103 protein-coding genes and 1 tRNA gene (2 of these 104 running past the window's edge) are annotated in these 115,343 nt (G+C 48.1%); 47 read left to right on the top strand and 57 right to left on the bottom strand.

Translation table 11 applies throughout. The features are described from left to right. The 4 genes from IEV19_RS12495 to ruvX form a co-directional block, all read right to left on the bottom strand. On the bottom strand, positions 1–3,276 hold the 5' portion of the coding sequence (locus tag IEV19_RS12495) for an amidohydrolase family protein (RefSeq protein ID WP_188371070.1). It extends 132 nt beyond the left edge of the window; only the first 3,276 of its 3,408 coding nucleotides appear in the window; the start codon lies at positions 3,274–3,276; its stop codon lies beyond the left edge, outside the window. Positions 3,277–3,355: 79 nt separating this feature from the next. Continuing rightward, positions 3,356–3,778 (bottom strand): DUF5606 family protein, encoded by a 423-nt coding sequence (locus IEV19_RS12490; protein WP_188371069.1) that lies wholly within the window; start codon positions 3,776–3,778, stop codon positions 3,356–3,358. A gap of 53 nt (positions 3,779–3,831) precedes the next feature. Continuing rightward, on the bottom strand, positions 3,832–4,422 hold the full coding sequence (gene def / locus IEV19_RS12485) for a peptide deformylase (RefSeq protein WP_188371068.1): 591 nt from the start codon (positions 4,420–4,422) through the stop codon (positions 3,832–3,834). A 26-nt stretch (positions 4,423–4,448) separates the two neighbouring features. Further along, on the bottom strand, positions 4,449–4,865 hold the full coding sequence (gene ruvX / locus IEV19_RS12480) for a Holliday junction resolvase RuvX (RefSeq protein ID WP_188371326.1): 417 nt from the start codon (positions 4,863–4,865) through the stop codon (positions 4,449–4,451). A 104-nt stretch (positions 4,866–4,969) separates the two neighbouring features. Here ruvX and IEV19_RS12475 point away from each other — a divergent pair, with 104 nt between their 5' ends. Next, positions 4,970–5,785 (top strand): 2,3,4,5-tetrahydropyridine-2,6-dicarboxylate N-succinyltransferase, encoded by an 816-nt coding sequence (locus tag IEV19_RS12475; protein WP_188371067.1) that lies wholly within the window; start codon positions 4,970–4,972, stop codon positions 5,783–5,785. 91 nt (positions 5,786–5,876) lie between these two features. Beyond that, a complete protein-coding gene (locus IEV19_RS12470; RefSeq protein WP_188371066.1) occupies positions 5,877–6,671 on the top strand; it encodes a glycosyltransferase family 2 protein in 795 nt (264 codons plus the stop codon). Here IEV19_RS12470 and IEV19_RS12465 read toward each other — a convergent pair. Continuing rightward, on the bottom strand, positions 6,653–7,477 hold the full coding sequence (locus IEV19_RS12465; protein WP_188371065.1) for a glycosyltransferase family 2 protein: 825 nt from the start codon (positions 7,475–7,477) through the stop codon (positions 6,653–6,655). The genes IEV19_RS12470 and IEV19_RS12465 overlap by 19 nt on opposite strands. A gap of 182 nt (positions 7,478–7,659) precedes the next feature. Between IEV19_RS12465 and IEV19_RS12460 the strand changes: the two genes are divergently transcribed. The 6 genes from IEV19_RS12460 (at position 7,660) to IEV19_RS12435 (ending at position 13,258) form a co-directional block, all read left to right on the top strand. Then, positions 7,660–8,493 (top strand): glycosyltransferase family 2 protein, encoded by an 834-nt coding sequence (locus IEV19_RS12460; RefSeq protein ID WP_188371064.1) that lies wholly within the window; start codon positions 7,660–7,662, stop codon positions 8,491–8,493. Continuing rightward, positions 8,486–9,055, top strand: coding sequence for an L-threonylcarbamoyladenylate synthase (locus IEV19_RS12455; RefSeq protein ID WP_188371063.1), 570 nt, complete (start codon positions 8,486–8,488; stop codon positions 9,053–9,055). Before IEV19_RS12460 ends, IEV19_RS12455 begins: the two co-directional genes overlap by 8 nt. A gap of 2 nt (positions 9,056–9,057) precedes the next feature. Beyond that, a complete protein-coding gene (locus tag IEV19_RS12450; RefSeq protein WP_188371062.1) occupies positions 9,058–10,479 on the top strand; it encodes a CCA tRNA nucleotidyltransferase in 1,422 nt (473 codons plus the stop codon). Positions 10,480–10,582: 103 nt separating this feature from the next. Further along, positions 10,583–11,623: a COX15/CtaA family protein gene (locus IEV19_RS12445; RefSeq protein WP_188371061.1), complete on the top strand. Its 1,041-nt coding sequence runs from the start codon at positions 10,583–10,585 to the stop codon at positions 11,621–11,623. A 21-nt stretch (positions 11,624–11,644) separates the two neighbouring features. Next, complete coding sequence (locus IEV19_RS12440) at positions 11,645–12,139, top strand: IS1096 element passenger TnpR family protein (RefSeq protein WP_188371060.1); 495 nt, start codon at positions 11,645–11,647, stop codon at positions 12,137–12,139. A gap of 60 nt (positions 12,140–12,199) precedes the next feature. Beyond that, a complete protein-coding gene (locus IEV19_RS12435) occupies positions 12,200–13,258 on the top strand; it encodes a nucleoid-associated protein (RefSeq protein ID WP_188371059.1) in 1,059 nt (352 codons plus the stop codon). A gap of 28 nt (positions 13,259–13,286) precedes the next feature. Here the strand turns inward: IEV19_RS12435 and IEV19_RS12430 are convergent, their stop codons facing one another. Further along, positions 13,287–14,372: a hypothetical protein gene (locus tag IEV19_RS12430; RefSeq protein ID WP_188371058.1), complete on the bottom strand. Its 1,086-nt coding sequence runs from the start codon at positions 14,370–14,372 to the stop codon at positions 13,287–13,289. A gap of 85 nt (positions 14,373–14,457) precedes the next feature. Here IEV19_RS12430 and IEV19_RS12425 point away from each other — a divergent pair, with 85 nt between their 5' ends. From IEV19_RS12425 to IEV19_RS12405, 5 genes are all read left to right on the top strand, one after another. Continuing rightward, positions 14,458–15,360 carry an ABC transporter ATP-binding protein gene (locus IEV19_RS12425; RefSeq protein WP_188371057.1) on the top strand — a complete coding sequence of 301 codons (903 nt, stop codon included), beginning with the start codon at positions 14,458–14,460 and terminating at the stop codon, positions 15,358–15,360. Between the two features lie 15 nt (positions 15,361–15,375). Then, complete coding sequence (locus IEV19_RS12420; RefSeq protein WP_188371056.1) at positions 15,376–16,209, top strand: ABC transporter permease; 834 nt, start codon at positions 15,376–15,378, stop codon at positions 16,207–16,209. Positions 16,210–16,343: 134 nt separating this feature from the next. Next, entirely contained in the window at positions 16,344–18,128 is a 1,785-nt protein-coding gene (locus tag IEV19_RS12415; protein WP_188371055.1) for a T9SS type B sorting domain-containing protein, read from the top strand. 59 nt (positions 18,129–18,187) lie between these two features. After that, the gene (uvrB, locus tag IEV19_RS12410; protein WP_188371054.1) at positions 18,188–20,176 is read left to right on the top strand and encodes an excinuclease ABC subunit UvrB; all 1,989 of its coding nucleotides are present in this window, start codon (positions 18,188–18,190) and stop codon (positions 20,174–20,176) included. Between the two features lie 14 nt (positions 20,177–20,190). After that, complete coding sequence (locus IEV19_RS12405; protein ID WP_188371053.1) at positions 20,191–21,711, top strand: M20/M25/M40 family metallo-hydrolase; 1,521 nt, start codon at positions 20,191–20,193, stop codon at positions 21,709–21,711. Positions 21,712–21,805: 94 nt separating this feature from the next. Here the strand turns inward: IEV19_RS12405 and IEV19_RS12400 are convergent, their stop codons facing one another. Further along, positions 21,806–22,234, bottom strand: coding sequence for an Hsp20/alpha crystallin family protein (locus tag IEV19_RS12400; protein ID WP_188371052.1), 429 nt, complete (start codon positions 22,232–22,234; stop codon positions 21,806–21,808). A gap of 227 nt (positions 22,235–22,461) precedes the next feature. Here IEV19_RS12400 and IEV19_RS12395 point away from each other — a divergent pair, with 227 nt between their 5' ends. Further along, positions 22,462–22,809 (top strand): DUF1456 family protein, encoded by a 348-nt coding sequence (locus IEV19_RS12395; protein WP_229732616.1) that lies wholly within the window; start codon positions 22,462–22,464, stop codon positions 22,807–22,809. 26 nt (positions 22,810–22,835) lie between these two features. Here the strand turns inward: IEV19_RS12395 and IEV19_RS12390 are convergent, their stop codons facing one another. The 3 genes from IEV19_RS12390 to IEV19_RS12380 all read right to left on the bottom strand — a co-directional run bounded on the left by IEV19_RS12390 (position 22,836) and on the right by IEV19_RS12380 (position 25,340). After that, the gene (locus tag IEV19_RS12390; protein ID WP_188371051.1) at positions 22,836–23,171 is read right to left on the bottom strand and encodes a hypothetical protein; all 336 of its coding nucleotides are present in this window, start codon (positions 23,169–23,171) and stop codon (positions 22,836–22,838) included. Between the two features lie 263 nt (positions 23,172–23,434). Beyond that, a complete protein-coding gene (sucC, locus tag IEV19_RS12385; protein WP_188371050.1) occupies positions 23,435–24,628 on the bottom strand; it encodes an ADP-forming succinate--CoA ligase subunit beta in 1,194 nt (397 codons plus the stop codon). A gap of 73 nt (positions 24,629–24,701) precedes the next feature. Continuing rightward, positions 24,702–25,340: an LON peptidase substrate-binding domain-containing protein gene (locus IEV19_RS12380; protein ID WP_188371049.1), complete on the bottom strand. Its 639-nt coding sequence runs from the start codon at positions 25,338–25,340 to the stop codon at positions 24,702–24,704. A gap of 161 nt (positions 25,341–25,501) precedes the next feature. Between IEV19_RS12380 and lysA the strand changes: the two genes are divergently transcribed. Together lysA and IEV19_RS12370 are read left to right on the top strand one after the other, a co-directional pair. After that, positions 25,502–26,743 (top strand): diaminopimelate decarboxylase, encoded by a 1,242-nt coding sequence (gene lysA / locus IEV19_RS12375; RefSeq protein WP_188371048.1) that lies wholly within the window; start codon positions 25,502–25,504, stop codon positions 26,741–26,743. A 100-nt stretch (positions 26,744–26,843) separates the two neighbouring features. Continuing rightward, complete coding sequence (locus IEV19_RS12370) at positions 26,844–27,374, top strand: thioredoxin family protein (RefSeq protein ID WP_188371047.1); 531 nt, start codon at positions 26,844–26,846, stop codon at positions 27,372–27,374. A gap of 8 nt (positions 27,375–27,382) precedes the next feature. Here IEV19_RS12370 and guaB read toward each other — a convergent pair whose 3' ends face one another. After that, complete coding sequence (gene guaB / locus IEV19_RS12365) at positions 27,383–28,855, bottom strand: IMP dehydrogenase (protein ID WP_188371046.1); 1,473 nt, start codon at positions 28,853–28,855, stop codon at positions 27,383–27,385. Positions 28,856–29,082: 227 nt separating this feature from the next. Here guaB and IEV19_RS12360 point away from each other — a divergent pair, with 227 nt between their 5' ends. Continuing rightward, the gene (locus tag IEV19_RS12360; RefSeq protein ID WP_188371045.1) at positions 29,083–31,314 is read left to right on the top strand and encodes a TonB-dependent receptor family protein; all 2,232 of its coding nucleotides are present in this window, start codon (positions 29,083–29,085) and stop codon (positions 31,312–31,314) included. A gap of 11 nt (positions 31,315–31,325) precedes the next feature. Here IEV19_RS12360 and IEV19_RS12355 read toward each other — a convergent pair whose 3' ends face one another. After that, positions 31,326–32,150: a hydroxymethylglutaryl-CoA lyase gene (locus tag IEV19_RS12355; protein ID WP_188371325.1), complete on the bottom strand. Its 825-nt coding sequence runs from the start codon at positions 32,148–32,150 to the stop codon at positions 31,326–31,328. A gap of 79 nt (positions 32,151–32,229) precedes the next feature. Next, entirely contained in the window at positions 32,230–32,856 is a 627-nt protein-coding gene (locus IEV19_RS12350) for a LysE family translocator (RefSeq protein WP_188371044.1), read from the bottom strand. A 67-nt stretch (positions 32,857–32,923) separates the two neighbouring features. Between IEV19_RS12350 and IEV19_RS12345 the strand changes: the two genes are divergently transcribed. After that, the gene (locus IEV19_RS12345; RefSeq protein ID WP_188371043.1) at positions 32,924–33,340 is read left to right on the top strand and encodes a Dabb family protein; all 417 of its coding nucleotides are present in this window, start codon (positions 32,924–32,926) and stop codon (positions 33,338–33,340) included. Here the strand turns inward: IEV19_RS12345 and IEV19_RS12340 are convergent. The 3 genes from IEV19_RS12340 to IEV19_RS12330 form a co-directional block, all read right to left on the bottom strand. Further along, positions 33,325–34,377, bottom strand: coding sequence for a quinone-dependent dihydroorotate dehydrogenase (locus IEV19_RS12340; protein WP_188371042.1), 1,053 nt, complete (start codon positions 34,375–34,377; stop codon positions 33,325–33,327). The genes IEV19_RS12345 and IEV19_RS12340 overlap by 16 nt on opposite strands. A 78-nt stretch (positions 34,378–34,455) precedes the next feature. After that, positions 34,456–34,896 carry a hypothetical protein gene (locus IEV19_RS12335; RefSeq protein WP_188371041.1) on the bottom strand — a complete coding sequence of 147 codons (441 nt, stop codon included), beginning with the start codon at positions 34,894–34,896 and terminating at the stop codon, positions 34,456–34,458. A 112-nt stretch (positions 34,897–35,008) separates the two neighbouring features. Next, positions 35,009–37,867, bottom strand: a complete 2,859-nt coding sequence (locus IEV19_RS12330; RefSeq protein WP_188371040.1) for a TonB-dependent receptor — start codon at positions 37,865–37,867, stop codon at positions 35,009–35,011. 160 nt (positions 37,868–38,027) lie between these two features. Between IEV19_RS12330 and pepT the strand changes: the two genes are divergently transcribed. Further along, positions 38,028–39,254: a peptidase T gene (gene pepT, locus IEV19_RS12325; protein ID WP_188371039.1), complete on the top strand. Its 1,227-nt coding sequence runs from the start codon at positions 38,028–38,030 to the stop codon at positions 39,252–39,254. 9 nt (positions 39,255–39,263) lie between these two features. Next, on the top strand, positions 39,264–39,857 hold the full coding sequence (locus tag IEV19_RS12320; RefSeq protein ID WP_188371038.1) for a YdeI/OmpD-associated family protein: 594 nt from the start codon (positions 39,264–39,266) through the stop codon (positions 39,855–39,857). Between the two features lie 70 nt (positions 39,858–39,927). On the opposite strand, the gene yajC is transcribed toward IEV19_RS12320, so the two are convergent. The 3 genes from yajC to nusB are packed head-to-tail and all read right to left on the bottom strand — an operon-like array spanning position 39,928 to position 41,703. After that, on the bottom strand, positions 39,928–40,212 hold the full coding sequence (yajC, locus tag IEV19_RS12315) for a preprotein translocase subunit YajC (RefSeq protein ID WP_188371037.1): 285 nt from the start codon (positions 40,210–40,212) through the stop codon (positions 39,928–39,930). 21 nt (positions 40,213–40,233) lie between these two features. Next, complete coding sequence (locus tag IEV19_RS12310) at positions 40,234–40,710, bottom strand: DUF1573 domain-containing protein (RefSeq protein ID WP_188371036.1); 477 nt, start codon at positions 40,708–40,710, stop codon at positions 40,234–40,236. Between the two features lie 45 nt (positions 40,711–40,755). Then, positions 40,756–41,703, bottom strand: a complete 948-nt coding sequence (gene nusB / locus IEV19_RS12305; RefSeq protein ID WP_188371035.1) for a transcription antitermination factor NusB — start codon at positions 41,701–41,703, stop codon at positions 40,756–40,758. A gap of 161 nt (positions 41,704–41,864) precedes the next feature. Here nusB and IEV19_RS12300 point away from each other — a divergent pair, with 161 nt between their 5' ends. From IEV19_RS12300 to IEV19_RS12290, 3 genes are all read left to right on the top strand, one after another. After that, on the top strand, positions 41,865–43,619 hold the full coding sequence (locus IEV19_RS12300; RefSeq protein ID WP_188371034.1) for an ABC transporter ATP-binding protein: 1,755 nt from the start codon (positions 41,865–41,867) through the stop codon (positions 43,617–43,619). Between the two features lie 76 nt (positions 43,620–43,695). Continuing rightward, positions 43,696–44,067, top strand: a complete 372-nt coding sequence (locus IEV19_RS12295) for a PUR family DNA/RNA-binding protein (protein WP_188371033.1) — start codon at positions 43,696–43,698, stop codon at positions 44,065–44,067. A 146-nt stretch (positions 44,068–44,213) separates the two neighbouring features. After that, positions 44,214–46,739, top strand: a complete 2,526-nt coding sequence (locus IEV19_RS12290) for a M14 family metallopeptidase (RefSeq protein ID WP_188371032.1) — start codon at positions 44,214–44,216, stop codon at positions 46,737–46,739. Positions 46,740–46,763: 24 nt separating this feature from the next. On the opposite strand, the gene IEV19_RS12285 is transcribed toward IEV19_RS12290, so the two are convergent. Both IEV19_RS12285 and IEV19_RS12280 read right to left on the bottom strand, forming a co-directional pair. Continuing rightward, positions 46,764–47,750: a 1-acyl-sn-glycerol-3-phosphate acyltransferase gene (locus IEV19_RS12285; protein WP_262890091.1), complete on the bottom strand. Its 987-nt coding sequence runs from the start codon at positions 47,748–47,750 to the stop codon at positions 46,764–46,766. Between the two features lie 65 nt (positions 47,751–47,815). Continuing rightward, complete coding sequence (locus IEV19_RS12280) at positions 47,816–48,736, bottom strand: bile acid:sodium symporter family protein (RefSeq protein ID WP_308418541.1); 921 nt, start codon at positions 48,734–48,736, stop codon at positions 47,816–47,818. Positions 48,737–48,883: 147 nt separating this feature from the next. Between IEV19_RS12280 and IEV19_RS12275 the strand changes: the two genes are divergently transcribed. Together IEV19_RS12275 and IEV19_RS12270 are read left to right on the top strand one after the other, a co-directional pair. Continuing rightward, positions 48,884–49,444, top strand: a complete 561-nt coding sequence (locus IEV19_RS12275) for a thioredoxin family protein (RefSeq protein ID WP_188371030.1) — start codon at positions 48,884–48,886, stop codon at positions 49,442–49,444. Then, complete coding sequence (locus IEV19_RS12270; RefSeq protein WP_188371029.1) at positions 49,429–49,983, top strand: GNAT family N-acetyltransferase; 555 nt, start codon at positions 49,429–49,431, stop codon at positions 49,981–49,983. Before IEV19_RS12275 ends, IEV19_RS12270 begins: the two co-directional genes overlap by 16 nt. Before the next feature lie 8 nt (positions 49,984–49,991). Here IEV19_RS12270 and IEV19_RS12265 read toward each other — a convergent pair whose 3' ends face one another. After that, entirely contained in the window at positions 49,992–50,534 is a 543-nt protein-coding gene (locus IEV19_RS12265) for a YfiT family bacillithiol transferase (RefSeq protein WP_188371028.1), read from the bottom strand. Between the two features lie 244 nt (positions 50,535–50,778). Between IEV19_RS12265 and IEV19_RS12260 the strand changes: the two genes are divergently transcribed. Continuing rightward, the gene (locus IEV19_RS12260; RefSeq protein ID WP_188371027.1) at positions 50,779–50,973 is read left to right on the top strand and encodes a cold-shock protein; all 195 of its coding nucleotides are present in this window, start codon (positions 50,779–50,781) and stop codon (positions 50,971–50,973) included. A gap of 418 nt (positions 50,974–51,391) precedes the next feature. On the opposite strand, the gene IEV19_RS12255 is transcribed toward IEV19_RS12260, so the two are convergent. The 3 genes from IEV19_RS12255 to IEV19_RS12245 all read right to left on the bottom strand — a co-directional run bounded on the left by IEV19_RS12255 (position 51,392) and on the right by IEV19_RS12245 (position 54,678). Continuing rightward, a complete protein-coding gene (locus IEV19_RS12255) occupies positions 51,392–52,324 on the bottom strand; it encodes a peptidylprolyl isomerase (RefSeq protein ID WP_188371026.1) in 933 nt (310 codons plus the stop codon). An 87-nt stretch (positions 52,325–52,411) separates the two neighbouring features. Next, on the bottom strand, positions 52,412–53,803 hold the full coding sequence (locus IEV19_RS12250) for a M20/M25/M40 family metallo-hydrolase (RefSeq protein ID WP_188371025.1): 1,392 nt from the start codon (positions 53,801–53,803) through the stop codon (positions 52,412–52,414). Next, positions 53,800–54,678: a PPK2 family polyphosphate kinase gene (locus IEV19_RS12245; RefSeq protein ID WP_188371024.1), complete on the bottom strand. Its 879-nt coding sequence runs from the start codon at positions 54,676–54,678 to the stop codon at positions 53,800–53,802. Before IEV19_RS12245 ends, IEV19_RS12250 begins: the two co-directional genes overlap by 4 nt. 176 nt (positions 54,679–54,854) lie before the next feature. On the opposite strand from IEV19_RS12245, the gene IEV19_RS12240 reads away from it, so the two are divergent. Continuing rightward, complete coding sequence (locus tag IEV19_RS12240; protein WP_188371023.1) at positions 54,855–55,559, top strand: hypothetical protein; 705 nt, start codon at positions 54,855–54,857, stop codon at positions 55,557–55,559. A 14-nt stretch (positions 55,560–55,573) separates the two neighbouring features. Here IEV19_RS12240 and IEV19_RS12235 read toward each other — a convergent pair whose 3' ends face one another. The 9 genes from IEV19_RS12235 to IEV19_RS12195 form a co-directional block, all read right to left on the bottom strand. Beyond that, positions 55,574–56,737, bottom strand: coding sequence for a sigma-54-dependent transcriptional regulator (locus IEV19_RS12235; RefSeq protein ID WP_188371022.1), 1,164 nt, complete (start codon positions 56,735–56,737; stop codon positions 55,574–55,576). A 147-nt stretch (positions 56,738–56,884) separates the two neighbouring features. Then, positions 56,885–57,754 carry a mechanosensitive ion channel family protein gene (locus IEV19_RS12230; protein ID WP_188371021.1) on the bottom strand — a complete coding sequence of 290 codons (870 nt, stop codon included), beginning with the start codon at positions 57,752–57,754 and terminating at the stop codon, positions 56,885–56,887. Position 57,755: 1 nt separating this feature from the next. Next, positions 57,756–59,096, bottom strand: a complete 1,341-nt coding sequence (locus tag IEV19_RS12225) for an ABC transporter permease (RefSeq protein WP_188371020.1) — start codon at positions 59,094–59,096, stop codon at positions 57,756–57,758. Continuing rightward, on the bottom strand, positions 59,089–60,024 hold the full coding sequence (locus IEV19_RS12220) for an ABC transporter ATP-binding protein (protein ID WP_188371019.1): 936 nt from the start codon (positions 60,022–60,024) through the stop codon (positions 59,089–59,091). The genes IEV19_RS12225 and IEV19_RS12220 overlap by 8 nt, the downstream gene beginning before the upstream one ends. A gap of 337 nt (positions 60,025–60,361) precedes the next feature. After that, on the bottom strand, positions 60,362–61,474 hold the full coding sequence (gene dnaJ, locus IEV19_RS12215) for a molecular chaperone DnaJ (protein WP_188371018.1): 1,113 nt from the start codon (positions 61,472–61,474) through the stop codon (positions 60,362–60,364). Between the two features lie 9 nt (positions 61,475–61,483). After that, positions 61,484–62,059, bottom strand: coding sequence for a nucleotide exchange factor GrpE (locus IEV19_RS12210; RefSeq protein ID WP_188371017.1), 576 nt, complete (start codon positions 62,057–62,059; stop codon positions 61,484–61,486). A gap of 129 nt (positions 62,060–62,188) precedes the next feature. Further along, complete coding sequence (locus IEV19_RS12205; protein WP_188371016.1) at positions 62,189–63,139, bottom strand: TIGR01777 family oxidoreductase; 951 nt, start codon at positions 63,137–63,139, stop codon at positions 62,189–62,191. A gap of 109 nt (positions 63,140–63,248) precedes the next feature. Further along, a complete protein-coding gene (gene mnmC2 / locus IEV19_RS12200; RefSeq protein WP_188371015.1) occupies positions 63,249–63,911 on the bottom strand; it encodes a tRNA (5-methylaminomethyl-2-thiouridine)(34)-methyltransferase MnmC2 in 663 nt (220 codons plus the stop codon). Position 63,912: 1 nt separating this feature from the next. After that, complete coding sequence (locus IEV19_RS12195) at positions 63,913–64,416, bottom strand: DUF4920 domain-containing protein (RefSeq protein WP_188371014.1); 504 nt, start codon at positions 64,414–64,416, stop codon at positions 63,913–63,915. Between the two features lie 105 nt (positions 64,417–64,521). Between IEV19_RS12195 and IEV19_RS12190 the strand changes: the two genes are divergently transcribed. Next, on the top strand, positions 64,522–65,589 hold the full coding sequence (locus IEV19_RS12190) for a branched-chain amino acid aminotransferase (RefSeq protein ID WP_188371013.1): 1,068 nt from the start codon (positions 64,522–64,524) through the stop codon (positions 65,587–65,589). 46 nt (positions 65,590–65,635) lie between these two features. Here IEV19_RS12190 and IEV19_RS12185 read toward each other — a convergent pair whose 3' ends face one another. Beyond that, positions 65,636–66,022, bottom strand: a complete 387-nt coding sequence (locus tag IEV19_RS12185) for a pyrophosphohydrolase domain-containing protein (RefSeq protein ID WP_188371012.1) — start codon at positions 66,020–66,022, stop codon at positions 65,636–65,638. 346 nt (positions 66,023–66,368) lie between these two features. Here IEV19_RS12185 and IEV19_RS12180 point away from each other — a divergent pair, with 346 nt between their 5' ends. The 5 genes from IEV19_RS12180 (at position 66,369) to IEV19_RS12160 (ending at position 69,945) form a co-directional block, all read left to right on the top strand. Then, positions 66,369–66,548: a hypothetical protein gene (locus IEV19_RS12180; protein WP_188371011.1), complete on the top strand. Its 180-nt coding sequence runs from the start codon at positions 66,369–66,371 to the stop codon at positions 66,546–66,548. Positions 66,549–66,565: 17 nt separating this feature from the next. Then, positions 66,566–66,940, top strand: a complete 375-nt coding sequence (gene crcB / locus IEV19_RS12175; protein ID WP_188371010.1) for a fluoride efflux transporter CrcB — start codon at positions 66,566–66,568, stop codon at positions 66,938–66,940. 232 nt (positions 66,941–67,172) lie between these two features. After that, positions 67,173–67,511 (top strand): P-II family nitrogen regulator, encoded by a 339-nt coding sequence (locus IEV19_RS12170; RefSeq protein WP_188371009.1) that lies wholly within the window; start codon positions 67,173–67,175, stop codon positions 67,509–67,511. 30 nt (positions 67,512–67,541) lie between these two features. Then, positions 67,542–68,795 (top strand): ammonium transporter, encoded by a 1,254-nt coding sequence (locus IEV19_RS12165; RefSeq protein ID WP_188371008.1) that lies wholly within the window; start codon positions 67,542–67,544, stop codon positions 68,793–68,795. 109 nt (positions 68,796–68,904) lie between these two features. Next, complete coding sequence (locus IEV19_RS12160) at positions 68,905–69,945, top strand: outer membrane beta-barrel protein (protein WP_188371007.1); 1,041 nt, start codon at positions 68,905–68,907, stop codon at positions 69,943–69,945. Between the two features lie 75 nt (positions 69,946–70,020). On the opposite strand, the gene IEV19_RS12155 is transcribed toward IEV19_RS12160, so the two are convergent. After that, on the bottom strand, positions 70,021–70,662 hold the full coding sequence (locus IEV19_RS12155) for a DUF1684 domain-containing protein (protein WP_188371006.1): 642 nt from the start codon (positions 70,660–70,662) through the stop codon (positions 70,021–70,023). 115 nt (positions 70,663–70,777) lie between these two features. On the opposite strand from IEV19_RS12155, the gene IEV19_RS12150 reads away from it, so the two are divergent. After that, positions 70,778–71,986, top strand: coding sequence for an MFS transporter (locus IEV19_RS12150; RefSeq protein WP_188371005.1), 1,209 nt, complete (start codon positions 70,778–70,780; stop codon positions 71,984–71,986). Between the two features lie 58 nt (positions 71,987–72,044). On the opposite strand, the gene IEV19_RS12145 is transcribed toward IEV19_RS12150, so the two are convergent. Both IEV19_RS12145 and IEV19_RS12140 read right to left on the bottom strand, forming a co-directional pair. Further along, complete coding sequence (locus IEV19_RS12145; RefSeq protein ID WP_188371004.1) at positions 72,045–73,487, bottom strand: alpha/beta hydrolase; 1,443 nt, start codon at positions 73,485–73,487, stop codon at positions 72,045–72,047. A 132-nt stretch (positions 73,488–73,619) separates the two neighbouring features. After that, complete coding sequence (locus IEV19_RS12140; RefSeq protein ID WP_188371003.1) at positions 73,620–74,072, bottom strand: Lrp/AsnC family transcriptional regulator; 453 nt, start codon at positions 74,070–74,072, stop codon at positions 73,620–73,622. A gap of 119 nt (positions 74,073–74,191) precedes the next feature. Between IEV19_RS12140 and IEV19_RS12135 the strand changes: the two genes are divergently transcribed. Further along, on the top strand, positions 74,192–74,629 hold the full coding sequence (locus IEV19_RS12135) for a hypothetical protein (RefSeq protein WP_188371002.1): 438 nt from the start codon (positions 74,192–74,194) through the stop codon (positions 74,627–74,629). An 8-nt stretch (positions 74,630–74,637) separates the two neighbouring features. On the opposite strand, the gene IEV19_RS12130 is transcribed toward IEV19_RS12135, so the two are convergent. After that, complete coding sequence (locus IEV19_RS12130) at positions 74,638–78,102, bottom strand: methylmalonyl-CoA mutase family protein (protein WP_188371001.1); 3,465 nt, start codon at positions 78,100–78,102, stop codon at positions 74,638–74,640. 141 nt (positions 78,103–78,243) lie between these two features. Here IEV19_RS12130 and purU point away from each other — a divergent pair, with 141 nt between their 5' ends. Both purU and IEV19_RS12120 read left to right on the top strand, forming a co-directional pair. Then, positions 78,244–79,095, top strand: coding sequence for a formyltetrahydrofolate deformylase (gene purU, locus IEV19_RS12125; RefSeq protein ID WP_188371000.1), 852 nt, complete (start codon positions 78,244–78,246; stop codon positions 79,093–79,095). A gap of 152 nt (positions 79,096–79,247) precedes the next feature. Then, a complete protein-coding gene (locus tag IEV19_RS12120; protein WP_188370999.1) occupies positions 79,248–80,219 on the top strand; it encodes a carbohydrate kinase family protein in 972 nt (323 codons plus the stop codon). Between the two features lie 278 nt (positions 80,220–80,497). Here the strand turns inward: IEV19_RS12120 and IEV19_RS12115 are convergent, their stop codons facing one another. After that, positions 80,498–81,004, bottom strand: coding sequence for a hypothetical protein (locus IEV19_RS12115; protein ID WP_188370998.1), 507 nt, complete (start codon positions 81,002–81,004; stop codon positions 80,498–80,500). A gap of 193 nt (positions 81,005–81,197) precedes the next feature. Here IEV19_RS12115 and IEV19_RS12110 point away from each other — a divergent pair, with 193 nt between their 5' ends. Next, the gene (locus IEV19_RS12110) at positions 81,198–81,392 is read left to right on the top strand and encodes a hypothetical protein (RefSeq protein ID WP_188370997.1); all 195 of its coding nucleotides are present in this window, start codon (positions 81,198–81,200) and stop codon (positions 81,390–81,392) included. A gap of 1 nt (position 81,393) precedes the next feature. On the opposite strand, the gene pyrF is transcribed toward IEV19_RS12110, so the two are convergent. The 5 genes from pyrF to IEV19_RS12085 form a co-directional block, all read right to left on the bottom strand. After that, the gene (gene pyrF / locus IEV19_RS12105; protein ID WP_188370996.1) at positions 81,394–82,215 is read right to left on the bottom strand and encodes an orotidine-5'-phosphate decarboxylase; all 822 of its coding nucleotides are present in this window, start codon (positions 82,213–82,215) and stop codon (positions 81,394–81,396) included. A 6-nt stretch (positions 82,216–82,221) separates the two neighbouring features. After that, entirely contained in the window at positions 82,222–83,298 is a 1,077-nt protein-coding gene (prfA, locus tag IEV19_RS12100) for a peptide chain release factor 1 (protein WP_188370995.1), read from the bottom strand. A 123-nt stretch (positions 83,299–83,421) separates the two neighbouring features. Continuing rightward, positions 83,422–83,847, bottom strand: a complete 426-nt coding sequence (locus tag IEV19_RS12095) for a QcrA and Rieske domain-containing protein (RefSeq protein ID WP_188370994.1) — start codon at positions 83,845–83,847, stop codon at positions 83,422–83,424. Positions 83,848–83,900: 53 nt separating this feature from the next. Further along, the gene (locus IEV19_RS12090) at positions 83,901–85,079 is read right to left on the bottom strand and encodes an AIR synthase related protein (protein ID WP_188371323.1); all 1,179 of its coding nucleotides are present in this window, start codon (positions 85,077–85,079) and stop codon (positions 83,901–83,903) included. A gap of 76 nt (positions 85,080–85,155) precedes the next feature. Beyond that, positions 85,156–87,342 (bottom strand): glutamine synthetase III family protein, encoded by a 2,187-nt coding sequence (locus tag IEV19_RS12085; protein WP_188370993.1) that lies wholly within the window; start codon positions 87,340–87,342, stop codon positions 85,156–85,158. 213 nt (positions 87,343–87,555) lie between these two features. Here IEV19_RS12085 and IEV19_RS12080 point away from each other — a divergent pair, with 213 nt between their 5' ends. Continuing rightward, the gene (locus IEV19_RS12080; protein ID WP_188370992.1) at positions 87,556–88,578 is read left to right on the top strand and encodes a glutamine synthetase beta-grasp domain-containing protein; all 1,023 of its coding nucleotides are present in this window, start codon (positions 87,556–87,558) and stop codon (positions 88,576–88,578) included. Between the two features lie 64 nt (positions 88,579–88,642). Here IEV19_RS12080 and IEV19_RS12075 read toward each other — a convergent pair whose 3' ends face one another. Then, the gene (locus IEV19_RS12075) at positions 88,643–89,581 is read right to left on the bottom strand and encodes a calcium/sodium antiporter (RefSeq protein ID WP_188370991.1); all 939 of its coding nucleotides are present in this window, start codon (positions 89,579–89,581) and stop codon (positions 88,643–88,645) included. 170 nt (positions 89,582–89,751) lie between these two features. Here IEV19_RS12075 and IEV19_RS12070 point away from each other — a divergent pair, with 170 nt between their 5' ends. From IEV19_RS12070 to IEV19_RS12060, 3 genes are all read left to right on the top strand, one after another. Further along, positions 89,752–90,111, top strand: a complete 360-nt coding sequence (locus IEV19_RS12070) for a BlaI/MecI/CopY family transcriptional regulator (protein ID WP_188370990.1) — start codon at positions 89,752–89,754, stop codon at positions 90,109–90,111. Positions 90,112–90,113: 2 nt separating this feature from the next. Further along, positions 90,114–91,868: a M56 family metallopeptidase gene (locus tag IEV19_RS12065; RefSeq protein WP_188370989.1), complete on the top strand. Its 1,755-nt coding sequence runs from the start codon at positions 90,114–90,116 to the stop codon at positions 91,866–91,868. A gap of 506 nt (positions 91,869–92,374) precedes the next feature. After that, positions 92,375–92,530: an SsrA-binding protein gene (locus IEV19_RS12060; RefSeq protein WP_188370988.1), complete on the top strand. Its 156-nt coding sequence runs from the start codon at positions 92,375–92,377 to the stop codon at positions 92,528–92,530. Here IEV19_RS12060 and IEV19_RS12055 read toward each other — a convergent pair. Then, the gene (locus IEV19_RS12055; RefSeq protein ID WP_188370987.1) at positions 92,524–93,036 is read right to left on the bottom strand and encodes an adenine phosphoribosyltransferase; all 513 of its coding nucleotides are present in this window, start codon (positions 93,034–93,036) and stop codon (positions 92,524–92,526) included. The two genes, IEV19_RS12060 and IEV19_RS12055, sit on opposite strands and share 7 nt — an antisense overlap. Positions 93,037–93,119: 83 nt before the next feature. Here IEV19_RS12055 and IEV19_RS12050 point away from each other — a divergent pair, with 83 nt between their 5' ends. Together IEV19_RS12050 and IEV19_RS12045 are read left to right on the top strand one after the other, a co-directional pair. Then, entirely contained in the window at positions 93,120–93,437 is a 318-nt protein-coding gene (locus tag IEV19_RS12050; RefSeq protein ID WP_308418540.1) for a GIY-YIG nuclease family protein, read from the top strand. Beyond that, positions 93,419–93,492: transfer RNA gene (locus IEV19_RS12045), tRNA-Arg, on the top strand. The genes IEV19_RS12050 and IEV19_RS12045 overlap by 19 nt, the downstream gene beginning before the upstream one ends. 479 nt (positions 93,493–93,971) lie before the next feature. Here IEV19_RS12045 and IEV19_RS12040 read toward each other — a convergent pair. After that, positions 93,972–96,266, bottom strand: coding sequence for a glycoside hydrolase family 3 protein (locus tag IEV19_RS12040; RefSeq protein ID WP_188370986.1), 2,295 nt, complete (start codon positions 96,264–96,266; stop codon positions 93,972–93,974). 49 nt (positions 96,267–96,315) lie between these two features. Next, positions 96,316–97,182 (bottom strand): sugar phosphate isomerase/epimerase family protein, encoded by an 867-nt coding sequence (locus IEV19_RS12035; RefSeq protein ID WP_188370985.1) that lies wholly within the window; start codon positions 97,180–97,182, stop codon positions 96,316–96,318. A 191-nt stretch (positions 97,183–97,373) separates the two neighbouring features. On the opposite strand from IEV19_RS12035, the gene IEV19_RS12030 reads away from it, so the two are divergent. The 3 genes from IEV19_RS12030 to IEV19_RS12020 all read left to right on the top strand — a co-directional run bounded on the left by IEV19_RS12030 (position 97,374) and on the right by IEV19_RS12020 (position 98,934). Next, a complete protein-coding gene (locus IEV19_RS12030) occupies positions 97,374–97,850 on the top strand; it encodes a hypothetical protein (RefSeq protein WP_188370984.1) in 477 nt (158 codons plus the stop codon). A gap of 110 nt (positions 97,851–97,960) precedes the next feature. After that, complete coding sequence (locus tag IEV19_RS12025) at positions 97,961–98,524, top strand: YeeE/YedE family protein (RefSeq protein WP_188370983.1); 564 nt, start codon at positions 97,961–97,963, stop codon at positions 98,522–98,524. Further along, positions 98,521–98,934, top strand: coding sequence for a DUF6691 family protein (locus IEV19_RS12020; protein ID WP_188370982.1), 414 nt, complete (start codon positions 98,521–98,523; stop codon positions 98,932–98,934). Before IEV19_RS12025 ends, IEV19_RS12020 begins: the two co-directional genes overlap by 4 nt. Positions 98,935–98,976: 42 nt before the next feature. Here IEV19_RS12020 and IEV19_RS12015 read toward each other — a convergent pair whose 3' ends face one another. The 8 genes from IEV19_RS12015 to IEV19_RS13910 all read right to left on the bottom strand — a co-directional run. Further along, on the bottom strand, positions 98,977–102,450 hold the full coding sequence (locus IEV19_RS12015) for a 1,3-beta-D-glucan phosphorylase, GH149 family (RefSeq protein WP_188370981.1): 3,474 nt from the start codon (positions 102,448–102,450) through the stop codon (positions 98,977–98,979). A 101-nt stretch (positions 102,451–102,551) separates the two neighbouring features. Then, positions 102,552–104,093, bottom strand: a complete 1,542-nt coding sequence (locus tag IEV19_RS12010) for a sugar porter family MFS transporter (protein WP_188370980.1) — start codon at positions 104,091–104,093, stop codon at positions 102,552–102,554. A 143-nt stretch (positions 104,094–104,236) separates the two neighbouring features. Continuing rightward, a complete protein-coding gene (locus IEV19_RS12005; protein ID WP_188371321.1) occupies positions 104,237–105,124 on the bottom strand; it encodes a glycoside hydrolase family 17 protein in 888 nt (295 codons plus the stop codon). 17 nt (positions 105,125–105,141) lie between these two features. Further along, the gene (locus IEV19_RS12000) at positions 105,142–107,493 is read right to left on the bottom strand and encodes an MFS transporter (protein WP_188370979.1); all 2,352 of its coding nucleotides are present in this window, start codon (positions 107,491–107,493) and stop codon (positions 105,142–105,144) included. A gap of 13 nt (positions 107,494–107,506) precedes the next feature. Next, the gene (locus IEV19_RS11995; RefSeq protein ID WP_188370978.1) at positions 107,507–109,003 is read right to left on the bottom strand and encodes a glycoside hydrolase family 30 protein; all 1,497 of its coding nucleotides are present in this window, start codon (positions 109,001–109,003) and stop codon (positions 107,507–107,509) included. Positions 109,004–109,061: 58 nt separating this feature from the next. After that, complete coding sequence (locus IEV19_RS11990) at positions 109,062–110,339, bottom strand: glycosyl hydrolase family 17 protein (protein ID WP_188370977.1); 1,278 nt, start codon at positions 110,337–110,339, stop codon at positions 109,062–109,064. Next, positions 110,336–112,129, bottom strand: a complete 1,794-nt coding sequence (locus IEV19_RS11985) for a glycoside hydrolase family 3 protein (RefSeq protein ID WP_188370976.1) — start codon at positions 112,127–112,129, stop codon at positions 110,336–110,338. The genes IEV19_RS11990 and IEV19_RS11985 overlap by 4 nt, the downstream gene beginning before the upstream one ends. 124 nt (positions 112,130–112,253) lie before the next feature. Further along, positions 112,254–115,343: the 3' portion of a PKD domain-containing protein gene (locus IEV19_RS13910; RefSeq protein WP_188370975.1), read on the bottom strand. Its footprint extends 324 nt past the window's final position; only the last 3,090 of its 3,414 coding nucleotides appear in the window; its start codon lies off the right edge, out of view — the gene reads right to left on this strand; its stop codon occupies positions 112,254–112,256.

The raw sequence follows: 115,343 nt of genomic DNA, 5'->3' as shown, positions 1-115,343 counted from the left end.
GAGCGTATTGGTATTCCTCAGATCCTCCAGGGGATCTTCCGCCAGGATAAGGATATCAGCCAGCTTACCAGCTTCAAGGGATCCGAGGTCCTTTTCGAGTCCGATTGCCGTAGCCCCCTGAATGGTTGCTACCTTCAGGGCGTCGTGGTTCTTCATGCCCCCGCTGGCCACCGACCACAGTTCCCAGTGAAATCCGAGACCCTGCAACTGACCATGACTGCCTATCCCGGCAAGTCCGCCTTCCCGGACCAGATCATTCATAAACTCGGCATGTTTCATAAAGACGTGTTCCTCATCCATGAACCAACCCGGCCTTCGCCTGGATTTATTTGCCAGTTCTTCATATGGTGTAAAGTGCTGCAATTTTGCATCACCCCACACATCTTCCTTAGCATAGAAATAATTTTCTGCCCAGGGGCCGCCATAAGAGACCAGCAGGGTCGGAGTTACGGCCATTTTTGACTCTGCTATGGTTTTGACCACATCCCTGTAGATGGGATAGATCGGAAGGGAATGTTCATGGCCCGGATACCCGTCAAGCAACTGGTTCATGTTCAACTTAAAATCGAGACCCCCTTCTGTCGTCGGCATCAACTCAAGTTCCTTAGCGGCCATAATAACCCATTGCCTCTGCTGTCTGTTCCCGACCAGGTACATCTTGATGGTCTTTGTATGATAGTATTCACTGTACTGTTTCAAAACCCGTTTGGCATGATCCAGGCTCTCGATCTTGTACCTCCAGAATCCCACTCCGGGTCCCGTGCTGTATACCCGCGGACCGTGCAGCATTCCTGCCTCCACCATGTCAGAATACGTAAGCACGTCGGTAGTGGCGGTCTGTGGATCCCGGGTCGTGGTGACCCCATAAGCGAGGTTGGCAGAGTACATCCATACCTGATTTTTATGGATTCCCCAAATAGGCCACATGTGGGCGTGGGTGTCCACAAATCCGGGTGTGAGTGTTTTTCCGCTTACATCGATGACCCTAGTATTTTTGGGCATGGTGATGGAACCGTTTGGCCCAAGAGCCTTGATCCGGTTGTTCTCGATCAGGATATCACCGTTCTCAATGACCTCATCCCCTTTCATGGTGATGATCCTTCCTCCTTTCAACAATAAAGTACCTTCAGGAATGTGCCGTTTGTATTTCACCTTGATCTTGAATTCCTCTGCTTCAAAGACCTCACTTTCCTTTTCTTTTTCATTTCCGTTGGCCGTAGAATCTTTTTGTTTTTCAGCACCGGCTAGTTCTTTCTCCGCTTTCTTCGCTGCAGCCACACTATCCCTGTACTGCTTTCCGGCCGCAAGGTCATAGCGGAAATGACTGGCTCCGAGTGACCAGTGAACCTTCTTGCTGTCATCAGACCAGGCCGGGAACTCACCTCCCAGGGTGGTTAGTTTCACCGCGGGGAAAGCAGCCTTTTCAGGTTTGGCTACGGAGATAGTGGGTGTCTTCCCATACCTCGGGATCGTAACGGTATAGATATCGTTGTTGATCAGAGCCAGGGCTGTGGTCCCGTCCGGGGAGATACGGATCTCCGAAGGGCGAGAAGCCTTGTCATTATCTTCCCTGTTGTCTTCAACCATGGGCAAATAATGAGGAATGGCTCCTTCCATATGGTCCCTGCCAAAAATATCGCTAGAGCCGTATGTCTCTATCCCCTTCAGCTTCAATAACTCCTTTTCATCTGTCCCGTCCCAGCGTATTGATATCAGGCCCTTGGTAGAGTGGCTCAGGTAGATCCTGTCATCAACCCGGGTAAAATGCGGTTGTTCTCTCCCTTTCGATTTATCTATGAATTGAACAGGACCCCCGTCTGAAGAGATCCAGACCAGGTCTTCCTGGGCTCCCCTCGCCCGGGGTCCCACGGCATCCTCATAGGCCTGTGCGGTTCCCCTTTGAAAGGCAATCCTATTCACGGAATACGACCACTGCGGGTTACTGTAAATCCCCGCCTGGCGGGTTAATTGCACCTGTCTGGGCCTTCCATCTACATTGACCTTGAAGAGATGTCCTCCTCCTTCCTTCCAGGTCGTATATACCAGCCACTTGCCATCCGGTGACCAACTGGGCTGGGCCTCTGTAAAATTGTGGTCCGAAAGCCTTCTGGGAGTACCATCAGGAAGGTCCATGACATAAAGCCTGTTCAGGGCTGTAAAGGCGAGTTTTTTTCCGTCCGGGGAAGGCCTTGCATCCCGGATCTGGGTCACCAGGGCTTCAGGGGTATCCTCAATGGGATAAGAGAATTTCAACCTCGGACCCATGTCGAGGTCTACTTCGGCTGTAAATGGGATTTCCGAGGCTGTGTTGTTCGAAATATCAATGGAATAGAGTTTACCTCCATAGGAGGTGAGCAGTTTTTTACTGTCAGGAGTAAAGGACATGGCCGGGAGGACGCCCAAAGGCGCTATGGATTCCTGTTCGTCCCTTTGTACGGGATACGCCAGCCATCGCTCCTTCCCGGAATTGAGATCCCGCAGGACGAGTCCGGTTTTCTCCTCGTATCTGCTTCCGTATACCAGCCAGTTTCCGTCCGGAGACAAGGTGGGCGTAAAGGCAGAGCCATAGCGGGAGGTAATCACCGCCATATCGCCATCTTCCATATCATAGGTCCCTATCTGGTATTGAGGTAAGCGGGCATTGTAATTCCAGGCGTTCTGCCGCTGGGAGAAATAGAGCAGTTTTCCATCCGGGCTTATGGCAGGGTCGATGGTCTTGAGGTTTTTGGGTTCAGAGATCAGTGCACTTCCCGATCCGCCTTCCCTGTGATAAATATGCATTTTGATATTCCGCCTTCCCTGGGCTGCTAAAATATACTCCCCGTCCGGGGTCCATTCTGCAGCGAAGAAATTCTGGTTGTTTGCCTTGCTGATCTGCTTTTCTTCATTGTCCTCAAGTCTCAGCGTCCAGACATTGTCAGAGCCACTCTTGTCGGATATGAAAACAATCGACTTTCCATCCGGGCTGAACCGCGGATGGACATCATAGGCCATGCCCTGGGTGACAGGTACAGCTTTGCCTCCCTGTATGGGCAAAGTGTAGATATCTCCCATCAGGTCGAAGACGATGGTTGAACCATCCGGACTGACGTCCAGGGATATCCAGGTACCTTCTGAGGTTGTGAAGCTGATTTTCCTCTCTGGCTCTAAAGGCAGTTCCTTAGTAGCCTTTTTGGTGGAATCCACAGCCTGGATGGAATCCTGAGCTTTTAATTGGAATGTTGAAAAAATGAGAAGTAGTGCGACAGGGAGGGATCGAAAGCACGAATGTATCATCTGGAGTCTCAGTTTTGTTCAGACTCCGAATATAGAGATAATTATGAGAAATTATATGGGTTGAACCGGGATCAAAAACCTATTTTTCTTCCCCTTCTTCCGGTGATTCCTCTGGTTCAAAATCGGTGATCCCGTGCTGGTGCAGGAGGTTGTACCACTGTATGACCTTCTTTATATCGCTGGGATAGACACGGTCTTCATCGTAATTGGGTACTACTTCGAAGAAATACTCCTCGAGCTTGATCTTGTCCTCTTTGTGGCCTATGGAGGTCTTTCCTCCATTCTCCTTCTCCTTGATCTTATTAAAAACGGCCTTCAGAGGCAGTTCCTCTTCCAGGGTAAAAATGGCTATCTCAGAGAGTACGCTTACATTATTGGTCATCCCTACCGTAACCTTTTTACCATCCAGCAGTGATTCAGCCACAAAGCCCGAGCGGGTTTGGGTAAGCAACTTAAACAGTCCCGGTTTTCCTCCGATGGATAAGATCTTGTCCAGACTCATTCAATTCCTGATTTTAGGCGGCAAATATGTAAAATAATAAGGAATATCGCATCCTATCTGCCTTTTTTTAACAGGGGGAATCGCATCCTGTAATCCACCTGTATTTTTCCCTTGGATATGTTGGAGAGTTTCCCTTTGAGAAGTCGTTTCTTAAGGCTCGATACCTTGTCTGTGAAGAGTATACCCTCAATGTGATCGTATTCGTGCTGGATAACACGTGCCAGCAGTCCGTCGAAGGTCTCTGTATGTTCCACGAAATTCTCGTCCTGATACCTCAGGGTGATGGTATCCAGGCGGGTGATGTCTTCCCGTATATCCGGTATACTCAAACACCCTTCATTAAAGGCCCATGAATTTCCGGTTTCCTCCAGGATCTTCGCATTTATAAAAACTCTTTTGAAACCTTCGAGCTGTTTTCTCTCCTCCGCCGAGAGTTCTTCATCATCGGCAAAAGGACTGGTGTCTACGAGGAACAATCTGATGGCAAGACCGATCTGTGGGGCCGCCAGGCCTACCCCACTGGCATTGTACATCGTTTCCCACATGTTGGAAATAAGGGTGTCCAGACCTTCGTAATCCTCATCGATTTCTGTACTTATCTTCCGCAAAACCGGATCACCATAGGCAACAATTGGTAAAATCATATTCTGATCTGATCTCTAGTAGGTTCTCAATTTTTTATCCTGTCGAGATATCCCTGCAGAATGAGGGTTGCACTCACCTCATCCACCAGGGCCTTTTCTCTTCTCTTGCTTTTCTTAACGCCGGAGGCGATCATGCTTTTCAAAGCCTCACGGGAAGTAAACCGTTCATCCTGCCGGTATACCGGGATCTCCGGATACAATTTCTCCCATTTGTCGATGAAGCTGCTGATCATTGCTTCCGACTCCGACGGGGAGTTGTCCATTTGCCGGGGTTCTCCTACGACCAAAGCAGCGATGCTCTCTTCGGCCAGATAGGTTTCCAGAAAAGGGATCAAGGCCTTTGTATCTACGGTGGTCAGCCCGGAAGCTATGAGTTGCAAGGGGTCTGTGACCGCTATTCCCGTCCTGACTTTTCCGTAATCCAAGGCAATGATCCTCCCCAATTCCATTAATTTTTGCAAAAGTACAGGATAAATTGTTATTCCTGTCAAAATGCTCTCCATAATCCACCCCATCCCACTATCTTTGCGGCAAATTTGTTTAGCCTATGGAAGAGTTGAAGAAAATCGTGGAAAAAGCCTGGGAGAATCGAGACTTGCTGGCGGATTCCGGGACTCAGACGGCCATAAGGGAAGTCGTTAACCTGATCGATCAGGGAAAACTCAGATGTGCCGAACCTACAGGGGACGACTGGCAGATCAACGAATGGGTAAAAAAGGCAGTGGTACTTTACTTTCCTATTCAGAAGATGGATACTTACGAGGTTGGCATCTTCGAATACCACGATAAGATACCGCTCAAAAAAGGATATAAAGAAAAAGGCGTGAGAGTTGTACCCCACGCAGTGGCCAGGCACGGTGCATTCATCGCCTCCGGTACCATCCTCATGCCGAGTTATGTGAATATCGGAGCGTATGTAGACAGCGGGACCATGGTAGATACCTGGGCTACCGTAGGTAGTTGTGCACAGATAGGGAAGAACGTACACCTAAGCGGGGGTGTTGGGATTGGAGGGGTGCTGGAACCCCTGCAGGCAGCCCCTGTGATCATTGAGGACAATGCCTTTGTGGGAAGCCGATGCATAGTTGTGGAAGGAGTGAGAGTAGAACGTGAAGCCGTGCTGGGTGCCAACGTGGTGTTGACCGCTTCAACCAAGATCATCGATGTGACCGGGTCAGAGCCTATAGAGATGAAAGGTAGGGTTCCGGCGCGCTCAGTTGTTATACCAGGGAGCTACACTAAGAAATTTGCCGCAGGAGAATATCAGGTGCCCTGTGCTCTGATCATCGGGAAACGGAAACCGAGCACAGATCTGAAAACCTCCCTGAACGATGCCCTGAGGGAATATAATGTAGCGGTTTAAATTGTAAGAATTTACTTTCAAAAGGCAATTTAATCGATAATTTCAAGTTATTATTTTGGCTTAAAGCCAGGATATAACCTCAATTACAAGTATGAAAAAGGAACATCATAAAATATCAGCGCTGATCATCACCTATAATGAGATGGGATATATTCAGGACTGTATTGATTCTGTTTCCTTTGCCGATGAAATTGTGGTTGTGGATTCATACAGCACGGATGGGACCTATGAATATCTCAAGGAACATCCGAAAGTCAAAGCCATTCAACACCCCTTCTCGAATTTTACCCAGCAAAAGACCTTTGCATTGAGCCAGGCCTCCCATCCCTGGATACTTTTCGTGGATGCCGATGAGATCATTCCGGAAGCCCTCAGGAATGAGATACTGGAAACGGTTCAGCTCGAATCGCCTCACGCAGCCTATTGGTTTTACAGGAAATTTATGTTCCAGAAGACTCCTCTGCGGTATAGCGGATGGCAAACCGATAAGAACTACCGCCTCTTCCAAAAGGACAAAGCTAAATTTACGGATAAGAAGATCGTCCATGAGACCCTTGAAGTAGACGGTACATCAGGAATTCTCAAAGAGAAACTGATCCATTACTGCTATAAGGATTACTCCGATTACAAGTCGAAGATGCTTAATTATGGCCGACTAAAAGCCAAGGAGGATTTCTACAGGGAGAAAAGCTTCAACTATTTCTACTACATAGTAAAACCGGCCTGGAAATTCTTCAACCACTATATTCTGAGGTTAGGGATCCTGGATGGTAAAAAAGGGTTGACGATCTGTTATCTCAACGCTCTGGGAGTACTAGAGCGATTCAGGGAACTGAAACGCCTGGAGAGAAAGAACGCCCTTGCCTATTACTTGCTTATGCCGTAGTGCGTCCAGACCCGTTTTTGACTCCGGGTCTCTTTTCTGATCGCTTTATTCTTCTCTATGGACTCCGGGGTTTTATAGCCACGTTTGTGATCTAAATGCACACAGACCGCACTGTATCTCAATTGTTTGGATCTGATCCCAAAATTAAAAAGGCGTTCCCCCAGCTCACGATCCTGCCCTCCGTATTGCATACGCTCGTCAAAACCATTGACATTGAGGATATCCTTTTTCCACCCGGAGGAATTATGACCGTTCCAACTCGCATTGGTGGGTGTGATGGTGTTGAAGAATTTAGAGATAAATCCCCGCGCAGTGAGTTTGTTGTTCTTAAAGGTCTTTGGGATCCCCATGTTCTTTAACCAATGGATATTAAAGCAATTCTGTTTCTCTATATCTTCCCTGGTAATGGCCTTGGAAATGTTCATGGGCAGCATGTAGTATCCCCCGGAAATAAAATAGCCTGGTTCCTTGTTGATGTAATGCACTTCCACGAAATCCTCCCTTGGGATACAATCGCCGTCGGTCATGATGATATAAGGAGCATTGCAGGCAACAACCGCCTTGTTGAGAATACGTGATTTCTGGAACCCGTCGTCTTCCTGCCAGATGTGAATGATGGGATAGAATACCTTCTTCTGCATTTCCTCCAGCAACTTCCGGGTAGCCGGACCGGAGCCGTCATCAGCGATCACCACTTCGAAATCCTTAAAAGTCTGGTATTGGAATCCCCAGAGGACCTTTTCAAGCCAGGCCTCCGAATTATAGGTGCTGACGACGATCGAGATCTTAGGTGCTGTCTGCTGCATCGCACAAAAATAGGAGACTTTATCCAATTACCATGTTTCATGAAGAAATTATAGCATGGATTTGGAGTGTCTGGCTCTGGGAAGTTATCCTTCATGCCAAATCTCGATTTCGTTTCAGCATTTGGTGCTTCTCACATGGATAACGTAATTTGCACAACACAGACAGCCGATTCCCATTCTCTATGAAAGTCAAAGAAATCCCCGAATCCCTTTATCAAACCCTCAAGCTCAGGTATGGGACGCGATACGGACCGGGATCGAGCTCAAAACCACAGGTCCCCGTCGTGGTCTCCCTGACCACCATAGAGCCCAGACTCCGATTGGTAGACCTGGTCATCAGGAGCCTGCTGACACAGAGTGTAGCCCCAAAAAAGATACTGCTCTGGATCCACGAATCCCTGCTGACAAAACTCCCACCCAGACTCACCTCCCTGCAAAACGAGATCTTCGAGATCAGGCCCACTCCCCTGCACTGCTCCCATAAAAAGCTGATCCATTCCCTCGAGGCCTACCCGTCTGAAAGGATCATCACCTGTGACGACGACCTGATGTACAGACCCCAATGGCTGCAGCGATTGTATGAAGAATCCGAACGCTATCCGCGAGCTGTAATCGGCAATCAAACCCGAACTATCCGCACAGATGCGCAGGGCAATTTCCTGCCATACGAGCAGTGGCCGGTGGATCTCCCGGAACAGGATGCCTCCCCTTGGGTGCTTCCCATCGGAGCAGAAGGAGTGCTCTATCCGCCCGGATCCCTGAATCCCCTTTATTCCCGAGATGATCTTTTCCTGAAATTGGCACCCAAGGCAGACGACCTATGGTTCAAGTCTATGTCCCTCCTGAATGGTACGGTATGCAGGCCGGCTTCCAACTCGGGTAAAAAAGGGATCCCCATCATGGGTTCCCAGAAATTCTCCCTCAAACACGAGAACATCAAAAAAGACCTTAACAGCGTACAATGGAGGCAGTTGGTGGATCATTTCGACCTGAGAAAGTTCCTGAGTCATGAATGATTTCCAGGCAGAGATACGGAAGTGTCTGGAGGTGCTCTCTGCGGGCGGACTCATCCTCTACCCCACGGATACAATATTGGGGATAGGTTGTGATGCTACGGACGAAAAAGCAGTGAAGAAGGTCCGTGCTTTAAAAGCACTGCCTGAAAATAAACCCATGGTTTGCCTGGTGGGCAATGACGCCATGCTGGAACGATATGTGGAGCAGGTTCCCGATCTGGCCTGGGAGATCATGGACCTGGCAACCAAACCCACCACCTTAGTCTTCGACAAACCCCGGGGGGTTGCTTCAGGTTTGATCGCCGAGGATGGCTCCTTAGCCATAAGAGTTGCCTCTGACAAGTTCTGCCGCTACCTGATCAACGCATTTAAAAAACCAATAGTCTCAACCTCCGCAAATATTGCAGTAATGCCGGAGCCCCAACACTTCGGAGAAATCCCCGCGGCGATTTTAAAAGGAGTGGACTATGTGGTAAATTTGCATCGCGAAAAAGGGATAACCCTTCCCTCCTCCATCATTGCACTGGGTAACGATGGCACCGTAAAAGTGATACGGGAATAATTATGAGGAAGACAAACTACAAAGAAGCTCTTGAAGGACCTGTGTTTCAAATAGTCGCCAGGGCTTCCAGGGAACTGTCGCTCGAGAGTTACGTGATCGGTGGGTTTGTCCGAGACCTGCTTCTGGGTCGACGCATCCCTAAAGATATAGACATCGTTTCGGTAGGTAGCGGGATTTCACTGGCGAAGAAAGTGGCTGACCTCTCCCCGGGAAAACCTGAGGTGACTGTGTTCAGGAACTTCGGCACCGCCATGCTGAAGGTAGGAGAAACTGAAGTTGAATTCGTCGGGGCCAGGAAAGAGAGCTACAACCGTGACAGCAGGAATCCGGTGGTGGAAGACGGTACCCTCGAGGACGACCAGAACAGACGGGATTTTACGATCAATGCTCTTGCTCTATCCCTGAACGAGCATAATTTTGGGGACCTCCTCGATCCCTTCGGGGGCCTGGACGACCTGGACAAAAAGATACTCAGGACACCCCTTGAACCCGGGGTAACCTACTCTGACGATCCTCTCAGGATGCTCCGAGCTATTCGCTTTGCCACCCAACTGGGATTCAGGATAGAAAGCAACTCCCTTTCGGCGATCACCGAGAACAAATCGAGGATAAAAATTGTATCCACTGAGCGTATCGTGGACGAACTCAATAAGATACTGATGAGCGACACCCCATCCACGGGGTTTGCCCTGCTACATAAAACCGGTCTTTTGCCTTTGATCCTCCCCGAACTGGTAGCCTTACAGGGAATTGAAGAGGTAGAAGGGCAAAGGCATAAGGATAATTTCTGGCATACCCTGGAAGTGGTCGACAATATCGCTGCAAAGACAGACGATCTTTGGCTCCGATGGGCCGCTCTCTTGCACGATATCGGCAAGGCGCCAACTAAGCGCTACGACAAGAAGTTGGGTTGGACCTTTCACGCTCACGAATTCGTAGGTGCCAAAATGGTTTACAAGCTTTTCAAGAGAATGCGCCTGCCCCTGAATGAAAAGATGAAATTCGTGCAGAAGATGGTCCTGATGAGTTCCAGGCCCATCGTTTTATCCGAGGATTTTGTCACGGATTCCGCAGTTCGCCGGTTGATCTTCGATGCAGGCGACTATGTAGAAGACCTTATGACCCTGTGCGAGGCCGATATCACTACTAAAAATCCCAGAAAAAAGAAACGCTACCTCAACAATTTCAAAAAAGTAAGAGAGAAGATCGAGGAAGTAGAAGAAAGGGACCACATACGGAATTTTCAACCCCCTGTCAGCGGGGAGGAGATCATGGAGACTTTTGGGCTTTCTCCATCAAGGGAAGTCGGCCTGATAAAAGATGCGATCAAGGAAGCCATCCTCGACGGGGAGATCCCGAATGAATACGGAGCTGCCAGGGACTTTATGATGAAAAAGGCCAGGGAGCTGGGAATTGAGCCATAAGTCGGGTCGATGCGGCATCTTTACAATCTATTTTCTGACATGATTCCTGTCTTTTTAAGACCCAAAAGAGTGGTATTTTTGTGTTGTTTTTGAAGTAAGAACTATGCGTAGATTCTATCGCCCCCTGGCAAGGACTTCCCTCATCTTGGTTTACCTTGTCATCATTGCAGGGGCTGTGGTCAGGATGACCGGCAGCGGTATGGGCTGCCCTGACTGGCCCAAGTGTTTTGGTTATTATATCCCCCCTACCCAGGAAGCCGAGTTGCTCTGGCAACCTGACCGGACCTTCGAAAAAGGCCAGGTGATCATCAGGGAGGAATCCCTCTGGGTCGCCAAGTCGGACTTTACAACGGGGGAGGAATACGATTCCGCCAACTGGGAGCCCTATACAAAACACGATTACGCCGTCTTTAACGCCACCCATACATGGATAGAGTATATCAACCGACTCCTGGGAGCTTTAGCAGGATTGGCCACCTTATTTCTGGCACTGTCCTCTTTTGGATTTTGGAAAACAGACAAACGTATAACCTTGGTGAGTTGGCTTGTCGTATTCGGAATGCTTTTCCAGGCTTGGTTAGGGGCGACTGTGGTGTACTCCGTGCTGCTGCCTGTGCGCATCACTATTCATATGGTCATGGCCCTTGTCATTGTGGCCCTGCTAATTTACCTCCTGCAACAGACCCGCAGGAACGAAGACTCGAGGCTCTTCGACAAATCCATCCATAACCTGCTGTGGGTCGCCCTTGGACTTACCCTGGTGCAGATCGTGCTCGGAACCCAGGTAAGGCAATTTATCGATACGCAGATCGACCTGCTGGGAGCAAATGCCAAAGGCCTGTGGTTGTCTGAACCGGAAGTGCAATTCTATATTCACCGTTCCCTCTCCATAGCCGTGGTTCTGCTCAACGGATGGATCGCCTTTCAGATCTTTACAAAAAAACTGGGATATGGTATGATATACTGGGTTATGGGGCTCATAGGAATAGAGGTCCTGACCGGGATCGCCATGTATTATTTCGATTTTCCCTTCGGATCCCAGCCTCTCCACCTGGTGTTGGCGGCTCTTATGTTCGGCCTTCAATTTTATCTGGTACTGGAGACCCGAAAAAAGAAAATCAGCCCGGAAACTTCGTACCTTTGAACTTTGGAAATGAAATGAAGTATGGTTTATAAGATCAGGATCATCCTGGATGCGAAGGAAGATATCTTCAGGGATATCGAGATTGAGGCGGAAAGCACTATGGAAGATTTCCACAATGCCATCACCCAGGCTTTTGGTTTTATGGGAGATGAGATGGCTTCCTTCTATACCTGTGACGACAACTGGAATCAGCAGGAGGAGATTGCACTCTTCGATATGAGTGAAGGGAATGAGTCTGTCCGCCTGATGAACGAGACCTTCCTGGAAGATGTGCTCACAAGAGAACATCCCAAAATGATCTATGTATACGATTTTCTGAGTATGTGGACCTTCTTTGTAGAACTCGCCGACATTGTCGAGGAAACCGAAGGGCACCAATACCCCAATGTCCTTTTCAGTTTCGGGGAACTTCCTGACACCCCTCCGGAAAAGACCTTTGAGGCGGATCCGAATTTCGACTTCGACGAGACCTTCGACCGTTATGACGATCTGGATTTTGAAGAAAACTGGAACTGAGGTCTCTTTCAATTAACTCCTGAATTTTTACCGCAAACCCTTTAATTAAGCTACGCTTTTATGATCAACCTATTCAATGCCCAGATAGACGAGGTATCTCTCCACCGCATCGGCAATAAACACAGGAATGAAGGCCTCTTTCTCTCGGAATCGGCCCAGGAACTCAACGACGAATCCAGGGGGCTCCTCAAAGAATTCTTCCTGAAACCCTTCAGGGAGAAAGAGGAGAATTACTACACCCTGGACCATGAGGCCGATGTTGAATTCAATGAAGTCTATAAGGCAGCCAAGACGATTTTTATGAACCCTGCCGCACTTCAGGAACAGTCGAAACTGATTGCCCGTCACCTGTACGATCAATCAGGACATCCCCACATCAAGAATGGTGAGGTCTTTGTGGTCAGGCTCAGCAACATCGTCCTGGACAAGGAAAAGGTGGAAGCCCTTGGGATCTTTAAAAGCGAAATCAAGCAGGAATTCCTGCAGTTCGAAGAAAAGCCGGGCCTGTTGAAGATGAAACTAGAAGAGGGGATCAACCTCAACAAACTGGATAAAGGATGCCTGATCTTCAATGTCCTCCCGGAGGAGGGATACAAAGTCCTGTCGGTAGACAGCAACCGGTATGACGCCAAATACTGGCTCGAGAACTTCCTGGGGGTTGAAGTATTGCCGGATGAAAATTTCTATACCAAGAACTACCTCAAATTCTGCCAGAATTTTGCCAAGGATGTGGTCCTGCCGGCAGAGGACAAACAACAGGAAGTACTCTTTATGAACAGGGCGGTCAATCACTTTGCCAAGAATGACGACTTTGAGGAGACGCGTTTCCTCAACGAGGTCATGGACAATCCCGACCTCATCCCCGAATTCAAACACTACAAGGTGGAAAGGGGACCCAAATACAGCATTGAGGATGTATCTTCCTTCCCCATTGCCAACAAAGCGGTATCAGATACGCGTAAGAAGATCAAGAACGTCATCAACCTGGATACCAACGTGCAGATCCGGCTCGACTTCATCAATCCTGAATCTGCGGAACGCTTTGTTGAAAAGGGCTGGGACGAGGAAAAACAGATGTACTACTACCTGGTGTACTTTAACAAGGAAACCAAACACTGATACTTGCTTGGGCTGAAGTGGTCCTGATCTAACGGACCTTGATCTTTTTATCGAGGATCTGCCTCATGCTGACATTTTCGTAGTTCCTGCGGACGAAATCCAGGGTAAGGTTCAGGATCTGTCCCATATTGCGGCACTTTTTGAATTTGACATCCTTGGTAAAGGCAAAGATCTCCATCTTCAGCTGTTCCACGTTCTCCGGGCTGGATATCTTGTCAACCTTTGCCGAATTGATCAGCCTTTTGATCCGTTTGTTTGCGCTGATGATCCTTTTGGCGATGATAGACCTTTCCTCGACCTTGTATTGCTCCACTGAGTCATTGAGCAATCGCGACTGTACCAGAGACACCATCTTCTGGTTCTCCTTGAAGAACTGTGGCCGGTAGACCTTGAGCTTGCCTTCGTAGCACTGCTGGTCAAAGTCGATAGCCCGAATGCGAAAGACCACATGGTCAAAATCGTGGATGGGAATGATCACATAATTATAGGACCGCATGTCGCCCAGCAGCTGGATCATGCACCGTTCGTTGAATTTGACAAACTCCTTGGCCAGTTGTGATTTCTGTGTATCTGTACAGTTGGGCAGCATTTTTTTGATAAAGATGTCCCCTGGAATCCCTGAGATATGTTCTTCGATCAGCGTATCCTTGTAAACCAGGTAATTGAGGTTGTAGGGCGAAAGCATATGCTCGAGCTCCAGGCCGTAGATCCTTGAGGCATCTGCTTTTTTGACGTAGAAATAAATGAAGTTGTCATTGAGGATATTCCTGATCCTTATACGAAAGGGCTTGGAATTCCCAAAAGTGCAATAGTCGACGGCATCCACATTCAAATACTGAAATATCCTGTCGGTCCCGTCGGAATGTAATATGGAATAAACCTTTTTGAGGTTCAGGTCGATCTCATTGCGTTCGGCATCTGTGTAATAGGCCCGCACCCACAGGGTGTCATTTCCCTCGTCGTCGTAGACCACCACAGAACCCGCAAAGCGAAGGAGATCGTCATAAAGGATAGGGATCTCTGTTTTGCGATTGTACTGGTCCAGAAAGGTCTCGAGTTTCTTGCTTACAGGAAACGAGGGCTTCTTTTTGGACATGAGTCTTTGCTGGGTCATTTCAACTTATGTATTTACCACCAATTTGTAACAAAACGGGTATTATCTCGTCAAGTTACTATAAACTGCCTAAATAGCGTACTTTTTGGAAACGATTCTTACGGTCTCTAACCTGACCAAAAAATTCGGATACCTAACCGCCGTCAAAGACCTTTCCTTTTCCATCGAAAAGGGGAATGTATATGGCATTTTAGGGCCCAACGGCAGTGGCAAGTCCACTACCCTGGGGATCGTCCTGAATGTTGTTAACCGCACAAGCGGAAACTTCACCTGGTTTGATGGCCATACCAGTACGCATGAGGCGCTGAAAAAAGTGGGTGCGATAATTGAGAGGCCAAATTTCTACCCCTATATGTCTGCCCTGCAGAATCTGAAACTGGTCTCTAAGATCAAGGAAGTCCCTGAAGACAGAATTGAAGAAACCCTTCAACTCGTCGGGTTATGGGAAAGAAAGGACAGCAAATTTCGCACCTATTCTCTGGGGATGAAACAACGCCTCGCAATCGCTTCTGCCTTGTTGAATGACCCTGAGATCCTGATCCTGGATGAGCCCACCAACGGACTCGACCCGCAGGGGATCCACCAAATCCGACAGATCATCAAAAAGATCGCCTCCCAGGGTACGACCATCCTGCTGGCCTCCCACCTGCTGGATGAGGTGGAAAAAGTGTGCTCTCATGTGGTGATCCTGAGGAAAGGGGAAAAACTGTATTCGGGTCCCGTAGAGGACATGATGGCCAGTCATGGGTTCCTTGAATTGAAGTGCCGGGACACAAGCGCCCTGGTTGACATTCTCAGCGGTGATGAGCGTTTTGGGAAGATTGAAGAAAGCCTGGGGTTAGTTACCGTGGTCCTGCGCGAGAAAATGGACCCGGGTGAGCTCAACGAGCACCTATTCAAAAAAGGTATCGTCCTAACCCATCTGGTGATGCGAAGGGAAAGCCTGGAAGAGCAATTCCTTAACCTGACCAAAAGTCAGAGCAATTAATTCCGGATCACATTTATGAAACGACTCCTGCAAATAGAATTTATCAAGCTCTGGAACAACCGTTCGAGCCGGATCCTGATCATCTCCTATTTCGTCCTGCTGACCTCCATAGCCCTGGTCGCTGCCATCAAGTTTGATATAGGTCCGATACAGTTTCACCTGGCAGACCAGGGAATATTCAATTTTCCGTACATCTGGCATTTCAACACCTTTGTCACGGCCTTCTTCAAGCTGTTCCTGGCTATTGTGATCGTCTCCATGATGTCTAACGAATACAGCAACAAGACCATCAAACAAAACCTGATCGACGGTCTCTCCAAAAAGGAATTTGTGCTTTCGAAATTCCTGACCGTGATCTCCTTTGCTTTGATATCCACAGTCTTCGTTTTTGCGGTATCGATGATCCTGGGTTTGATCTATTCGGATTATGACGAACTTTCTATAATCTTCTCAGACCTGGAATTCCTCCTGGCCTATTTTGTGAAACTGGTGGGTTTCTTTTCCTTCTGTCTCTTTCTCGGGGTCCTGGTTAAAAGATCGGCCTTTGCCCTGGGTTTCCTTATCCTGTGGCAGGTTTTTGAAGGCTTTGTAAGGGGGATGATCCGCTGGAAATTGTTTGATTCAGAGACCACAGACACCGTGATGGGGTTCTTTCCTCTAAACTCCATGTTTAACCTCGTCAAAGAACCTTTCACCCGTCTAAATGCCGTACAATCCGTCGCCAACCAGATCGGGGAAAAGGTTTCCCTGAACTATCACGTTCATACCTACGAGATCCTCATCGTCCTCACCTGGACCTTTATTTTTATCTCTTCGTCCTACTGGATCCTGAAAAAGAGAGATTTGTAGTATATTGTAGCGTTTAGGGAAACGTGAAAAAAATTGCTACTCCGACCTGATCTGGTCTTATCATAATCCTCCTTGAGCAGGGAAAGCGAGATTTTAGACACCTCCCTTCTGTACCTTACGATAACACTGATATAATGTCACGGATCTGTGGCCGGAAAATGCAATATTCATGGAAAGGGTTTGTTATCACAAGCTTCTCAGTCCTGCTATTTGGTCTGAATGCATTTGGTCAGACCTGCCCTTCTCCTGTCCTTACGAGTCCGCTTAACGGAGCCGTAAACGTTCCTGTAGATGCCGATATTTCCTGGAATCAGGTGCCCAATGTCCCCGGCTATATAATTTCCCTGGGAACCACTCCCGGAGGTACAGATATACTCGACCAGAATTTTGTGGGCAGTGCCACTACTTACAATCCTCCGGTAGGCCTTCCGGAGAATACCACCATCTATGTGACCATCACCTTATTCGACTTCCAGAACGGGAACATCGAGATCCCCTGCGAAAGTGAATCATTTACCACAGCCTCCATTACTGAGGCACCGGCCTGTGCGCAGCTGAACATCCCCACCAACGGACAGACGGACGTCAACCCGGCCACCAACCTTAGATGGGGATATGTTCTCGGCGCTATAGGATATCGACTGACCATAGGCACGAGTCCGGGAGGAGGAGAGATCCTGCCCTCAACGGTTCTGGGGAATGTGCTGAGTTACGACCCACCCGCGGAATTCCCTCCTAACACGGTCATCTATGTGCGCCTTACCGCTTACAACCTAATTGGGGATGCAACCTCTTGCACGGATTTTAGTTTTACAACCAGTGAACTGGCAGCCTTGCCGGGATGTACCTCCCTGATCTCACCATTGGACGGGGCGACCAACGTGCCGGTCACCCCCATCCTGGAATGGACACCCGTCCCCGGTGCCACGGGCTACAGGATCACAGTGGGCAATTCCCCTTTTACAGCGGAGGTGCTCGACAATGTAGCATTCCCTCCTGTGACACAGACAGGCATCCTGGAACTGGAGGCCAACAGGACCTTTTTTATCACAATCGTGCCTTTCAACGATGCTGGGGAAGCCATAGGATGTCAACAGGAATCCTTTACCACCCTGCAGGGTTGTGGGCCCTTTTTTGATCCCATGACAGGGGACCTGATCACCCTTAATCCCGTGATCGATATACCCGATACCATTTCGACCTGTGCCAGTGAATTTCCCCTGGTGTACATCTCACCGGATGTAGCTGACGGCTTTCGATGGTTCCGCATTGATGTAAATGGGAACGAAGCCCTGATATCGGATACACAAACTGTTTCTTTTCCCGGACCGGGTTCCTACCGGTACGAAGCCTATACCCTCATCCCTCAAAGCGGAAACCTGGAATGCCCGACCTCCAGGATCATTACAGTAGTGAGTTCGGAGATTCCGGAGATCACCTCAGTCAATATAACAGAACAGGCCAACGGGATACGCATTGTCGTGAACGCTGCAGGTAGCGGCGACTATGAATACGCCATTGATAACAGCAACGGACCCTACCAGGACAGCAATGTCTTTACCAATATTGCCTATGGTACACATACCTTGTATGTTAGAGATAAAAATGGCTGCGGGATTGCAGAGGAACAGATTGTACAGGACCTCACCCTGGAGGGCTTTCCCAAATTCTTTTCCCCAAACGGAGATGGCATCAATGATTACTGGCAGTACATCCCGCCTGAATTTGCAGGCGATATCACTCTTGTCAGTATAGAGATCTTTAACCGCTATGGACAATTCTTGGTCCGCATCGATCCCTCCTCCCGCGGCTGGGACGGGACCATCAATGGGATGGACCTTCCTGCATCGGATTACTGGTACAGGGCCAGGTCGAGCACCGACCGGGAAATGACAGGGCATTTCGCCCTCAAACGCTGACCCCTGATTTTCTGACAGGACGGAAGTTGTAAACCCGTCGACTTTCGTAATTTTAAACCATGAAATTTAAGGTAGTATCAGAATTCAAACCTACCGGGGATCAGCCCGAAGCGATCGCGCAGCTGGTTACCGGAATAGAGGAAGGAGAACAATATCAGACCCTCCTTGGAGTAACAGGATCGGGTAAGACCTTCACGGTGGCCAACGTGATCGAAAAAGTACAACGTCCGACCCTGGTACTGGCCCATAACAAGACCCTGGCGGCACAGCTCTATTCCGAGTTCAAGATGTTCTTTCCGAATAACGCGGTGGAGTATTTTGTTTCCTACTACGATTATTACCAACCTGAAGCGTATATCCCCTCAAGTGGACTCTATATCGAAAAGGACCTGTCCATCAATGAAGACATTGAGAAACTGAGGCTGAGCACCACCTCCTCCCTGCTGTCGGGAAGGCGGGATATACTGGTAGTGGCTTCGGTGTCTTGTTTGTACGGAATCGGAAATCCCATTGAATTCCAGAAGAACGTCATTACCATCAGGAAAGAGCAGGTGATCTCGAGGACCAAATTCCTCCATCAATTGGTTCAAAGCCTCTATTCCCGTACCACAGCCGATTTCAAGAACGGGAATTTCAGGGTGAAAGGGGACGTGGTGGACGTCTTTCCCAGTTACGCGGACCATGCCTTCAGGATCCATTTCTTCGGGGATGAGATTGAAGAGATCGAAGCCTTCGACCCATACAACAACACCCTGATCGAGATTTACGAAACACTGAATATTTACCCGGCGAACATGTTTGTCACCTCCCCGGACATTCTCCAGAATGCTATTCACCAGATCCAGGACGACCTGGTTAAGCAGGTGGATTATTTTAAGGAGATCGGTAAGCCTCTGGAGGCCAAGCGACTGGAGGAACGGACCAATTTCGACCTGGAAATGATCAGGGAACTCGGATATTGCTCTGGGATCGAGAATTACTCGAGGTACCTGGACGGACGGGAACCCGGGACAAGGCCCTTCTGCCTGTTGGATTATTTCCCTGAAGATTACCTTATGATCGTGGACGAAAGTCACGTGACCATCCCACAGGTGCACGCCATGTACGGGGGAGACCGCTCCCGGAAGGAGAACCTGGTGGATTACGGTTTCCGGCTGCCCGCCGCCATGGACAACCGTCCCCTGAAATTTGAGGAATTTGAAGCCCTGCAGGGTCAGACCATCTTTGTCAGCGCCACCCCAGCCGACTATGAATTGCAGCACAGCCAGGGGGTCTATGTGGAACAGGTCATCAGGCCAACAGGACTACTCGATCCCGAGATCGAAGTACGTCCTACCAAGAACCAGATAGACGACCTGGTGGAAGAGATACAGGTCCGGGTTGAAAGGGACGAGCGAACCCTGGTGACCACCCTTACCAAACGCATGGCTGAGGAACTGGCAAAATACCTCACCCGGATCAATGTGCGCTGCCGATACATCCACAGCGATGTGGACACCCTGGAACGGGTGGAGATCATGCAGGACCTCAGGAAAGGGCTCTTCGATGTCCTCATAGGGGTGAACCTGTTGAGGGAAGGCCTCGATTTACCCGAGGTATCCCTTGTGGCCATTGTGGATGCCGATAAGGAGGGCTTTCTGCGCAGTAACCGGTCCCTGACCCAAACGGTGGGTCGGGCCGCGCGACATTTGAATGGAAAGGCGATCATGTATGCGGACAAGATCACGGAAAGCATGCAAAAGACCATTGACGAGACCCGCTACAGGCGTGAAAAACAGACCCAGTACAACCTGGAGAACAATATCACCCCCACCTCCCTGAACAAAAGCCTGGACAATGCCCTGGCAAAGAATTCGGTCTCGACCTACCACTACATCAAAGAAGAGCGCAAAGCAGCAGAACCGGATCCGGAATACCTGACCGCAGATCAGAGGGAAAAGATGATCCGTTCCAAACGCAAGGCCATGGAAAAGGCAGCCAAGGAGCTCGACTTCATGCTGGCAGCCAAATTGAGGGATGAGATCAAAGTGCTGCAAAGCCAGGAGTAGTTAAATTAGCCGGTATGAAGCAATTTGTCTATCTCTTCCTGTTTTTCTCCCTTGCCGTTCAAACTATTACAGGTCAGCGGCTTAGCGAGCGCATGATCAAATCTGCGGCTACCGAGGCATATCCAGGTGGATTGAAGGATTTGATGAATTTCTTGAAGATCCCTAACATCGGGAGTGAGCCAGACCAGGTTGGCCGAAACCTGAACTGGTGCGAGAATAAATTCACCTCCCTGGGATTCAGGACAGAGGTCATCGAGACCTCTTCGGCCCCCTTACTATTTGCCGAGAAAAGGGTATCCCCGAAAAAGAAGACCGTATTGTTCTACCTGCAGATCGACGGCCAGCCCGTGGATGCGTCGGAATGGGAACAGGACGATCCTTTCATACCGGTGATCAAGGAGAAAGGTAGTGACGGGCATTGGAAGACCGTGGATTGGGATGGTAAAGGAATTCCCAACCCTGAATGGCGCTTGTTCGGTCGGTCTGCTTCCGATTCCAAAGGTCCGGCCATGGCTTTTATCACGGCTGTACAGTACTTTCATGAGCACCGCCACCAACCCGAATTCAACATTAAGGTCGTGATGGACTTCCAGGAAGAGCTGGGCTCTCCTTCCCTCCCGCAGGCCGTAACCGATAACAGGGACCTTTTTGATGCCGATATGGTCCTGATCATGGATGGCACACGCCATATATCCAACTGGCCCACCCTCTGCTACGGGGCTAGGGGGATCGCCACAGCCAGGATCCGGGTTTTCGGACCTTCTACTTCCCTGCACAGCGGGCAATACGGGAATTACGCCCCCAATCCTGTATTCGAGGCTGCCCGACTTATCTCCAGTATGAAGGATGAAGAAGGAAGGGTGTTGATCCGGGGATTTTACGATGGGATCTCCCTGTCTGAAAAAGACAAAAAGGCTCTGGGATTCCTGCCCGAAAATGAGGACAGCCTGAGACTCCGGCTCGGAATTCACAAAAGGGACGCCATAGGTGATAATTACCAGGAATCTATGCAGTACCCCTCCCTGAATGTCCGTGGCTTGCAGTCCGGATGGGTAGGAAAAGAAGTGCGGACGATCATCCCCGATGTGGTGGATGTAGAGATAGACATGCGACTGGTTCCCGAAACACCGGGAGAACGCATGATACAGCTCCTGAGAGATCATATGGAAAGGGAAGGGTACTACATGGTAGATGACACACCCTCCCCAGAGGAAAGAGCACAGTATTCGAAACTGGCCAGCCTGGACTATCGCCTGGGTTCCCTGCCCTTCAGGACAGAAATGGATTCAGAGACAGGACATTACCTTAACAAAGCCCTATCACGGGTGTTCGGGGAGAAGGTGGTCAATATGAGAACCACCGGAGGCTCACAGCCCATAGCCCCGTTTATTAAGACCCTGGATATTCCGGCCGTTTCGGTGCGCATCCCTAATCCGGACAACAATATCCACGCTCCGAATGAAAATCTCCGGCTGGGGAATTTTCTGGAGGGGATTATCACCTGTCTGGCCATCCTCAACGAACCTTTAAAATAAAAGGTACCCCGAAAACGGGGTACCTCTCAACTAACCAAACAAACCAACCATTATGAAAACCCGCAGAACGGGTCAAGCATAATTTCTTAAATACTTACTTGCCGATCTCGATCATCCTCTTTGGCTTAGGTAAAGCCTCTTCTTTTTTGGGAAGATCCAGATGCAGGATGCCTTCTTTATAAGATGCTTTGATCTTATCGCTGTTCACTGTTTCTGGCAGCGTAAAGGACCTTCTGAAGGAAGAGTAAGAAAATTCTCTTCTGGTATAATTATCCTCTTTCTTTTCATCTTCAGTCTTGCTTTCCATGGAGATGGTAAGCACATCGTTATCTACTTCTACGTTGAAATCATTTTTGTTCCTTCCAGGGATGGCAAGTTCCAGATGGAAGCCCAAGTCATCTTCCTTGATATTTACGGCAGGCAGTGTGGATACATAGTTCTCGCTTCCGCCGAACCAATCAGGCTTGAAGAATTCATTCATCAAGGTTGGGAACATACCGGTGTTTCGTGTTATGATACTCATGACTTATAGTTTTTAGATTAAACTTCTTTTTTTACCCTAATAGAACAAAGGATATACCAAGTGTAATTACATGTCTTTTTGTCGGGTATTCTTTAGTTATACATGCCGTTTTGTCAGTTTTAGTCTGATCAATAAAGCACCCATTCCCATGTAGAAAAGAACGCACATGGATGATTAAGCAGGCAAAACTTAACAGGAATTCCTATCTTTCCCACAAAGCTGATCGAATGACGAACAACGATATTTTGAAGAAATTAAGGGTGGCTCTGCAGTTGAGGGATGATGAGATCGTGGACATCCTGGCCCTGGTGGATTTCAGGATCTCAAAAAGTGAGATCGGTGCCTTTTGCCGTAAGGAGGGGCATCCGAAATACAGGGAATGCGGGGACCAGGTTCTGAGGAATTTTTTGAACGGTCTGGTGTTGCATCTCAGGGGGCCAAAGGAAGCACCAAAGGCAAGGGACAAAAGCAATGAGAATACAGATCGACCGAAGCCGAAAAAAATCGGCGGACAGAAACGCGTCCACACCGGTAAGGCATCGGCTAAAAATAAAAAAGGCCCTAAGCGAACTTAGGACCTGTTGATGAATAACCCCAGGTATTATCCTTGAATTCTTACCGGTACGGTATACATCTTACCTTCCTTCCCGGCTACTACGTTCACCTGCTTGTAATTCAGGCGGCTTTTTACAAATTTCTCCAGGATTTCATCCTCTGTTTCTACAGAAATGACAACGATCTCCTTCTCGTCATTGAGAGTAAAAAGGACCTTAGCGGTCAAGTCTTCCTCGTCCAGAACGAAATTGTTGTCCTTTAACAGGTCCCCTATTTGAACAGCGAGTTCATTGTTGGGATCGATGGTCCCGGAATCATTTGCAAAGAGATTCCCACCTGCCAGAAGCAGGGCCGCGGCAAATACTAAAGATAATTTTCTCATGACTAGTTTGTTTTTTGATTAATAATTAGATTGATGATTTGCTATAAAAGACGACTGTAATTTGATGATGTTACAATTTTTTGAAGTATTAACAATTATTTAAGCAACTTTAGAAAGGAAAATGTGCGAAGATGGCAATTTATACAGCTGATACACGAATTATAGAGAGATCAGATGAAGGAGGGAAACGAGTATTGATTCAAAGACAAAAAAAAGGGAGATGTGTATCCAACATCTCCCTTTTGTATTCTATTACAGGTGGATTATGACAGCACCTCCTTCACCTTGTCTGCAGCCTCCTGGAACTGAACGGCCGAATGCACCGCGAGGCCTGAATTATCGATGATCTCTTTTGCGAGTTCAGCATTGGTACCCTGCAGCCTGACGATGATGGGTACTTTGATCGCATCACCCATATTTTTATACGCATCGACAACACCCTGGGCAACCCGGTCGCACCGTACGATTCCCCCGAAGATATTGATAAGGATGGCTTTTACTGCGGGATCTTTCAGGATGATCCTGAAAGCTTCCTCTACCCTTTTGGCATCGGCTGTACCTCCTACGTCGAGGAAGTTGGCGGGCTCACCCCCAGCCATCTTGATCAGGTCCATGGTCGCCATGGCGAGTCCGGCTCCGTTGACCATACACCCAACGTTACCATCGAGATCGACGTAGTTCAGGCCTACGGCCCTTGCTTCTACCTCTATAGGGTTCTCTTCCCTGAGATCGCGCATCTCGGCATACTGTTTCCTCCTGAACAAGGCATTATCGTCTATAGTGACCTTTGCATCCACGGCCAGGATCTTATCGTCTGAAGTCTTCAGAACGGGGTTGATCTCGAACAGGCTCGCATCGCTTTGCTCATAGGCTTTGTAAAGGGAGGAGATGAACTTGGTCATCTCTTTAAAGGCGGTCCCTGACAGCCCGAGGTTAAAGGCGATCTTCCGTGCCTGGAACGGAAGCAGGCCGGTAGCAGGGTCAATTTCTTCTGTGAAGATGAGATGAGGGGTTTTATCGGCCACCTCTTCTATATCCATCCCGCCCTCGGTGGAATACATGATCATATTGCGACCCCTGGCACGGTTTAAGAGAACGGATACATAAAACTCGCTCGTTTCACTTGGACCCGGGTAATACACATCTTCAGCGACCAGTACCTGGTGGACTTTCTTTCCCTGGGCGGAGGTTTGAGGGGTAACCAGATTCATCCCTATAATCTTTCCTGCGATCTCCTCCACTTCATTGAGGTTTTTGGCCAGCTTTACGCCACCTCCTTTACCCCGGCCTCCCGCGTGGACCTGAGCCTTGATGACATACCAGGAGGTCCCGGTTTCCTGATTGAGCTGTTTGGCTGCATCTACAGCCTCTTTCGCATTATGAGCCACAATGCCTCTCTGGATACGAACGCCAAAACTGGCTAATATTTCCTTTCCTTGATATTCGTGAAGATTCATAAGGTGATATTTCGTTAGTTGTGTGCAAAAATAGGAAAGAAAGCGGAGTTACCCTATTTATAAAATAAGCTTCTCAAACTTTAAAATCCTTGAAATCCAGCGGGTCAAAATTCCTGAAGTGTCCATTCATCTCGATCAGGGCCTTGGTCCGGTCTACCTGTTTGAGGACCTTGATGGTATGATCAAGGTGTTTTTTGATATAGGCCAATCGTTCGCTTTCCCTCATGAGTTGCAACAGTTCGTGCTCCTGTTCAAAGGACAGACCCATTTTATGAGCGAGCATGAAGGGATTGAATTTCTCGGGCGGGATACGGTCAAATGGGACCCCCATCAGATCGTAGAGTTCCTGGATACCATCCAGTACCACTTTCTTGGTCTCGAGGTCCCCGTCATTGATATTCTCCAGGAATTTCACCACTCCCCCCGCGTAAAGCTTCCCTTCCATTTCATTTTCAAAGGTCATGACCTGGAAGACCTGACGGGCCACACAGACCACATCCATAGACCCGTTTTCATAAGTTGTCACCACCTCCACGAGTTGTACTTCTGTGCCGTAAGTGATCCTGTCGTGGATATAGACGGGAATGCCAAAGGTAACGGCCTCTTTACGACAATCGTGTATGAGTTCCTTGTAGCGTTCTTCAAAGATGTGCAGGGGAACGGTCTCCCCGGGAAAAAAAACGGTTTGTAAGGGAAAGAATGGTAGTTTCACGTCTGAATTTTAGTAAAAATACGAAGTCGGCCCTTCAGGGACAAATGCTATCGCCTTTGAATATTGTTGTATTTATAACTATTTGTTGTATTTTTCTATTTATATGTTTTTATTTTGGGTGGACCCGGCAACTGCCTTAGTTTTGCCCTAAAGTATTCATCATGAAGCATGCAGATCTCTTAAATATAGTGGACGAATTTGGAGCTCCGGTCTATGTATACGACACGGAAAAGATCACAGCACAGTTCAAAAGTCTGACACAGGCCTTCAGCGGGGTTCCGCGCCTAAAACTGAATTATGCGGCCAAAGCCCTGTCCAATTTAAGTATTTTAAGGTTGATGAATAGCCTGGGCAGCGGCCTCGACACCGTTTCCATTCAAGAGGTAAGGCTGGGTCTCCTGGCGGGATTCTCCCCTGAGGATATCATCTATACCCCGAACGGCGTTTCTTTGGAAGAGATCGAAGAAGCGACCCGACTAGGTGTCAGGATCAATATAGACAACCTCTCTATCCTGGAACAATTTGGGACCAGGCATCCCCATGTACCTGTCTGCATCAGGATCAACCCCCATGTCATGGCCGGGGGAAATACCAAGATCTCCGTGGGCCATATAGATTCCAAATTCGGGATCAGCATCCACCAGATCCCCCACCTGCTGAGGATCGTGGATCTTACCAAAATGAACATCAACGGCATCCACATGCATACGGGAAGTGACATTCTCGACATAGAGGTTTTCCTGTACGCTTCGGAGATCCTTTTCGAAACGGCCAAACACTTTGAGAACCTGGAGTTCATAGATTTTGGAAGTGGCTTCAAGGTGCCTTACAAAGCCGGGGATATCCAGACCAATATTGAGGAACTGGGTCAGAAACTGGGGAACCGCTTTAACGAATTCTGCAAGGAATACGGGCGCGACCTTACCCTGGCCTTTGAACCCGGTAAATTCCTGGTAAGCGAAGCCGGCTTTTTCCTGGCCCGTGTAAATGTGGTAAAACAGACCACATCGACCGTCTTTGCCAGTGTGGACTCCGGATTTAACCATCTGATCCGCCCTATGCTCTACGGTGCCTCCCACGAGATCATCAATATCTCCAATCCAGATGGTAGAGAACGATACTACTCCGTTGTCGGCTATATCTGTGAGACCGATACCTTTGGCAGCAACCGAAGGATCAGCGAGATCAGGGAGGGCGATATCCTGTGTTTCCGCAATGCGGGAGCCTACTGCTATACCATGGCCAGCAACTACAACTCCCGCTACAGACCGGCGGAGGTCATGTGGCACAAAGGGAAGGCTCACCTGATCAGCAAGCGCGAGACCTTTGACGACATCATTCGCAACCAGGTAGACCATCCCGAACTTTTTGAGCCCGCAAAGAAGAGGGTAGCAGCCAAATAAATACCCTCTCGAGTATTCCTGAGTCGATCCTTAAAATAAAGGAGATAGAAATTCGTTATTTTAGTGGTAAGATTACGACCAAAGGTCGAAACAAATGGCTATGAAACAATTCTCTATACTCACTCTCTTATTCCTAACCTTTGTTCTGAGCGGGGCGACCCAAGAAGTCAGGGGCCAACAGGTGAACTGGCTTACCTGGCAGGAAGCCACAGAGCTGGCCAGGACAGAAGGCAACGCCAAAAAGATATTTATAGACGTGTATACCGACTGGTGTGGCTGGTGCAAGCGTATGGATAAGGATACCTTCCAGAATCCCCAGGTAGCGGCCTATATGAATGAGAATTTCTATATGGTCAAGATGGATGGAGAAGGAAAGGAACCTATTGAATTCAAAGGAAAGACCTACACCTATGTCCCCTCAGGAAGAAGGGGATACCATCAATTTGCTGCAGCCCTGTTACAGGGCCGACTCAGCTACCCTACTGTGGTTTTTCTCGACGAGCAATTCAACATGCTCTCGCCTGTACCGGGCTACCAGAAGCCCGGGCCATTTTTGAATATCGCCCGTTACTTTGGGGAGGATATTTACAAAGAACTCGATTGGAAAACTTATAGCGGACAGGGCAAATAAGCCTCTGTCTATCGGCTGTAATTGGGGGATTCCTTCGTGATGGTCACGTGGTGAGGATGACTTTCCGTGATCCCGCTACTGGTGATCTTGACAAACCGGCCTTTTTCCTGTAGGGAAGGAATATCCTTTGCGCCGCAATATCCCATCCCGGCTCTCAGACCACCTACAAACTGATGGATACTTTCGAAAAGATCTCCCTTATAAGGTACACGACCCACAATTCCTTCCGGGACCAGTTTCTTTATATCATCCTCTACATCTTGAAAATAGCGGTCTTTACTCCCCTTTTTCATGGCTTCCACCGAACCCATTCCCCTGTAGGATTTGAATTTTCGCCCTTCGTAAATGATGGTCTCCCCGGGTGATTCCTTGGTCCCGGCCAACAGGGATCCGAGCATTACAGTATCTGCTCCGGCGGCCAGCGCCTTGGGAATATCTCCCGTATACCGTATTCCTCCGTCTGCGATCACGGGTACCCCGCTACCTTTAATAGCCGCTGCGACTTCAAGTACAGCTGAAAATTGGGGGAAACCTACCCCTGCGATCACTCTTGTGGTACAGATAGAGCCCGGTCCGATCCCCACCTTCACGGCGTCTGCCCCTGCTTCCACCAGATATTTTGCAGCTTCTGCGGTGGCTATGTTTCCAACGATCACTTCGAGGGTGGGAAACTGCTTTTTAACTTCTTTAAGAACGGATACTACCCCTTTGGAATGACCGTGTGCCGTATCGATCACCACGGCATCCACCCCTGCCCTTACGAGGGCGGTGGTGCGTTCCAGGGCATCGGCTGTCACTCCGATCGCCGCCGCCACCCGGAGTCGGCCATACTGATCCTTATTCGCTATGGGTTTCTGTGTGAGTTTGGTGATATCCCGGAAGGTAATGAGGCCGACGAGTTTGTAGTCTGCGTTCACTACGGGTAATTTTTCGATCTTGTTGGCTTGCAGTATGTCCTCGGCCTCAGCCATGGATGTACCCTCACCTACCGTAACCAGGTTTTCAGAGGTCATCACCTCTGAGATAGGCCTGTCATTATTCTTTTCGAAGCGCAGGTCCCTGTTGGTCACAATACCTATGAGTTTGCTATCCTTGTCGACAATAGGGATCCCCCCTATGCTGTGTTCCTTCATATTGGCCTTTGCATCCCTGACCAGTGCATCTTTAGGAAGAGTGACGGGATCAAGTATCATCCCGCTTTCCGCCCTTTTGACCTTTCTGACCTTGTTGGCTTGTTCCTCGATGGTCATATTCTTGTGAAGTACTCCTATGCCCCCTTCCCTGGCCATGGCGATCGCCATTTTCGACTCGGTGACAGTATCCATAGCCGCGGACACTATTGGGATATTGATCTTGATATTTCTCGTGAATCGGGCCTGAATGTTCACATCGCGAGGCAGAACTTCAGAGAATGCGGGTACCAGGAGGACATCGTCGTAAGTAAGACCTTCTCCGAGGATTTTATTGAGGTGAGCTTCCATGCAATTAAGGCTTAATTGCGTGCAAATATACGCATTTTTTTGGCCGACAAGGATTCTGCCTTCCCGTTTTTCCATCCTTGAAAAAAGGCTCATTTTAGACCCTGCCAGGCCAACGCTTTTTCTATGAAAATTTTATTTAGAAAAAGTCTAAATTAATTTTGAAATGCGGCAATTGCGGTCTACTTTTGTCCTCTGAGAACATCTTATATTTAATTAGTCTAAATAATATGTACAAACACTTACTCACCCTCGTCACCGTATTATTTTCCTGTTCGATGCTGGCCCAAAACGCCCGGCTTATAACACAATCCAAGGACTCCAACCTCATCCGCCTCGATGAAGTAGTGCTCTCCGCCAATGTGATCCTGGGCAGCAAGTATCAGGCTGAGAATCGCACCGGTTCGGCTTTTTACATTTCTCCTCAGGAACTCGCCACTTTTAACTACTCAGATATCAACAGGGTGCTGAGATCGGTACCCGGGGTGAATTACTACGAAGAAGACGGATTTGGACTCCGGCCCAATATCAGTCTCAGAGGAACCTCCCCCGAAAGGAGCGCAAAAATCACCCTGATGGAAGACGGAGTGCTGATCGCCCCGGCACCTTACAGCGCCCCGGCCGCCTACTATTTTCCCTCTGTTGCAAGAATGCAGGCAGTAGAGATCCTCAAAGGGAGCAGCCAGGTTCAATACGGCCCCTTTACCACCGGAGGAGCGATCAACATGCTCTCGACACAGATCCCCGATGATTTTAACGCATTTCTCTCAGCCTCCTATGGAAATTACAACAGCGGCAGATTGCACGCAAAACTTGGAGATTCCAAAGAGCGGTTTGGTTATATGATAGAGTACCTGAATTTCAATTCCGATGGTTTTAAAAACCTGGATTCCAGAGGAAATACGGGATTCGATAAAAATGACCTCGTGGCTAAATTCAGGGTGAATACCGGCCCCGCAGCCAGCCTTCAGCAATCCCTCGAATTCAAGTTCCAGTACTCGGACGAGGAATCCAATGAGACCTATGTGGGTCTGAGCGATGCGGATTTCAGTGCTACTCCTTTCCGGAGATATGCGGGAACCGCCGAAGACGAAATGGTCAATGACCACAAACAGTTCATGCTTACTCACCTGTTGGCCTTTAGTGACAATTTCCATATCACAACGAATGCCTATTACAACGGCTTTACCAGGAACTGGTACAAACTGGATGGGGTAACTCTGAACGGGGAACGCCGCGGTGTTTCCGGCATCCTCTCCGACCCTTCGAATAATTCTGAATACCTGGATGTGATCACGGGAGCAGCTGATAGTCCTGATAATGCTCTGCTCGTTAAGGCGAATGCACGGGGTTATATTTCAAAAGGGCTGCAGACCAAGTTCGACTATCACTGGACTGGGGAAAATACCTTTCACGACATTGAGATAGGAGTGAGATACCACTACGATGAAGAGGACCGTTTCCAGTTCATCGACGGATACCGAATAACAGACGGCAGTATGATCCGTACCTCCTCAGGTGTACCGGGCACGGATGCCAACAGGATAAGCGATGCCACAGCCCTTGCGACATTCGCCCTTTACAAGTTTAAATACAAAGAACTCACACTGACTCCCGGCCTCAGATACGAGAACATTCGCCTGGGCCGGACAGACTTCGGCACCAGCGACATAGAACGCCTGGGAACTTCATTGTCTGTGCGCGAGAACCGGACAGACGTCTGGATCCCAGGGGTTGGATTCAACTACAACTTCGATGGATTCTCCATTTTTGGTGGAGTTCACAAGGGATTTGCGCCTCCTACCAGCAGGGAGGATGAAAAAGCCGAGGAGAGTATCAATTTGGAACTGGGTTCCCGATTCAGATTTAAAGGGATCTCCGGGGAGCTTATCGGCTTCTACAATGATTACAGCAACTTGCTGGGGAGCGACCTTGCAGCCACGGGAGGAACCGGCAGCCTGGAACAGTTCAATGCCGGGGAGGTCAAAGTACAGGGGATCGAACTCCTCCTCAACTACGATTTCCTTCAATCCCATGACAAATTGAGTTTGCCCCTCACTTTTGCCTACACCTACACGGACACGGAATTCCAGAGTAGTTTTGGCAGTGCAGAAGATATATGGGGCGACGTGACCACAGGAGATGAACTTCCCTACATCTCCAAACATCAATTCAACACTACCCTGTCTCTGGAACACAAAACCTTCGACATCAATCTCAGTGGCCGGTACAACGGTGAATTCCGAACACTGGCAGGACAGGGGTCCATCCCATCGGACGAACGGGTTCCTTCCAGTTTTGTGCTGGATCTCGCCGGGGCTTATCACATTAACCCCAATGCAAGTCTGACCCTCAATTTCATCAACATGCTGGATGAGAAATACGCAGTGTCCAGGGTGCCTGCAGGTTTGCGACCCGGACATCCCCTGGGGGCTTACCTGGGCGTAAGACTGCAGTATTAAAAGGAAGAATATTAGAAATACTTTGAAAATAGCTGGGTAGCACGATTATGGGCCGCCTCAAAGGCGGTCCAGCTCACCCCGGTTTGGGCCTTTTTAGCCGTAAAATAGGATAACATCTTTTCAGTTGGCATGTTGCCCGTCAATTCATCCCTTGCCATGGGACATCCTCCAAATCCCTGAATAGCCCCGTCATATCTCCTGCATCCTGCCTTAAAGGCCGCATCGATCTTTTCGTGCCAGGTATTCGGAGTCGTGTGAAGATGGGCGCCAAATTCCACTCCGGGATACATGGGGATCAGCTCAGAGAAGAGATAGGAGATATCTTCAGGCGTAGAGGTACCAACGGTGTCTGAGAGAGACAGGATTCTGACTCCCATGGCTGTGAGCTTCTCCGCCCATTCTCCAACGATCTCCACGTTCCACGGATCACCATAAGGATTACCAAATCCCATTGAAATGTAAACTACCACCTCCTTGCCTGAATTTGCAGCAATATCGAGGATCTCCCTGAGCACTTCTGTTGATTGTGCAATGGTCTTGTGCGTATTTCGCATCTGGAAATTCTCAGAAATGGAAAAGGGATATCCCAGGTAATCGATAGGCCCGAATTCGGATGCGTCCTGAGCCCCCCTTACATTGGCAACGATAGCGAGTAATTTCGACTGTTTTTTTGATAGGTCCAACCCTTCCAATACTGCTGCCGTATCAGCCATTTGGGGGACTGCCCTGGGAGAAACAAAACTTCCGAAATCGATCGTATGAAAGCCACATCCCAGTAATGCCTGGATGTATTTGACCTTCTCCTCTGTGGGAATAAAGTTCTTGATACCCTGCATGGCATCCCTGGGGCACTCTATGATGGCAACCTTTTCTGCAGGCACTTCAACAGTCTTTTTTACTCTCTCAAAAGTACTACTATTTATAGGATAAAAGCAGGTAAAGTCCGATCCCCGCAAAAACCAGGACCTGCAGCCATTTCAGGAAGACAGGTGCTCCCCGGTGGGTTTGCAAATAGCCCGATATAGATCCGGCGAGAAGGGCAATGAGGGCAAAGATGGTAAATGAGATGATCATGAATAAGATCCCAAGGATATAGAATTGCAGGGTCGTACTTATGTAATCACTGAACAGGAAACCCGGAAAAAAAGCGAGAAAAAAGATGGTCACCTTTGGGTTGAGCACATTCATGATGAATCCCTGTCGATATAGTTGCCAGAGTGTCTTTTTTGGACGTCCGTTCACCTCCAGGTTGAGTTGAGCCTCGGATCGCATGACACGGAACGCCAGATAGAACAGATAGAGCGCCCCAAAGATCTTGATCGTATAGAACAACATAGGGTTCAGGCTAATGATGGCAGACACCCCAAAGGCCAGGAGGGTTGTATGAACCAGGCAGCCGGAGATCAATCCTGCAGTGGTGGCCAAGCCGTACTTTTTTCCATGGACAATACTCAATGTAAGCACGAAGATATTGTCCGGACCGGGAAAAATGGCCAGGGCCGCTGTAGCCAGGGAGAACGCCCACAGGATCTCGTAATTCACTTCAGGTACCTATTTGAATCTCAGGACAAACAAACGTACTTTTTTATATCTTACAAAAATTTAGATCATGAAAATTCCCTTGCTGGGCCTGGCGTTGGTCCTGGGTTTCCTCCTTCTCAGAACAGAAATAATTCCCGTGAAAAGACATATCGATACAGCAGATACTACGCAAGAGAAAGATTCTTTGCTGCGCCATGTGGTCTTGTTCAAATTCAAGGCCGGTGCCTCTGCCGACGAGATTGCAGAAGTCCGAAAGGCCTTTGTCGACCTGAAATCCAAAATACCGCAGATCGTAAACCTGGAATGGGGGATCAACAACAGTCCGGAAGGCCTGGATAAGGGATTTACACATTGCTTCTTCCTCACCTTTAAATCAGAAGAAGACAGAGACCTCTACCTGCCTCACCCCGATCACAAAGCATTTGGAAATCTCCTGGGACCTATTCTGGAAGACGTACTTGTGGTAGATTACTGGGCCGATTGAGCCTCCTTTATTAGCAGGGCCCTGTTGATCTGCCTGACCAGGACGGGGCCTTCGTAGACAAAACCGGTCCACAGTTGGACCAGGCTGGCACCTGCTTCCAGTTTTTCAAGGGCATCATCAGGGGAGTGAATCCCTCCAACGCCAATGATGGGGAAATCTCCCTTACCTTTTTCATGCAGGAAACGGATCACTTCCGTGCTGCGTTCCCTCAGGGGTTTACCGCTGAGTCCGCCTGCCTGGCCTGTCAATTCCGGAGAAGAATTGAGATGTTCCCTGCCTATCGTCGTATTGGTCGCGATAACGCCATCAAGTACTGTGCCTCTCACGATATCGATGATATCCAAAAGCTGATCGTTTGACAGGTCGGGTGCGATCTTCAGCAGGATCGGTTTCCTCTTTACCTCATATTTGCCGGCGAGGGTAGAATTTTCTTCCTGAAGCGCTTTCAGAAGGGCTGTAAGAGGTTCTTTCTCCTGCAATTCACGGAGCCCTGGAGTATTGGGCGAGCTGACGTTGACGACAAAATAGTCGACATGAGTAAAAAGTGCCCTGAAACAGAGAAGGTAATCCGAGGTAGCATCCCGGTTGGGGGTGACCTTATTCTTGCCGATATTTCCGCCTATTAGGACACGATGTCTTTTTTTAAGTCGCTCCACAGCCGCATCCACCCCTTTATTGTTAAACCCCATCCGGTTGATGATCGCCTGGTCTGCCTTGAGCCTGAACAACCTCTTTTTAGGGTTTCCGTCCTGGGCCCGGGGGGTCAGGGTCCCGATCTCGACAAATCCAAATCCGAAGTCGGAGAGTTCATTGTACAATTCTGCATTCTTATCGAACCCTGCGGCGAGGCCCACCGGATTTTTAAACTTCAATCCAAAAACCTCCCTTTCTAACCTGGGGTCTTCCACGAAATAGCATCTTCTGATAAGACCGGAGAGACCGAGTTTACCCATCCATCTGATGGTCAGGAATGAGAAGTGGTGGACACTTTCAGGATCGAATAGAAATAGGAGAGGTCTGATGATTAACCTGTACATACGGCCTTTTGAAAGGCAAAAATACAAACTTCAATCTTCTCACTTTCGGGTTTTCGCCCTTATTTGATATGGGAATAACTATTCGGGTCCCTTGTTTGTGAATGGGCGGGGTACAACTTTGTAGGGAACTCTTTGTGCGCTCGCACAAAGTTCCAGGTAGCGGTCATACTGTCTGGGATTAAAGATCTTAAGCATACGGATATCGTATTCCCGGGCATTATCCAGTACTTTATCCTTAAGGACCCTGTATTTATTGGCCAGGGCCTGCAATTCTTCATCCGTACTTTGGGGATGCGTATCGAACAGCTGGCGGATCTCGTCCTGGTAGATTTTGTTGGCCAGAGCCAATTCGGCCCGCCATTCCTCCATCTTCCCGATCTGCTCCTCACTGAGCTGAAAAACCTGAATGATGGTCTCTGTGTCATTCCCGCCTATACCAAGCATGCAATCACCGGACTGGGCAGAGATTTCAAAGCTGTACAAGGCAAATAGAGAGAAAAGAATGGCATTTTTTATCATCCGAGCGAAAGGATTGAGTTATACTCATTAAACAGGGATGTTTGCACTTTAGTATAACCGGAAAGAAAAAGGCCCTGAGTTCACAGGGCCTTAGACTTACAATATCGAGTAGTTACTTCAGATTAAGGCTCAGTCGCGCAAACAGGAACCGCCCGGCGATACCGAATTGCTGCGATCTCCTGGACCAGTCGAATCTACCGCCGCTCCTGTTACCAAAAGCAGGGTCGGCCATGTCCGGGTATACATCCAGGAGGTTGTTGGCACCTACAGTCAGTGTCAATTCCTCGGAAGCCTTGAAGCCTACAGAGAGATCGGTCACGATTTTCGTCCCGAAGTCCTGTTGATTGGCCACAATCGTGGTTGCTTCAGTCACCTCTCCAAAGAATACATTCCTGAGGAAGAACACCCATCGGTCTGAGGAAAGGTTGTTGGTCAGGTTGACCTTGGTCCTGGGCACGGCCTGTTCCAAATAGACCCTGCTGTCTTCCGGAAAATAGGTATCTACCAATCCTGCATCACGGAGAACATCCGAAGCATTGATATCCCCTACCTTTTGGGTCTTGGAAAAGGTTCCGGCCAGATCGGACCGAAGTCTCCATCCATCGGCCAACAAGGCATCATGCGTGATCACGAGGTCTACTCCTTTGGATTCAGTATCAATCGCATTGGCAAAGAACGAAGCTGCTGTGGCATTGGCCTGTCTGAGCAGCAGATCGAGTTCTGTCCCGGTTCCCGGACCTGAGAACTGTCCTGTATAAACCACTCGGTCATCGATCTTGACAAAATACCCATCCAGGGTTACCGTGAGATTTGCCGAAGGAATCCTGGAGGTGAGACCCAAACTCACACTCTTTGATGTTTCCTGCTTCAGTTCCGGAATCCCCAGGAGATTGGCGGCCTTACTATCATTGGAAAATGTACCCACTTCCTGCGGATTCCCCAAGTTGTCGAAGATCGTGGAAGTGGAATTAAAGTTAAGCTGATGCAGTGAAGGTGCGCGGAATCCTGAATTTACGGCCCCCCTGATATTGAGATTATCCGAGGCTTTGATCCGGGTAGACAGCTTAAAGTTCATCGTTGAACCAAAATCACTGTAGTTTTCATATCGCGTGGCAAAACTCGCCAGAAATGCTTCTGAGAAATCCGCTTCAAGATCGAGATAACCCGCAACACTGCTCCGCTCCCTTGAAAGGGCATTATTAGGAGAAAATCCCGGAAAAACCTGTGATCCTCCCGGCCTTGCAGATCCAAAAAAGTCTACCGCGGGCTGTTGTGAAGCCAGGGTTATTACCTCCCCGTTTGCAGTATATTGCGCATAGGAGGCTTCTTCACCTGCCAGGATGGTGTAATTCTCAAGTCGGTATTCGGATCCGAAAGCGACGTTCAAACCGCTGAAGATATCATCGTAGAATTTCGAGATATCCAGATTTGCTGTGTTTTGGGCGAATGAAAACCCACCGGCGTCAAAGGTTGTGGGAGATGCATTCTGAAGCGAAGCGTTATAGGTGTTGCCGATAACGTACAGAAAGGAGTTCTTTCCATATGTATTGCTCAGATCCACATTCCAGTCGCCAATCATACCCTTGATCCCCACAGAGATCGATTGATCCTTGATGTTGGAGTTGATCTCGGGTAAAAATCCATTAAAATAGGCAGGGGTATAGGTCCTGCTCTGGTTAGGCAGCCTGTAAAATCCCGCAGAATTACCAGTACGTGCACTCAGGCCGGCAAATGAATAGATCTCGGTTCCCTCGTCATCTAACGGAAGGGAGAAATTGGCGAAAAACCTGCCGCCTCTCAAGGCCGACTGACCTACCCTCATATTGAAATCACTGCGTACTAAGCCCCTGGCTGCTAATTCGGCAGCCGTATTGTCGGCCGACAGGATAGGCTGCAATTCAGCTTTGGTCGTTGCTCCCTGCGTATCTATACCTGCCGCATTGGCGTACTGTAATACATCGGTCACGTCGTCATCCAGCAACAGGGAGAGATCGGCGCCATCTGCCCTGGCAAATCGCTCGACGGTATTGTACAGGTTAAAAATATCTCCTTCCCATTCCTTCATTCTGTTATAATCCTGTCGAACATCAAAATCCCCTGAAAGATTCAGGAAACCACCATTCTGTCCTACCGGGATACCGTAACTTCCAGCGATATTTGTGGTCGCTCCATCAACACCACCGGTCTGACTGTTGGCATTCTTCGAAAAGTTAGCCCCTGAGGTAACATTGATCAAAAGCTCATCCACATTTTTGTTCAGGATTATGTTTATAACCCCTGCGATGGCATCCGAACCGTACTGGGCAGCTGCTCCATCACGCAGTACTTCGATTCGTTGAATTGCTGCTGCCGGAATAGCATTGAGGTCGGTACCTACACTACCTCGGCCAAAGGTTCCGTTGACATTGATCAGAGAAGAAGTATGCCTTCTCTTTCCATTGATAAGTACCAGCACCTGATCAGGCCCTAATCCTCTGAGGGAGGCCGGATCTATGTGGTCCGTTCCGTCTGAGATGGTCTGGGTGTTAGAGGTGAAGGAAGGCGCCACGTAGTTGAGGATCTGATTCAGATTCACTTGTGGGGCCGCATTGGCCAGCTCCTTGACGTCAATAACATCAATAGGAACCGTACTTTCCGTTGCCGTGCGGTTCGGGTTCCTGGATCCGGTGATCACGACTTCGGCCAGTTGAACACCTGAGACCAGGGTAATGGACATGATCGTGCTGTTGATCAGTACTTCCTTCGGCTGAAATCCGATGTAGGAGACCGTAAGCCTGTCACCGATAATGGCATCGATAGAAAAATTGCCATCGAAATCCGTGGTCGTACCCACCCGGGTCCCTTTTTTAACTACAGAAGCCCCCGGCAGGGGATTTCCATCTTCATCTGTTACGGTTCCCGTGACCTGCGACTGAAGCAGAGCAATGGAACCTAAAAACAGCAATACGAGAAAAAGTAATTGTTTTTTCATAGGTTCGGTATTTGAGTTAAAAGCCTGATAAGTTAGTGATTTACAGAGAAATAATTGATATAAATTACATTGGATCCATGACAGCTCTTTCAAGCCCGAAAAGAACTCCCGCCAGTCATTATTAAAGAAGACCTACATTTGCTTTTTTAAAAAGAATATCATGACCTCGTTGACAGATCGTTTCCTTACTTATGTAAGAATGGACACCCAAAGCGACCCAGCGTCTGAGTCGACCCCCAGCACTGAGAAACAATGGGTGTTAGCCAGGCACCTCTTTGAGGAGTTGAAAGCCATTGGTTTAGAAGATGTGACCATGGATGAGAACGGTTATATCATGGCCACACTCCCATCGAATTTGAATAAGGATGTCCCGGTAATAGGCTTTATCTCTCATTATGACACCTCCCCGGATTTCACGGCCACGGGAGTAAAGCCAAGGATCGTGAAGAACTATAAGGGAGAAGATATAGTCCTCAATAATGAGAAAAATATCGTCCTTTCTCCGGACTACTTCGAGGATCTGTTGCTTTACAAGGGACAGGATCTCATCGTTACCGATGGGACAACCCTCCTTGGAGCCGATGACAAGGCCGGTGTGGCCGAGATCGTTACGGCCATGGAATACCTTATTGCTCATCCCGAGATCAAGCATGGAAAGGTCCGGATAGGTTTTACCCCTGATGAGGAGATCGGCAGGGGTGCTCACCGGTTCGATGTTGACATTTTCGGGGCCGAATGGGCTTATACCATGGACGGGAGCCAGATCGGGGAGCTGGAATTCGAGAATTTTAACGCGGCCAGCGCAAAGATCACGGCCAGGGGTAAAAGTGTTCACCCTGGCTATGCCAAGAACAAGATGGTGAATGCAATCGGCATCATCACGGATCTCGCTTCCCGTCTGCCAAGGGAAGAGGTGCCTGAGAAAACATCGGGGAGGGAAGGTTTCTTTCACGTGCACCACCTCAAAGGCACTATAGAAAACGCTTCCATGGAACTGATCATCCGGGATCACGACCGAGAGAAATTCGAGGAGAGGAAGCAATTTTTAAACCTACTTGTACAGGAATTCAACCAGAGGCATCCTCAGGCAGTAGATCTGGAGTTGAAGGACCAGTATTACAACATGCGTGAAAAGGTGGAGCCGGTATACCATATCGTCGAGATCGCTAAAGAAGCCATGGAACAAGTGGGTATTGAGCCCATTATCAAACCTATCCGCGGGGGTACGGACGGTTCCCAGCTCAGTTATAAAGGCCTGCCCTGCCCGAACATCTTTGCAGGTGGCCATAATTTCCACGGGAAGTATGAGTACGTACCCATACAGAGTATGGAAAAGGCGGTTGAAGTTATCGTGAAAATTTGCGAGCTTACGGCTGAAAAATCTTAATTCTACATTATGAGCAATTCCAAAGCGGACACCTTCTACCAGAAAGACACCCCTTTTAGGAAAGGGTTGAGTCTCCTCAGGGAACTCGCTCTAAAAAGCGGTCTGCAGGAGGATTACAAATGGAACAGCCCGGTTTACACCCTCGGTGGAAAGAATATATTTGGGATCAATGCCTTTTCTTCCCATTTCGGGATCTGGTTCTTCAATGGATGCTTTCTCAAGGACCCGGCAAAAGTACTGGAGAATGCACAGGAAGGAAAGACCAAGGCCATGAGGCACTTGAAGTTCGCTTCGGCAGATGAGATCGACGCCAAAATTGTCTTTTCCTATATGGGAGAAGCCGTGGAAAACCAGAAAAAGGGGATGGTCTGGAAACCTGATGCCAAGAAAACTACCGAGATTCCTGAACTCCTGGAAAAGGCTCTGAAAGCCGACCCGGCCCTAAAAGACTCTTTTGTGAAATTCTCCCCCTATAAGCAGAGGGAATTCTGCGAACACATAGACTCGGCCAAACAGGATACGACCAAATTAAAAAGGTTGGAGAAGATCATCCCCATGATCCGTGCCGGGGTAAGTATCAATGACAAATACCGAAAGTCATAATCAAATAAATGAAATAAAAAAACCGGTATGATCTTTCATACCGGTCTTCATGTTTCAGATCTTCCGGGGATTATTTCTTGTCTGCGTTGAGCTTATTGCTCATCTCCATAGAAATAGCCGAACGGTCGAATTTCAGCCTGCCCGCCATAGTCTCAATGATGCAGGAAAAATCCTTGTCATTCAGATCCACGATCTTGCCATGCATCCCGCTTTTGGTGACGATCTTGTCCCCTTTCTTCAGCGCTGCGGCAAATTTCTTTTCATCTTTCTGCCTCTTCATCTGGGGTCGTATCATAAAGAAATACGCCACGACAAAGATCAGGATCATAGGCAGGAAATTCCCTATCTCATTCATACCGGAATAGTTTTTTAAAATTTATTTTACGGGCCCGAGTGTATTGGCCGCGTTCTTTGGATTTACAAATGCTTTGATACGCAACAATTCGGAGCCTTTTGCGGTGTTGGCAGAAACGGTTATGGTCTTTGTGACCTGGTTCTGTCCTGAGCCATTGAATTTGACCAGTAACTGACCTGTTTCACCGGGTGCGATCGGTTTGTTCTTTGGATACTCGGGAATGGTACACCCACAGCTACTCGTAGCGTTTGTGATGATCAGGGGAGCATTACCCGTATTGGTAAAAGTGAATACAGTCTCCTGAGGCGTTCCCTGTTCGATATTCCCGAAGTCGTGCTCCGACTTGTCGAAGGTCATCACGGGAAGGTTTTTCGCAGCGGCATCCCTTTCAGCGGCCACCTCGATATTGGCAGTCTCAATTTTACTGGAGGCTTTCTCTTTACAGGAAACAAAGCCGAACATACTGATTACGCCCAGGGCGACAAAAACTCTTTTCATAGAACTAGATTTTAATATTCAGCTGCAAAATTAAGGAATAAATACTTACAGAAGTCCACGCCCACTTTTTTTAAGTTTTCCTTCGGCCTTGTATTCCTTCACGAGCTTATCCAAAATCCCATTGATGAAGATACTGCTCTTGGGGGTGGAATATTCCTTGGCGATCTCGAGGTATTCATTGATGGACACCCGCTCAGGGATGGAAGGGAAATTGAGGAGTTCGCAAATCGCCATCTTTAAAAGGATCGCATCGATCTCGGCGATTCGGTCCTTGTCCCAATTCGGCGTTTTCCCCTGAATCTCTTCCTCCAGGGCTTTGTTTTGCAACAATGTTTTCGAAAGCAGCTTCCTGGCAAAGTCCATGTCCTCCTCATCCTTGAGCAATCGAGGCAGGAAGTATCTCTGGGGGGAATCTTCTTTCACAGCTTGCAGTTGCTTGACAATAAATGTATTCACCAGGGGAATATCATCTACCCAGGTCAGTTTGTCATCCTCAAAAAATTCGTATAGCTTTTCATTGGGCGCGATCACCTCCCTGAACAGGTCGATCACCAAATTCTTGTCCTCCCCGAAGGATCGCCCGTTTTTCTTCATGTATGTCAGATAGAGATCGTGCTTCAGAATCTCTTTGAAGATGATCCGGACATAGTCCTCATTGAGGTACCAACCCCGGATCTTGCGCCTTTTCAGTTCCTCATCCAGTGATGGATTCTCCACTAATTGCAAAAGGAGCTTGTTGTGTACAAATTTTTCCTTGTCGGGAAACTCGTCTGTGTCGGAAGCCAGGTATTTCTTGGAATCCATTTGCAGGCGATGCAGGGCCATGGCGTGGATCTCCCTCAGCAAACACAGCATTAAAAGGTAAAGGGTATACGTGTTCTCGATGCTTACACGGAGGAATTTTTCCTGTTTTTCAAGAGAATCATCCTTCGTTTGGGTGATCGCATAAATGCACTGCATGACCTTCACCCTCAACTGCCTTCTCGTAAGCATGTCTAAAGAACTTTAAAGAAAATTAATCGCTGGCAAAAATAAGAATTCTCCGGATATGACCTTCCCCGGGGAGGGATTATCTTATGGCTTTTATAACATTTCTTTACTGACGAATCTCCTATCTTTGCTCTGCTCAGAGAAACAGCACGGGCTTTCCCCTCATGAAAGAATTAAAACACCTCAACAAATATTTCAGGAAGTATTGGTTCAAGTTATTCCTGGGTATCATCATCACCATCATAGCCCGGGTATTCCAGCTTGTCATGCCTTCATACGTTAAGAATTCCATAGAAGTGGTGGAGAAGTATTTTGCCGGAACCGTGGCGAAACCGGAGGCGACCTCCCTGCTGCTCGAATACATCCTGATTATCCTGGGGGCAGCCTTGCTGTCGGGGTTTTTTACCTTTCTGATGCGGCAGACCATCATCAATGTAAGCCGCTACATAGAATACGACCTCAAGAACGAGGTCTTTGATCATTATCAATTGCTCAGCCTGAACTTTTACAAAAAGAACAGGACGGGAGACCTCATGAACAGGATCAGTGAGGATGTAAGTCAGGTACGCCTCTATGCGGGACCCGCCATAATGTACGGGATGCAGACCCTTACCCTTTTTGTATGCCTCATTCCACTCATGTTCATCAAAGCGCCCACCATTGCTTTTTACGCCCTATTGCCCTTACCGATCCTCTCTGTTCTCATCTATAAGATCAGCAAGATCATCCACAAGCGAAGTACGAAGGTGCAGGAATTCCTGTCTAATCTTTCCACCTTTGCACAGGAGACCTTTTCGGGCATTTCCGTGATCAAGGCCTATACTTTAGAACCCAACGTCAATTCGGAGGCCTCCGGGCTGGCTTTGGAAGGGAAGAACAGGAGCATGGACCTGGCCAAGGTGGATGCGTGGTTCTTTCCCCTGATGATATTGCTGATCGGGATCAGCAACATTTTTGTGATCTATGTGGGTGGCAAGCAGTATATCGATGGCGAGATCGAATCCATTGGGACCATTGCAGAGTTCATCCTTTACGTCAATATGCTGACCTGGCCGGTGGCAATAGTGGGGTGGCTGACGTCCCTTGTACAAAGGGCTGAGGCCTCACAGAAAAGGATCAATGAATTCCTGAAAGTGCAACCCGAGCTCAGAAATGAGGTGGAGGAAGAAACTCCGATCAGAGGTGAGATAGAGTTCGATAAGGTAAGCTTTACCTATGACGACACGAACATCACAGCCCTGAAGGAGCTCTCCTTCAAAGTGGAAGACGGGAAGACCGTGGCCATCCTGGGTCAGACCGGATCCGGTAAATCCACCATCCTCGACCTTGTTGCCCGCCTGTATGATGTTAGTAGCGGGGAGATCAGGATCGATGGTACCCCCATAAGAAAATTAAACCTGGAAAGCCTGAGAAGTTCCATCGGAGCCGTCCCTCAGGATGCCTTCCTCTTTTCCGACACTATCTCAAACAATATCAGGTTTGGGAAGGAAACAGCTTCAAAGGAGGAGATAGAAGAGGTAGCGAGAATGGCAGTGGTACACGATAACATCACAGGATTCTCTAAAAAGTACGATACGATCCTCGGTGAAAGGGGGATCACCCTGAGCGGTGGACAGAAACAGCGCATATCCATTGCCAGGGCCCTACTAAAAGATCCCGAGATCTATCTCTTTGACGATTGCCTTTCGGCGGTGGACACAGAGACAGAGGAGGCCATTCTCAACAATCTTAAGAGAGCTTCCCGCAACCGTACCACCCTGATCGTAAGTCACAGAGTATCCTCAGCCAAGAATGCAGATATGATCATCGTTCTCGATGAAGGGCGCATTCTGCAACAGGGAACCCATGAGGAACTCGTCGAACAGGACGGGTATTACAAGGAGCTTTACACCCATCAACTCAGCGAGAAAGAAAACTAGAAATTTGTTGCTGAATTAGGAATTTTTTTACATTTTTGATGACCTTATTCGAAAAATTCAACCAATTTCTGTACAAATGGCTAACAAAGATTTAATGGATCAGGAGGAAATTTACTCCAAAGTTTTAAGGGCCGGCAGACGGACTTATTTTTTTGACGTGAGAAGTACTAAAGCCGGGGATTATTATCTGACCATTACAGAAAGTAAAAAATTTACTCACGACGACGGTTCTTTCCACTACAAGAAACACAAGATCTATTTGTACAAAGAAGATTTTCAAGCTTTTAGAGAAAATATGGAGGAAATGATGGATTACATCATCACTGAAAAAGGCCAGGAGGTTATTTCTGAGCGCCACCAAAAGGACTTCAAGAAGGAAGATTCCGAGAGCGGGGATGGAAACCAAACCCTCGACAATTTTACCGATGTGGACTTTGATGATATTTGACATCGGTTTATCCCTTAAGAAAACATACGAGACCTCATTTATTAGAGGTCTTTTTTTTGTCATTTTAAGGAATCTTTAACCCTTTGGGTATTTGCGGCTTGTCCTTCTAATGAGTACCTTTTGCGACCGTATAAAAAACGATTCGAATGAAAAAAGCACTACTCCTAATCGGACTTATTTTTACCTGTTTTCTCTCTGCCCAGGACGATCTTTCCCTGGACTATTACCTGCCTCAGCAACTGTCTTATGATCCTTCAATCCCAAAACCCATTGATGTCATCGGGCATGAGGTGGGAGAATGGCATGTCACCCATGACAAACTCATGTTTTACATGCAGACTCTCGCTGAGGCCAGCGACCGGATCATTATTGAGAACAGGGGTACCACCTTTGAAGGCAGGCCTATCCTGTTGCTTACCGTGACCTCCCCCGAGAATCACGGCAGGCTGGAGGAGATCAGGCAACAGCACCTGGCCTTGAGTGAGGCCGGAGGGAACAGTACCAGTGTGGAGAATATGCCCATCGTGGTCTACCAGGGCTTTTCAGTACACGGCAATGAACCCAGTGGAGCCAATGCCGGACTCGCCTATGCGTATTATCTGGCTGCTGCACAGGGTCCCGAAATAGATGAGATGCTGAAGAATACCGTCATTTTGATGGATCCTTCATATAATCCTGATGGCTTGCAGCGATTTGCCTATTGGGCCAACACCAACAGGAATATGAATCTGACTGCGGACAATAATGACCGGGAATATCACGAGGTATGGCCCGGCGGTCGTACAAACCACTACTGGTTCGACGTCAATCGGGACTGGTTGCCGGTGCAGCTTCCGGAAAGCCGGGCGCGGATCAAAACCTTCCATCGCTGGCTGCCGAACATTCTGACCGATCACCATGAGATGGGTACCAATTCCACCTTCTTTTTCCAGCCCGGTGAGCCGACCAGGGTACATCCCCTGACCCCGAAGCTCAATCAGGAACTCACGGCTGAGATAGGTACTTACCACGCCAAAGCCCTTGATAAGATCGGTTCACTGTATTATTCGGAGGAGAATTATGACGACTACTATTACGGCAAGGGATCTACCTTCCCTGATGTGATGGGAAGCATTGGAATCCTTTTTGAACAGGCCAGCTCCAGAGGCCATATTCAGGAGAGTGAGAACGGCACACTGACCTTTCCTTTTACGATCCGCAACCAGTTTACCACGGCCCTCTCCACCGTGGAAGCTGCCCAGAAGATGAGGACAAAATTATTGAGCTATCAACGTGATTTCTACAGGGATCTCAGATCTGAAGCGGGCAGAAGCAAGACAAAAGCTTTTATCTTCGGGGATGAGAAAGACGGGGCAAAAGCCTGGCACCTGGCAGAGATCCTCGAACGCCAGAATATCGACATACACGAACTGGGGCAGGATGTGACCTTGGGAGGCAAGCGTTATGTAAAAGGCAAGAGCTATGTGGTACCCCTCGAGCAAAAGAATCACCGGCTGATCAAGGCCATGTTCGAAAAGAGGACCACCTTCACAGACAGTTTGTTCTACGACATCTCAGCCTGGACCTTCCCTTTGGCGTTTAACCTCGATTACGCAGAGCTCACCTCCCTTTCCAATGCCGGACCCCGGATTGGAGAATTAAAAGAATTACCCGGATCCGTAAGTGGCGAAAGCTCCTATGCCTATTTGTTCGAATGGCATGAATACTACACTCCTAAAGCCCTCAATCAGATCCTGGAAAAAGGATTGAGAGCTAAAATCGCACAGTATCCTTTCAGTATGAATGGTGTCAACTACGACTATGGGACTGTCATGATACCCGTACAGAACCAGTTACTGAGCAAGCGGGAATTGTATGACTTCCTTTCTGGGGTTGCGAAGGATAGCCATATCGAGATCACGTCGGTGAATACCGGCCAGACCCGGGGAATCGACCTGGGCAGCGGAGATTTCGAGCCTGTAGAAAAACAAAAGGTGGCGCTCATCGTGGGCGAAGGTATGCGCTCCTATGATGCCGGGGAGATCTGGCATCTCTTCGATACGAGATACAATATCACCCTCACTAAAATTGATACAGAATACCTTTCGAGGGCCGACCTGAGTTCGTACACCGATATCATTATCCCGGGAACCTGGGGAAGTGCGGGCCTGGACAAATCCGGTACTGAGAAACTCAAGGATTGGGTCAGGGCCGGGGGAACCCTCATCGGGTACCGCAATACAGCCAATTGGTTTGATAAAAATGAATTCCTCGACCTGGTATTTAAAAAAGATACCCTGGTTGCAAAAAATGTCTCCTTCGGGGAGAGAGAAGACTTCAGGGGAGCTCAGGTAACAGGGGGTGCTATTTTTGAAGCCAGGTTAGATCGATCCCACCCTATCAACTTTGGGTATAAAAACGGTACCCTTCCCCTGTTCAGGAACTCCAACATCTACCTGGAACCTGAAAAGGACAGTTATAACAACCCAATACAGTATACGGCCTCCCCTTTGATGAGCGGGTACATTTCTGAGGAGAATGCCTCCCTTATCTCCAACAGCACCCCGTTCAAGGTAAGTAGCATGGGGAGAGGAAAGGTTGTTCTGTTTACGGATAATACCAACTTCCGGGCTTTCTGGTACGGAACCAACAAGCTCCTGATGAACGCTATCTTCTTCGGGGATATGATGTAAGTGGATGGGTAGCTACCCGATTGGTTACCCCGATCGGGAGCTTCCCGTTTTTACATAGAACAGACTCAGGAGGAAATGCAGGATGACTATCAAGCCGCCCCAGAGTGCATTCAGCTGTGTATAGCAAATCCACCAAAGGAGGATATAGAATAACGGCTGGACGAAGATCACATAGGCAAACCTAAAGGTGCTAATGAATTCTACTTCAAGTATCCGAGGCTTGAGGAAAAACCTCCATATGACGATGGTCGGAGCATTGATCAGATAAAAGATCCATTTAAGTATCGAACGCAGCGGACTTCTCTTCGTCCTATTCTCTTCTTTTCTTTTCTCCGGATATTTCGCCAGGGCCTCACGGGCCTCTGAAGGATCCAGGTAGTTCAATCCAAGGGAGTCGAGATACGCCAGCTTTTCTGCATACTCCTCATCAGGGGCAATGTGAGTGGTATTCCTTTGCAGGGCTTCGGACACCTCCTGTTTTATACGGGTTACTGAGCCCTGAATGTCATCTTTGTTGTAAAATGCACGTGAGGAGATTGGGTCATCGAAATAAAAAGCAACCCTGTCCGGAAATTCCGAAGCATTCTCATAATTGATCCCCACCGGGACAAGGAGGACATCGAGGTCTGCATCCTGGTCGAGTGCCGCAAACAAAATCCTGGTAAATCCCTTGCTCAGTGGCCTCACCTTTCTCATAATGTTGTGGTTGGCCTCAGGGAACAAAAGGATATATCCGCCACTTTTTAAGATACGGACACACCCCATAAAGATCTCTTCGTTCTTGCCCAGGGTATCGCGCCCGTCCCTCATACGGTATATAGGCAGCATCCTGAGGAACCGGAAAATCTGATTGACAACCGGGTTGACAAAGATATCAGCCCTTGTAAGGAAATAGGTCCTGAAAGGGGTGAAGGCAGCTATTACCAATGGATCCATCAGGGCATTCTGATGGTTTGCAAGAAACATCACCGCTTTGTTTCTTGGCACCTTGTGATAGCCATACAGCTTCATGTCACGGTAGTAGCAAAACAACCCGAAACATGCAATTCTTTGGGTTATGTCATACATCAGTCGCCTCATCCCCTCACCTCCTCTCTCACAGGCCTGTAGGCCCAAAAACTTCCAAGGAGTAGCCCGGAAATTAGGTGCCAGATACCCCAGAATGCAGTGATCACAGCCATGCCTCCCAGGCCGTCAAAAAATGTAAAGATCAGGACCAGGCCAAGCCCTGAATTCTGGATCCCTGTCTCAATAGTGATACTTCGGGTATCTCTGGGGGATAACCCGGCCAACCGGCCCACCATATAACCCGTGAGAAAAGCGACAGAGTTCTGGATGAACACCAGCCAGAAAACCAGATGTAGATAGTCGCGGATCTGTATCCTGTTGTTGTAGATCACGACCAGGATAAGGCCTATAAAAAATGCGAGGGAAATGTGTTTCAAATAGTTGGCCATACGCCCGGCAAGAGCCGAATAACGCTCATTCATCCACACCCCCGCCAGAAGAGGCACCCCGAGGATGAGAGCAACGATCCGGACCATTTCTAATGAATCGATGGAAATTACCCTGAGCAGGTCGTGTGCTGGTGGATAAAGGGAACCCCAAAAACTCAGATTCAGAGGAGTAAGCAGGATGGCAAAAAGGGTTGCATTGGCCGTGAGGGCCACAGATAAAGCCCTGTTGCCTCCTGCATAGGAGGTGATAAAGTTGGAGATGTTCCCACCCGGACAGGCAGCTACCAGGATCATTCCAAGGGCGAGACTGGGGTCCGGCCTAAAAAAAAGGACAAGAAGGAAAGTGACCAGCGGCAGGGCCAGGAACTGGCACAAGACGCCTACCAGAACAGGGCGGGGATTACTGATCAGAGACCTGAAATCACTTACCCTGATATGCAGGGCTACACCAAACATGATCAAAGCAAGGATGACGTTCAGGACCCAGAGAGTCTCTGTGGAAAAATCAATTCTCGCCTCGTCTAATGCAGCTTGTATCACCTGTTCGATTTTCAATAACCACAACTGTATCCTTACCAAAGATAACCAAGTTCAGGTTTTGGGATTTTGGGATTCCTACCTTGAATTTCTTTAAAGGTACCTGAATCTGCCAGAGGCTTGCTATTTTTGTAGAATAAATTCATCCTCATGGCACGTACCCCCAGTAATATGCTTCCCCTGGGCACCAGGGCGCCTCATTTCGAACTCCCCGATACGGTATCTGGAACACGGAAATCCCTGGAAGATGTCAGGGGCGAAAAAGGAACCGTGGTCATGTTCATCTGTAACCACTGTCCCTTTGTCAAACATGTCAACCCAGCCCTTACCAGACTTGGCAAAGCTTACATGGAAAAAGGTATTGGCTTTGTAGCCATCTCCAGCAATGATGTGATCAACTATCCGGAGGATGCTCCCCATTTGATGAAGGAGAATGCCCTTGCTGAAGGATATCCCTTTGCCTATCTCTATGACGAGACACAGGAAGTAGCACGAGCCTACGATGCAGCCTGCACCCCTGACTTTTATCTTTTCGATTCAAAATTGGATCTGGTGTACAGGGGGCAGTTAGACTCATCCAGGCCCGGTAATGGTATTCCTCTGACCGGTGATGATTTAAAACAGGCGATGGACAGGCTGATCTCAGGGAAACCCCAGGCAGAGACCCAGAAGCCGAGTATCGGATGTAATATAAAATGGAAGAAAAATTAGAAGAACGGGGCCAGCCGACCATCCAACTGGAACCCGTCATTGTGGAGACCCTTGATCTCTACTGCAAAATAGGGGAACAGGCCTACAGGGATCATTATCTGCATTTATGGCCCGATCAGGACCCTTCTCCATATATCGAGAATAGCTTCAGGGCCCGGCTGGTCCAAACGGAGCTGGTCCAAAAAAACAATCTCCATTATCTGGTACGATCCGGGGCGACGATCATTGGGATCGCTAAACTCGTCCTAAATAAAAATCCAAAAGGACTTATATTTTCTGATCCCGTATTCCTGGAAAAGATCTATCTGTTAAAAGAATATACCGGGAAGGGTTATGGCCCCAAGGTACTCTCCACCTTGCACGACAGGGCCCGGCAATTGGGGATGGGGTATATCTGTCTTTCTACCATGCAAAAGGGAAGGGCTTTGTCATTTTATCTCAAAATGGGCTATGAAATCCTCAGGGAAGAGGTATTGCCCTTCGAGAATGCTATTCCGGAGGAAAAGGGCATGTACCTCCTGGGGCGGTCTCTTAAATAGTGAAGGGCCTACCAGTTCATTCGCTCCGCAAGTCCCTGAATATGGGCTAAATGGTGGTTGCCATGCCAGGCGTATTTGCCCGCATTCTCTTCCAGGCTTACCACAACATTCCCATCGGGATGAATGAACTCCCTTTTCCAGTCGGCTTCCGTGAGTCCTTTCAACATAAAGACCAGCCTGGAGTGAACCGCATCGAGGTGATTCAGGGAGAGGTCGATATGGCCATCCTGGGCATCGGCGAGTTGTGCCCACTCCTTTTCAAGATAGGGCTTGATGACAGGGCGGTCTTCTGTGAGAGCCCATTTAAACCGGATATAACTGTGATGGTGGCTGTCTGCGATGTGATGCACCACCTGCCTTACCGTCCACCCGCCGGGGCGGTAAGGAGTGTTCAGCTGAGTGTCGCTGAATGGCTGGACAAGGTCCCTGAGATTGACAGGGAGGGCTTCAATCTGGGCGATCCAGTCCTTGAGTAGTAACGAAGTGATCCTGGCCGGTTTTATAAAATGCCCAATGGGGTATTTCAGGTTTTCAAGTTCTGACGGTTCCATATCAACAAAAAATACAAGTAAAGGTATAGAAATAAGATGGCAAGCTCCTACAGACTTAAAGCTCTAAGTAGCCAAAATTTAAAAATTAACACACGACCTGGTTGTGAAATGCCATTATTAAAGCCGATTTAGTAAGGCTGACAGCCAATAAAAAAGGGACGCATAGATTTAAAATTGGAAAATCGACCTTATTTCTAATTATTAAACGTACCTTTGGCGCCTTAACATTTTATTATTTTTTATTATGAGTAAAGGAACAGTAAAATTCTTCAATGATTCCAAAGGTTATGGTTTTATCACTGAAGATGGTTCATCAGTAGATCACTTTGTACACATTTCCGGCTTAATTGACGAAGTACGCGAGGGTGATGTTGTGGAATTCGAACTGCAACAAGGAAAAAAAGGAATGAACGCCGTTAATGTGAAAATAATTGACTAGGTAATACTCTCATTTTCTTTATAAACCCCGGTTGTTTAACCGGGGTTTTCTTTTTGCGATTGTTCATAACTTGTTATTAACTTCCCCTGACCTCCACACAACAATTAAGGTGATTCTGCGTCCTACATGTACACCCCTTAACCCCTTAATAACCAACGCCAATGTATTCCTTTCTCTGGATCCTGCTGGTTTTGATCGCGATCAATATCGTCTTATTGTTGCTGAGTACTGCCCGCAAAAGTGAATTTTAAATCCTTTTACCCTGAGGTAGGGTAAATGGCAGACATAGCTGTTATGTAAGAAAAGCTATGACTGTATTTTTTGGAATAATGGGCTTTCTGGTTGTACTAAACCTTGCCCTCCTCCTGTTTTCCATACAACTGGCAAACAGGAACTGAATATTTGACCTCCTCTTATTTTAGGAGACCTCCATCAGCTCCACGTCAAAGATGAGGGTGGCATTTGGAGGGATCACTCCGCCTGCCCCGGCACTGCCATAAGCGAGGTGGGAAGGGATCACAAACCGGGCCTTGTCCCCGACCTTCAGCAAACCTATTCCTTCATCCCAACCAGGGATGACCTGTCCGACCCCCAGTTGAAAGGTGATAGGCTCCTTGCGCCTGTAAGAAGAGTCAAAGACCTGTCCGCTGGCAAGTGAACCTTCATAGTGGACAGATACACGCTGACCTGTTTCGGGTCTTTTACCATTCCCTTGCTGAATGATCTTGTATCGAAGACCGCTCTCCGTTTTGTCGAATCCGGCTGAAATCTTCTGCATCTCGGCCTCGGCTATTTCTTTTTGTTTTGCAATCCTTTCTTCCTTGGTCTTTTCGAAAGACCTGAAGGCTTGAAGGGCATCCCATGCCTCACAGGCATCTCCGACCCTCAGGATCTCCACGGAGTCCATAGTATCACCCTGTTCTATGGCATCCACAACTTCCTGTCCCTGTTCGACATGTCCAAAAACAGTATGCTTGTTATCTAGCCAGGGGGTTGCTGTATGCGTGATAAAGAACTGGCTGCCGTTAGTTCCGGGGCCGGCGTTGGCCATGGAAAGTACACCGGGGGCATCGTGCCTTAGATCTGGATGGAATTCATCGTCGAATTTGTATCCGGGATCTCCTGTGCCCGTACCCAGAGGACATCCCCCCTGTATCATGAAATCGGGAATCACGCGGTGAAAGGTCAAGCCATCGTAATAAGGCTTGCCTTTAGATCGGGCCTTATTATCGAGTTTACCTTCGGCCAGGGCGACAAAATTGCCCACTGTACCGGGGGTTTTTTCATGAGTGAGTTTTACCAGGATCTCTCCTTTTGCAGTATTGAATTTAGCGTAGATTCCGTTTTCCATGTGGCTTTATTTTAAGAGCCGCAAAGATAGGGATTCTGCACCTAAAAGCCAGTTGGCCTGCACTTCAATTCAATCCCGGGAAATAACTCAGTTACCGATGGATCCCAGTTCGTATTTGTCCGCCAGGTAGATCAGGCTCGTCATCGCCGCTGCCCCCAGTTCGAGCTCTCTCCGGTTCACGTGCTCAAAAGTGTCATTCTGGGCGTGATGATGCGCGAAATATCGCTGGGAATCAGGTCTGAGCCCGGCCAGAACCATGCCCTCCTTCTTGAGAGGCCTGATGTCGGCTCCGCCTCCGCCTCTGATAAAATGATCAGAGAGATATGGTTCAAACAGGGACTCCCATCCCGCGATCTTTTCGAAATCTGCGTCCGAACTGTCGAAGCCAAATCCACGGGGTGTGAATCCCCCTGCATCACTTTCCAGGGCAAAGACGTGCTTCTCCCCTTTCTGTTCAGCCTCGGCAGCGTATTTCCTTCCGCCTCTGAGCCCGTTCTCCTCATTCATAAAGAGGACCACACGGATGGTCCGTTTGGGTTTATACCCGCTCTTTTTCAGCAATCTTAGCACTTCCATACTCTGAACACATCCGGCCCCATCGTCATGGGCCCCGTCTCCCAGGTCCCAGGAATCGAGATGACCCCCGACTACCATGATCTCTTCAGGTTTGGTACTGCCCCTGATCTCCCCGATTACATTGTAGGATTGAACGTCCTCCAATTGTTTGCAGTTTAGCTTGAAATAGAATTGTACTTCCGGGTTGAGTTTTAACGTTGTGCTCAGGAATTCGGCCCCGTTGGTACTAATAGCAGCAGCCGGGATCCTGTCCTTTTCGGGCAGATCCCCATAATTGGTGGAGCCTGTATGGGGATAGTCGTCGAGCCGGAGGTTCATCGACCTGACGATAACGCCTACAGCGCCATATCTGGCAGCCTGGGCTGCTCCTGACGATCTCTGGTCAACCGCACCCCCGTAGGCCTGGAAAGTATTCAATAGCCTGGGGTCCATAGGTCTGTTGAAGAAAACGATCTTCCCTTTGATCCTTTCCTGCCCAAGGGTCTCAAGTTCCTCCAGGGACTGCACCTCCACCACCTCTGCCTTGACTCCTCCCGGTGGAGTGGCCACTGATCCGCCCAGGGCGCAAATCGGAATGTTGCTCGTGTAACCGGGCTTGCTTTCGAGGTAGGCGAATTCAGGGGTTCCCCTCACCCATTTGGGCACCATGACAGGTTGTAACCAGACCCTGTCTAATCCCAGGGAATCGAGTTCTGCCCGGGTATAGTTAACCGCCTGTTCCGCCTGTACGGAACCCGAAAGTCGGCCTCCTATCTGATTGGAAAGATAATTGAGCCAGTCATACGACTTACCCTGCGTCAGGGCCAGATCGTAAAACTTTCTGATCTGCTCCTGATCATTCGTTTGTGCTGTACTATTCAGCACCTGCAAAACGATAATAATTAAAATAAAAGTCCTTCTCATTCGCTTTCTAATTGTCTTTTGTATTCTTCAATATTTGCCCGGGTCTCCTCATCCAGTTCGGGCTCTACCACATCTGTATACTTGCTGAGTTCTTCCAGGAGGATCTCCGCCACGATAACCCTGGCAGCTTCCTTGTTGTCCGCAGGGATCACGAACCAGGGAGCGTGTTCTTTGGAAGTATGGTTGATGGCTTCCTGGTAACACCACTGGTATTTGTCCCACAGGGCCCTCTCTTTGAGGTCGCCGGCTGAAAATTTCCAGTTCTTTTCCTGCAATTCGAGCCGCCTCAGCAATCGCTGCCGCTGTTCTTCCTTGGATAGGTGAAGGTAGAACTTAAAGATAATGGTCCCATTCTCTGCAAGGTGTTTTTCGAAATCGTTGATCTGACGGAACCTTTTTTGCCAGAATTCCTCGTCGATGTCCTCTACTGTATGGATACCCGGAATGTGTTCCCCGAGGATGTAAGAAGGATGGACCCGTGTTACCAATACGTTCTCATAATGCGTCCGGTTAAAGACCCCGAATTTCCCCTTGGGGGGAAGGGCGATGTAATGTCTCCAGAGGTAATCATGGCTTCTCTCCAGTTCTGTGGGTACCTTAAAACTGTGGACCTGTACGCCTCTGACATTAAAGTCCTTGAATACTTCCCTGATCAGACTGTCTTTGCCTGCCGTATCCATTCCCTGTAAACAGATCAGGACGCTGTACTTGTCATGGGCATACATCACATCCTGAAACTTTCCGAGCTTAACCCGAATCTTCTCCAGGTACTTCTTGAGTTTTTTATCGGATTCCCCGAATGGATCCGTTGTGGGAATGTCTTTTAACTTTACGGTCTTGTCGACCTGATAGGTTTTACTTTTGATCTTCTTCATAGGCTGAAGATAGGACATTTATCGGTGCTTTGCTTACACTCAACTCATTAAATACGGATAGTCTTAAATCCCTAAAATAGTGCGAAAAACGTGGGATTTTCCCCATATGACGATAAAATAAGGGGTTGATTCTCCATATTTCTATTTTAGGTCACCCAAATCTGAGATAACGTCCCATGTCATTACAGGTGCTGACAATCTATCTATGGCTCGCTTTACTGCCCTTTCCTTCGGGCACAGGATTCTCCAATGCCTGTGAATTTGCGGGGTCGAACATCAGTTATATCAGATCGAATACCCAAAAGGCCATCGAAGCCGACAAAATAAACATGATCCACTACTATGCCTATAAGGCATTGAGCGCTATTGACAAGAGCAAGGATCAATTTGCTGCCTGTGGATGTGAATACGCCCAGTCCGGCATTGAAGAGAGTGAGCGTTATCTCAAACAAGCGATAAAAGCAAGTTCCCTTATGGGAGCCCGCATGCTTTTAGAGAAATCACTGGATCATGCCCAGGGTAGTCTGGAAGCGCTTGAAGATCATCCTGAGATCCACACCAGTGAATACGGAAACGATCTTAGCGTAAATACCCGGGAGGACAAGGCCAGGGTTCAATCCTTCAGACCTATTTCCGGAAAGGAGCTCGAAAAAAAGGTAGAGTCTTCCCTGGAAAGTTTCAGGATTTCACTGGAGAAGGTCATCTCCACCTTACCATGCAAGGAGGCCGAGAATTACGTCCTGGGAGTTTTCCAGCGATGCGAACTTGAATTGCTTAAAGCCGAGCTCACGGAAGGTAAGCGATACTACAACTTGAAGACGAAGAATATCGCAGCGCGCGCCCTGGAAAAATTAGGAGAACGCTGTTCGGCCACAAATTAGGGAAGTGTCATTCTTTATTTACTGGCGAAGAGTTTGACATCTGCCTCCGTGATCTCATCATTTCCCAGAATGGTGAGCCTTTCGACCACATTCCGCAATTCCCGTATATTCCCCGTCCAGTCGTATTCCTTGAGGAGGGATACCGCCTTTGGCGAGAATTGCTTGGGGGCAGTGCCCTGTTCGCCGGCAATTTTTTCTGAGAAATGTTCGATGAGCAATGGAATATCTTCCCTGCGATCGTTGAGAGAAGGAACATTGATCAGGATCACCGCCAGTCGGTGGTAGAGGTCTTCCCTGAACCTGCCTTCCTCTATCTCCTTTTTGAGGTCTTTATTGGTGGCTGCCACTACCCTGACATCTACATTGATATCCTTGTCTGAACCTACCCTGGAGATCTTGTTCTCCTGCAGGGCGCGAAGCACTTTGGCCTGGGCAGACAGGCTCATATCCCCTATCTCATCCAGGAAGATCGTGCCTTTGTTTGCAGCTTCAAACTTTCCGGCCCTGTCCTTGATAGCCGAGGTAAAAGCCCCTTTTACGTGGCCGAACAGTTCACTTTCAATAAGTTCGGATGGGATGGCCGCACAGTTTACTTCTATAAAAGGCGCATTGCTCCTCTCGCTCTTCTGATGGATCCAGTGGGCGACGAGTTCCTTCCCGGTACCATTGGATCCAGTGATCAGTACACGGGCATCCGTAGGAGCCACCTTGTCTATGATCTGCTTGATATTACTGATCTCAGGACTTTCCCCTATCATTTCATAATTCTTGCTCACCTTCTTCTTCAGGATCTTGTTCTCCACCACCAGTTCCTTTCTGTCGAGCGCATTTCTGACCGTTGTAAGAAGGCGGTTAAGGTCCGGGGGTTTGGAGATATAATCAAAGGCACCGAGTCTCATGGTGTTGACGGCAGTATCCAGGTCACCATGCCCGGAGATCATGATAAAAGGGATTTCCGGTTTAATCTTCCGGGATGCCTGCAGGACTTCCACCCCATCCATTTTGGGCATTTTTATATCGCACAAGGCGAGGTCATAGTCGTTCTTCTTGATCATCTCAAGTCCCTTCTGCCCGTCCTCAGCTTCTTCCAGTTCGTATTGGTCGTTCTCTTCCGTCAGGATCTTGATCAGTACCCTGCGTATAGCCGCTTCATCTTCAATTACTAATATTTTTGACATGTCTGCTATTTAATAATGTTGTTCATATAGACCCGGTGCTCATTCATTTTCCTTACTCCCATTCAAAAACGATGCCAGTGCCATTTTCTTATGCAGACTAACCAACAGCTGAATTCATGTTGGATGCTACCTGCTTTTGATCAGCACCTATTCCTTTTTGAGGGAAATGGGGCCGTGCTGATAGAAATGCACATCCCTCTGAGGGAAAGGTATGGTAATTCCTTTCTCCCTGAAGCGGGTATCAATCTTATAGCGCATCTCAGACCGCATCCTCGGTACCCTAAAAGCATCAGAAATAAAGAAGTTCAGAGAAAAGATCAGGGCAGAATCCCCGAAATCATCGAACTGCACAAAGGGTTCCGGATTCTTGAGCACCCCTTTCTGTTCCTCAGCGATCTCAGTGAGGATCTCCGTGACCAGTTTCACGTTGCTGCCGTAAGCCACGCCGATATTCAGGGCTTCCCGGGTAATATTGTGATTCTGGGTATAGTTATAAATGGTGTTTGTCAGAAAGATATGGTTGGGGATGATCAATACCTTGTCGTCCCGGGTAATGGCCCTTGTACTCCTCAACCTGATCTCGAAGACTTTCCCTACCTTACCCTCAACCTCGATAATGTCACCCACGTGTATAGATTGATCTAGGATCATCAGGATACCGGAAATGATGTCCTGGAAAAGATTCTGGAGCGCAAAACCGAGGCCTACAAAAAGGGCGGCCGAAGCCGTGAGCAGTACGGTGAGGTTCACCCCTGAAGAATGGAGGATTACGATGATCACCAGGATGTAGGAAAGGTATTTTAAGAAAGAGAAAATACTGACGAACTTATTCTTGTCGGCCTCTGGCAGTTTTTTGACGACGATGTTGTGGATGATGCGCAACACATAGGTGACCACAACCACCCCGATAACGATGGTGAGGAAGGTACCTATGGTGATATGAATATTCTCACTGTCATAGATCTGATATGACAACAGATCGTTGAAGTTTTTCCAGAGTTCTCTTACCTTTTCCATCCTAGTATTTTAACCATTTGAACAATTCCTTGTAACTGGGCTTTTTCCCGTACATCAATATGCCCACCCTGTAGATCTTAGCGGCCAGCCAGACGATCCCGATAAAGGTAACCAACAACAGGAATATAGAAAGACCCAATTGCCAGATTGGGACACCTCCCTCTCCCAGACCCCCGGGCAGGCGCATAAGCATGACTATGGGCGAGGTCAGGGGAAATAGTGAAAAACCAACAGCTATCGGCCCGTGAGGGTTTCCAAAAACAGAAAAGAATCCGACGTATATCGCCAGCATAAGCGGGAGAATGATCGGGAAAATAAATTGCTGGGTATCCGTTTCATTGTCTACTGCTGCCCCAATGGCTGCGTAGATTGAGCTGTAGATCAGGTATCCCAATACAAAATAGATCATGAAGAAAAAGATAAGCATGGCCCATGGTATACGCATCAGTTCAATGGCGTATAACTGCATCTCACTGCCAGCAGAATTCATCTTGCTGAGCTCGTTCATCCCGGCACCCCCCGGAAGGGCTCCCGCTGTTTCAAAAGCAGAGGTTTCCAGGCCCATAAACGACATGATCGCGAGCAGTAAAAGGGAGGCAGAAAAGATCCAGATCGCAAATTGTGTCAGTCCGGCTAGAGAGGTTCCGATGATCTTTCCCATCATCAGTTGGAAGGGCTTGACAGAAGAGATGATCACTTCTATGATCCTGCTGGTCTTTTCCTCAATGACACTTCTCATGACAAAGCCCCCGTAGATGATGATGAACATCATAATCAGGTACCCGAACCCACCACCGATAAACGCTTTCAGCTCGTTGAGACCTTTCAGGTTTCTCTCGCCTTCAAAGGTCTCCGTCTTCAATTGAAAATCCGTTTCTATGGAAGCGAATTCAGCCGGGGTCACACCAAGGTCGAGCAGTCTTTGTTGTCTCAGCCTGTCCCTGAAGATCAGATCCAGCCTGTCTACCACGCCTGAAACGGGGGCTTCTTTGGTATATAGCAGGGTACCCCTGGCAACCTCTTCAGGCGAATTGCCTGCCGGCAGGTACAGAAGACCGTAGAAATTCTGACCTATGACTGAATCCTTGGCCTGTTCCAGGGAAACATCCGTGAACTGTACAAAGGACATGGACTCTGTAGAGGAAAAGTCTTTTGAGTAATACACACTTTCATTGAGCACTCCTAATACCCTGACCTCCCGGTCGTTGATCTCAGTGAGATAAGCGATGAGCACAATCATCCCCACCATCAGGACAGGACTCAAAAAGGTCATGATCACAAAGGATTTATTGCGGACCTTTGCGAGATACTCCCTTTTGATGATCAGGCCTAGCTTATTCATGGATCGATTTGCTTTGTACTGTCCTTATAAAGATATCATTGGCCGAAGGAATGGTCTCGACAAAACTGTTGACAGTTCCCTTTTTGGAGAGGTGATGTAAAAGAGGTGCGGTATCAGGAGAAGGTAGCTTTACTTCAAAGGCTACCTGAGATTCCTCCGGATCAAAGGAGGAGGAGGTAATCTGAAAATGCTCCGAGAGTTCCCTGAGGACGTCCTCTCCTTTCTGAACGGCCATTCCCACGGTAAAGACATTATTCTTGTATTGCTTTTTTATCTCGGAAAGCTTGCCGTCAAGGATCTTTTCGGCATTGTGAAGAAGGGCGATATATTCGCAGATCTCTTCTACGGATTCCATACGGTGGGTGGAGAAGATAATAGAAGTCCCCTTTTCCTTTAAATGCAGGATCTCCTCTTTGATGATATTGGCATTGATCGGATCGAAGCCGCTAAAAGGTTCATCGAAAATAAGCAATTTGGGCTCGTGCAGCACCGTGACGATGAATTGGATCTTCTGAGCCATCCCCTTAGAAAGCTCCTGAATCTTCTTATTCCACCAGTCGCCTATCTGAAGCCTCTCAAACCAGTACAGGAGCCTTCTTTTTGCCTCGGTTTTAGACAACCCCTTCAATTGGGCCAGATACAGGGCTTGCTCCCCCACTTTCATGCTTTTATAGAGTCCCCTCTCTTCCGGCAGATAACCGATCATAGATACGTGGTGAGGCAGCAGGGGTTCCCCTCCGAAGAGGACAGAACCGCTGTCGGGATAGGTGATCTGATTGATGATCCGGATCAGCGTGGTTTTCCCTGCCCCGTTAGGCCCCAGTAGTCCGTAGATGCTGTTAGCCGGGATTTCCAGGGAAACATTGTTGAGTGCAAAATTTGATCCGTAGCGTTTGGTGATCCGTTCGGCAACCAGGATGGGGCTCATGCATGCAATTTTGTCAAAGATATAGAATTGGAGGTAAAAGTTTGAGGTATTGAATCTATATGTAAGGTCAAAGGAAAGGAGGTTTTAAGCTCGGCTTGTAAGTCCATTTGAAGATCACCTGTTAAGGCGATTTGTCAACTTTACCCTGCACCGATCGCCAGGTCATTACCGCCCGATTTCCAAGGGTTACAGTGCCAGGTCCATCTCTTTAAAAAGCAAAACCCATCCCCGAAGGATCGAGGATGGGAAAAAAATTGCTATGAAAAAGAAAATTAATACCGGTCTCCCAGTATCGGATCAAATATACGTTTTTTATTTAAACCGCCTATGAAATGGTTTAAGAAAACATGTCTTTTACCTTCTCAAAAAAGGATTTGTCCGATTTCTCAGGTTTGGGCTCAAAATTTTCGTGTGAATTCATCTTTTCGAAAAACTCCCGCTGCTCTTTAGTCAATTCCTTGGGGGTCCAGACATTTACGTGTACCAACAGGTCCCCGCTGCCGTATCCATTGAGGTTATTGATCCCCTTGCCCCTCAGGCGCAGGATCTTACCGGATTGGATTCCTGGCTCCAACTTGATACGAACTTTACCTCCCACCGTATCGATCTCTTTGGAAGTGCCCAGAACCGCATCTGAGATGCTGATATAGAGGTCGTAATGAAGGTTGTCCCCTTCCCGCTTCAGGGTCTCGTGTTCCTTGGTCTCGATCGCCACAAGCAGGTCGCCCGGCACACTGTTGCCCGGAGCTTCATTTCCTTTACCGCTTACCTTGAGTTGCATTCCGTCCTCAACCCCGGCCGGAATCTTGATAGATACGGTCTCTTCCACCATCTCTAATCCCTGGGCATCTGCATTAGAAGGCCTGTGATCTATCACCTGTCCGCTACCACTGCAATTGCCACAGGTGGTTGCGGTCTGCATTCGCCCGAGGATAGTGTTTGTAATCCTGGTTACCTGCCCGCTACCGTTACAGTTAGGACAGTTTTTATAGGTTACCCCTTGTGCCTGAACCTTCCTCTTAACCTTGACTTTTTTCTCTACTCCGTTGGCCACTTCATCAAGGGAGAGTTTGACACGGATCCTGAGATTGCTCCCTTTCACTCTTCTCTGTCCTCCGCCAAAGCCTCCGAAACCTCCGAAACCACCACCAAAGGCACTGCCGAAGATATCACCGAACTGGCTGAAGATATCCTCCATGTTCATTCCGCCGCCGCCGAATCCGCCGCCTTCAAATGCCGCATGGCCGTATTGATCATACCTGGCACGTTTATCCGGATTGCTCAGGACCTCATAGGCCTCGGCTGATTTTTTGAACATCTCTTCAGCCTTGGGATCTCCGGGATTCTTGTCAGGGTGGTATTCCAGCGCCTTTTTCCTATACGCCTTCTTTATATCTGCCGCCGATGCCGATTTATCAATCCCCAGTATTTCGTAATAGTCCTGCTTCATGTCTTCCGTTTAATTACCAACTACAACCTTGGGATGCCTGATGATTTTATCTCCCAGGCGATATCCTTTCTCAACCACATCTATGATCTTGCCCTTGAGCTTTTTGTTTGGGGCAGGGATCTGGGTGATCGCATCGTGTATCTCGGCGTCAAAGGCATCGCCTTCCTCTGCCTTTATATCTTCCAGCCCTTTGGCTTTCAGGGTGTCTTTGAATTTATTGTAGATCAGTTCCACTCCTTTGAAAAGCTCTTTCTCTGAAGACTTTCCCAACTCCTTTAAAGCGCGCTCAAAATCGTCCATTACAGGAAGAAGGGACACCATGACCTCCTGACCAGCGGTTTTGAAGAGATCCATTCGCTCCTTGGAGGTCCGCCTCTTGAAATTTTCAAATTCCGCAAAAAGTCTGAGAAATTTATCTTTTTCCCTTTCCAGTTCTTTCTCTAATTCTTCTTCCCTGGAGAGTTCTGCAGTCTGTTCATTTTCTTGCTCCTGTGACTCTTCCTGTGATGCTTCCTGTGCAGCTTCATCCTGGGTCAGGGCATCTTTTAATTCATCCATTTCTTCTATTCTGTCTTTTTCACTCATGTTGGGCGCATTTTTACCTCGTCGCTTCAAGAAGGCAAAAGTACTGCCAATTCTCCTAAAATGTCAAAATGTCACACAAAAAACACCCTCATTGGGGTGTTAAACGCGGTACGGAGTATGAACCTGAGATCAGACGAACTCTTTTTGGAAGATATCGCTGGATGTTTCTTCCGAATGTAAAATATCTTTCAGTGCGCTGCAGATGTTCTTAAAATTAAAGTCGAATCCTTCTTCCTCTATCTTTTTGCTGCTGACTCGCTGGCTGGCAAACAAGAGGTAGGACATATCTCCCAGGACAGCTTTCATCAAACCCTGAGGGATGTTCGGCAGGATGAGGGGCTTGTTCAGCACGGCTGCGATCTCTCTGACCAATCTCGAATTGGTGACAGGGTTGGGAGCTACCCCATTGAAAACACCTTCGAGGCCATGGTCGATCACGAAGAGAAACTGACGCGCAAGGTCATCGATGTGAATCCATGACTGCCACTGCTCACCGCTGCCAAATGCGGCACCCATATAGGCCTTGACCGGTCTTACCATGGCAGGCAGGGCGCCTCCATCCATAGAGAGAACCAGCCCTACACGGATCATGGCCACCGGGAAGGAAAATTCTTTGAAGGCCGAGATCTCTTCTTCCCATTTTGAGACTACCTCTCCAAGGAAGCTATCATCTATCTCCGATTCGTCCTCTGTGTAGTACCGGTCGAGTGAATCCGGATACAGTCCAATGGCAGATGCCGACACAAAAGATCTTATCTCGCTGAGATCACTTTTTTCCATGGCAGACCTCAGTGTCCGCAGACTGTCTATCCGACTGTTGAGTATATCTTTTTTATTGGATTGGGTCCATCGCTGAGAAATGCTGGAACCCGCCAGATTGATCACGGCGGTAACTCCCTCAAGACATTTGGAATCTATTTCACCCTTGGAGGGATTCCAGTAAAATCCACGGATTTTGCCTTTAGTAGTGAGTTTATTTTTTCGGGTCGTGAGGTAATTGACTTCTATTTGGTTCTCGCGGCACTTTTGAACGATAACTTTGCCAATCAACCCGGTAGCCCCAGTGATCAAAATGCGCATGTGTAATTTTTTGTAAATATATTTGATTTACAGGCGATTTGGAGCGGGTTTAAATAAGGTTTAACAGTATTGTTTAAGGGTTTCAGTGGTTTACTCCTTAACCATTCCGTTATGCTTTATTCGCTCTGAGCATTTCTCTCTTCCCCGGAGGTCCGGGTAACCTGTCTACAGTAAATCCTGCGGCCTGCATGGCCCTTCGAACACTTCCCTTTGCCGAGTAAGTAACGAGTACGCCATTTGATTTTAAGGCGTTAAACATTTTTATGAAGATGGATTCAGTCCACAACTCCGGCTGAACCCTCGGACCAAAGGCATCGAAATAAATGAGATCGTATTCCTGTTCATCTGAGATTTGGCCAAAATCCTTCTTCTGTTTAGTGAGGGTGAATTCAGGTGTTAGCTGAACCGGAATATCCCACCGGCAAAGGTGCATTTCACGGTACACCTGCTCTAGCTGGTCCAGGTCCAACTCCCTGGCGTAATTGAGCTCCTCTACCTCTTCCATTGAGATCGGATAGGCCTCAACGCCTGTGTAGTGGATAATCAGATCTTTTTTTTGTGCTTCGTTTAAGGTGATCAGGGCATTCAATCCCGTTCCAAATCCCACTTCCAGGATACGGATCTCATTTTGCTGACACACTGCCAGACCGTGGTCGATAAAAACGTGGCAGGCTTCGTTCACTGCACCGTGGGTGGAATGATAGTGCTCATTCCAGTCCTCCAGGCTGATTGTCCTGGAACCATCAGACGTTGTGATGATACGCCTTTTCACCTCAGTCGTTCAACAGTACACCATCTGCTACAAAACTGTAGGTCACTTTGGGAGTGGTGATCTTTGCTATTTCCTCCTCTGAGGCCCCGCCGTCCTCGGCATAGTGACGTTGATCCTCCACGCTGATCTCTTCGATGAACCCTGTACCTTGCAGAACTACCTCCCTGCCGGTGATATCCTTGGGAACGAAAAAGCCGTAATCCTTGAAGGTGACCCTCATCTCTTCTTTTCCATCCAGCGATACCTTGATCCAGCAGCCTTTCATCTGGCAAACATCGGTCACCTTGCCTGTAAAGGAAACTTTCAGGCTGTCTTTAGGTTCGAGTTTATCAAATGCCATGGCTATTTCCTGAGCGGAAGAGGCGCCTTCGGGATCGAAGGACGAACCAAAGAACTGGACTTCCGATTCGGATGGTTCAGGAGAAACTGTCTGGCTTTGAGATTTATTTTCCTTACATGCGGTAAGAAGGAGTAAAAATGCAAGGAAAATGTTAATTGATTTCATTTTATTCGGGATTTGAGTTGACAATGCAAAATTGGGGATTTTTCAGCCAAAAAAGAAGGAACAAGAGTTCATAATTGAGTATTTTTGACCTGAAAATTTCTGTAAATGGAGACCAACGTTACGAACATCATCATAGAAAAAGTAAAGAAATCGAGAATCTCGGAAGTGGATTTTTCGAACCTTCCTTTTGGTAAGGTACACTCAGACCATATGCTGGTCTGTGACTTCCGGGACGGAGCCTGGCAAACACCAAAAATTGTTCCTTATCAGGGAATTACTCTCGATCCATCTGCCAAGATATTCCACTATGGGCAGTCGGTCTTCGAAGGCATGAAAGCTTACAAGGACGATCAGGGGAAAGTCTGGCTTTTCAGGCCGGAGGAAAACCAGAAAAGGCTCAACATTTCCTCCAAAAGGATCTCCATCCCTGAACTTCCCAGAGAGATCTTTATGGATGGCTTAAAGGCGCTCATTCAACTGGAGAAAGACTGGGTACCCACCACCCCGGGCAGTTCTCTTTATATCAGGCCTTTTATTTTCGCTTCCGGAGCCGGGCTGCATGCCTCCCCGGCAGACCAATATAAATTCTTCATCGTTTGTGCACCTTCCGGTCCTTACTTTTCAGGTAAGGTTAAGGTCCTCATAGAGGAAAAATATTCAAGGGCCGCAAACGGAGGCGTGGGCTATGCCAAAGCGGGGGGAAACTATGCCGGTCAATTCTATCCCACCCAGCTGGCGATCCAAAAAGGATACCAGCAAGTGATATGGACAGATGACAACACCCATGAATACATAGAAGAAGCAGGAGCCATGAATATTTTTGTCCGGATCAACGACACCCTGCTGACGAGTCCGGTGAGCGACCGTATCCTGGATGGGGTTACCCGAAAAAGTGTGATCGATATTGCTCGATCAGAGGGTATTCCTGTCGATATCAGAAAGGTAAGAGTCGAGGAGCTGGTCGCAGCTTCCAAGAACGGTAGCCTAAAAGAAATGTTCGGCGCCGGGACTGCCGCCGTGATCTCCCCGATCTCAGGTTTCGGCTTCAGGGGAACTGATTACAGCCTTCCCGACCTGGAGGACAGTTATGCATCACGCCTGAAAAAGAGAATTACCGACATACAGTACAACAAGGCAGAAGATCCTTTTGGGTGGCGGTTTGAGGTAGTTTGATTTACATGCGCTTCTGGGATGTATTCGTTGGGATAAAATCAACTGACTACCTGTCCAGAATACCTTTGATATCGGGTTTGAAGTAATCGGGACCCTTCAGAACCTTGCCGTCTTCCCTGTAGATAGGTTTTCCGTCCGCTCCCAATTTACTCATGTTGCTGCGCTGTATTTCCTCAAATACCTCTTCGATAATATGCTGCATCCCGTGTTCAAGGATGGTCCCGCAAAGGATATAGAGCATATCACCCAAAGCGTCTGCCACTTCCACCGCATCGTCCTTCTTAGCTGCTTCAAAATATTCCCTGTTCTCCTCATCCATAAGATTAAATCTCAGGAGGTTCTTCTCTTCCCCCAGATCGGCCCTGGGACTTTCTGAAATTCCCAGTCCAAAGGAACGATGAAACAGGGCAACAGCATCGATCTTACTTTTCATGATATGTGTATTTCGCGTAATTTTGCACTAAAAATAGACATTATGTTCAGCACAGGACAATTAATTTTTGCGGCCTTATTCGTACTTGTCTTCGCCTCAATTATCGTTATTTCCTATAAAAAGGACAAGGATCTTCACCAAAAGAACTACAAAGGTGTAAAATGGGTAGGGATCGTTTTTGTCCTATTCGTAATTATCCTTTTTGGTCTTAAATATTTGCTGAAAAATTAACAGTTTTTTTGCCTACACCACAAAAATTAAAGACCTGACAACATAATCGGCATTTCATGCGTATACTATAAGAAAACACGTACTTTTGCGTTATACTTTCAAAGAAATCCGATAAATGACAACCTTTTTTACCATTTTCTTCATTTTAATTGCAGTGAATGCAGGCCTGCTTACCTTCAGCGTGGTGATGAACAAGCGCAGGCAAGCCGAGATTTCCGGCGATAGAAATGATGCAGCTCAAGAGAAGGTATACCCCCTCGATTTGTCATCTTCAGAATACCGGAAAGCCATCTAGATTCCTATCTTTAGGGAATGAAAAATTTTTTACTGGTCTTCCTCGGGGGTGGTATCGGAAGTGCCCTTCGCTATTTAATCAGTAAAGCCTTAAACCCGTTTATCCCTTCTTTCTTCCTGGGAACCTTTGGGGTTAACATGCTGGGATGTCTTTTGATTGGTCTCATCCTTGGCCTTTCGGCAAAGTACACCAGCTTTAGTAATACCGCTGTTTTATTTCTCACTGTCGGATTTTGTGGCGGCTTCACGACCTTCTCCTCCTTTGCCCTGGAAAACTACGGCATGATCAGGGAAGGACAAATATTTCTCTTCCTACTTTATATACTGGGCAGTGTCGTCCTTGGTATCCTGGCTGTTGCAGCAGGACTCTGGTTGATAAAAGCCTTATTATAACACTCTGTTTTTCAGTGTTTTAATTTCTATACATACCCCTTTTCTTACGGGTACTGTTAAAACTCGCCTACAAAAAAACCATATTCCCAAAATTTACAATTGAGAATATCATACCCTAATTTTTTAGGGGTCTATTTTGTAATAATGATAAAAATGATCAGATAACCCCCATTTTTTTAGGGGGTTATTTCTTTTAATCTAATTTTGGCCCCATCAACAATAAACTAATACAATGAAAAAAGTAGAAGCAATCATTCGCAAATCAAAGTTTGACGATGTGAAAAAAGCACTTCATGCAATCGAGGTGAATTTCTTCAGCTACTGGGATGTAACCGGCGTGGGGAACGAGAAACAGGGACACGTGTACAGGGGTATCTCCTATAGTACTTCAGATATACAGCGTAGATATCTGGTGATCGTCGTCTCAGATGATTTTCTCGAGAAAACCGTAAGCACCGTTCTGGATGCCGCTTATACCGGCAATGTAGGGGACGGTAAAATCTTTGTATCCGAGGTCACCGATGCCTACAGGATCCGCACTCGTGAAAACGGATATGAAGGGATTAACTAAATCTGATAACTAACTAACAAATTACAGAATATGGAAGCAGGATTATTTACAGCAAACAACATTTGGATGATGATCTGTACCGCTCTGGTATTTTTCATGCACTCCGGATTTGCCTTTTTGGAAATAGGACTTACGAGACAGAAAAACACGATCAACATTCTCTTTAAGAACATTTTTATCATTACGGTCGGACTTCTTATGTATTACATAGGCGGATTTAACCTGATGTACCCGGGATTCGCCGACGGATCTGCAGGAATCCTCGATTTTGCAGGATTCGGGATCGCAGCTCCAGAGAACGGGATGACACCCGAATACGCCGATGGGGGATATACCTGGTGGACCGATTTTCTCTTCCAGGGGATGTTCGCCGCCACGGCCGCTACTATCGTTTCAGGAGCAGTTGCAGAGCGGATCAAGATCGGGCCGTTTATGATCTTCGTGATCCTCTACGTAGGTCTGGTATATCCTATTGTAGGATCATGGCAATGGGGAGGCGGTTTCCTCTCAACCCTTGGAGGTGACGACGCCGGTTTTTACGATTTTGCAGGATCCACCCTCGTGCATTCAGTAGGAGGATGGGGAGCCCTTATCGGGATCTATCTCCTGGGTGCGAGGATCGGCAAATTTGGGGAAGACGGTAAACCCAAGGCTATTCCGGGACACAACATCCCATTGGCCACGGCAGGGGTACTGATCCTCTGGCTGGGATGGTTCGGGTTTAACGGTGGATCTGTTTTGTCCGGAGACCCTGAACTCACCTCTCTGGTCCTGGTGACCACGAGCCTGGCAGCAGCTGCAGGAGGTGTAGGTGCCCTTATCCTTTCAACCTTGCTCTACAAGAACCTCGACCTCACCATGTTCCTGAACGGGATCCTGGGCGGACTCGTGGGGATCACCGCAGGGGCAGATCTTATGTCGCCAAATGAAGCCGTGCTCATAGGATTTATCGCCGGATTGATCATTGTGCTGGGTGTTGCCTTTATAGACAGGATTCGACTTGACGACCCCGTAGGTGCCGTGACCGTTCACCTGATCTGTGGGATCTGGGGAACACTGGCTGTCGGTATCTTTGGCGCCAAGGCCGGAGGGGACCAGTTCCTCTACCAGCTGGCAGGAGTGGGAGCTGCAGCAACCTTTTGTTCCCTCACAGCCTTTATCATCTTCTACAGCCTGAAGAAGACCGTGGGTATCCGCGTCGCCAAGGAGGAAGAAGTAGACGGACTCGACCTGCACGAGCACGGAATGGATGCCTATGCAGATTTCAGAATGAACCAACATTAATATAAAAAGCGAACGGAGCGTTTGGCAGAACGCTCCGTTCATAACCTTTTCAACATTTCAACTTAAAACAGTATTAACATCCTGTAAACAGGATAACAAACACAGAAATATGAAAACGATTATTTATACAAATTTCGGAAAAAAATTACTCTATCTCACCATACTTTTCGTCGGCGTGATAGGATTAGCCCAGGAAGAGGAAGAAACATCAAGTCCGTTTTCCCTCTCCGGAAGTATTGATACTTACTACAGGACAACCTTTAACGATGCCGGACTGGCCACAACAGCTACCCCGACCTCCTTTGCGAATCAAACGGGATTTGCCCTGGGGATGGCAAACCTGATCGGAGCCTATGAAAAGGGAGACACCGGAGTGGTGGTCGACCTGGTCTTTGGTCCCAGAGGAACAGAGGCCACCTTTGAAAATGATGTGCTGAACGGTATCATTAACCAGGCCTACGCCTACTGGAATGTATCGGAAAACACTACCCTGACTATCGGGCGTTTCAACACCTGGGTAGGATATGAGGTAATTGCGCCTGCGGCCAACTTCAACTACAGTGTTTCCTATCTCTTTTCCAACGGACCGTTCTCCCATATGGGAGTAAAAGCCGACTTTGCCCTTTCTGATGACGTGAGTCTGATGGTTGCCGTAACCAACCCATGGGACACTAACGATATCAGTGCCACCGGGGAGTATGCCCTGGGAACACAGTTGGGCGTTCACGGGCAGTACCTGAACCTGTACTACGACAGCGGGTCTAACGGAGGTCTGGGCTTTGAGATCGATTATACCGGTGGGGTGGATCTGACGCAGGACTTTTTCCTGGGAATCAATGCTGCCTACAACAAGAACTCTGAAACGGATTCAGGATTCTACGGAGCTGCCATCTATCCCCAGCTGAAGACCTCAGATGATTTTGCTATCGGACTGAGAGGTGAATACTTCGCCTTTACCCAGGATGGTTTTGACGATGTTCCTGTTCTGGGACTGACCCTCACAGGAAGCTATACCAAGGAAAACCTGATCATCAAACCGGAAATCCGCCTGGATAGTTTTGGAGACGACAATGAACCCTTTTCAGACAGTGACGGGGCACCGACAAACAGCCTCTCGTCCTTCCTGATCGCAGCGATATACTCTTTCTAACAGCGAGTCTTTATTAGTTTTGTTTAGTTCGTTGATAAGCCCTGGCAATTTTATTGTCAGGGTTTTATTTTGGACTTATTTGAAGGCTTTCACACCTGCCCTCACCTCAGTCGAGAGATGGTTCTGGGCGGGAACAAGTGGGCAGGAATACTTTTTGTTATAGGCACAATAAGGGTTATAGGCCCTGTTGAAATCGATAACGAGCTGTTCTCCATCAGGAATGCTCAGGTCGATATACCGGCCCCCTTCGTAGGTAGATTTTCCATTGGTCTCATCCGTGAACGGCAGGAAGAGGTACTCTTCGTAACCTTCTTCAGTACTTAATTCCTGATTCTGATATACCTCCAGCTGATACCGCTGCCCTTTCAACTCAAAAGTCAAAACCCCGTAAACGACCTCCTCAGACATCCGGTCCGTATTGGTGGGCATCAGGAAGGGTATGGCCTCTGGGGTACGCGTGAGATCAGCCACGACCCGGAAGGTGGTGTCCGGATCAAAGAATTCCAGCCCTTCGAAATCCTTGCGGTAGCGGTCTGGCAAAGGAGATGATTCCGGGTTGGCAAACTCTTCATTCAATTCATTCTGGAAGGAGATGATAGAGGCTAATACACTATCTGCCGGTAGTTCTTTACGGGCGACCTCATCATGGTATTTCTTACCATCCCCACAACTGTTGAAGACCAAACACAGGAACAGGAGGCAAATGAAAACTCTCATATGTACACCATTTTAGTTCAAAAGTACGGAATAGGTCATTTTTTAGCTAGATTTAGATCGATGTAAAGGTGAGCCTTTACCTCCTGAAACAGCGGATCACGATACAGATATCCCCATGAAGTTGCTCTACCTCTCCTATCTAAATTCCTTTAAAGGACTCTCAAGGGAGGTTTGGTGGCTGGCCCTTGTCACGCTGATCAACCGCGCCGGCACCATGGTCATCCCCTTTCTCTCTCTTTACCTGACCCAGGACAGGGGCTTTTCCCTGGAGGATGTGGGAACCATCATGAGCTGTTTTGGCCTGGGCTCCCTCGCCGGAACCTGGCTGGGTGGAAAACTGACGGATCGGATCGGCTATTATAAGGTCATGGTGTGGAGCCTATTCCTCACCGGCGTCCTCTTTATCTGGCTTCAGATGCTGGAATCCTTTTATGCCATTTGCAGTGGGATCTTTGTCCTGATGGTTATTGCAGACTCCTTCAGGCCTGCTACCTATGTGGCGATGAGCGCTTACAGCAAACACGAGAACAAAACCCGGTCCGTGACCCTCATCCGCCTCGCCATCAACCTGGGGTTCTCAGCCGGACCTGCCATTGGCGGGGTCATAATAGCCTCTGTCGGGTATTTCGGGTTGTTCTGGATTGACGGAGTCACCTGCCTGCTGGCGGCACTTCTCCTCCTGCTTGTTCTCAATCCGAAAAAGGCGAAAGAATTGGACCAGGTTAAGAATGAAGCCCCCCGTTCTGCCTACAGCGACTATCCTTACCTCCTATTTATCGGAGCCATGGTCCTGCTGGGCCTCATCTTTGTGCAGTACTTTTCGACCGTCCCTCTCTTTTACAGTGAAATGAGATCTCTTAGCGAGGTTGGCATCGGGCTCCTTTTAGCCATGAACGGGTTTATCATCTTTGTCTTTGAGATGCCTCTGATCAAGTATCTGGAAACCTCCACCCTATCCAGGACGTCCCTGATGATAATAGGTCTGGCCATGACCACTTTCAGTTTCTTTTTCCTTACCATTGGTACCTGGACCGGTCTCCTGGTGATCGGCATGATCCTGATGACTCTCGGGGAAATGATCACATTTCCATTCTCCAGTGCCTTTGCCATGGACCGATCCCGTTCGGGCAGGCAGGGAGAATACATGGCACTTTACAATATTGCATTCTCCATATCCCATATTTTTGCGCATAACGGAGGTATGGTCTCCATCGCAAACTTTGGTTACAAGTCGACATGGTACCTCGCAATGATCATAGGAGTTATGGGAATCCTTTTGCTTTACGCCCTGCGTTACAGGTTACAGACAAGCAGGAAAAAATGATCAGAAAGCGATCTTGATAATTGGTATCGAATTCTGCCGGGCAGAAGAATACTAAGGGCTAATCCTCTATGAGATCGTACCGTGCATCCTTAAAGTACTTTTCGATGATCTCGTTAAACTCAGGGGTGATCCTCAATAGGGCTGTGTGCTTCAGCGTATAGAGGGCAGCCTTATCTGTGAAACCCTTCTTCAGCAGTTCCTCAAGGTAAAATAGAGCAGTTCCAAAATCTTCGTATTTGGCGCTGTCGGAAATGATGTTGAGGTAATTCTGATATTCCAGGGGAGCCGAAATGGTCTTGACCATCCACAGGTAGCTGAGAGCTTCCTCATTCACAGGGTTCTGGGCCTTTTCAAGTTCGATATTGTCCTCCACCAGGGCGTTCAAAAATCCCAGCAGGCGGTTCCCCATTTCTTTTTCAAAAGGGTCGTTACTCTTCCGAAACTTGTCTATCTCTCCCTTCTGGTAATTCCACCATCCCAAATTGTTGTAATTAAGGGTGAGCACATCGTCATTGAGGTTGAAGTCGTATTCCTCCCGTATGAAGTATTCCTTTTGCAAGTAACGATTTTGCTTACGCGACTGCACCTGGTATTCCTTTTCTCGCCAGATGAACTTCTTCCTTCTTTTCAATTCATCCAGATCGAGCAGTCCCTTGAATTTAGTGAGCATCTCATCAGCAAGGAAAGCCGCTCCCAGATAGTCCCCATTGGTCACCAGTTTATCCAGCTCTGCCATGTTACGGTTGTAATTACTGTTCACGTAGGTCGAATCCCTCGCGATATCCCCCTTGCTCATACTCTTTAAATTAAGGATCTCGAGGGCGCGCTGCAGATAGTCCTGGGGGGGCCACTCCGCCCCTCCTTCAAATACCATCAGGTAATCAACCATTTTTGACCTTCCAATGGCTTTAGTGGTTGTCCTGGTCATGCCGAAATCTTCCAGGAGATTATTGAAGTTGTGGTCTGATCTCCCCACTATGCCTATAAACTGAAATGGGTTTTTTGGATTAATCAATTCCTTGTAAGGAATGCCGGCACCACAGGAGATCACACCTTCCACCGGCTTGATCAGGGAAGCTACGATTGTAGCAAATTGCGCCCCGTCAGCCAGACCAGCCGTATAGGTCCGATTTTTGTGAATGGAAAACAAACTGAATACCCTGTTGAACATCCGGCTCGTCACCAGCGTATTCTGAACTATTGACAGGCTGTCGTGAATATCATTTGAGGCCGCTACAATAAACCCCTGCTCCTCCGCTACTTCCCTGAACATATGCACTATCTGTTTTCCACGTCCTTGCATATCCATGGCAAACAGGACAGGCCATTTTAAGGAAGGCTCGTAGTTTGTTGGAAGATAAACCGCAAAGGTTTCCGGAATGGAATCGTTGATGCGGACGGAATCCTGCACCATCCCTTTTCTGATAGTTAGTTCCTGAGAGCTGAGAGTCGACGGGGCGATACTGAACGCAATTAAGCAGAGAAAAAATGGAATTTTCATAGCATTGTATTCCTCAAAAATCCGGCCAAAAATAAATACCCTGTCCGGAAAAATGAAAATCGATTGATCCTTACATAGGAGGACAAGAGATTCAGGTAAATCAACTTCCTTATCTAAAGTTAGGAATAATTTTTATCCCCTTCTTTTTTTTATAGGGGCATCGGCCACAACGTCAGACAAAATAATGTGGGTCCGCGTCTCCCCGTATAGAATGAGTTTGTCAATAAACTTTTCCAGGTGAAACTGATCCCTCAGTATGACTTCCATGATGATATTCTCATTTCCGGTGATGCGATAACAATTCACCACCTCGTCCAGGGTCACTACCATTTCCAAGAAAGGTTTTAACTTCCCCATAAATGCCTTCAGGGTAATAATGGCCTTTAACTGATATCCGGCCATGGCATGGGATACACGGGCAAAATATCCGGTGATGATCCCGAGGTCTTCCATCTTTTTTACCCGTTCAGCAACTGCAGGAGGTGTAAGACCCACCTTCCTGCCAATACTCGCAAAGGATTCACGGGAATTCTCCTGCAAACACTGCAATATCCCCCAGTTCAATCGATCAATCTCTGTTTTCAAATTTTTTAACGTTGTAATTTTTGCTTTAATAAGCAAATTAAAAATTTATCTTTAAAATAAAAAGTGACTTCGATGAATTACCATGTAATTTTAAGTAGTTTAAGCAATGAAAAAGAACAATGTCCCAAAATCACCTAGGATCGCTTCCGATCTATAGAAAAGCTTTAGAGCTCTGTACCCTCAGTCAGGAGCTGGCTTCCTTCGTATCCTACAACAAAAATTTACTAACTCTCTACCAGTCTGACAGTCACCGGGATCACATTGCAGATTCTCTCATCACTGATGCGGTTCTGATCCCTCAGCAGATCGCAAGAGCGGAGACCTCCCCTTCTATGGGAGACCGAATGAAGAGTGCTACTTTTATCGGGATCATGCTCCGAAACATAAGTTCTTACTGCAATGGGCTGGAAAAGGACGGCTTGAGGGAAAAGGAGTATCTCAACCTGCTGAGACGTGAGATCCGACTCTTCCGCAGGTCTTTTAAAAAGTGGCGCAAATCTCTGGTGAGTTACAACCATCCCAGAGAGACCTGGCATTTCAGGGAATACCTCAGCTGACTTCTGTCTTACATGTTACGCCTGTACTGACCTCCCACCTGGAACAAGGCCTGGGTGATCTGTCCCAGGGAACAATACTTGGACACTTCCATCAATTTTTCGAAGATATTCTCATTCCGCACGGCAGCCTCCTGTAGTTCTTTCAACCCTTGTGCAGTCTTATCCCGATTGCGCTGTTTGAGATTATCCAGGGTGGTCAACTGCCTTTCTTTCTCTTCTTCCGTGGCCCTGATCACTTCTTTGGGCAGAGTAGTGGGCGATCCTTTGGAACTCAGGAATGTGTTGACCCCTATGATGGGGAATTCTCCATTGTGCTTCAGGGTTTCATAGTGAAGGCTCTCTTCCTGAATCTGCGAGCGTTGGTACATAGTTTCCATGGCCCCGAGTACCCCTCCCCTTTCTGTGATCCTGTCGAATTCCAGCAAGACCGCCTCCTCGACAAGGTCTGTCAGCTCCTCTATGATAAAGGATCCCTGCAGGGGGTTCTCGTTTTTGGCGAGGCCCAGTTCCTTATTGATGATCAATTGTATAGCCATCGCCCTGCGAACCGATTCCTCAGTGGGCGTTGTGATCGCCTCATCATAGGCGTTTGTATGTAGGGAATTACAATTGTCATAAATGGCATAAAGGGCCTGCAGCGTAGTACGTATATCGTTGAAATCGATTTCCTGAGCATGGAGGCTCCTTCCTGATGTCTGAATATGGTATTTCAGCATCTGCGCCCTGGGGTCGGCCCCGTATTTCTCCTTCATAGCTTTGGCCCATATCCTTCGGGCTACTCTGCCGATTACGGCGTACTCCGGGTCTATGCCGTTGGAGAAGAAAAAGGAGAGGTTGGGTCCGAATTTGTTGATATCCATACCCCTGCTCAGGTAATACTCCACGTATGTAAATCCGTTAGAAAGGGTAAAGGCCAGCTGGGTGATCGGATTGGCCCCTGCCTCGGCAATATGATATCCCGAAATGGAGACCGAATAAAAATTCCTCACCTTTTTCCCTATAAAATATTCCTGCACATCCCCCATAAGCCGTAGCGCAAACTCTGTCGAGAAAATGCAGGTATTCTGTGCCTGATCCTCTTTGAGGATATCTGCCTGGACCGTACCGCGTACCTCCTGCAGGGCCCTGGCCTTGATCGTCTCATACACGTCTGCCGGCAAAACCTGATCTCCCGTTACTCCCAGGAGCATAAGTCCCAGGCCGTCGTTACCCTCTGGTAGTTCTCCGGCGTATTTTGGCCGGGTATTTTCAAGGCCTTTATACAGGTAAGCGATCTTTTTCTCAGTTTCTTTCTCAAGACCGTTCTCCCTGATGTACTTCTCACAGTTCTGATCGATGGCGGCATTGAGGAAAAATGCCAGCAGCATTGGCGCAGGCCCATTGATGGTCATACTAACCGAGGTCATGGGATTCGTCAGGTCGAACCCGGAATACAGTTTTTTCGCATCATCCAGACAACAGATGGAGACTCCTGCATTTCCGATCTTCCCATAAATATCCGGGCGTTTTCCCGGATCATTCCCATAGAGGGTGACCGAATCGAAGGCAGTCGACAGCCTTTTTGCCTTCATGTCTAGGCTGACATAGTGAAACCTCCGGTTGGTCCTTTCAGGTCCGCCTTCCCCCGCGAACATCCGGGTGGGATCTTCCTCCGTTCGTTTAAACGGATACAACCCCGCAGTATACGGGAAACTCCCAGGGACATTTTCCTGCAAGGTCCACCGCAACAGGTCGCCCCAGGCCTCGTATCGCGGCAGGACAACCTTGGGGATCTGCAGATGCGAAAGGGACTCTGTGTGGGTTGCTATCTCGAGCTCCCTGTTTCGCACCTTAAATCGATATACAGGTGCCTTGTAGCGTTCCACCTGGGATTTCCATTGAATTATGGTCTTCCAGTGATGGGGGTCCAGGTTCAGTTTTACCGCGTTGAATTCAGCGATAAGCAGCTGCAACAGTTCTTTTTTTCCCTCCGGAACGTCCCTGTTCAGGGCCTCTTCATCCAGGCCTGTATCAGTGAGATAGGGCCAACCGGCCCCTTCGCCTGCTTGCTCTTTATTACCGGCGATGGAGATCACGCTCTTGTATAGACCGAAAAGGGTTTGGGCTGTCTTGCTCTGGGTACCGGCCAGCTGATCATAGGCACGATTACTCTCGGCGATCTCTGAGAGGTATCTCGTCCTGGCGGGAGGAATAATATATCGTTTCTCCGGTTCTTCTCCTTTTATTTCAAAGGAGGAATCAAGCGTTCCCCCGGCCTTCTCCTTCAGGCTATGCATGACGGCCTTGTAAAGGCTGTTCATGCCCGGATCGTTGAATTGGGACGCTATGGTTCCGAAAACCGGCAGGGATTCAGGATCCGCATCCCATAAGTTGTGGTTTCTGGTGTACTGTTTCCTGACATCCCTGAGGGCATCCAGGGCTCCGCGTTTATCAAATTTGTTGATGGCCACCAGATCGGCATAATCGAGCATGTCGATCTTTTCCAGCTGGGTGGCAGCTCCGAATTCCGGGGTCATAACATAGAGCGAAAGGTCGCTGTGTTCAATGATCTCCGTGTCTGACTGGCCAATACCCGAGGTCTCAAGGATGATCAGGTCGTACTGAGCGTGTTGCAGGATCCCGATGGCTTCTCCCACGTATTTGGAAAGGGCAAGGTTCGACTGGCGGGTGGCCAGCGAACGCATGTATACCCGGTCGCTATTGATGGCGTTCATCCGTATCCTGTCGCCCAGGAGGGCGCCGCCGGTCTTCCTCTTTGATGGGTCAACGGAAACTATTCCTATATGTTTATCTGAAAAATCGAAAAGGAACCGCCGGACGAGTTCGTCTACCAGGCTCGACTTCCCTGCCCCTCCTGTTCCGGTAATTCCAAGCACGGGAACAGGATTCTCAGGTTCACCCAGTGTCTTTACCAGTCCCTCGAATTCATCGTGCCTGTTCTCTGCCAGGCTGATCATGCGGGCGATAGTGGTCACGTCCTTGTCCCGGAGTGAAGTAGCCAGATCTTTTCCCCTGGGAAGTTCGAGGGGAAGCGTTTTAAAGTCCGACTTTTCAACCAGGTCATTGATCATCCCCTGCAATCCCATCTTCCTCCCGTCATCCGGAGAGTATATCCGAGTGATACCGTATTTCATGAGAGATTCTATCTCCTCCGGCAGGATCACTCCTCCTCCTCCACCAAAGATCTTGATATGGCCGGCACCCCGTTCCCGGAGCAGGTCGTACATATATCGGAAATACTCATTATGCCCACCCTGGTAGGAGGTCATAGCGATGGCATTGGCGTCTTCCTGAATGGCACAGTCCACCACCTCGGCAACCGAACGGTCGTGCCCGAGATGGATGACTTCCACGCCCGTAGCCTGGATAATGCGTCTCATGATATTGATCGCTGCATCATGGCCATCGAAGAGAGAGGCCGCGGTAACGATCCTGATCTTATTTTTTGGCGTATAGGTCTTAATTTGCTCCATCACTAATAAACAGTCCTTTTCAAGGGTGCAATTTACGATAAACGCAAAAATTATTCCCTTCTGTTTAGAATTTTATAATAGTCGGGGCGACTTTTGGTCAACCTACTCTTTGTAGTAATTTTACCCTCAAAGCAGAGAGTTTTGAAAGCCATTTTTCTCATCCATTGCCCGGATCAAACAGGGATCATTAGTTCTGTAACCAGTTTCATTCACAGGGGAGGCGGAAATATCACCTATCTCGATCAGCATGTAGACGAGGAAGCCGGGGTATTCTTTATGCGCCTTGAAGTTGATTTCTCTGAAGGCAGTCTTCCTGCAGATGAGATAGAAAATCGTTTTGAGAAAGACCTGGCAGGGCCTTACGCAATGGAGTGGAGTATGCATCTCAGGGAGAAAAGGCCCAGGATGGCGCTCTTTGTGAGCAAATACAACCATTGTCTTTACGACCTGTTGATCAGGTATTCTACCGGGGAGCTCAAGGCTGAAATTCCCCTGATCATCAGTAACCATGAAGATCTCAGGCACATTGCCGAACAGTTCGGGATACCCTATCATTTCATCCCTGTCTCAAGGGAAACCAAGGCAAAAGCTGAAGAAAAACAACTGGCACTCCTGAGAGATAACAAGGTAGATTTCGTGGTGCTGGCGCGATATATGCAGATCGTGACCGAAAAACTGATCGCCGAATATCCCAGCCGCATCATCAACATTCACCATTCTTTCCTGCCGGCCTTTGCAGGGGCTAAACCGTATCACGCCGCCTTTAATCGGGGGGTGAAGATCATAGGAGCCACCAGCCATTACGTGACGGAAGAACTCGATGCAGGTCCCATCATAGAACAAGACATCACCCGGGTATCCCACGTACACAAGGTGAACGATTTTATCGAAAAAGGACGGGACCTGGAGAAACTCGTCCTCTCCAGGGCGGTGCAGCTGCACGTCAACAGGAAGACGATGGTCTACAACAACAAAACGGTGATCTTCACGTAGAGCACTGAGCGTAAAGGTGATAGCCGACCTTTGTCAAATCAGTTCATTCCTATCTTTATTTTTCATAAATTACCCTCCAATCTAAGACGTATTTAAAAAGGGAAATACTCACTGTAAAAGACGCTTCCCTGGTAAGGAGATCAGTTAAGGTTATGACGAAAATTGCGGTTCTGGGACCCATCCCCCGAGACACCATCATCACCCACCACAAGGAGACCATCAAAAAGTATGGCTGCGTTTCCCATCCGGTCATTGCCCTGGCAAAACTGTTCGGCAAGGATGGCACAGTGTACCCTGTGTCACATGTACACGAGGTGGACTACCAAAACATCATCGACCTCTTTGCCCCTTATGAAAACATCAACACCCGCCATATCTCCAGCAAGCACGACAGAGGAACGGTCATAGAGCTCAAGTTTGTAGATCAGAATAACCGACTGGAGCGGCAAACCGCATGCATGAAGCCCATCGTCCCCAAGGATATCAAACCCCTGGAAGAAATGGATGCTTATGTATTTATCCCTATTACCGATTTCGAGATCTCGATGAGGACCCTGAGGTACATCAAGAAGAACCGGAAAGGCCTGGTCGTCTTCGACGCTCATGGCCCTACCACCTCTATGGGTATGACAGGTGACAGGTATCGAAAATTCTGGGTAGATATGGATGATTGGCTGCGCTACATCGACATCCTCAAGATGAACCTGGAAGAATCTCAGGCCTGCTGGTTCAAGCGGGAGTATTCTTCTGATGAGATGACGAGTTATGATGAGGACCGCACAGAGCACCTCGACGAGATGGCCGCTCACGTCCTTAAAAAAGGGGTGAAATACTTCTATGTCACCCTTGATGCCAAAGGATGCGTGTTCTACACCAAAAAGGGCGGAAAAATTGAGAAAACCCTGGTCAAATCCATTTATATGGAAAATGTGGTAGACACCACGGGATGCGGGGATTCCTTTGCAGGTGGACTTGCCTATGGGTTTGCTGTTTACGGAGATCCCGTAAAAGCAGCCGAGTACGCGAATGCTTTAGGCGCCCTCAGAACACAGGGCAAAACCTTTGATGTATTCAAATCCAAAGCGGAAACAGATGCTTTGATCACCGAGCATTACGGCAAATAGACTTTCTTCTGATTTGATCCCATACAGAACCTGAGTTTGCAAGCAAGGTTCGGCTTTTTTAAGAGCCCTTTTCTATCCTGCAATAATTCTACAAAAAACTCGTTAAAAGAATAAAGACACAGAGAGGTAACTTTCTGGTAATCTTAGCTTAACCGCTAGAACAAAGAATTAAAATAGTTTTACCCGTATTATTTGAGTTAGTATTTTTGAGTTAGTTAGTTAAAAAAACCGGTGTAGTGGCCGGTTTTTTTTTGCTTCTTCTATGCCCTCGCTGAAGTTCATTCCTTCCTGCTGTACAGCCCATCAAATAGTACCTGAGCAGAAACGCCATCCTTCAATACTTCCCAAACCTGTCTTACCTTCCCGTCCTCTTGCAGTGTCCAGGTAATTCGCTGAGTACTTACGCTTTTATCCTCATTTATAGTCTCCTCAGATTCCATGATCATCTGATCTCCAGTCCTTTGTCCTTTTAACTTCAAAATAGTACCTGCAACATCAAGCCAAAGCTGTTCCCACAGTCCGGTACCCGGATTATAGAAATTATAACTGGTCCCTGTAAAGTTACCGTTAGCTCCTGTCCAGTTCTCCCGCAACACACAACCACCCTGAATCTTTTCTATGAGATTTTGCCCTGCTTTGTTACCATTGGGAAGGGTAACCTCCCAGGTTCCCAGCCAGAAATCAAAGGCCTTATGGTCGTCTGTGCAACAGGCGCAGTTGTCTTCTTGTGCTGTAGAGAGAAACGCAGAGAACATGAGTCCAAGCAATAGGGGTAATATCTTCATGGGATTGCGGTTGATGAGAAAAAGGTACGAAAAGATACTCAACTTCTCTTTGAGCCGGAAAAACAGACCGAACGTGGAGTATCGGCAAAGGCTTTTTCGTTTTTGATTAGAATCACCGATTAATTGGGTAACTCAACACCCTTATGCGCCTTTTAAATGCAGCTGGTCGTATCTTTAAACAAAAGCTCAGTCTATGAAAAGTCAATATTGCAAAGTGGGGTCCTCCACCCATTTAGGGAGTGGTTCTCAGGCCACCACCAGGATGATCAGTTATTATCAATCCCTGATCAGCAGGGCTTCTGACAGCCGGTATGCCGGCACCCAGCTCGGAGAATTTTTTGAAAGGAAGGCAAAAGCCATCCGAAGGCAGATAGAACAACTCGCCTGAGTTACCCTCTCTTAATTAATTCCTTTTTCATGGCTTTTTGCAGGCCCTCCGCTTCACGGGCGGCCGCCTCGGCAAAGTCTTTCTCCCTGGAGGCATAGAGGATCTTTCGGGAGGAGTTGACGAGCAGTCCGACTCGGTCTGTCATTCCGTATTTACAAACCTCTTCCAGGCTTCCCCCCTGTGCCCCTACCCCGGGGACAAGCAGAAAATGCTCGGGTACTATCTTTCTGATCTCCTTGAGGAACTCTGCCTTGGTGGCCCCCACGACGAACATCAGTCGATCTGAATGTTCATAGGTCAAAGCAGTTTCCAGTACTATTTTATACAATGCCTGTCCATCGACCTCCCGGGTCTGAAAATCAAATGCCCCGGCATTGGAGGTCAGCGCCAGCAGGATGGTAAACTTGTCCGGAAATTTCAAAAAGGGCTCTACAGAATCCCGACCCATATATGGAGCCACAGTGACAGCATCGAAGTTGAGATCGTTAAAAAATGCTTCGGCATAACGGGTAGCCGTATTCCCGATGTCCCCTCTTTTGGCATCAGCTATGGTAAGAAGGTGCGGATATGATGAATTCAGATATTCTATAGTCCTGGAGAGCGACTCCCATCCCTTCAGGCCATAAGCTTCGTAAAAGGCGGTATTGGGTTTGTAAGCCACGCATAAATGGTGGGTTGCATCGATGATAGCCTTGTTGAAGGCGAAGATTGGATCGGGCTCATCTAGCAAATGAGGCGGGATCTTCTCCTGGTCTGTATCCAGACCAATACAGAGGAAAGAACCCTTTTTTTCGATCTGATCCAGTAAATCTGTAGTATTCATGCGCGATCAGAAAATTTCAGAGGCCTCTTTTAGTTTTTCCGTGTTCTCCACCAGCATGAGCTCATCAATGATCTTCTGTATATCCCCGTTCATAATATTTTGCAGGTCATAAAGGGTAAGACCAATCCTATGATCGGTGACCCGGCCCTGAGGATAATTATACGTCCTGATCTTGGCAGACCGGTCCCCGCTGCTCACCTGGGAATTCCTTTTGGCTGCATCTTCCTCCTGTCTTTTCTGCAATTCCATATCGTACAATCGGGATCGCAAGACGCGGAATGCCTTATCCTTGTTCTTGTGTTGTGATTTTTCATCCTGGCACTGGGCTACAATCCCTGTTGGGATATGGGTGAGCCTGACCGCTGAATAGGTGGTATTCACGGATTGACCTCCGGGTCCTGAAGAACAGAAATAGTCGATGCGCACATCCTTGGGATCGATCTGAACGTCAAAATCCTCGGCTTCCGGCAGTACCATCACGGTAGCTGCACTGGTGTGGACCCTCCCTTGAGTTTCTGTCTGGGGAACTCTTTGAACCCTGTGTACCCCGGCTTCGAATTTCAAGGTACCGTATACATCTTCCCCGGTGACCTCAAAATGGATCTCCTTATAGCCCCCGCTGGTACCTTCATTTAGGTCAATGATATTGGTTCTCCAACCCCTGGATTCACAGTATTTGGCGTACATCCGGTACAGGTCGCCTGCAAAAATACTGGCCTCATCCCCTCCGGTTCCTGCCCGGATTTCCATCACCACATCCTTGGCATCTTCCGGGTCCTTGGGGATGAGCAGTAATTTGATCTCTTCTTCGAGTTGGGGCAGGGCTTCCTTGGCTTCTTCGAGCTGCATCTTGGCCATTTCCAGCATTTCCTCTTCGGCCCCGGCAGAGAGGATATCCTCTGCTTCTTTGATTTGGTTTTTCAGATCGATATAGTCCTTGCGCTTATCGACCAGTACCTTGAGGTCCTTGTACTCCTTGTTCAGTTGTACATATCTCTTTTGGTCTGCGATTATATCAGGCTGTATGATAAGGTCCGAAACCTCATCAAAACGCTGTTTTATGATGTTTAATTTATCGATCATGGTCTGACTTCCCTTAGGCTGCGAAGTTACAACTTTTAGGGGCAATCCCGGAAGATAAATTATTGGAGGAATATGCTTGGAACATCCCCGATCCCTGAAGAAAAGGACCCGATATTTTCATGTTTATTCAAAAACTCTCAGGATATCTCCGTTGAGTTCGGTGTTGAAAATCTTGAGGGGATTGTTCGTGATCTGATTCAGGGGAGTTCCCGTTTGTGTGAACTGTGAACCGTGTGTCGAGCACTCGAATATGCCCCCTTGTTCAGGCACAAACCTTACCTGATCTGTTTGCTGGTGGCTGCAGATCTGACTGGCGGCCACAAAGTTCCCTTCGAGGTTCTTGACCACCACCACGTCGTTCTTTAAGATAAAGTCTCCGTTGTTTTGAAGTTGCTGACCTTCAGAGGAAGTCAGATCGATGGTAAAATCAACTCCTGTGGGTACAGGCAAGCCAACGCTCTCATCCTTGGAACATCCCTGAACACAGGGAAAGGTCAGGGCAAATGCGGCACCTGCGCCAAGGGTCTTTAAAAAGGCTTTTCTTTCCATAACAATGCGGTTTTCTTTATTAGAGAACGCGGCTTATGGCAGAATCGTATACCTTAATAAATATAGGTGCCGTGTGGGCCTTTTATGGTCAGTTTTTTCTCAGAATACTCCTCCACCCTTCCAATCACCCGGGCTTCTACTCCAAAACTTTCTGAAATGGCGATCAGATCTGCTGCAATCTTCTCCTCCACATAGAGCTCCATGCGGTGCCCACAGTTAAAGACCTGGTACATCTCTTTCCAGTCAGTGCCCGACTGCTCCTGAATGAGCCGGAATAAAGGAGGAAGCGGAAAGAGGTTGTCTTTGATCACGTGATTCTTTTCAAGGAAATGCAGGATCTTGGTCTGAGCCCCTCCACTGCAGTGTATCATGCCGTGAATATCCGAAGGGGTGTACTTCTCGAGGATTTTTCGGATCACCGGGGCATAGGTTCTTGTAGGCGATAGGACCAGCTTTCCTGCATCCAGGGGCACTCCCTCCACCGGATCGGTCAGCTGCATACTTCCCGAATACACCAGTTCGTCCGGGACGGATGGGTCATAACTCTCCGGATAGCGCCCGGCCAGATCCTTCGCAAAAACGTCATGGCGAGCAGAGGTAAGTCCGTTGCTTCCCATCCCGCCATTGTATTCTTTCTCATAGGTCGATTTCCCAAATGATGCCAGGCCCACGATCACGTCTCCCGGGCGGATTCGGGCATTGTCAATGACCCGGTCCCTGTGGATGCGGGCCGTAACTGTAGAATCTACTATGATGGTCCTTACCAGATCTCCCACGTCTGCGGTCTCACCGCCGGTCGACCGGATCTGTACCCCATGGGAAGCCATGGCTTCAATAAATTCTTCGGTCCCTGTGATAATGGCCTCGATGACCTCTCCAGGGATTAGATTCTTATTTCTTCCGATGGTGGAAGACAGCAGGATATTCTCCGTGACACCCACGCAGAGCAGGTCGTCCAGATTCATCACCAGGGCATCCTGTGCGATCCCTTTCCAGACAGAAAGATCGCCTGTTTCTTTCCAGTACATATACGCCAGAGAAGATTTGGTCCCTGCCCCATCTGCATGCATGACCAGGCAATAGTCATCATCCCCTGTCAGCGTATCTGGAACGATCTTGCAAAAAGCCTTAGGAAACAGGCCCTTATCGAGGTTTCGGATCGCCTTGTGTACATCCTCTTTAGAGGCGGATACGCCCCTTTGTTGGTATCGCTTGCTTACAGCCACGTTCAGAAATTCATGATTCTCAGCAAAAATAGCAGAATGAAATCACTTGCAGGCATTACAAAGTGATTATGTAAGCCTCAGGTTATCGGATAAACAGAAGTTCCCGGTATTTTGCCAGGGGCCAGTCCTGATCGTCCACCAATTGCTCCAGCTTATCGCAGTGGTAACGGATATCCTCGAAATAAGGCCTTACCTCATGGCAATAGGCATTCGCCTTCTTGCGGATGTCCTTTTCTGCATTAGCCTTTTTCCTGGCTTCGGTCATGGCTTCCGACTTTTTACGGGTAGCTGCCAGATGCCCTGAGATCTCCTCGAGGATAGATAACTGGGCCTCCGCATGTTTCTGAAAACCGGATCCATAAATCTCCTTGATCCCCTTGATATTGGAGATCACTTTGTTCTGGTAGGCAATGGCTGCCGGGATGATCTGTGTATTGACCAGTTCGTTGAAAACCCTCCCCTCGATCTGGGTCTGCAGGATATACGTCTCGAGATCGACCTCATGCCTGGCCTTTACCTCTACTTCGCTCATGACCTGCATGTCACGGAAAAGGTCGACCGATGCCTTCGCAACCACGATCTCAAGGGCTTCGGGCGTAGTCTTGTTGTTGCTAAGCTTCCTTTTGGCGGCCTCTTTTTGCCAGTTCTCACTATATCCATCTCCGTCAAAACGGATCCGTTTCGAAGCTTTGATATATTCTCTCAGGACATTGAAGATAGCTTCATCCTTTTTGAGTTTTTTCTTTTCTATGAGTTTGTCCACTTCCTTCTTGAACTCGATCAACTGGCGCGCAACTATGGTGTTGAGGACCGTCATGGGCTTGGCGCAATTCATTTTCGCTCCCACTCCTCTCATCTCGAATTTATTGCCGGTGAAGGCAAAGGGAGAAGTTCGGTTGCGGTCCGTATTGTCGAGCAGGATCTCCGGTATTTTTCCGACCACATTCAATTTGAGCTCTGTTTTCTCTTCGGGAGAGAGTTTACCCTGTGAAACGCCTTCAAGTTCGTCGAGTACCGCGCTGAGCTGCTCCCCGATGAAGATGGAAAAAATAGCTGGCGGGGCTTCATTGGCACCCAGGCGATGATCATTGGTCGCTGAAGCGATGGAAGCCCTGAGCAGTTCCTCATAGGTGTCAACCGCTTTGATGGTATTGACAAAGAAGGTCAGGAATTGAAGGTTTTTCATTGGTGTGGAACCGGGGCTTAGCAGGTTCACTCCCGTGTCTGTGGCCAGGGACCAGTTGTTGTGTTTCCCGGAGCCGTTTATCCCCGCAAAAGGTTTTTCGTGAAAAAGGACCTTCAAATCGTGGCGGTCGGCCACCTTTTCCATAACGTCCATCAGGAGGAGATTGTGGTCCACCGCCAGGTTGGCTTCTTCGAATACCGGAGCAAGTTCAAACTGGTTAGGGGCTACCTCGTTGTGCCGGGTCTTTACTGGTATACCGAGTTTGGTACACTCTACCTCCAGGTCCTTCATAAAATTTAGGGCCCTTCGGGGAATGACACCGAAGTAATGATCGTCTAGCTGTTGTCCTTTGGCTGCTGCCTGACCTACCAGGGTCCGCCCTGTGAGTACCAGGTCGGGCCGTGAAGAGGCCAATGCTTTATCTATCAGGAAGTATTCCTGTTCCCACCCCAGGGTGGCCATAACCTTGTTCACCGACTTGTCGAAATAGCGGGCTACCCCGGTAGCAGCCTGATCTACAGCATGGAGAGCGCGTAGCAATGGAGCCTTGTTGTCCAGGGCTTCACCGGTATAGGAAACAAAAATGGTAGGAATACAAAGGGTGGCGCCATAGATAAAAGCCGGTGATGACGGATCCCATGCAGTATATCCCCTGGCTTCAAAGGTATTTCGAATACCGCCGCTGGGGAAGCTGGAGGCGTCTGGCTCCTGTTGCACGAGTTGTCCTCCTCCGAATTTCTCCAGGGCTCTGCCATTTGGCATCAGATCAAAAAAAGCATCGTGTTTTTCAGCGGTGGCACCCGTGAGGGGCTGGAACCAATGCGTGTAGTGGGTGGCTCCCATAGAGAGTGCCCAGGCCTTCATGGATTCCGCAATCTGGTCGGCCATCTTGCGGTCGATCTTGGAACCTGTAAAAATGGCATTTTTTACACTTTCATAAGCATCACGGGTAAGGTACTGAACCATCTTATCCTCGTTAAAAACATGAGACCCAAAAAGCTCGGATCTTCTGATCTGTTCAACAAAAGAGCGGGTTTTGCGCTTGCTGCTTTCCCTGATGGCATTGGTTCTTTGCGTAGACATAACCTGGACTGATTTAGGATGTGGGAGCAAAATTAAACAATTCGCACTTATCCTCGATTAAAATAGTTTTTTTACAATGAACCCCCTAAAAAAAAGGGGTGTTGATAATTTTGTCTAATTTATTGATAATTACCCCCCAGAAATTTCCATATATGGTATCAAAAACTATATTTTTGACGATCAAAAAAATTTGAAAATTTAACTCGCAAGATTATGAGCAAAGCAAAATTGGAATACATCTGGCTGGATGGATACTTTCCGACCCAGAACATGCGCAGCAAGACAAAGATCGAGGAGAATTTCAGTGGAAAACTGGAGGACTGCCCCATTTGGTCATTTGACGGAAGTTCGACCAAGCAGGCCGAAGGGAATTCATCTGACTGCCTGTTGAAGCCTGTGGCCATTTTCCCGGACCCAACAAGGGATAACGGGTATCTGGTAATGACCGAGGTCCTCAATCCCGATGGCACACCACACGAGACCAACCACAGAGCCAAGATCGATGACGACGACAACGACTTCTGGTTCGGTTTTGAGCAGGAATATTTTATCATGGACAACCATACGCAGCTTCCTCTGGGATTCCCTGTGGGTGGTTATCCCGGACCTCAGGGGATGTACTACTGCTCAGTGGGTGGAAAAAATACACACGGGCGTCAATTTGTGGAAGAGCACGCAGATATCTGCATCGCTGCAGGGATCAATTTCGAAGGTATCAACCAGGAGGTGGCCTGTGGACAATGGGAGTTCCAGATCTTTGCCAAAGGGGCGAAGAATGCAGGAGACCAGGTATGGGTGGCACGTTATATCCTCGACAGGCTCACTGAGTCTTACGGATACTATATCGAGTACCATCCGAAACCTGTCAAAGGTGACTGGAACGGTTCCGGTATGCACGCAAACTTCTCTAACAGCTTGTTGAGAAATGCAGGAAGCAAGGACGTCTATGAAGCAGTATGTGAAGCCTTCAGGCCTGTGGCCAAGGAGCACATTGCTGTTTATGGAGAATTCAACGATCAGCGTCTTACCGGATTGCACGAGACTGCTTCGATCCACGATTTCAGCTATGGAATCTCAGACAGGGGTGCATCTATCAGGATCCCTATCGCTACTGTAGAGCGCGGATGGAAAGGATGGCTGGAAGACAGGAGGCCTGCATCTAACGGAGATCCATACAAGATCGCCGGAAGGATCGTTAAGACTGTGAAGTCGGCCAAAATAGAAGCTACAGCATAACTATTTTAAAGCTCAATTACAGACCGCCAGGGAAATACCCTGGCGGTTTTTTTTTCGAGGTAATCTAAAGGAGTGTGAGGTAAACGAAGGCCGCATAGGACACCAGGAGAACGATGCCATCGTGCCATCCCAGCCTTAATCCTTTGGGGAAGAAGACCAGTGGAAGTACGACGAAGGCAAAGCCAAGCATCCAGAATATATCGTTCGAGAGCAGGCCTTGGTCTATGACCCGGATTGGATGGACCAAAGAGGTGATCCCCAGAACGGCTAACAGGTTAAAGATATTAGAACCTATGAGGTTTCCGACGCTGATCGACTTTTCCCTTTTCAATATTGCGATGACGGAGGCCGCCAACTCCGGGATACTCGTCCCTACGGAAACCACGGTGATCCCAATGATCCTCTCACTTACCCTGTAAAACTCGGCAAGGCCCACCGCGCCTGAGATCAGCAGTTCAGAACCCGCCCACAGCCCGGCTCCACCCAATCCGAGGAAGAGAACGGCCTTGTACAATGGCAGGGGCAGGATGGCCTTATCGAGATCCTCTACTACCGCGGGTTGCTGGAATCGCAGTAAGAAGACGAGGAAAAGGAAGAGGCATGCGATCATGATCAGTCCTTCCAGTGCACTGATCTGCCCGTCGTAATATAGCAGAAAAAAAACCAGGAGGGATGCGGCCATCATTACGGGCCAGTCGGTGACGTAAAAGCTTTTACGTACATCTATGGGCCCCATGACCAGGATGATCCCCAGTACCAATCCGAGATTAGCGATATTGGAACCCACCACATTCCCCAGGGCCAGATCGGGAAAACCCTCTACCGCCGCAGTAACACTCACAATTAGTTCCGGAGCTGAGGTAGCGAAGGAGACGATGGTCATTCCGATGATAATCCTCGGAATTCTGAGCCTGAGAGAAAGAGCAACGGCAGCTTTCAGGAGCCAGTTACCACCCAGAATAAGAAGTACCAGTCCCAGAATGATAAAAAGTAAATACTGCAATGCTGAAATTTTGGTAAATATAAGGTATTCGAGAAGTTAGGACCACAGCTCTCAAAGGATTGCGGTTTTCTTCGATCACCGTATAGAGCACCCGCAGAAATGTTAAATAACTAAAAATTTAGTTGTATAACTATTTTTTTAGTTGTAGGTTTGATTCAAGATATTTTACCATGAAAAAACTCACCAACAAAGAGGAGGAAGTCATGAAGATCCTATGGAGGCTCGAAAAAGCCTTTGTCAAGGAGATCCTGGCAGAGATCACAGAAGATCCACCTCATTACAACACTCTTTCCACCATCGTGCGGAACCTCGAGGACAAAGGATATGTAGGCCATGAGGCCTTTGGAAATACACATCGCTATTACCCCCTTGTGTCCAAAGAGGCCTACAGAAAGCGCTTTGTGAATGAGACCATAGCCGATTTTTATGATAATTCCTATAAGAGTCTTGTCTCCTTCTTTGCCAAAGAAGAAAAGATCTCGGTAGAAGAGTTAAAGGAAATCATCAATCTGATTGAAAAAAATAAGTAGTCATGGAATTCATTCTGATCTACCTGGCCAAAGCTTCCGGAATTTTAGTTCTCTTCCTCGGAGTGTATCTCATTTTCCTGAAAAGGGAAACGTTTTTTGAGGCCAACCGACATTTTCTGCTGGGGGGAATAGTGATTTCATTTCTTCTCCCCTTTGTGGAAATAAAGAAATACATTACCGTAGAACCCGTATCGATCCCCAATGCCGAAATCATCCAGTCGGGATCAGCGGTAGCCACAATAGGAGAACAGGGACCTGACTGGATCCTGCTTCTTTCCGGTGTTTATATTGCGGGTCTGCTTTTTCTCGGGTTGAAGTTTCTGTTTCAGCTTTATTCTCTGCACCGCTTGCTGAGAAATCACGTGATAAATAGGATGGGCGATGTACGCTATGTGGAAACCGATCAGGACCTCGCCCCTTTTTCCTTTTTCAATTATATCGTCTATAACCCCTCACAATTCAGCGAAAGCGAGCTCGAGGCCATCAGGCAGCACGAAAAAGCCCACTGTGCCCAGGCACATTCGGTAGACATGCTACTCGCCCATCTTCTGACCATATTATTGTGGATTAATCCCCTGAGTTGGCTTTACAAGCAGCATATTCAGCAAAATCTCGAATTCCTGGCCGATTCCAGTGCGATCAGGCAAACCAAATCCGTGAGAAACTACCAGTATGCCTTGCTGAAAGTATCATCGAATATTCATCATACACCAATCACTAACCCATTTTACAGTTCATTAATTAAAAAACGAATCGTCATGTTACACAAATCAAAATCGAACCGGCTCAATGCCTTGAAGTACGCCCTAATCCTGCCACTGCTTGCGGGATTCCTCTTCACCTTCAATACCAGGGTAGTCGCCCAGGAAAAAGAAAAAGAGGTGACAATGGAAATGAATATCAGTAAGATCGAGATCCGAATCGATAAGGACTATTCCAATGAACAGATAGATTCCGACACCAAATTCATGAAGGAACAAGGTATAGACCTCAAATTCAAAGGGATAAAACGCAATAGTGCTGGCGAGATCACAGCTATCAGCGCCAGTTATAAGGATGAGAATGGCATCAGTGGTAATTACAGCCAGAACAGTGACACCCCTATCAAACCTTTTACTTTCAGGGTCACCGGGGATGGAGAGGATCGCAGTATTGGTTTTTTCTCAGGAGCCTCACATCACACAGCCCATTCTATGGGAAAAAATTATACCAAAATGATAGTGGTGGACACGGACGATGAAGAAATGCATGAAGGGAAACACAAGGTCCATAAAAAGATGAAAGTACTTTCCGAAGATCACAAGGGTGGCTTCGCCTGGACCTCTTCAGGGGAAGGAGATGAAAAAGAGGTTCTGGTAGAGATCAAGGACGGTAAAAAGACAATTACGATAAATGGGGAAGAAGTATCCGAAGCAGAATTGGAAGCAATGGGCGAAGATTCAGACAAAAAGCGCATTCAGATCAAAAAGATTAAGAAAGGAGAAGGAGGAAACGTGTTTATTCTCAAGGATTCTGATGATGAGGAAGATATTGAGATCATCGAGAAAGAAGGAGCTTCCTTTTTCTTCCTGGACAGTGACAAGGGAGAGGATCCCCTTTTTATCGTAGACGGCAAGGAAATGAGCAGGAAGGAATTCGAAGGACTATCCCCCAGTAAAATAGAGACGGTAGAAGTAATTAAAGGAGACGCAGCCACCAAAGAGTACGGAGACCGTGCCAAAGACGGGGTGATCAAGATCAGCACGAAAAAAAACTGACAAAAACCGACCTTGATGACCCAACCGGAAACCGGCCCGATAAAGGCCGGTTTTTTTATTCCAAAAGATGAAAGTGATCAAAATTGGTCTTTTCAGGCTATTTCCTGTCTAGAAAATTCAAATATGACCAGAAAACCCTCTACAATTATTTCTATTTATAAGTCTATATTGATTATTATATACACTATTATAACTCTTTTGTAGACACTGAATTATAATTAGTCATATTATTTATTTTTTTACTTACAGAAGTGTATTCACTTTTATTAATTCTTTCACTTTTCCTTGCAGGCATTTCAGGCCCTCTATATATTCATCAGAAATATTTGAGAATCAGGGAGTATATTCCTAATAAAAACGATTACATGATAGCACTTATCAAATTGGTTTTACAACTTTTTGTCCTTTTAATTGGACTGTTTCTATAGCCAACCAGCTAGACGGGAATACCATAAGGCAGACACACATAAGCGAATAATCCCATTGTGTTTTGTTACATTTGGAGCATGAAAAAGCTCCTTTTCAACGGCCTAGCGGCCCTCAATCGCTTGTGTCTGCCTTCGTATTCCAAAAGGCAACTGGATCTTTCCAAGGCCAGCAAACTTCAGCTGGCGATTATTGGTTGGCGGTATTATGTGACCACGCGAGCCCTGGATCAATAACGCATCAACGATTTTACGGAATAGCCTTCCAATTTTGAGGCCCCATGGAGCATCGTGAGTTCCAAGAGGAAATTGCACTGCACCACCACCCCACCCAGGGCTTCTATCAACTTGCATGTGGCCCTGGCCGTTCCGCCAGTCGCCAGGACATCATCATGAATGACCACCCGGTCACCTGGATTGATGGCATCTGCATGGATCTCGAGGGTATCTGTGCCGTATTCCAGATCGTAAGTATGACTGATCTTTTGATGGGGCAGCTTACCAACCTTCCTGACGGGAACAAATCCGGCGTTGAGAGCAAGCGCCAGTACCGGACCGTAAAAAAATCCCCGGCTTTCCATCCCCACAACTACATCAATTTTTTCATCCCCTATAAACGCCAGCAAGGCATCAGCAGCAGCCTTAAATGCTTTGGGATCCTTTAGCAAAGGGGTAATATCCTTAAAACCCACTCCCTTTTTGGGAAAATCTTCTATATCCCTTACGTACTGTTTAAAATCCATGGAATTGGCTTAGGTTATTTTGCCTTAAAAGTAAAAAGAAATATATTTGCAGGCCCTTACTTAGGGGAATCTAAATCGGCCACGTGGCGCAATCCGCCCAAGGCGGACGCGCTGAATACGAGCCCGCCCTTGGCGGGGCGCATCAAAGGTTCATGAAATATTTTGTTTACGTTCTTAAGAGTTTAAATTTTGACAGAAATTATGTAGGTTTTACTCGAAATCCCGTTAGAAGACTAAAACAGCACAATGGCGGAAAAAATAAATCTACAAAGCCTTATTTACCATGGGAATTGATCTTATGCGAAGAATTTGACACCAAAGAAGAAGCAATCAAAAGAGAGAAATTTTTAAAAACCTGTAAAGGAAGGGAATACATTAAATCGGCCACGTGGCGCAACTGAATAGCGCATCTGATTACGGCTCAGAAGGTTCCAGGTTTGAATCCTGGCGTGGTCACTTAAGAATGAAAAGCTCGCCTGAAAGGCGGGCTTTTTCTTTTCGAACAAGGCGCAAGCTCCCTTGCAGGCCGAAGTGAAGAAAGAAAGAGCAGCCCAGCGAAAGCTGGGAGCTTTTCATTTAGACTACGGAGCTGGATAGGAAAACGGCGCTAAGCGACGTAATCCCAACAAGCTCGCTTGAGCGTTTTTTTGTTTGGACTATTTTCAGGCGGGGGCACTATCAGGACCACCGAAGGTAATCCTGCCTTTAATCCCGAAGGTTTGGCACGCCATTCATTTAGTTTACGGAACCATAAGGAAATCGGAACCTGCCTGCCGGCAGGCAGGTTTGCAGGAGAGACTGCTCTCAGGATCACGATCCCGATAGCTATCGGGAGAGTAATCCTGGAGATTTGCCACCAGTCTTAAGACTGGCGGTAACGAAGGGCTCCTGAAGCAGTGCTAAGCACGCTTCAGGGCTAAGTAATCCTGGCGCTATCACTTATACTTCGCCACCCGCTCATCATCAATAACCCCCTCCCAGTTGAGTCCAAAGGCGAAATCGTATTGATTTCCGTCTTCATCCGTGTAGGGCACCATATCCCGGGGTAGATCCTCAAACTGTTTCTCTACCGTGGCCATGTCTGCCGGCATCTGAAAAGGCAGCAAGGCTGAAGGTTCGGCCACTCCGCTGATCAGATCCATCAGCACCTGATCCTGTACACCCATATGTGCCAGAATCCCTGAAGCACTTTTCTCAATTTCCGAGAATACCATAGGATTAGCAACCTTGACCACTACCACGACAGGTTTCTCTCCCATCTGCTCTTTGGTCTTGTTGACCAGGGCCATGTCCGAGATATTGTAAGCTGTGAACGACTTATCCTTGTAGGCCCTGTCCGTACTATTTTCCAAAGGGCTTCCCCCGGCAATACTCACATCCCTTGCCTCAGACGCCGTGTACTGGCCATACTGGAGACTGATGGGTACATACCCGTTTCCTCCCTTTTCAAGATCTATCCGGTCATACCCTACTCCTCCATTGGGACTTTCGATGCCGACCAGTGCAAAATCAGCTTCCTGTGGGCTGTCCACTATTTCAAAATAATCTTTTACGACCTCCAGGTTAAAGGGATCCACCGTTTTTTCGGGTTGTTGCATCCCGAACCAGTTGGTGCTGGGGGCGATGTAGCGCTGAGGCGCATACACTTTTTGTTTTTTCTTCAGCGGCAGGGTATTCCCGTGGTTCTTTAACATAATCACCGATCGCAACTGGGCTTGATACCCTTCCTCCATGAATTCCGGATTACCAACAATCTTTTTTGTTTCCTCCACATCCAAATAAGGATTTTCGAACAAGCCTACCCTAAAAGTATTTTTGAGCAGACGTACAGCTGAACGCTCGAAGCGTTTCCGCATGAATTCCTCTCCGTGTTCCCTCACTCCCATCGCATACGCTTCCAGTACGGGTCCCTTGTCATTGTTTCCACCAAACTGGTCGACCCCCGCCATGATCACTTTGTAGTGGCGCTCTGCCACCGAAAGCTCCTCCACACCCCAAGGTTTCCCTTCAAACCGGTCTACAGCGCTGACATCCCGGGTGATCCCCCAGTCTGTACATACCACTCCGTCATAATTGTACTCCCCTCTGAGTACATCCTCGATGAGGTACTTACTGTATCCGTTACCTACATTCTCCCCATATTTGGTGTCCTGCCCATAGGAGATGGTATAATAAGGCATCACCGCCGAAGCCATGCCTGTATCCCCTTCCAGTTTAAAAACCCCTTCGACAAATGGTTTTATCTGATCTGATAGATTTTTACCCGGGTATACAGCATATGCTCCATAGCCAAAATGTCCGTCTCTTCCTCCCTCTTCAGGGCCACCTCCCGGCCAGTGTTTAACCATGGCATTTACGCTCTGAAAGCCCCAGCCTCCATCGTCTGAGGACTGAAATCCATCCACATAGGCCCTCGCCAGATCGGTCGCCAGATCGGGATCTTCGCCCATGGTTCCGTCAAAACGGCTCCACCTGGGTTCCGTACCTAGGTCGATCTGCGGACTCAGGGCTGTCGCCACCCCCAAAGCCCTGTATTCCTTGGAGGCGATCTCCCCAAATCTCTGCATGAGTCCCGGATCAAAAGAAGCAGCAATACCCAGGGTCCCGGGCCACATGGAAATTTCACCGCCCGCTCCAGCGTTGAATTCAGCATAGGAATCTGCCCCATGCCTGGGATCTGAACTTGTGTTTACAGGAATCCCAAGCCCCATCTTTTCAACAAAAGCCTGGGCTTTGTTGTTCCACAGAGCCGCATCTTCAGGGGAACTCACCCCGGTTATGAGGACATGGCGGAGATGGTCTTCTGTGAGAAACTTAAGTTGAGCGTCGTTGAGGTCACTGGGTGCTGCCCCACTTTCTTCAAACGGTTTCCCATTGTAGGTCCCACCAAAATATCCTCCCGAAACCGCAGGTATGGCCTGATGGGCGCTATACAGCATCAGGCCTGCGATCTGTTCGAGGCTCATCCGAGATGCCAGGTCTTTGGCCCGCTCCTCAGCTGGGAGCCTCCAGTCCTCATAGGCGTCCAGCGTATCATTCTTATTCAGGTCCTTAAAAGCATAACCGTCCTGGTCGAGAACCTTAACTCCGGATTCCGGTGAATAACCCAGCTGTGCACCGTCTTCATTTTTGATCAGGATATACGTATCCTTTTTTTCTTCTGTGTATTTAGGTCCGCAGGCCGACAGCACGAGGCTTAATATGATTGCGATAACCATTTGATTTTTCATGATCTACATTTGGATAGGACAGGAGTTGACTGTCCTCGTTTAAAAAATTCTACTCAAACCCGATCTCCTTAATGCCCTGGTGACTGATCCCTATTGCTTCAAGGGGTTTCAGACCGTCAAAGGTCATATCCTGCTCCACCATATAGTATTTCATCCCCGACAGATCCTTCTTGTCCAGGATCCTCTTGAAATCTATCTTGCCTTTTCCCACGGGAGCAAACCTACCCTGCTCATCCATATCCTTGACGTGCCAGATCTTGAATCGATTCGGATATTTTTCAAAGTAGGCCACGGGATCGGCTCCCGCTTTGGTGACCCAATAGAGGTCCATCTGGAAATTCACGATCTCGGGATCCGTATTTTCCAGCATATAGTCGATGGTAACCACCCCGTTTTCATCTTCCATGAACTCAAAATCGTGGTTGTGATACAGCAATTTCAGACCTGCTTTCTGCGCTTTCTGACCCAACTCATTGATGATCTTGGTGAGGTTCTCGGCTCCACCTGTCATGCCCAGGGTCCTGGTCTCCGGATCAAAGGTGAACAATCCCATAGGAGGTACGGGAACCACAAAATATTCAAATCCGGCCGCCTTTACGTCGGCCATCATGGCATCGGCATTTTCCAGGGTCACCGAGCCCTGGTGGGTACTTATGGGATTCAGGCCCAGGCTTTCCACATAGGCTTTGAATTCCTCGGGTGCCATCCCATAAAGCTTTCCCTCTGCATACCCAGCGGCCTCAATATTTAGGTAGCCTGCATCTGCCACAGATCTCAAGGTTTCCTTGGCATCGGCATTCATGTCATCCCGCACGGTGTAGAGAGCAAGTCCGCCCATACGACTCTCGGCACAGCCGGATAACAGTAATCCCAACAGAAGTATAAGACTTGTAGATTTCGTAATTGTATTTTTCATGGTTATGTGATTTTATTTAGTTCTTACAGATTTGCATAACAGGTAATTCATCAGAGGTTCTTTCCAGAGCCTTCTAAAGGTAATGATTCCGATTCAACCCGAGAGATATAAGAATAAAAGATTCCCAAAATGTGAAGTAGGATAGACTTAAAGGACCAAGTTTAATATCTTCGCCCTAAAATGCCGGTCCTATGAAATGGAAAACTCTCATATCCCTACTACTTGTGGTTCTCTTTGGTTATTCCTGTTCCGAAGATGCTGCGAGCGAAGATCAGCTGCTCACCCTGGCTCAGATCGAATCAGTCTCGGGGCTTTACAACCTCTCGGAGTACATTGTCAACCCTCCCCAGGACCTCAACCAGGATGATACTTTTTCTGCGGACTTGATGGATGAACTCGACTGCCTCAGCGGGAGCATCATCCTCAGGGAAGATCTTACTTATAGCAAATACTATGAAGAGCTGGATATCACCTTTATCACCAATGAGCAGTATGCCATTTTTTGTGGGGAGTACAAGACAGAAAATGGAACCTGGGACTTCGTAAACGAGGATATCGTTCTCAGTGGGGAACCGGATTGGGTGTATTCCCTGAACGGAGCAGAAATGGTCCTTACCCTGGGGGAAGACCTCCCCGAATTCCGAACCCAGACTTACCTTAAACAATAGGTTTAGAGGAAAAAATAGCGTTGAGGCCGGAGGCTGATTATCTTAAAGCTTTGTAACCCTGATTACACTTCGGAGCAGGGCATCACGTATCTTTGTATAAACTTTTGCACATGGATTACATACTTCAACCATGGCCCTGGTACGTCTCAGGGCCTCTGATCGCGCTGGTCATGCTCGCGCTGATCTATTTCGGCAAGACATTTGGAATGTCGAGCAATCTGCGTACCCTTTGTACCATTGGAGGTGCTGACAATTTCGCCTCTTTTTTTAAATTTGACTGGAAATCCCAGCTATGGAATCTGACGGTGGTTTTGGGTGCCGTCATAGGAGGGTTTATCGCTGTCAATTTCCTCTCAGACGGTTCACTCATAGATCTGAATTCCCAAACAGTTGAAGATCTCAGCACCCTGGGATTTGATAACGCCGGGGCTTCCCTACTGCCTCCTGAATTATTCAATTGGGGTAACGTATGGACACCAAAAGGACTGATGATCCTTATAGGTGCAGGCTTTTTAGTAGGGTTCGGGACACGTTATGCCGGAGGGTGCACCTCCGGGCACGCGATCACCGGCCTGAGCAACCTTCAATGGCCTTCCCTGGTTGCCGTGATAGGCTTTTTTATAGGCGGACTCTTTATGATCCATGTCTTATTCCCTTTAATTTTTAGCGCATGAAATCACTGAAATTCTTATTGACAGGAATCTTTTTCGGGATCGTACTGGTAAAGTCCGAGGCTGTATCCTGGTACAGGATCTATGAGATGTTCCAATTCCAGTCCTTCCATATGTACGGGATCATAGGTTCAGCTGTGGTGGTGGGAATCATCGGAGTATGGCTGATCAAGAGATCAAAACTCAACAGTATAGAGGGGCAACCAATTGTCCTGCCACCTAAGGATCGCAGTATAGCGAGATACCTCATAGGAGGTACTATTTTTGGCCTGGGTTGGGCCCTGGCGGGAGCTTGTCCCGGCCCCATGTACATCCTTGTGGGAACCGGAGTGCTGAGTATGTTGCTGGTGATCGCGGGAGCGATCCTGGGCACCTTTTTCTACGGGCTTATAAAAGACAGGCTTCCCCATTAAGCAGGAGAAGCCTGTTTATATAAATTTAGGTCATACCGGGAATCACATGGGCACCTTGTCCGAACGGAGAGCCACATCGATCCGAGTGATTTCGCCGGTTCGAAAGAAAATCTCATTACTCATTCCCGTATCCAGCGTAAGTCCGGAGACATTTTCCTGAGTACCATCTTCTCTGTGGAGGCGTATACCTTCAGAAGATCCAAAGGTGTACACAACAGGGATCTGGCAATAGGTGAAGCCCATGCTGCCTGCTGAGAGGGTGATGGATTTTTCCTCTCCTTCGAGATTTATATAGGTAAAGGTCGCCTCTTGGGTAAGGATCTCTTCCTTTTCCAGGAGTCCGGTCCCGAAAGAGATCTTGCCGTTTTGAACGCTTACCCCTACTTCGGCCAGCCTGCTCAGGATATCTTCCTTTACCTGTCCGGTCATTCCCGGCTGTTGAGCCCCCTTAGTTGCGGGAGTGTGGGAATACGGATCGGTTGGAAAGGCACCGTATAATACAGGAGATTTGTGCACCCCAATTCCCTCGTTTATCTCATGGTACTGCTTCATAAGCCCTTTGACTACCTTATCGGGTGCTCCTTCGGCCATGGCCCTTCTGCTGCATTCGAGCACTGCCAGCAGCAATTTGGAGACCATATGCCAGTAGATGGATCCCAGACCTTCGTATCCGAAGAAGGTGCCCGACCTGCCCGTAAAGGATTTGTGATCAAAGACCTCCTCAAAAATATCGAGGAGTTTCTGTCTTTCTGAATTTACAAGCTCAGCATAGGGGCCTCCCTTGAGGTCATCGAGAGCCTTTTTCAGATCGTTTGCATTATTGAAATTCCCGTTAAAATGGCATTGACCATCCACGTCTTTTTCGAGGATTTGCCTGTCTCCTGTATCCAGCATTTTTTTCAAAAGATCAGAAGACTTTACAAGAGATTCAGGGATCACATTCTTTTCCATGAATCCCGGGAGATCCTTATTCGGATAAAGGATATAGCTGTTCTGATCTTTTCTGTAAAGCGCACTCTTCCTCATATTCTCAAGGAGTGTAAGCACCTCATCTGCATTCAGGTATCCGGCACTGAGGACAGCAACCTGGCCTTCGAGCATAACACTCAGGTAATCAACGGCTGCACCTTTTCCCGCCTCAATGCTTATCAGATTATAGGAGTGGTACAACTGGTCCTTCCTTTTGTTGGCATCAATGGAATGCTCAAGGTACGCCAGGACGGAATCTGTGAAATGAAGTATTTCCTTTCTACTGACCTTCTCCTTCTTCCCGCTGTACCCTGAATTGTAGATCTGTTCCCGGTAATCACTTCCGGCCATTCCTAATCCGTCCATCACCTGGAGACGTTCTGCATCAGTAAAACTCCTCTTTAAGATGGTCTCGTGCTTTTTCAGGGTCGCCACCACTTTGGTCAGAAAGACGATCAGTTCCTCTGATACTTCTACCTGGTCCTTTTCCACGACTCCCAGGATTTCCCTGAATTTAACCAGAAATCTCCTCAGGTAATACAGGGTCACCATGGATACCCCATTTCCGACCAGGGCGTTGTTGGCATCATTCCATTCAGGGCGCTGGGTGTTCAACCATATCCCGGCTTCCGGGATAAAATTGGAGACCTTCGCAAGCACCGTGGCCAGCAATTTTTCGACCAGGTTTACACGGACGATGTTACCGTCCCGGCCGGAAAGCAATGTGCCGTCTGCACCCATCCTGTTCCTGCGGTCTTCTATCTCATTGTGGAGTTGATGATCGAAGACGATGGTGTCCTTCGGATCGGCCACAATGTCGTAATAACTCTTGATCTTGTATGGTACATTGGCGTATACAAACATGGGCTTATCCCAATACACGGCCAATCGGGAAGGAAAATAATCCTCTATGAATTCGATGAATTTTAGGAGATAGATTATCTGATGGTCTCCCCAATAGCCGATGTACGACCAGGGATCATCAGGTTCGATCACTTCCCAGTCGAACCCGCTCTTGGTCACCCTATACGGGTTATATCCATCAAAGGTGGAGGCATTGAGGAATTTATGGATCATCCCGTCTATAAAATCAGGGAAAGAATGGGCAAGGGCCTCCCAGTTCTGAAAGATATCCCTCCAGTTACCTTCATAATCCAGGATCTTTGATCCATCTACCTCACTTTGGGTGTTGATAGAAAAACGGTTCCAGGGTCTGCTGGGATCCCCATGCCTCCTGCTGAATTTCAGTGGCAGGTATTCCAGACATAGTCTCTGGAAATCGGGTTGTGCTTTTTCAAGGGCTAGTTTCCTCAATATCTTCAGGTCGAAAACCTCCGGCAATTGTGAGATATCTCCTTTGAATTGATCGTGAACAGCCTTGTTCGCATTTCTTAAGTATATAGTAAAATCTCTTTTCTCAATCTGGTAGTCTTTATCAAAAATCCCACCTCTCATGATATTGTAGAGGACATTGGCATAATGCCTGGAGGTCTGGAGGGTATCCCGAGAGCACTGAAAGGCATCGGCTGCCCCGGCGAGGACCTTGAGCCTCTGTGTCCCTGAGGCCACGTCTGAAAGCAATTCTTCCTTAAGTGCCTCCGGATTTTCAAGCTTCCTTTTGATCAAAGCTACATCCGAGGCATTTTGATTGACATTGGATACAATCATCCAATCCTTCTCTTCCCCTGCACCCAGGGAGGTATGGAAATGAAGGAAATACGCCCCTTTTTCTGCCTTGATATCCGCTTCCTGACTTGGGTCCTTTCCTTCCCTGAATGAGTCGACCTGCAGGGATGATACCAGATAGGTAGGATTCGACACCCCAAGAGACCAGGCTACATTTGCCTTAAGTGCCTCACTGGGTTCGGCCTTGTCGACGATGATGGCACTCAGGGCATAAATACCTATCCCCGCCTGTGGGACGAGTTCACTCCTCTTGTAGGCATCCACCAGATTGCTTCGCGTATTCTGCAGGTCGGCATTCACCCCATACGGAATGATATTTTGTAATCCGTCCAGGATGCTAAGCTGTATTTTATCACCCCCCGTATTTAATAGAGTGGCTTTTTTGACAAAACCATAGAGGTTGCTCGAATTCCAATGGTAGCGGAAAACCAATCCCAGATCTGCATTGATCTCCTCAAAAATAACCTTGTTCCCAAAGGTATTTTTGAACAGGTTCCGTTCAATCCTGTACATCCCTTCATATCTTCTGGAAAAGGGTTCCCATAGTTTATCCCCCTCAGGGGTCACAACCCTGATAATAGTCTTACTTCCCGTGATCTCAGTAGATTCAGTGATCTTGTCATCTGTATAGTAAGGAAACAAGGCAAATTCACTATTTTTCCTGCCTGCAGTAAGCCCGCCATTACTGGATAGGAACATCCAGTGGTTAGAATCGCTCACTATACTCATAAAGAAGGGACGCATCTGGTCGCAGTTGCTGATCTTGTAATAGGTCTCGCCGTCTATGACGACCAAAGTTCCTTCTACTTTTCTATCCTGAAAGTTCAGCGTACTGTTTCCTACGTGAATATTTTGCTTCATGTTGCTTTTACTTTCTTTTTTGATTTATTCTTAATGTTGTTTCCTTCTGTGTTAACGGCAGGCAATTAAATTACTTACCGGACTTATAAAGGACATATTATTTACTTGCGGATGAGCAATTCTTCCACCTCCTCCAGTGTTCTTCCTTTGGTCTCGATGACAAACCTATAGACAAACAGGATGGCGATAAACGAGAGCAGGGCATAGAGGGCAAAGGTTACGGTCGGACCCAAATTCGAGAGTTCCCAGGGAAATACCTGGGTTACCGAGAAACTTACCAGGGAGTTGAAAAAGCCCACTACAGAGATCGCGATACCCTTGATCTTGCTTGGGAAGATCTCGGAAATCAGCGTCCACATAACCGGTCCCAGGGATATGGCAAATGAGGCCACGTACAACAGAATGGCTATGAGGACCAGAGATGCGTTGATCTGTATGAAGTTCGTGATCTCATTCCTTCTGAAATTTAGGAATTGTTCTTCATTGAGTTCCTGCTGAACTGCCGAAAACAATACGGCCTGCCCGTCAAATGACTGCCCGTCAAGTCCTGCAAGAGCAGCTCTTATCTCATCATCCCCGACCTTGGCGATGGTCTCCTCGTTAAAATCATAGGTTGCATTGTTGAAGGCAAAGGTGGCCATCAGCAGGGCGATCGTCATACAGGTAGTACCGATCAGGAGCAGGGGTTTACGTCCCAGGCGATCTATCAGCCAGATAGCCACCAGGGTGAAGACCAGGTTGGTAAGCCCGACCACAATAGCCTGAAGGAAGGAGGAATCCGTGCTTCCGCCTGCTTGTTCAAAGATCGTGGGGGCGTAGTAAAAGATAGCGTTGATCCCTGTGATCTGCTGGAAGAAGGCAATCCCCAGAGCAATGATCATGATAGTCGTGTATTTGCTGTCCAGGATATCCCTGAGTTTACCCTTTTCCTCTTTTTTGTCAATCCCCCTCTGTATTTCCTGTATGGTTACCTCGGCGTATTCCTCTCCCCCTATCTTTTGGAGGATCTTGCGCGCCAGTTCTACCTTGTTGAGCTTCTGGATAAGCCACCTCGGACTCTTTGGCACCGTCCAGAGACTGATAAAATAGATCAGTGCGGGTATAGCCTCTACCCCCAGCATCCACCTCCAGCTTTCCTCCCCTACATTGACCAGAAAGTAGTTAGAGAAATAAGCTACGGATATCCCTATTACAATATTCAACTGGTTAAAGGAAACCAGGCTGCCTCTGAGTTTTGGAGGGGCGATCTCAGCAATATATACAGGTGCTATGAGAATGGCACCCCCGATCCCCACACCTCCGATAATACGTGCAATGATGAACTCTGTATATCCCGTGGCCAGGGCAGACCAGGTGGCTGAAATCGTGAACAGGGCGGCTACAACAATAAGGGTATTCTTCCGCCCGAACCTGTCTGCAACCGGACCTGCCAGCAGGTTTCCCGCCATGGCCCCAAATACCACACATCCCACAGAAAAGCCCAGCATCCATTCCGTCATCTCAAAATAAATGGTAATCCCCCTGACGGCTCCGGAGATCACGGCACTGTCAAAACCAAGTAAAAATCCTCCCAGGGCCACGATAAGGCTGATGAGGATAGTATAGGACTTGTTCATCTTAATAACTGTGGCTGGCTGGTTCATTTTCTAGTGTTTAGGTTCGTATCGCTCTGATCCCTGCCCATCTTTCCGAAAGTACAAGGAAGATAAATATAGTTAAAAAGACCGGCTACTGGCTCCGGCCTTTAATGAGAATGTTCAGGTATAAGGTTCAGAGTAAACCCTGTTTAAAATTTGAGTTGCTCATCCTTGTCCCACAACCCCCAGAATGCACCTACGTCCCCTTCAGCCCCAACCTTCCAGGACTCGTCAAAGGAAGAGAAATAGAAGATTTCGATATCCTCCTCCGCGGCCCATTTCTGGGTATTCATGAAGTATTTGAGGGCGTTCTCATAAGAGGGATAAGCGCCTTCCAGATTCGTTCCCTGAAAGGGCCATCCGGTCTCAGATATGATCACTTTCTTGCCCTGTGCAGCATTGATGGCTCGCCTGTACATATCTTTCATATAAAGCAGAGAGTAATCCAGATCACATCCTTCCCAGAAAGGATAACAATTGGCAAGAACTACATCGCACGCCTCTGTAATCCTCGGACGTTCTGCAAATTCGTAATAAGCGTCCACATAACCGACAGGAATTCCGTCAGGAATGGCCTTTTTTACCTGGTCCAGTTTTTGGAGCAATTCGTCTTCCGTAAGGTCGCCCCTCAACATCACCTCATTGCCCACTGCAGCAATATCCACATAACCTTCGTTGGCCAATTGGATCAGGTTCTCCACCTCCTGAGCATTGATCTCAGGGTCGTCGCCCAACCAGGCTCCCACCATGGTCTTGATCCCAAATTCACGGGCGATCCTCGGAATGGCCTCATTGCCTTCCGTACAAGAGAAGGATCGGATCCATTTCGTGTAGGGACTGATGATCTCCATTCTTCGGCGAATCTGGTCCTCGGAGATCTGGTCTCCAGGGTTCTGCCCTTCCAGATATGGGCTGAAACAAAGACCGTGCATCCCTTCATCCAAAACGCTCCTGCAAAGTTTCTTTAGCTCATTGGTCGTCTTTCCTGCGTAATCCAGGGCCGCAAGGGCCAGATATTTCTCTTTTCTGGATGATATGTTTCTCGTTGACATGTTTAGCTGTATTTCAAATGTTCATTTTTATCCCAAATGCCCCAACTGGCACCAATTTCTCCTTCGTGATGTATCTTCCAGGCTTCATCAAAAGAAGAGAAATAGAATAATTCCGTATTGTATTTCTCCCCCCAAGCCTGAAGATTGATATAATACTTCATCGCATTCAGTGCTGTAGGCACTGCCTCATTCACGTTATTTCCATTATCCGGCCATCCGGTCTCTGTAATGATGACAGGTTTTCCATCGGCTGCCTTCACAGCAAGGGCATGCATCTTTTTAAGGTAATTCGAAGCTTCCTCTACACTGCACCCTTCCCAAAAAGGATAGCAATTGGCCATAATCACATCACAAGCATCTACCAGATCCGGATGCTCATAAAACCTGAAGTAGGTATCGACGTACCCCACAGGGATATCCGGCAAAGCCTCTTTTACGCGGCGAATATACTGAAGGATCTCCTCTTTTGGCAATTCATTTCTGAGCAAAACCTCATTACCTACCGCAGCGATATCGACATGGCCGTCTTTTGCCAGGTTAATGAGGCTGCTGATCTCTCTCTCGTTCTTCTCTATATCCTCACCAATCCACGCTCCGACGATGGTCCTGAGTCCGTTTTCCTTGGCAATTCTCGCGATATATTCGTTTCCATCCGTACAGGAAAAGGAGCGCACCCATTTTGTATAGGGTTTCACGACCTCCATACGGATTCGGATCTGTTCTTCGGAAAGTATATCCCCGATATCCTGTCCTTCGCGATACGGACTGAAGCACATGCCGTGAATCCCTTTTTCGAGAGAGATCAGGAATTGCTTTCTCACGCTGGTATCAGACATATTCGTAAAATCCAAATCGGTACTCGGGTCTATTTCCAGACCTAGAGTATCAAAAGTGGAGAGCTTGTTCCCACCGTAGTAAGAAGAAGAGCTTTTGGGTTTTTTACGCTTCTCTATTTCCGCCCTGATCTCATTGGCCCGCGCCTCGGTCACGTCGTACTTCCTCATGACAAGCATCGCGATTATGGTACCCACCATGGGGAAGAAGCAAAAGAATGCCAGCAAGCCGTCTACAGCAGATTGCTGCTCTGTGGTAGGGAGGTCCGGATTGAAGCCTACAAAGGCAATAATAAGTCCGCTCAGCGCCCCGGCAATGGCAAAACCAACTTTGACCATCCACCAGTAAATAGCCCCGAAAATACCTTCTCTGCGTTTCCCGGAATTCAGCTCATCAATATCTATGACATCTGCGGTCATAGACATCATGATGGTAAATAAACTGCCTATCCCGAATGAGAAGAAGGGAAGACCAATAATATACAGCCAGGGTTTTCCTGGTACAAAAAGAAAGTACAACATGATGTAACCAACAACTGAAATACCCTGGGCGAGCATAAACGCCTTTTTCTTACCCATAACCCTTGCCATACGGGCCACTATGGGAATCACGATAAAGGTGGTACCCAATGCTCCCAGACATCCAAATAAGGATACCCAGATCCCGGAAGCATCAGCATCCCCGTTAAATAATTTATAGACAACGACAAAAAATGTAAGGGCAGCAACCGTGTTAAATGCGTTAAAGATCAGGAAGGTGGCCATACATATTCTCCTGAACTGTTCTATTCTGAAAGCTGCTTTAAAGCTATCGAGGATCTTCTTCAGGCTATTGACGATGTTGGCAGCATTCAGAGGTTCATAATCTTCGTCAAGGGTCGATTTGCTTCTGATAAAAATGGCAGGAACCATGGCGCAAATGGCACAGGGAATGGCAACCCAGATGGCCAATTCTCTCACGGCAACATCAGCTGAGGGAAACCAGTCCGGATCGTACATGATCACCCAGAACCAGGGAGCAATCACCCACGCCCATTGTCCGATCCACTGAGCAACGGCCATAATATCGGTGCGTTCGTGAAAATCGTCACTCATCTCATACCCCATGGCCACGTAGGGAACGCTAAAAAAAGTCAGCCCTAAATAGAATACGATAGACCACAGAAAGAAATACCAGAAATTATATTGTAATGTGTCGGATGCATAGAGCTGCCACATAAATATGAAGGCCACCCCCATGATAAGGCCACCTATGAGCACATACTGTTTTCTCCTTCCCCATTTGGATTTGGTATTATCCGAGATAAAGCCCATGATGGGGTCTGTGATAGAATCGAAAATCCTGGGAAAGAAATAGATGAGTGACCACATCCAACCGGGAAATCCCAGGTCCTCTACAAGAACCACCATAAAAATACCCAGAATGGCCGGAAACATCTGATTGGCAAACATGCCGATCCCAAAGGCAACTTTTTGCCCGAACGGCACTTTGGTTGTAATCGTTTGTGTTGAACTGCTCATATAGATAGGTTGTTTAGTTAGTTGAATGTTTGATAACAATCGTCTGGATCGCCTGTGGACTTATAGACAACTTCTGAGAACGTTCTCCAAGGATAAGATCGAATGACTTCCCTTTGTGATCCTGGTTGAACGCGACTACCACGATCGACCCGTCAGGATTCTTCGCAGCAGTGATCTGTAGAGTTTTGTCGGGATTTTCGAAGCCAATGCGCACTGCCCCGGGACGAATGAACCTGCTAAAATGCTTCATGGTGTAGTAGAGAGGGGTAAAATATACCTCATCCTTCTCGGGATCTACGATCACAGGAGCCACGCACCAGTTTTTGAACCAGTTAGGACCACCCCTTTTATCGAGGACCATATTCCAGTCGATCCATCCGTCGACCCAGTTATTGAGACAACCGATGATATCACGGGCATAACGGTAGACGGGGGCATATTTGGGATGGAGGTGTTTGTCCTTTTCCGGGGCCCAGTCCCAACCCCAGTCTGTCGCCCTCTTAGACCAGTACCATTTGTCGTCCTGCCATTTGGGGACCTCTGCATCCACACAGGCCTCTGTCTGGATGAGATATTTCTCCGGCGCCTTATTATGCGCGTATTGAAGGGCATCCGGAAAGACTTCAAAGGTGCTGGCATACCAGTGTATCGCTGTACCATCGAAATACTTCCGGGCCGCTTCATCCCTGAACATCTCATCCACCCATTCCTCGAGGTGTTCACGATTCTGATCGTATCCCAGGATCTTGACATCATGCCCGTCTTGTTCCAGACGGGGACCGAGGTACTCGGTCACAAAATCTGTCATCTCTTTTGGCGTGAAGTGCATGCTCTCCCAGTTGTAATCATTTCCCAGGGGTTCGTTCTCTACGGTAAACCCCCAGATATCGATACCTTCCGCCTGGTATGCCTCCAGGTATTTGGAAAAGAAAAGTGCCCAGGATTCCCTGTATTCGGGAAGTAATTTACCCCCGCGCCAGTCTTTGTTGTCTTTCATCCATGGGGGGGCTGTCCAGGGAGAAGCCACGATCTTAAACCCTTCTGAAGAGGCCTCCATGGCTTCCTTGATGAAAGGGATAATGTCATCCTGATCCTCCTCTATGCTGAAATAAAGAAGGTCACTATCTCCTTCCACGGGTGCATAAGAATAATTGGTCAGGGAGAAATCGCATGAATTCATATGCGTCCTTGTAAGGGAGTATTTAGCCCCGTCATCACCAAAATAGGCCTCAATAACCTTACGCCTGTTTTCCGGTCCCAGGGCATTGAGCAGGGATGCCGAAGCTTCCGTGAACGATCCGCCAAATCCGGTAATTACCTGATACTCATTCTCAGGCATGATTTTAATCACAGGTATATCCTGTAAAACCCTGAATTCCGTAACCGGGGTCATTTTATTACCATCGGCAGACGTCTCAAAAACTTCCACCTCCAATTTCTGCTCTACCGAACAACCATTTACAATCAAACTAATAATCAAGAGATAATTAATTGGGTTAAACTTTTTCATCGTTTCAGTATTTCGATTGACGAGTCGCATTAAAGCCACAAGACCTTTTAGCGACCATTTACTCTCCCGCCAGGGGAGGTGCCAGTACTTCTTCCATCACAGCATCCCTATTTCCGTCAAATGTTTTTGTGATGGTATTCCCATTGCGTAAAAGCCCATTGAATACACCTTTGTCTACCAGATCCCATAAGGCGTACTTGGCCTTTCCATCCACTGTAAATAAGCCGAAATGATTCTCTGACCCCATAGGATTACCTGCATCTTTCCAGGGTTCGTCGAAGGCTTCGAAGTAGAAACAGGAAATGCCTTCTGCATTGGTCCACTCCCGCATAAGATGGTAATACCGGGCTTCCTTATATTCATCGGTGGCTTTAGATCCCTCCGGCCCGTAAAGTCCGTCCGAAATGGTCGCCCACCCGGTTTCTCCTATGTGGACGGGCTTATCCACGCCCAGGCTTTGCATATGGGCCGTGACGGCCGCGTATTGTTGCTGTGCAAATTCCAGGGCTCTGACCATGGCCGCATCTATTTTCTCCATGTCTGATAATTCAGTCTCATCCTCCGGCACCTTCCAGAATTCAGGGTTGTAATGCGAATTGTGATAAGGGTAGGTGTGCATGGAAATATAGTCCACAGCTTTTATAAGCTTCGCCAGGTCTTCTGTGTGATAACTTTCATCTCCCCCTCCCCAGGATGCAAAATCATCAGAGCTGGTGATCCAGAGATCTTTCGGGAGTTTCCCGGATTTCTTGAGTTCCTGCAAGTGGTTTACCCACTTCAGGATCACAGAAGGCTGCACGTAATAGCTGGCAGCCCATCTCACCATGGCTTCATTTCCAACGGCGAGCACCTTGACAATATCCGGATATTGATTTGCCAGCTCCACGGCTGTTGCGATCTCCTTTTTATTCCGTTCACTCTCTACATTGTGGTCAGGCGTTTTACCGGTCCAAGCATTCTTACAGTCGATCCAGGCCCCGAGCATGACGTACATTTCAAAAGACGGATCATTTTCTTTCAATTCCCTGATGGCCTTCAGAAGATTGGAAGCCTGGGCCAGGTGAACATTATAAGTGCGAACGATTCGGATCCCCATGGCATGCAGGATCCTCATATCGTCTTTGAGTTCATCAAGAGAGGGTTGGTTATCCCTCGTCTTTGTCCGATAACCCCCATAGGAAATAGCCAGATACTCAGGGTTTCCAAGAATGTCCTTTGCATTCATATCATTTGATATTTGCGGTTGTTTATCCTCTGTTTTTTCACGGGTTTCTTTACAGGCCATGCCTGAGATCAGTGCACAAACAGCGATTAATAATTTGATTGAACTTTTCATTGTCTTCGTTTTCCCGTTGTGGTGTCATTTTCTGACGTCTCATCCCTGTAATTCAACCCAAATCCAAAGGGAAATAAGGGTTCCACAGAGTCATCCCAGAAATTGGGTCCGTATTTTCCTTGATAATCTCCCTCAGAGGCGGGCCATGCATGTGGCAACGTACCTCTAAAGTCGAATTCCCCGAAAAGGACCTCAGCAATTCCATCCCCCTCAGACCCCGGCAACCAGGCAGCCACAAAGGCATCCGATTTGTTTATTTGATCAGTCGTCACCAAAGGGCGCCCCGAGATAAACAGGGTGACCACCTTTACCCCCAGGTTCACATAGGTGTTGATGTAATTCTGATGCTCCTCGGTAAGGGTCAGCTGATAGGCATCTATCTCGCCGCCAATATCGCCAAATAATTCGGCATAGGGGGTTTCACCTACCACGATCACAGCCACATCGGCATCTTTATGATTCCCCGTAGCATCGGCATCATAGACCACCTTTCCTTTCGCTATCTTCTCGATCCCCTGAAGTATGGTCGTGGAACCCGCATACGTTTCAGTAGAGCCCTGCCAGTTGATGGACCAGCCGCCCGATTGGAGACCGGTATTATCTGCGTGTTCGCCAACCACCACGATCTTTGAAGTCTTTTTATTCAGGGGGAGTATGTTTCCATCGTTTTTCAATAAGACCAGGGATTCCCTGACGGCCTGTCTCGCGACATCCCTGTGAGCTTGTAACCCGATCTGAGGAATGAGGGAAGGATCCGGGAAAGGATTATCGAACACCCCGAGCCTGAATTTCTGAGTGAGAACGCGCCTTACGGCATCGTCTATGCGGTCCATGGATACTTCCCCGTTCTCAACTCCGGCTTTGAGTCCTTCATGAAACATCTGAAGATCTCCGTCTACCGCCATGACCACATCGATCCCGGCATTGATGATCTCATTCCCGCCAAAGCGGGAGTACGCCTTCCAGTCGGACACCATGATCCCCTTGAATCCAAGCTCTCCTTTGAGGACGTCCGAGATCCAGTAATTATGAGCGTGCATAAACTGACCCGACATGCTGTTGAAGGAGGCCATTACTGAGCCTATACCTTCTTCCACAGCTGCCCTGTACGGAGGTAATAGCCTTTCTCTGACTTCCTCGGGAGTCAGGGAGCAGTCCCCTCCTTCTACCCCATTATCCGTAGCCCCGTCACCAATAAAGTGTTTGGCCGTGGCCATGACGGATTGGGCACTCAGTTCAGTACCCTGATGCCCTTTAACGGAGGCTCTGGCAAATTCTTCTGTGAGTTCCGTACTTTCAGAGAACGCTTCGTATACTCTCCCCCATTTCTCGTTATAAGGGATGGCGATACAGGGCGAGAACACCCAGTTAAAACCGGTAGCCCTGGCTTCAATTCTCGTAATTTCAGCTGCTTTTCGGACGAGTTCAGCATTCCTGCTGGCACCGAGACCGATGTTATGTGGAAAGATAACGGCTCCTTCATAGGTATTCTGCCCGTGCACAGCATCCACCCCGAATAACAGAGGGATACCAAGCCTGGTTGACAGGGCTTTCTTTTGCAGGCGGGTGAATTTCTCCTGCCATTCTTTCGCGTTTGCTCCCGGCAGGGGACCTTGTGTATGGATAACCGAACCAATGAATTTGGTGGCGATATCCTCTTCTGATATGTCATCAAAATGACGTACCTGGGTCATCTGCCCGATCTTTTCGTCCAGGGTCATTTTGACCAGGAGGGAATCAACCTTATGTTCAAGGCGTTGTTCAGTAGTTCCTTGAGTATCCCTTTTCATTTTTGCACGCTTTAGAAAGACATAGAATTAATAGATTCAACATGCGATCTTAAGGTTACACATCTATATAAAAAACCGGCCAACAGAAAAACTTCATTGTTTGTTCTGTCAGCCGGATCATTATTTATGGATTGAGAGTTACACTAACATTATCAATGTTTGCCGTTACGCTGCAACCCGCATCTCCTCCGCAAACAGCCTCTATCAGGAAGGATATACCCTCAGAGACATCTGTTCCTCCGGGGATAGTAAAGGTCCCTGTAAAAGTTGTCCAGCTACCAGAAAGGGTCGGGGCAGGATTAAAGACATGGGTAAAGGAAGCACCTCCGGCACCCTCTCCAAAAAGAAGCACGTTAAACACAGCCCCGGGCTGTACTACCGCACCGATATGATCGAATTGGATTTGTACAGTATCCCCCGCTGCAACGGTACCGGCGCCGATCCTCTCTTGCTTGAATGCCGGATTACTCGGGCCTCCGGTGGCTAGTCTGCCTGACCAGGTTCCTCCACTTGTGTTATTCACCGTATTGTCTAATGCGGCGGTTCCTCCATTCTGGAATAATAACCAAGGGGCTTCAGCTCCTGTCTCGAAATCCCCGTTGGCAGCGAGATTTCCGCCACCGCCTCCGCCACTAGCAGCGCGATAGAAATAGATGTTATCGAGATAAATGTCGGATGGTGTTACACCAGCCTGCCCATCGAACTTCATCTGAATGATCTGGTTCAGGGTCATACCCGATGCCGTGAAATCCGTAAGGGGGATGTCATAACTGTTCCATTGACCAGTGTTGATCGGAGTCAGAGACTGTAAAGATTCTGTGGGCGCCCCAGATCCGTTGATGGGTGTGACCTGCACAACCGTAGCGTCGGGTGTCCACATATCCACATGGAGGAATTCCATGGCAGAAGCATCCTGTGCATTTCCGGCAAAGTCGGTTCCCTGATAATTAAAGTTAGGATAGGCCAGGGCGAAGTTTCCATCACCCGGATCATACATCGTATTGACCAGCGTATGACCAGACTGACCCCAGTTTGGATCGTAATCCACCCCGGTGATGTTGGTATACGAATCACTAAAGATCGAGATCACGTCCCCCGGATCCCTGGCAGGGGGTACAGGAGCCGAAGTGGTCGGCGCTGTGCCTCCGCCGGCTGCCCTGTAGAAATAAATATTATCCAGGTAGATATCAGAGGGAGTCGTTCCGCCCTGACCATCAAATTTCATCTGGATGATCTGATTCAGAGTCATTCCTGAAGCGGTAAAATCCGAAAGTGGGATGTCATAGCTTACCCACTGGCCCGAAGTGATCGGACTCAATGTCTGCAGTGACTCTGTAGGCGCCCCGCTTCCATTGATCGGGGTCACCTTCACATCCGTGGCATTGGCTGTCCACATATCCACATGGAGGAATTCCATGGCAGAAGCATCCTGTGCATTTCCAGCGAATTCTGTTCCCTGATAATTAAAGTTAGGATAGGCCAAAGCAAAATTCCCATCTCCCGGATCATAGGCCGGATCCACAAGGGTATGGCCAGACTGGCCCCAGTTAGGATCGTAATTCACCCCAGTGATATTCGTATACGAATCACTGAAGATCGAAATGACGTCCCCGGGATCCCTAGCAGGGGGTACAGGAGCCGAAGTGGTTGGTGCTGTGCCTCCACCACCACCAGCTGCCCGGTAGAAATAGATGTTGTCCAGATAGATATCGGATGGGGTGGTTCCACCCTGCCCGTCAAACTTCATCTGGATGATCTGATTCAATGTCATCCCCGAAGCCGTGAAATCCGTAAGCGGAATGTCATAGCTGACCCACTGGCCCGAGGTGATCGGCGTCAGTGAGACCAGGGATTCTGTAGGGGCACCACTGCCGTTGATCGGTGTGACCTTCACATCCGTAGCATTGGCCGTCCACATATCCACATGGAGGAACTCCATGGCAGAGGCATCCTGCGCATTTCCGGCAAAGTCGGTACCCTGATAATTAAAGTTAGGATAGGCCAAAGCAAAATTCCCATCTCCCGGATCATAGGCCGGATCCACAAGGGTATGGCCAGACTGACCCCAGTTGGGATCGTAATTCACCCCTGTAATGTTCGTATACGAATCACTGAAGATCGAGATCACGTCTCCCGGATCCCTGGCAGGGGGTACAGGAGCCGACGTCGTTGGCGCTGTGCCACCGCCACCACCTCCGGCTGGCTTGTAGAAGTAGATGTTGTCGATATAGGCTTCTCCTGAAGTCACCAGGTCGATCACCACTTGCTGGATGTTGCTGGTGCCTCCCAGGCCGTTGGCCTGTAATTCCGTGATCGGAATGTCGAAGGAAAGCCAGGTAGCCTGCTCTATTGGAGGGGTTGACGAATCATTGATATTGATCTGTGCCTCTGTGGCCCCACTGCCGGGGATGTCCACTACTTTCATCAGGAAGGCAGAACTGGCATCCACCTCATTGGGGAACCAGATATCGAATCGGAAGTTGGTCATACCAGCTGCCGCGGCATCGATCTGGTTAGCGCCGCCGAGTTCGATCACCTGGAAGTTTCCGCCGCCGCCGGCTGCAAATGTATATTTCAATGCGGCATTTCCGGCGAGATCTACCTGTTCAAAGGCAGCCGAGCCGTAGTTGTTAAATCCTTCATTGGGTACATCAGTATAAGTATCGCTGTAAATAGAGATCACATCGGCCGGATCCTGGGTAGGAGCTGCCGGACCAGCCGTCGGGGCGATAGGCCCCCCTCCACCACCTGTGGAAGTCTCCGCCTGATCAACGTCATCGATATAGAACGTACCCGCCGTGGTTCCGGGACCGTCCACAAAGAGGGTAAGCCTGGAGTACTGGTCGGCAGAGGTAAAGTCGAATGTAGTAGTTTCCCACCCTGTTCCGCCATGACTCACGGTGGTCTCAATGGCTGCCGCCGTACCTTCTTCCAGTTTCAGAAGCAGGTCAACGGGGGCATCTGCCCAGAAATTCATGGTAATGGATTTCTCAGTGGTCAGATCAATGGCAGCACCCAGGTCGAAGAAAATTCCCTCGAAGGCCGCACCACTGTTGGTAATGGCCCCCACCTTGGTAGCTTTATCATTGCTTCCCGAAACATCCGGATTGTCCACGATCGCAAAAGAGGTACCTCCAAAGGCTTCAGGCGTGTAGTCCACATCTGGGTCGTCAAAGGTGATGGGTAGAGTCACATCCTCCAGGACAACCGGGAG

The sequence above is a fragment of the Muriicola marianensis genome, from assembly GCF_014638095.1.
In the GTDB taxonomy this organism is placed as follows: domain Bacteria; phylum Bacteroidota; class Bacteroidia; order Flavobacteriales; family Flavobacteriaceae; genus Muriicola; species Muriicola marianensis.
Note: the sequence above shows the minus strand (reverse complement) of the source record. Positions and strands in the feature narration are given on the sequence as shown.

Bases quoted from the DNA above. Each gene is read 5' to 3' on its own strand.
- IEV19_RS12490 (WP_188371069.1), bottom strand. From the start codon at position 3,778: ATGAGTCTGGACAAGATCTTATCCATCGGAGGAAAACCGGGACTGTTT.
- def (WP_188371068.1), bottom strand. From the start codon at position 4,422: ATGATTTTACCAATTGTTGCCTATGGTGATCCGGTTTTGCGGAAGATA.
- IEV19_RS12475 (WP_188371067.1), top strand. From the start codon at position 4,970: ATGGAAGAGTTGAAGAAAATCGTGGAAAAAGCCTGGGAGAATCGAGAC.
- IEV19_RS12470 (WP_188371066.1), top strand. From the start codon at position 5,877: ATGAAAAAGGAACATCATAAAATATCAGCGCTGATCATCACCTATAAT.
- IEV19_RS12465 (WP_188371065.1), bottom strand. From the start codon at position 7,477: ATGCAGCAGACAGCACCTAAGATCTCGATCGTCGTCAGCACCTATAAT.
- IEV19_RS12460 (WP_188371064.1), top strand. From the start codon at position 7,660: ATGAAAGTCAAAGAAATCCCCGAATCCCTTTATCAAACCCTCAAGCTC.
- IEV19_RS12455 (WP_188371063.1), top strand. From the start codon at position 8,486: ATGAATGATTTCCAGGCAGAGATACGGAAGTGTCTGGAGGTGCTCTCT.
- IEV19_RS12450 (WP_188371062.1), top strand. From the start codon at position 9,058: ATGAGGAAGACAAACTACAAAGAAGCTCTTGAAGGACCTGTGTTTCAA.
- IEV19_RS12445 (WP_188371061.1), top strand. From the start codon at position 10,583: ATGCGTAGATTCTATCGCCCCCTGGCAAGGACTTCCCTCATCTTGGTT.
- IEV19_RS12440 (WP_188371060.1), top strand. From the start codon at position 11,645: ATGGTTTATAAGATCAGGATCATCCTGGATGCGAAGGAAGATATCTTC.
- IEV19_RS12435 (WP_188371059.1), top strand. From the start codon at position 12,200: ATGATCAACCTATTCAATGCCCAGATAGACGAGGTATCTCTCCACCGC.
- IEV19_RS12430 (WP_188371058.1), bottom strand. From the start codon at position 14,372: ATGACCCAGCAAAGACTCATGTCCAAAAAGAAGCCCTCGTTTCCTGTA.
- IEV19_RS12420 (WP_188371056.1), top strand. From the start codon at position 15,376: ATGAAACGACTCCTGCAAATAGAATTTATCAAGCTCTGGAACAACCGT.
- IEV19_RS12415 (WP_188371055.1), top strand. From the start codon at position 16,344: ATGTCACGGATCTGTGGCCGGAAAATGCAATATTCATGGAAAGGGTTT.
- uvrB (WP_188371054.1), top strand. From the start codon at position 18,188: ATGAAATTTAAGGTAGTATCAGAATTCAAACCTACCGGGGATCAGCCC.
- IEV19_RS12405 (WP_188371053.1), top strand. From the start codon at position 20,191: ATGAAGCAATTTGTCTATCTCTTCCTGTTTTTCTCCCTTGCCGTTCAA.
- IEV19_RS12400 (WP_188371052.1), bottom strand. From the start codon at position 22,234: ATGAGTATCATAACACGAAACACCGGTATGTTCCCAACCTTGATGAAT.
- IEV19_RS12395 (WP_229732616.1), top strand. From the start codon at position 22,462: ATGACGAACAACGATATTTTGAAGAAATTAAGGGTGGCTCTGCAGTTG.
- IEV19_RS12390 (WP_188371051.1), bottom strand. From the start codon at position 23,171: ATGAGAAAATTATCTTTAGTATTTGCCGCGGCCCTGCTTCTGGCAGGT.
- sucC (WP_188371050.1), bottom strand. From the start codon at position 24,628: ATGAATCTTCACGAATATCAAGGAAAGGAAATATTAGCCAGTTTTGGC.
- lysA (WP_188371048.1), top strand. From the start codon at position 25,502: ATGAAGCATGCAGATCTCTTAAATATAGTGGACGAATTTGGAGCTCCG.
- IEV19_RS12370 (WP_188371047.1), top strand. From the start codon at position 26,844: ATGAAACAATTCTCTATACTCACTCTCTTATTCCTAACCTTTGTTCTG.
- guaB (WP_188371046.1), bottom strand. From the start codon at position 28,855: ATGGAAGCTCACCTCAATAAAATCCTCGGAGAAGGTCTTACTTACGAC.
- IEV19_RS12360 (WP_188371045.1), top strand. From the start codon at position 29,083: ATGTACAAACACTTACTCACCCTCGTCACCGTATTATTTTCCTGTTCG.
- IEV19_RS12355 (WP_188371325.1), bottom strand. From the start codon at position 32,150: ATGCAGGGTATCAAGAACTTTATTCCCACAGAGGAGAAGGTCAAATAC.
- IEV19_RS12345 (WP_188371043.1), top strand. From the start codon at position 32,924: ATGAAAATTCCCTTGCTGGGCCTGGCGTTGGTCCTGGGTTTCCTCCTT.
- IEV19_RS12340 (WP_188371042.1), bottom strand. From the start codon at position 34,377: ATGTACAGGTTAATCATCAGACCTCTCCTATTTCTATTCGATCCTGAA.
- IEV19_RS12335 (WP_188371041.1), bottom strand. From the start codon at position 34,896: ATGATAAAAAATGCCATTCTTTTCTCTCTATTTGCCTTGTACAGCTTT.
- IEV19_RS12330 (WP_188371040.1), bottom strand. From the start codon at position 37,867: ATGAAAAAACAATTACTTTTTCTCGTATTGCTGTTTTTAGGTTCCATT.
- pepT (WP_188371039.1), top strand. From the start codon at position 38,028: ATGACCTCGTTGACAGATCGTTTCCTTACTTATGTAAGAATGGACACC.
- IEV19_RS12320 (WP_188371038.1), top strand. From the start codon at position 39,264: ATGAGCAATTCCAAAGCGGACACCTTCTACCAGAAAGACACCCCTTTT.
- yajC (WP_188371037.1), bottom strand. From the start codon at position 40,212: ATGAATGAGATAGGGAATTTCCTGCCTATGATCCTGATCTTTGTCGTG.
- IEV19_RS12310 (WP_188371036.1), bottom strand. From the start codon at position 40,710: ATGAAAAGAGTTTTTGTCGCCCTGGGCGTAATCAGTATGTTCGGCTTT.
- nusB (WP_188371035.1), bottom strand. From the start codon at position 41,703: ATGCTTACGAGAAGGCAGTTGAGGGTGAAGGTCATGCAGTGCATTTAT.
- IEV19_RS12300 (WP_188371034.1), top strand. From the start codon at position 41,865: ATGAAAGAATTAAAACACCTCAACAAATATTTCAGGAAGTATTGGTTC.
- IEV19_RS12295 (WP_188371033.1), top strand. From the start codon at position 43,696: ATGGCTAACAAAGATTTAATGGATCAGGAGGAAATTTACTCCAAAGTT.
- IEV19_RS12290 (WP_188371032.1), top strand. From the start codon at position 44,214: ATGAAAAAAGCACTACTCCTAATCGGACTTATTTTTACCTGTTTTCTC.
- IEV19_RS12285 (WP_262890091.1), bottom strand. From the start codon at position 47,750: ATGAAGCTGTATGGCTATCACAAGGTGCCAAGAAACAAAGCGGTGATG.
- IEV19_RS12275 (WP_188371030.1), top strand. From the start codon at position 48,884: ATGGCACGTACCCCCAGTAATATGCTTCCCCTGGGCACCAGGGCGCCT.
- IEV19_RS12270 (WP_188371029.1), top strand. From the start codon at position 49,429: ATGGAAGAAAAATTAGAAGAACGGGGCCAGCCGACCATCCAACTGGAA.
- IEV19_RS12265 (WP_188371028.1), bottom strand. From the start codon at position 50,534: ATGGAACCGTCAGAACTTGAAAACCTGAAATACCCCATTGGGCATTTT.
- IEV19_RS12260 (WP_188371027.1), top strand. From the start codon at position 50,779: ATGAGTAAAGGAACAGTAAAATTCTTCAATGATTCCAAAGGTTATGGT.
- IEV19_RS12255 (WP_188371026.1), bottom strand. From the start codon at position 52,324: ATGGAAAACGGAATCTACGCTAAATTCAATACTGCAAAAGGAGAGATC.
- IEV19_RS12250 (WP_188371025.1), bottom strand. From the start codon at position 53,803: ATGAGAAGGACTTTTATTTTAATTATTATCGTTTTGCAGGTGCTGAAT.
- IEV19_RS12245 (WP_188371024.1), bottom strand. From the start codon at position 54,678: ATGAAGAAGATCAAAAGTAAAACCTATCAGGTCGACAAGACCGTAAAG.
- IEV19_RS12240 (WP_188371023.1), top strand. From the start codon at position 54,855: ATGTCATTACAGGTGCTGACAATCTATCTATGGCTCGCTTTACTGCCC.
- IEV19_RS12235 (WP_188371022.1), bottom strand. From the start codon at position 56,737: ATGTCAAAAATATTAGTAATTGAAGATGAAGCGGCTATACGCAGGGTA.
- IEV19_RS12230 (WP_188371021.1), bottom strand. From the start codon at position 57,754: ATGGAAAAGGTAAGAGAACTCTGGAAAAACTTCAACGATCTGTTGTCA.
- IEV19_RS12225 (WP_188371020.1), bottom strand. From the start codon at position 59,096: ATGAATAAGCTAGGCCTGATCATCAAAAGGGAGTATCTCGCAAAGGTC.
- IEV19_RS12220 (WP_188371019.1), bottom strand. From the start codon at position 60,024: ATGAGCCCCATCCTGGTTGCCGAACGGATCACCAAACGCTACGGATCA.
- dnaJ (WP_188371018.1), bottom strand. From the start codon at position 61,474: ATGAAGCAGGACTATTACGAAATACTGGGGATTGATAAATCGGCATCG.
- IEV19_RS12210 (WP_188371017.1), bottom strand. From the start codon at position 62,059: ATGAGTGAAAAAGACAGAATAGAAGAAATGGATGAATTAAAAGATGCC.
- IEV19_RS12205 (WP_188371016.1), bottom strand. From the start codon at position 63,139: ATGCGCATTTTGATCACTGGGGCTACCGGGTTGATTGGCAAAGTTATC.
- IEV19_RS12195 (WP_188371014.1), bottom strand. From the start codon at position 64,416: ATGAAATCAATTAACATTTTCCTTGCATTTTTACTCCTTCTTACCGCA.
- IEV19_RS12190 (WP_188371013.1), top strand. From the start codon at position 64,522: ATGGAGACCAACGTTACGAACATCATCATAGAAAAAGTAAAGAAATCG.
- IEV19_RS12185 (WP_188371012.1), bottom strand. From the start codon at position 66,022: ATGAAAAGTAAGATCGATGCTGTTGCCCTGTTTCATCGTTCCTTTGGA.
- IEV19_RS12180 (WP_188371011.1), top strand. From the start codon at position 66,369: ATGACAACCTTTTTTACCATTTTCTTCATTTTAATTGCAGTGAATGCA.
- crcB (WP_188371010.1), top strand. From the start codon at position 66,566: ATGAAAAATTTTTTACTGGTCTTCCTCGGGGGTGGTATCGGAAGTGCC.
- IEV19_RS12170 (WP_188371009.1), top strand. From the start codon at position 67,173: ATGAAAAAAGTAGAAGCAATCATTCGCAAATCAAAGTTTGACGATGTG.
- IEV19_RS12165 (WP_188371008.1), top strand. From the start codon at position 67,542: ATGGAAGCAGGATTATTTACAGCAAACAACATTTGGATGATGATCTGT.
- IEV19_RS12160 (WP_188371007.1), top strand. From the start codon at position 68,905: ATGAAAACGATTATTTATACAAATTTCGGAAAAAAATTACTCTATCTC.
- IEV19_RS12155 (WP_188371006.1), bottom strand. From the start codon at position 70,662: ATGAGAGTTTTCATTTGCCTCCTGTTCCTGTGTTTGGTCTTCAACAGT.
- IEV19_RS12150 (WP_188371005.1), top strand. From the start codon at position 70,778: ATGAAGTTGCTCTACCTCTCCTATCTAAATTCCTTTAAAGGACTCTCA.
- IEV19_RS12145 (WP_188371004.1), bottom strand. From the start codon at position 73,487: ATGAAAATTCCATTTTTTCTCTGCTTAATTGCGTTCAGTATCGCCCCG.
- IEV19_RS12135 (WP_188371002.1), top strand. From the start codon at position 74,192: ATGTCCCAAAATCACCTAGGATCGCTTCCGATCTATAGAAAAGCTTTA.
- IEV19_RS12130 (WP_188371001.1), bottom strand. From the start codon at position 78,102: ATGGAGCAAATTAAGACCTATACGCCAAAAAATAAGATCAGGATCGTT.
- IEV19_RS12120 (WP_188370999.1), top strand. From the start codon at position 79,248: ATGACGAAAATTGCGGTTCTGGGACCCATCCCCCGAGACACCATCATC.
- IEV19_RS12115 (WP_188370998.1), bottom strand. From the start codon at position 81,004: ATGAAGATATTACCCCTATTGCTTGGACTCATGTTCTCTGCGTTTCTC.
- IEV19_RS12110 (WP_188370997.1), top strand. From the start codon at position 81,198: ATGAAAAGTCAATATTGCAAAGTGGGGTCCTCCACCCATTTAGGGAGT.
- pyrF (WP_188370996.1), bottom strand. From the start codon at position 82,215: ATGAATACTACAGATTTACTGGATCAGATCGAAAAAAAGGGTTCTTTC.
- prfA (WP_188370995.1), bottom strand. From the start codon at position 83,298: ATGATCGATAAATTAAACATCATAAAACAGCGTTTTGATGAGGTTTCG.
- IEV19_RS12095 (WP_188370994.1), bottom strand. From the start codon at position 83,847: ATGGAAAGAAAAGCCTTTTTAAAGACCCTTGGCGCAGGTGCCGCATTT.
- IEV19_RS12085 (WP_188370993.1), bottom strand. From the start codon at position 87,342: ATGTCTACGCAAAGAACCAATGCCATCAGGGAAAGCAGCAAGCGCAAA.
- IEV19_RS12080 (WP_188370992.1), top strand. From the start codon at position 87,556: ATGAGCAAAGCAAAATTGGAATACATCTGGCTGGATGGATACTTTCCG.
- IEV19_RS12070 (WP_188370990.1), top strand. From the start codon at position 89,752: ATGAAAAAACTCACCAACAAAGAGGAGGAAGTCATGAAGATCCTATGG.
- IEV19_RS12065 (WP_188370989.1), top strand. From the start codon at position 90,114: ATGGAATTCATTCTGATCTACCTGGCCAAAGCTTCCGGAATTTTAGTT.
- IEV19_RS12060 (WP_188370988.1), top strand. From the start codon at position 92,375: ATGAAAAAGCTCCTTTTCAACGGCCTAGCGGCCCTCAATCGCTTGTGT.
- IEV19_RS12055 (WP_188370987.1), bottom strand. From the start codon at position 93,036: ATGGATTTTAAACAGTACGTAAGGGATATAGAAGATTTTCCCAAAAAG.
- IEV19_RS12040 (WP_188370986.1), bottom strand. From the start codon at position 96,266: ATGAAAAATCAAATGGTTATCGCAATCATATTAAGCCTCGTGCTGTCG.
- IEV19_RS12035 (WP_188370985.1), bottom strand. From the start codon at position 97,182: ATGAAAAATACAATTACGAAATCTACAAGTCTTATACTTCTGTTGGGA.
- IEV19_RS12030 (WP_188370984.1), top strand. From the start codon at position 97,374: ATGAAATGGAAAACTCTCATATCCCTACTACTTGTGGTTCTCTTTGGT.
- IEV19_RS12025 (WP_188370983.1), top strand. From the start codon at position 97,961: ATGGATTACATACTTCAACCATGGCCCTGGTACGTCTCAGGGCCTCTG.
- IEV19_RS12020 (WP_188370982.1), top strand. From the start codon at position 98,521: ATGAAATCACTGAAATTCTTATTGACAGGAATCTTTTTCGGGATCGTA.
- IEV19_RS12015 (WP_188370981.1), bottom strand. From the start codon at position 102,450: ATGAAGCAAAATATTCACGTAGGAAACAGTACGCTGAACTTTCAGGAT.
- IEV19_RS12010 (WP_188370980.1), bottom strand. From the start codon at position 104,093: ATGAACCAGCCAGCCACAGTTATTAAGATGAACAAGTCCTATACTATC.
- IEV19_RS12000 (WP_188370979.1), bottom strand. From the start codon at position 107,493: ATGAGCAGTTCAACACAAACGATTACAACCAAAGTGCCGTTCGGGCAA.
- IEV19_RS11995 (WP_188370978.1), bottom strand. From the start codon at position 109,003: ATGAAAAAGTTTAACCCAATTAATTATCTCTTGATTATTAGTTTGATT.
- IEV19_RS11990 (WP_188370977.1), bottom strand. From the start codon at position 110,339: ATGAAAAGTTCAATCAAATTATTAATCGCTGTTTGTGCACTGATCTCA.
- IEV19_RS11985 (WP_188370976.1), bottom strand. From the start codon at position 112,129: ATGAAAAGGGATACTCAAGGAACTACTGAACAACGCCTTGAACATAAG.